This is a genomic window from Streptomyces sp. NPDC002742 (assembly GCF_042888885.1).
In the GTDB taxonomy this organism is placed as follows: domain Bacteria; phylum Actinomycetota; class Actinomycetes; order Streptomycetales; family Streptomycetaceae; genus Streptomyces.
In genome coordinates this window covers 285,557-398,564 of record NZ_JBIAQF010000006.1, presented here as the reverse complement: position 1 = coordinate 398,564, position 113,008 = coordinate 285,557, and the positions used below count along the sequence as shown (strand labels likewise).

General features: G+C 71.0%; 101 protein-coding genes, 1 tRNA gene and 2 pseudogenes (2 of these 104 cut by a window edge). 51 read left to right on the top strand and 53 right to left on the bottom strand.

What is annotated here, in order from left to right; translation table 11 throughout:
• Both ACFYW8_RS13470 and ACFYW8_RS13465 read right to left on the bottom strand, forming a co-directional pair.
• A protein-coding gene (locus ACFYW8_RS13470; RefSeq protein ID WP_389072311.1) for a LysR family transcriptional regulator crosses the window boundary here: on the bottom strand, positions 1-369 show its 5' portion. 228 nt of this gene lie to the left of the window's left edge; the window shows 369 of its 597 coding nt (coding positions 1-369); the start codon lies at positions 367-369; the stop codon falls past the left edge of the window.
• 92 nt (positions 370-461) lie between these two features.
• Positions 462-986 carry a molybdopterin-dependent oxidoreductase gene (locus tag ACFYW8_RS13465; RefSeq protein ID WP_389072307.1) on the bottom strand — a complete coding sequence of 175 codons (525 nt, stop codon included), beginning with the start codon at positions 984-986 and terminating at the stop codon, positions 462-464.
• Between the two features lie 229 nt (positions 987-1,215).
• On the opposite strand from ACFYW8_RS13465, the gene modA reads away from it, so the two are divergent.
• The 5 genes from modA to ACFYW8_RS13440 all read left to right on the top strand — a co-directional run bounded on the left by modA (position 1,216) and on the right by ACFYW8_RS13440 (position 5,444).
• Entirely contained in the window at positions 1,216-2,067 is an 852-nt protein-coding gene (modA, locus tag ACFYW8_RS13460; RefSeq protein WP_389072302.1) for a molybdate ABC transporter substrate-binding protein, read from the top strand.
• A 159-nt stretch (positions 2,068-2,226) separates the two neighbouring features.
• On the top strand, positions 2,227-3,108 hold the full coding sequence (gene modB, locus ACFYW8_RS13455) for a molybdate ABC transporter permease subunit (RefSeq protein ID WP_389072564.1): 882 nt from the start codon (positions 2,227-2,229) through the stop codon (positions 3,106-3,108).
• Positions 3,109-3,202: 94 nt separating this feature from the next.
• Positions 3,203-4,282, top strand: a complete 1,080-nt coding sequence (locus ACFYW8_RS13450; RefSeq protein WP_389072297.1) for an ABC transporter ATP-binding protein — start codon at positions 3,203-3,205, stop codon at positions 4,280-4,282.
• 101 nt (positions 4,283-4,383) lie between these two features.
• Positions 4,384-4,842 (top strand): cupin domain-containing protein, encoded by a 459-nt coding sequence (locus ACFYW8_RS13445; protein WP_389072293.1) that lies wholly within the window; start codon positions 4,384-4,386, stop codon positions 4,840-4,842.
• Positions 4,843-5,024: 182 nt separating this feature from the next.
• A complete protein-coding gene (locus ACFYW8_RS13440; protein WP_365869230.1) occupies positions 5,025-5,444 on the top strand; it encodes an ATP-binding protein in 420 nt (139 codons plus the stop codon).
• A 356-nt stretch (positions 5,445-5,800) separates the two neighbouring features.
• Here the strand turns inward: ACFYW8_RS13440 and ACFYW8_RS13435 are convergent, their stop codons facing one another.
• Both ACFYW8_RS13435 and ACFYW8_RS13430 read right to left on the bottom strand, forming a co-directional pair.
• Positions 5,801-6,004 (bottom strand): cold-shock protein, encoded by a 204-nt coding sequence (locus ACFYW8_RS13435; RefSeq protein ID WP_020871138.1) that lies wholly within the window; start codon positions 6,002-6,004, stop codon positions 5,801-5,803.
• A 280-nt stretch (positions 6,005-6,284) separates the two neighbouring features.
• Positions 6,285-6,623, bottom strand: a complete 339-nt coding sequence (locus ACFYW8_RS13430; protein ID WP_389072283.1) for a MerR family transcriptional regulator — start codon at positions 6,621-6,623, stop codon at positions 6,285-6,287.
• A gap of 346 nt (positions 6,624-6,969) precedes the next feature.
• On the opposite strand from ACFYW8_RS13430, the gene ACFYW8_RS13425 reads away from it, so the two are divergent.
• Complete coding sequence (locus ACFYW8_RS13425) at positions 6,970-9,030, top strand: TerD family protein (protein ID WP_389072278.1); 2,061 nt, start codon at positions 6,970-6,972, stop codon at positions 9,028-9,030.
• A 36-nt stretch (positions 9,031-9,066) separates the two neighbouring features.
• On the opposite strand, the gene ACFYW8_RS13420 is transcribed toward ACFYW8_RS13425, so the two are convergent.
• The 6 genes from ACFYW8_RS13420 to ACFYW8_RS13395 all read right to left on the bottom strand — a co-directional run bounded on the left by ACFYW8_RS13420 (position 9,067) and on the right by ACFYW8_RS13395 (position 14,296).
• A complete protein-coding gene (locus tag ACFYW8_RS13420; RefSeq protein ID WP_037614735.1) occupies positions 9,067-9,288 on the bottom strand; it encodes a hypothetical protein in 222 nt (73 codons plus the stop codon).
• A gap of 433 nt (positions 9,289-9,721) precedes the next feature.
• A complete protein-coding gene (locus tag ACFYW8_RS13415) occupies positions 9,722-11,431 on the bottom strand; it encodes a transglycosylase domain-containing protein (protein ID WP_389072270.1) in 1,710 nt (569 codons plus the stop codon).
• 212 nt (positions 11,432-11,643) lie between these two features.
• Positions 11,644-12,381, bottom strand: coding sequence for a hypothetical protein (locus ACFYW8_RS13410; RefSeq protein ID WP_389072261.1), 738 nt, complete (start codon positions 12,379-12,381; stop codon positions 11,644-11,646).
• Entirely contained in the window at positions 12,378-12,929 is a 552-nt protein-coding gene (locus ACFYW8_RS13405) for a SigE family RNA polymerase sigma factor (RefSeq protein ID WP_365869234.1), read from the bottom strand. Before ACFYW8_RS13405 ends, ACFYW8_RS13410 begins: the two co-directional genes overlap by 4 nt.
• 89 nt (positions 12,930-13,018) lie before the next feature.
• Entirely contained in the window at positions 13,019-13,213 is a 195-nt protein-coding gene (locus ACFYW8_RS13400; RefSeq protein ID WP_389072253.1) for a hypothetical protein, read from the bottom strand.
• A gap of 126 nt (positions 13,214-13,339) precedes the next feature.
• Positions 13,340-14,296: a L,D-transpeptidase gene (locus tag ACFYW8_RS13395; protein WP_389072248.1), complete on the bottom strand. Its 957-nt coding sequence runs from the start codon at positions 14,294-14,296 to the stop codon at positions 13,340-13,342.
• A 111-nt stretch (positions 14,297-14,407) separates the two neighbouring features.
• On the opposite strand from ACFYW8_RS13395, the gene ACFYW8_RS13390 reads away from it, so the two are divergent.
• Entirely contained in the window at positions 14,408-14,965 is a 558-nt protein-coding gene (locus ACFYW8_RS13390; RefSeq protein ID WP_365869237.1) for a SigE family RNA polymerase sigma factor, read from the top strand.
• Complete coding sequence (locus ACFYW8_RS13385; RefSeq protein ID WP_389072240.1) at positions 14,955-15,683, top strand: hypothetical protein; 729 nt, start codon at positions 14,955-14,957, stop codon at positions 15,681-15,683. Before ACFYW8_RS13390 ends, ACFYW8_RS13385 begins: the two co-directional genes overlap by 11 nt.
• A gap of 142 nt (positions 15,684-15,825) precedes the next feature.
• On the opposite strand, the gene ACFYW8_RS13380 is transcribed toward ACFYW8_RS13385, so the two are convergent.
• On the bottom strand, positions 15,826-16,719 hold the full coding sequence (locus ACFYW8_RS13380; RefSeq protein ID WP_389072235.1) for an alpha/beta fold hydrolase: 894 nt from the start codon (positions 16,717-16,719) through the stop codon (positions 15,826-15,828).
• Between the two features lie 336 nt (positions 16,720-17,055).
• Between ACFYW8_RS13380 and ACFYW8_RS13375 the strand changes: the two genes are divergently transcribed.
• Both ACFYW8_RS13375 and ACFYW8_RS13370 read left to right on the top strand, forming a co-directional pair.
• A complete protein-coding gene (locus tag ACFYW8_RS13375; RefSeq protein ID WP_389072230.1) occupies positions 17,056-17,445 on the top strand; it encodes a MarR family winged helix-turn-helix transcriptional regulator in 390 nt (129 codons plus the stop codon).
• Between the two features lie 11 nt (positions 17,446-17,456).
• Positions 17,457-17,735 carry a ribosomal protein L7/L12 gene (locus tag ACFYW8_RS13370; protein WP_365869240.1) on the top strand — a complete coding sequence of 93 codons (279 nt, stop codon included), beginning with the start codon at positions 17,457-17,459 and terminating at the stop codon, positions 17,733-17,735.
• 28 nt (positions 17,736-17,763) lie between these two features.
• Here the strand turns inward: ACFYW8_RS13370 and ACFYW8_RS13365 are convergent, their stop codons facing one another.
• Positions 17,764-19,107: a tetratricopeptide repeat protein gene (locus ACFYW8_RS13365; RefSeq protein ID WP_389072223.1), complete on the bottom strand. Its 1,344-nt coding sequence runs from the start codon at positions 19,105-19,107 to the stop codon at positions 17,764-17,766.
• Positions 19,108-19,258: 151 nt separating this feature from the next.
• Between ACFYW8_RS13365 and ACFYW8_RS13360 the strand changes: the two genes are divergently transcribed.
• Positions 19,259-19,408 carry a hypothetical protein gene (locus ACFYW8_RS13360; RefSeq protein ID WP_389072220.1) on the top strand — a complete coding sequence of 50 codons (150 nt, stop codon included), beginning with the start codon at positions 19,259-19,261 and terminating at the stop codon, positions 19,406-19,408.
• Between the two features lie 52 nt (positions 19,409-19,460).
• On the opposite strand, the gene ACFYW8_RS13355 is transcribed toward ACFYW8_RS13360, so the two are convergent.
• On the bottom strand, positions 19,461-19,862 hold the full coding sequence (locus ACFYW8_RS13355) for a DUF397 domain-containing protein (RefSeq protein WP_389072215.1): 402 nt from the start codon (positions 19,860-19,862) through the stop codon (positions 19,461-19,463).
• A gap of 18 nt (positions 19,863-19,880) precedes the next feature.
• Here ACFYW8_RS13355 and ACFYW8_RS13350 point away from each other — a divergent pair, with 18 nt between their 5' ends.
• Positions 19,881-21,128, top strand: a complete 1,248-nt coding sequence (locus ACFYW8_RS13350; protein WP_389072210.1) for an amidohydrolase — start codon at positions 19,881-19,883, stop codon at positions 21,126-21,128.
• Positions 21,129-21,170: 42 nt separating this feature from the next.
• Here ACFYW8_RS13350 and ACFYW8_RS13345 read toward each other — a convergent pair whose 3' ends face one another.
• The 3 genes from ACFYW8_RS13345 to ACFYW8_RS13335 all read right to left on the bottom strand — a co-directional run bounded on the left by ACFYW8_RS13345 (position 21,171) and on the right by ACFYW8_RS13335 (position 24,362).
• Positions 21,171-22,391, bottom strand: a complete 1,221-nt coding sequence (locus ACFYW8_RS13345; RefSeq protein ID WP_389072206.1) for a hypothetical protein — start codon at positions 22,389-22,391, stop codon at positions 21,171-21,173.
• A 124-nt stretch (positions 22,392-22,515) separates the two neighbouring features.
• Positions 22,516-23,613: a PP2C family protein-serine/threonine phosphatase gene (locus tag ACFYW8_RS13340; RefSeq protein WP_389072559.1), complete on the bottom strand. Its 1,098-nt coding sequence runs from the start codon at positions 23,611-23,613 to the stop codon at positions 22,516-22,518.
• Between the two features lie 110 nt (positions 23,614-23,723).
• The gene (locus tag ACFYW8_RS13335; RefSeq protein WP_389072203.1) at positions 23,724-24,362 is read right to left on the bottom strand and encodes an NAD(P)-dependent oxidoreductase; all 639 of its coding nucleotides are present in this window, start codon (positions 24,360-24,362) and stop codon (positions 23,724-23,726) included.
• A 329-nt stretch (positions 24,363-24,691) separates the two neighbouring features.
• Here ACFYW8_RS13335 and ACFYW8_RS13330 point away from each other — a divergent pair, with 329 nt between their 5' ends.
• Entirely contained in the window at positions 24,692-25,126 is a 435-nt protein-coding gene (locus tag ACFYW8_RS13330) for a hypothetical protein (RefSeq protein WP_389072198.1), read from the top strand.
• A 163-nt stretch (positions 25,127-25,289) separates the two neighbouring features.
• Here ACFYW8_RS13330 and ACFYW8_RS13325 read toward each other — a convergent pair whose 3' ends face one another.
• A complete protein-coding gene (locus tag ACFYW8_RS13325) occupies positions 25,290-25,847 on the bottom strand; it encodes an SH3 domain-containing protein (protein ID WP_365869249.1) in 558 nt (185 codons plus the stop codon).
• A 302-nt stretch (positions 25,848-26,149) separates the two neighbouring features.
• On the opposite strand from ACFYW8_RS13325, the gene ACFYW8_RS13320 reads away from it, so the two are divergent.
• The 7 genes from ACFYW8_RS13320 (at position 26,150) to ACFYW8_RS13290 (ending at position 36,770) form a co-directional block, all read left to right on the top strand.
• Positions 26,150-27,832, top strand: coding sequence for a hypothetical protein (locus ACFYW8_RS13320; RefSeq protein WP_389072191.1), 1,683 nt, complete (start codon positions 26,150-26,152; stop codon positions 27,830-27,832).
• Between the two features lie 133 nt (positions 27,833-27,965).
• Positions 27,966-28,865, top strand: coding sequence for a hypothetical protein (locus ACFYW8_RS13315; protein ID WP_389072186.1), 900 nt, complete (start codon positions 27,966-27,968; stop codon positions 28,863-28,865).
• 124 nt (positions 28,866-28,989) lie between these two features.
• Positions 28,990-30,924, top strand: coding sequence for an FUSC family protein (locus ACFYW8_RS13310; protein WP_389072181.1), 1,935 nt, complete (start codon positions 28,990-28,992; stop codon positions 30,922-30,924).
• 269 nt (positions 30,925-31,193) lie between these two features.
• The gene (locus tag ACFYW8_RS13305) at positions 31,194-33,197 is read left to right on the top strand and encodes a VWA domain-containing protein (RefSeq protein WP_389072176.1); all 2,004 of its coding nucleotides are present in this window, start codon (positions 31,194-31,196) and stop codon (positions 33,195-33,197) included.
• A 171-nt stretch (positions 33,198-33,368) separates the two neighbouring features.
• Positions 33,369-35,102 (top strand): methionine--tRNA ligase, encoded by a 1,734-nt coding sequence (gene metG, locus ACFYW8_RS13300; protein WP_389072171.1) that lies wholly within the window; start codon positions 33,369-33,371, stop codon positions 35,100-35,102.
• 343 nt (positions 35,103-35,445) lie between these two features.
• Positions 35,446-35,922 carry a hypothetical protein gene (locus ACFYW8_RS13295; RefSeq protein ID WP_389072166.1) on the top strand — a complete coding sequence of 159 codons (477 nt, stop codon included), beginning with the start codon at positions 35,446-35,448 and terminating at the stop codon, positions 35,920-35,922.
• A gap of 104 nt (positions 35,923-36,026) precedes the next feature.
• Entirely contained in the window at positions 36,027-36,770 is a 744-nt protein-coding gene (locus ACFYW8_RS13290; protein ID WP_389072161.1) for a hypothetical protein, read from the top strand.
• A 298-nt stretch (positions 36,771-37,068) separates the two neighbouring features.
• On the opposite strand, the gene ACFYW8_RS13285 is transcribed toward ACFYW8_RS13290, so the two are convergent.
• Positions 37,069-38,007 carry an intradiol ring-cleavage dioxygenase gene (locus tag ACFYW8_RS13285; protein WP_365869262.1) on the bottom strand — a complete coding sequence of 313 codons (939 nt, stop codon included), beginning with the start codon at positions 38,005-38,007 and terminating at the stop codon, positions 37,069-37,071.
• Between the two features lie 139 nt (positions 38,008-38,146).
• Positions 38,147-39,910: an aspartate--tRNA ligase gene (gene aspS, locus ACFYW8_RS13280; RefSeq protein ID WP_365869263.1), complete on the bottom strand. Its 1,764-nt coding sequence runs from the start codon at positions 39,908-39,910 to the stop codon at positions 38,147-38,149.
• 168 nt (positions 39,911-40,078) lie between these two features.
• On the opposite strand from aspS, the gene ACFYW8_RS13275 reads away from it, so the two are divergent.
• Entirely contained in the window at positions 40,079-42,475 is a 2,397-nt protein-coding gene (locus ACFYW8_RS13275) for a SpoIIE family protein phosphatase (RefSeq protein WP_389072152.1), read from the top strand.
• Here ACFYW8_RS13275 and ACFYW8_RS13270 read toward each other — a convergent pair.
• The 3 genes from ACFYW8_RS13270 to ACFYW8_RS13260 form a co-directional block, all read right to left on the bottom strand.
• Positions 42,400-43,491 carry an AI-2E family transporter gene (locus ACFYW8_RS13270; RefSeq protein ID WP_389072148.1) on the bottom strand — a complete coding sequence of 364 codons (1,092 nt, stop codon included), beginning with the start codon at positions 43,489-43,491 and terminating at the stop codon, positions 42,400-42,402. The genes ACFYW8_RS13275 and ACFYW8_RS13270 overlap by 76 nt on opposite strands.
• 194 nt (positions 43,492-43,685) lie before the next feature.
• Positions 43,686-44,657 carry a pirin family protein gene (locus tag ACFYW8_RS13265; RefSeq protein ID WP_389072143.1) on the bottom strand — a complete coding sequence of 324 codons (972 nt, stop codon included), beginning with the start codon at positions 44,655-44,657 and terminating at the stop codon, positions 43,686-43,688.
• 230 nt (positions 44,658-44,887) lie between these two features.
• On the bottom strand, positions 44,888-45,379 hold the full coding sequence (locus ACFYW8_RS13260; RefSeq protein ID WP_266760725.1) for an SseB family protein: 492 nt from the start codon (positions 45,377-45,379) through the stop codon (positions 44,888-44,890).
• Between the two features lie 143 nt (positions 45,380-45,522).
• Here ACFYW8_RS13260 and ACFYW8_RS13255 point away from each other — a divergent pair, with 143 nt between their 5' ends.
• The 5 genes from ACFYW8_RS13255 to ACFYW8_RS13235 all read left to right on the top strand — a co-directional run bounded on the left by ACFYW8_RS13255 (position 45,523) and on the right by ACFYW8_RS13235 (position 50,748).
• Positions 45,523-47,349: an acyl-CoA dehydrogenase gene (locus tag ACFYW8_RS13255; RefSeq protein WP_389072137.1), complete on the top strand. Its 1,827-nt coding sequence runs from the start codon at positions 45,523-45,525 to the stop codon at positions 47,347-47,349.
• A 174-nt stretch (positions 47,350-47,523) separates the two neighbouring features.
• Positions 47,524-48,834 (top strand): M18 family aminopeptidase, encoded by a 1,311-nt coding sequence (locus ACFYW8_RS13250; RefSeq protein WP_389072132.1) that lies wholly within the window; start codon positions 47,524-47,526, stop codon positions 48,832-48,834.
• Between the two features lie 135 nt (positions 48,835-48,969).
• Positions 48,970-49,215, top strand: coding sequence for a DUF6458 family protein (locus tag ACFYW8_RS13245; protein ID WP_365869269.1), 246 nt, complete (start codon positions 48,970-48,972; stop codon positions 49,213-49,215).
• A gap of 218 nt (positions 49,216-49,433) precedes the next feature.
• The gene (locus tag ACFYW8_RS13240; RefSeq protein ID WP_389072556.1) at positions 49,434-50,531 is read left to right on the top strand and encodes a glycosyltransferase; all 1,098 of its coding nucleotides are present in this window, start codon (positions 49,434-49,436) and stop codon (positions 50,529-50,531) included.
• Between the two features lie 49 nt (positions 50,532-50,580).
• Positions 50,581-50,748 carry a hypothetical protein gene (locus ACFYW8_RS13235; RefSeq protein WP_365869270.1) on the top strand — a complete coding sequence of 56 codons (168 nt, stop codon included), beginning with the start codon at positions 50,581-50,583 and terminating at the stop codon, positions 50,746-50,748.
• 55 nt (positions 50,749-50,803) lie between these two features.
• Here ACFYW8_RS13235 and ACFYW8_RS13230 read toward each other — a convergent pair.
• Positions 50,804-52,666 (bottom strand): annotated as a pseudogene (locus ACFYW8_RS13230) (thioredoxin-like domain-containing protein).
• A 73-nt stretch (positions 52,667-52,739) separates the two neighbouring features.
• Entirely contained in the window at positions 52,740-53,150 is a 411-nt protein-coding gene (locus tag ACFYW8_RS13225) for a cupin domain-containing protein (RefSeq protein ID WP_389072122.1), read from the bottom strand.
• A gap of 51 nt (positions 53,151-53,201) precedes the next feature.
• Here ACFYW8_RS13225 and ACFYW8_RS13220 point away from each other — a divergent pair, with 51 nt between their 5' ends.
• Positions 53,202-54,266, top strand: coding sequence for a GlxA family transcriptional regulator (locus tag ACFYW8_RS13220; RefSeq protein WP_389072116.1), 1,065 nt, complete (start codon positions 53,202-53,204; stop codon positions 54,264-54,266).
• Entirely contained in the window at positions 54,263-54,757 is a 495-nt protein-coding gene (locus ACFYW8_RS13215) for an LURP-one-related/scramblase family protein (protein ID WP_389072112.1), read from the top strand. The genes ACFYW8_RS13220 and ACFYW8_RS13215 overlap by 4 nt, the downstream gene beginning before the upstream one ends.
• Before the next feature lie 158 nt (positions 54,758-54,915).
• Here ACFYW8_RS13215 and ACFYW8_RS13210 read toward each other — a convergent pair whose 3' ends face one another.
• Complete coding sequence (locus ACFYW8_RS13210) at positions 54,916-55,731, bottom strand: carbon-nitrogen family hydrolase (protein ID WP_365869275.1); 816 nt, start codon at positions 55,729-55,731, stop codon at positions 54,916-54,918.
• A 154-nt stretch (positions 55,732-55,885) separates the two neighbouring features.
• On the opposite strand from ACFYW8_RS13210, the gene ACFYW8_RS13205 reads away from it, so the two are divergent.
• The gene (locus ACFYW8_RS13205; RefSeq protein ID WP_389072103.1) at positions 55,886-56,710 is read left to right on the top strand and encodes a maleylpyruvate isomerase family mycothiol-dependent enzyme; all 825 of its coding nucleotides are present in this window, start codon (positions 55,886-55,888) and stop codon (positions 56,708-56,710) included.
• A 403-nt stretch (positions 56,711-57,113) separates the two neighbouring features.
• Here the strand turns inward: ACFYW8_RS13205 and ACFYW8_RS13200 are convergent, their stop codons facing one another.
• The gene (locus ACFYW8_RS13200) at positions 57,114-58,412 is read right to left on the bottom strand and encodes a nitrate/nitrite transporter (RefSeq protein WP_389072100.1); all 1,299 of its coding nucleotides are present in this window, start codon (positions 58,410-58,412) and stop codon (positions 57,114-57,116) included.
• Positions 58,409-59,083, bottom strand: coding sequence for a GntR family transcriptional regulator (locus ACFYW8_RS13195; RefSeq protein WP_365869279.1), 675 nt, complete (start codon positions 59,081-59,083; stop codon positions 58,409-58,411). The genes ACFYW8_RS13200 and ACFYW8_RS13195 overlap by 4 nt, the downstream gene beginning before the upstream one ends.
• A gap of 267 nt (positions 59,084-59,350) precedes the next feature.
• On the opposite strand from ACFYW8_RS13195, the gene ACFYW8_RS13190 reads away from it, so the two are divergent.
• A complete protein-coding gene (locus ACFYW8_RS13190; protein WP_389072095.1) occupies positions 59,351-60,250 on the top strand; it encodes a D-alanyl-D-alanine carboxypeptidase family protein in 900 nt (299 codons plus the stop codon).
• Between the two features lie 168 nt (positions 60,251-60,418).
• Entirely contained in the window at positions 60,419-61,009 is a 591-nt protein-coding gene (locus ACFYW8_RS13185) for a Bro-N domain-containing protein (protein WP_389072090.1), read from the top strand.
• An 84-nt stretch (positions 61,010-61,093) separates the two neighbouring features.
• On the opposite strand, the gene ACFYW8_RS13180 is transcribed toward ACFYW8_RS13185, so the two are convergent.
• Genes ACFYW8_RS13180 through pdhA (ACFYW8_RS13170) form a run of 3 tightly spaced genes read right to left on the bottom strand, consistent with a single transcriptional unit; the run spans position 61,094 to position 64,780 of the window.
• Complete coding sequence (locus ACFYW8_RS13180; RefSeq protein WP_389072086.1) at positions 61,094-62,557, bottom strand: dihydrolipoamide acetyltransferase family protein; 1,464 nt, start codon at positions 62,555-62,557, stop codon at positions 61,094-61,096.
• Between the two features lie 10 nt (positions 62,558-62,567).
• Positions 62,568-63,548, bottom strand: a complete 981-nt coding sequence (locus ACFYW8_RS13175; protein WP_389072081.1) for an alpha-ketoacid dehydrogenase subunit beta — start codon at positions 63,546-63,548, stop codon at positions 62,568-62,570.
• 2 nt (positions 63,549-63,550) lie between these two features.
• Complete coding sequence (pdhA, locus tag ACFYW8_RS13170; protein ID WP_389072078.1) at positions 63,551-64,780, bottom strand: pyruvate dehydrogenase (acetyl-transferring) E1 component subunit alpha; 1,230 nt, start codon at positions 64,778-64,780, stop codon at positions 63,551-63,553.
• 413 nt (positions 64,781-65,193) lie between these two features.
• On the opposite strand from pdhA (ACFYW8_RS13170), the gene ACFYW8_RS13165 reads away from it, so the two are divergent.
• Entirely contained in the window at positions 65,194-65,859 is a 666-nt protein-coding gene (locus ACFYW8_RS13165) for a response regulator (protein ID WP_389072073.1), read from the top strand.
• A gap of 150 nt (positions 65,860-66,009) precedes the next feature.
• On the opposite strand, the gene ACFYW8_RS13160 is transcribed toward ACFYW8_RS13165, so the two are convergent.
• Positions 66,010-67,572 carry a protein kinase gene (locus ACFYW8_RS13160; protein WP_389072068.1) on the bottom strand — a complete coding sequence of 521 codons (1,563 nt, stop codon included), beginning with the start codon at positions 67,570-67,572 and terminating at the stop codon, positions 66,010-66,012.
• Positions 67,573-67,874: 302 nt separating this feature from the next.
• On the opposite strand from ACFYW8_RS13160, the gene ACFYW8_RS13155 reads away from it, so the two are divergent.
• Positions 67,875-69,491 (top strand): protein kinase, encoded by a 1,617-nt coding sequence (locus tag ACFYW8_RS13155; RefSeq protein ID WP_389072063.1) that lies wholly within the window; start codon positions 67,875-67,877, stop codon positions 69,489-69,491.
• A 196-nt stretch (positions 69,492-69,687) separates the two neighbouring features.
• Here the strand turns inward: ACFYW8_RS13155 and ACFYW8_RS13150 are convergent, their stop codons facing one another.
• A complete protein-coding gene (locus tag ACFYW8_RS13150) occupies positions 69,688-70,230 on the bottom strand; it encodes a bacterial proteasome activator family protein (RefSeq protein WP_356783732.1) in 543 nt (180 codons plus the stop codon).
• 228 nt (positions 70,231-70,458) lie between these two features.
• Between ACFYW8_RS13150 and ACFYW8_RS13145 the strand changes: the two genes are divergently transcribed.
• Positions 70,459-71,187 (top strand): hypothetical protein, encoded by a 729-nt coding sequence (locus tag ACFYW8_RS13145; protein ID WP_389072055.1) that lies wholly within the window; start codon positions 70,459-70,461, stop codon positions 71,185-71,187.
• Positions 71,188-71,409: 222 nt separating this feature from the next.
• Here ACFYW8_RS13145 and ACFYW8_RS13140 read toward each other — a convergent pair whose 3' ends face one another.
• Together ACFYW8_RS13140 and ACFYW8_RS13135 are read right to left on the bottom strand one after the other, a co-directional pair.
• Positions 71,410-72,390 carry an NAD(P)H-quinone oxidoreductase gene (locus tag ACFYW8_RS13140; RefSeq protein WP_365869290.1) on the bottom strand — a complete coding sequence of 327 codons (981 nt, stop codon included), beginning with the start codon at positions 72,388-72,390 and terminating at the stop codon, positions 71,410-71,412.
• A 30-nt stretch (positions 72,391-72,420) separates the two neighbouring features.
• A pseudogene (locus ACFYW8_RS13135) lies at positions 72,421-73,113 on the bottom strand (potassium channel family protein); the annotation flags it as partial.
• Between the two features lie 366 nt (positions 73,114-73,479).
• On the opposite strand from ACFYW8_RS13135, the gene ACFYW8_RS13130 reads away from it, so the two are divergent.
• Entirely contained in the window at positions 73,480-74,472 is a 993-nt protein-coding gene (locus tag ACFYW8_RS13130; RefSeq protein ID WP_389072552.1) for a potassium channel family protein, read from the top strand.
• Between the two features lie 217 nt (positions 74,473-74,689).
• Here the strand turns inward: ACFYW8_RS13130 and ACFYW8_RS13125 are convergent, their stop codons facing one another.
• From ACFYW8_RS13125 to pdhA (ACFYW8_RS13105), 5 genes are all read right to left on the bottom strand, one after another.
• Complete coding sequence (locus tag ACFYW8_RS13125; RefSeq protein ID WP_389072048.1) at positions 74,690-76,183, bottom strand: molybdopterin molybdotransferase MoeA; 1,494 nt, start codon at positions 76,181-76,183, stop codon at positions 74,690-74,692.
• Entirely contained in the window at positions 76,180-77,265 is a 1,086-nt protein-coding gene (locus tag ACFYW8_RS13120; RefSeq protein ID WP_389072044.1) for a DUF6457 domain-containing protein, read from the bottom strand. Before ACFYW8_RS13120 ends, ACFYW8_RS13125 begins: the two co-directional genes overlap by 4 nt.
• A gap of 79 nt (positions 77,266-77,344) precedes the next feature.
• The gene (locus ACFYW8_RS13115) at positions 77,345-78,928 is read right to left on the bottom strand and encodes a dihydrolipoamide acetyltransferase family protein (protein WP_389072547.1); all 1,584 of its coding nucleotides are present in this window, start codon (positions 78,926-78,928) and stop codon (positions 77,345-77,347) included.
• Positions 78,928-79,932 (bottom strand): alpha-ketoacid dehydrogenase subunit beta, encoded by a 1,005-nt coding sequence (locus ACFYW8_RS13110; RefSeq protein ID WP_365869295.1) that lies wholly within the window; start codon positions 79,930-79,932, stop codon positions 78,928-78,930. The genes ACFYW8_RS13115 and ACFYW8_RS13110 overlap by 1 nt, the downstream gene beginning before the upstream one ends.
• On the bottom strand, positions 79,929-81,098 hold the full coding sequence (gene pdhA / locus ACFYW8_RS13105; RefSeq protein WP_365869296.1) for a pyruvate dehydrogenase (acetyl-transferring) E1 component subunit alpha: 1,170 nt from the start codon (positions 81,096-81,098) through the stop codon (positions 79,929-79,931). Before pdhA (ACFYW8_RS13105) ends, ACFYW8_RS13110 begins: the two co-directional genes overlap by 4 nt.
• A 174-nt stretch (positions 81,099-81,272) precedes the next feature.
• On the opposite strand from pdhA (ACFYW8_RS13105), the gene ACFYW8_RS13100 reads away from it, so the two are divergent.
• A complete protein-coding gene (locus tag ACFYW8_RS13100; RefSeq protein WP_328554491.1) occupies positions 81,273-81,773 on the top strand; it encodes an Lrp/AsnC family transcriptional regulator in 501 nt (166 codons plus the stop codon).
• A 146-nt stretch (positions 81,774-81,919) separates the two neighbouring features.
• Here the strand turns inward: ACFYW8_RS13100 and ACFYW8_RS13095 are convergent, their stop codons facing one another.
• Together ACFYW8_RS13095 and ACFYW8_RS13090 are read right to left on the bottom strand one after the other, a co-directional pair.
• Positions 81,920-82,510: a TetR/AcrR family transcriptional regulator gene (locus ACFYW8_RS13095; protein ID WP_365869297.1), complete on the bottom strand. Its 591-nt coding sequence runs from the start codon at positions 82,508-82,510 to the stop codon at positions 81,920-81,922.
• Positions 82,507-84,021 (bottom strand): 3-hydroxyacyl-CoA dehydrogenase, encoded by a 1,515-nt coding sequence (locus ACFYW8_RS13090; RefSeq protein ID WP_365869298.1) that lies wholly within the window; start codon positions 84,019-84,021, stop codon positions 82,507-82,509. The genes ACFYW8_RS13095 and ACFYW8_RS13090 overlap by 4 nt, the downstream gene beginning before the upstream one ends.
• Before the next feature lie 148 nt (positions 84,022-84,169).
• Between ACFYW8_RS13090 and paaN the strand changes: the two genes are divergently transcribed.
• Complete coding sequence (paaN, locus tag ACFYW8_RS13085) at positions 84,170-85,885, top strand: phenylacetic acid degradation protein PaaN (protein ID WP_389072028.1); 1,716 nt, start codon at positions 84,170-84,172, stop codon at positions 85,883-85,885.
• A 17-nt stretch (positions 85,886-85,902) separates the two neighbouring features.
• On the opposite strand, the gene ACFYW8_RS13080 is transcribed toward paaN, so the two are convergent.
• The 3 genes from ACFYW8_RS13080 to ACFYW8_RS13070 are packed head-to-tail and all read right to left on the bottom strand — an operon-like array spanning position 85,903 to position 88,975.
• A complete protein-coding gene (locus ACFYW8_RS13080; protein WP_365869300.1) occupies positions 85,903-86,652 on the bottom strand; it encodes a TrmH family RNA methyltransferase in 750 nt (249 codons plus the stop codon).
• The gene (locus tag ACFYW8_RS13075) at positions 86,649-87,881 is read right to left on the bottom strand and encodes an HTTM domain-containing protein (protein WP_389072024.1); all 1,233 of its coding nucleotides are present in this window, start codon (positions 87,879-87,881) and stop codon (positions 86,649-86,651) included. Before ACFYW8_RS13075 ends, ACFYW8_RS13080 begins: the two co-directional genes overlap by 4 nt.
• 5 nt (positions 87,882-87,886) lie before the next feature.
• Complete coding sequence (locus ACFYW8_RS13070; protein ID WP_389072020.1) at positions 87,887-88,975, bottom strand: DUF5819 family protein; 1,089 nt, start codon at positions 88,973-88,975, stop codon at positions 87,887-87,889.
• A 263-nt stretch (positions 88,976-89,238) separates the two neighbouring features.
• Between ACFYW8_RS13070 and paaA the strand changes: the two genes are divergently transcribed.
• From paaA to ACFYW8_RS13040, 6 genes are all read left to right on the top strand, one after another.
• On the top strand, positions 89,239-90,279 hold the full coding sequence (paaA, locus tag ACFYW8_RS13065; protein ID WP_365869303.1) for a 1,2-phenylacetyl-CoA epoxidase subunit PaaA: 1,041 nt from the start codon (positions 89,239-89,241) through the stop codon (positions 90,277-90,279).
• Positions 90,276-90,563 carry a 1,2-phenylacetyl-CoA epoxidase subunit PaaB gene (paaB, locus tag ACFYW8_RS13060; protein ID WP_365869304.1) on the top strand — a complete coding sequence of 96 codons (288 nt, stop codon included), beginning with the start codon at positions 90,276-90,278 and terminating at the stop codon, positions 90,561-90,563. The genes paaA and paaB overlap by 4 nt, the downstream gene beginning before the upstream one ends.
• Entirely contained in the window at positions 90,560-91,279 is a 720-nt protein-coding gene (gene paaC, locus ACFYW8_RS13055) for a 1,2-phenylacetyl-CoA epoxidase subunit PaaC (protein WP_365869305.1), read from the top strand. The genes paaB and paaC overlap by 4 nt, the downstream gene beginning before the upstream one ends.
• Positions 91,273-91,806 carry a 1,2-phenylacetyl-CoA epoxidase subunit PaaD gene (paaD, locus tag ACFYW8_RS13050; protein ID WP_389072010.1) on the top strand — a complete coding sequence of 178 codons (534 nt, stop codon included), beginning with the start codon at positions 91,273-91,275 and terminating at the stop codon, positions 91,804-91,806. The genes paaC and paaD overlap by 7 nt, the downstream gene beginning before the upstream one ends.
• A complete protein-coding gene (paaE, locus tag ACFYW8_RS13045; protein ID WP_389072007.1) occupies positions 91,806-92,870 on the top strand; it encodes a 1,2-phenylacetyl-CoA epoxidase subunit PaaE in 1,065 nt (354 codons plus the stop codon). The genes paaD and paaE overlap by 1 nt, the downstream gene beginning before the upstream one ends.
• Before the next feature lie 177 nt (positions 92,871-93,047).
• Positions 93,048-94,181 (top strand): acyl-CoA dehydrogenase family protein, encoded by a 1,134-nt coding sequence (locus ACFYW8_RS13040; protein WP_389072002.1) that lies wholly within the window; start codon positions 93,048-93,050, stop codon positions 94,179-94,181.
• A gap of 35 nt (positions 94,182-94,216) precedes the next feature.
• Here ACFYW8_RS13040 and ACFYW8_RS13035 read toward each other — a convergent pair whose 3' ends face one another.
• From ACFYW8_RS13035 to ACFYW8_RS13020, 4 genes are all read right to left on the bottom strand, one after another.
• A complete protein-coding gene (locus ACFYW8_RS13035; RefSeq protein ID WP_365869309.1) occupies positions 94,217-94,564 on the bottom strand; it encodes a rhodanese-like domain-containing protein in 348 nt (115 codons plus the stop codon).
• A gap of 48 nt (positions 94,565-94,612) precedes the next feature.
• Positions 94,613-95,629 carry a hypothetical protein gene (locus tag ACFYW8_RS13030; protein WP_389072543.1) on the bottom strand — a complete coding sequence of 339 codons (1,017 nt, stop codon included), beginning with the start codon at positions 95,627-95,629 and terminating at the stop codon, positions 94,613-94,615.
• A gap of 442 nt (positions 95,630-96,071) precedes the next feature.
• Positions 96,072-97,631 carry a DUF2252 domain-containing protein gene (locus tag ACFYW8_RS13025; protein ID WP_389071997.1) on the bottom strand — a complete coding sequence of 520 codons (1,560 nt, stop codon included), beginning with the start codon at positions 97,629-97,631 and terminating at the stop codon, positions 96,072-96,074.
• Between the two features lie 257 nt (positions 97,632-97,888).
• Entirely contained in the window at positions 97,889-98,272 is a 384-nt protein-coding gene (locus tag ACFYW8_RS13020; RefSeq protein ID WP_389071993.1) for a winged helix-turn-helix transcriptional regulator, read from the bottom strand.
• A gap of 261 nt (positions 98,273-98,533) precedes the next feature.
• Here ACFYW8_RS13020 and ACFYW8_RS13015 point away from each other — a divergent pair, with 261 nt between their 5' ends.
• On the top strand, positions 98,534-99,187 hold the full coding sequence (locus ACFYW8_RS13015) for an FMN-dependent NADH-azoreductase (RefSeq protein WP_389071989.1): 654 nt from the start codon (positions 98,534-98,536) through the stop codon (positions 99,185-99,187).
• A 352-nt stretch (positions 99,188-99,539) separates the two neighbouring features.
• On the opposite strand, the gene ACFYW8_RS13010 is transcribed toward ACFYW8_RS13015, so the two are convergent.
• Positions 99,540-99,625: transfer RNA gene (locus ACFYW8_RS13010), tRNA-Leu, on the bottom strand.
• Positions 99,626-100,203: 578 nt separating this feature from the next.
• On the opposite strand from ACFYW8_RS13010, the gene ACFYW8_RS13005 reads away from it, so the two are divergent.
• From ACFYW8_RS13005 to ACFYW8_RS12975, 7 genes are all read left to right on the top strand, one after another.
• Positions 100,204-101,046 (top strand): DUF3662 and FHA domain-containing protein, encoded by an 843-nt coding sequence (locus tag ACFYW8_RS13005; protein WP_365869314.1) that lies wholly within the window; start codon positions 100,204-100,206, stop codon positions 101,044-101,046.
• Between the two features lie 10 nt (positions 101,047-101,056).
• Positions 101,057-101,575 (top strand): FHA domain-containing protein, encoded by a 519-nt coding sequence (locus tag ACFYW8_RS13000; RefSeq protein WP_365869315.1) that lies wholly within the window; start codon positions 101,057-101,059, stop codon positions 101,573-101,575.
• Between the two features lie 120 nt (positions 101,576-101,695).
• On the top strand, positions 101,696-103,234 hold the full coding sequence (locus ACFYW8_RS12995) for a Stp1/IreP family PP2C-type Ser/Thr phosphatase (RefSeq protein ID WP_389071984.1): 1,539 nt from the start codon (positions 101,696-101,698) through the stop codon (positions 103,232-103,234).
• A gap of 26 nt (positions 103,235-103,260) precedes the next feature.
• Positions 103,261-104,709, top strand: coding sequence for an FtsW/RodA/SpoVE family cell cycle protein (locus ACFYW8_RS12990; protein ID WP_389071980.1), 1,449 nt, complete (start codon positions 103,261-103,263; stop codon positions 104,707-104,709).
• Positions 104,706-106,187: a peptidoglycan D,D-transpeptidase FtsI family protein gene (locus ACFYW8_RS12985; RefSeq protein WP_389071977.1), complete on the top strand. Its 1,482-nt coding sequence runs from the start codon at positions 104,706-104,708 to the stop codon at positions 106,185-106,187. The genes ACFYW8_RS12990 and ACFYW8_RS12985 overlap by 4 nt, the downstream gene beginning before the upstream one ends.
• Positions 106,188-106,357: 170 nt before the next feature.
• Positions 106,358-108,352: a Stk1 family PASTA domain-containing Ser/Thr kinase gene (pknB, locus tag ACFYW8_RS12980; RefSeq protein ID WP_389071973.1), complete on the top strand. Its 1,995-nt coding sequence runs from the start codon at positions 106,358-106,360 to the stop codon at positions 108,350-108,352.
• 256 nt (positions 108,353-108,608) lie between these two features.
• Complete coding sequence (locus tag ACFYW8_RS12975; protein WP_389071969.1) at positions 108,609-109,643, top strand: restriction endonuclease; 1,035 nt, start codon at positions 108,609-108,611, stop codon at positions 109,641-109,643.
• A gap of 283 nt (positions 109,644-109,926) precedes the next feature.
• On the opposite strand, the gene ACFYW8_RS12970 is transcribed toward ACFYW8_RS12975, so the two are convergent.
• The 4 genes from ACFYW8_RS12970 to ACFYW8_RS12955 form a co-directional block, all read right to left on the bottom strand.
• Positions 109,927-110,688 (bottom strand): class E sortase, encoded by a 762-nt coding sequence (locus ACFYW8_RS12970; RefSeq protein ID WP_389071965.1) that lies wholly within the window; start codon positions 110,686-110,688, stop codon positions 109,927-109,929.
• Between the two features lie 91 nt (positions 110,689-110,779).
• Positions 110,780-111,841: a class E sortase gene (locus tag ACFYW8_RS12965; RefSeq protein ID WP_389072539.1), complete on the bottom strand. Its 1,062-nt coding sequence runs from the start codon at positions 111,839-111,841 to the stop codon at positions 110,780-110,782.
• A gap of 452 nt (positions 111,842-112,293) precedes the next feature.
• On the bottom strand, positions 112,294-112,932 hold the full coding sequence (locus tag ACFYW8_RS12960; RefSeq protein ID WP_365869323.1) for an aminodeoxychorismate/anthranilate synthase component II: 639 nt from the start codon (positions 112,930-112,932) through the stop codon (positions 112,294-112,296).
• A protein-coding gene (locus tag ACFYW8_RS12955) for a hypothetical protein (protein WP_266760637.1) crosses the window boundary here: on the bottom strand, positions 112,929-113,008 show its 3' end. Its footprint extends 82 nt past the window's final position; 80 of the gene's 162 nt are visible here — the last part of the coding sequence; its start codon lies off the right edge, out of view; the stop codon is at positions 112,929-112,931. Before ACFYW8_RS12955 ends, ACFYW8_RS12960 begins: the two co-directional genes overlap by 4 nt.

The window sequence follows — 113,008 nt, the reverse complement described above, 5'->3', positions numbered from 1 at the left end:
ACGGCCCCCGGGCAGTTGCGCGTGGCGCTCGCAGAACGGGGTGGTGAGCAGGGACGCGGCGGGCAGCGCGGTGGGCACGATGCCGAGACGCAGCGTGCCGGTCAGACCGCCGCGCAGCGCCGACAGCTCCTGGCGCAGGGCGTCCCGCTCGGCGAGGATCCGGTGCGCCCAGGCCAGTACGACCTCGCCCTCCGGGGTCAGGCCCTCGTACCGGCGGCCGCGGCGCACGATCGGCACGTCCAGCTCGTGTTCGAGCCGGCGGATCGCGGCGGACAACGACGGCTGTGACACGAAGCAGGCCGCCGCCGCGCGGGCGAAGTGCCGCTCCCGGGCGAGCGCGACCAGGTACTCCAGCTGACGCAGCAGCACGCGCCACCTCCCGTCGGCGGGCCAGGGTCGCAGACGCGGGGCGGCCCTGTCACGGCCCCTGCCGCCGGCTCACGCCCCCGGCAGCCGGCTCACTATGCCGGGCGCGGGCTCACGGCCCCCGGGTGCCGGCTCCCGCCGGGCCACGACGGGTATCGGCCGTCCACCCGGATGGCGTTGATGCCGCTGATGTGCCGGGCCCCGCACCGGTCCTGCGGCAGGACCAGCTGCGGGCCCGCCCGGTCCAGCGCGATGCCGTCGATGCCGACCGCGAGCAGCACCGGGGCGTGCGCGAAGTCGGGGTCGATCTCGGCCCAGGTGAGCAGTGCGTGGTGGCCGTCCGCGCCGGCCACCGCGATGAGGAAGCGCAGCCGGTCCTTGCGGCGGGCCGGATCGAAGCGGGGCCCGGCGTCCCGCAGCACGTCGTACAGCAGTGGGCCCTCGAAACCGTGGTGCCGCACTCCGCTGGTGGCGCACTCGAAGCTGACCCGGACCCGGTGCTGGGGCCACAGGAGCAGGTCGGGCACGGTCAGCCGGGCCGGCCGGGCGAGGTCGCCGGTCAGCACGAGTTCCGCGAGCGAGGGGGCCGGCGGCGTCGGCTGTCTCAGGGACTGGCTCACAGGGCAGCACCTCCCGCAGGACCGTACCCAGCGGGCGGTCACGTACAAACGCACATGCGTACACCCGAAGGCCGTACGCACAGCTCATGCGATGAGACAGGAGACTTACAGCTCGCACATGCGGAAGTATGATCAGCGCATAACAGAACGTGAGCTCATGACTGAAGACCACGACGAAGACCACGACGGAGGCTTCAGCGAGCCTCAGAGTTTCCGAGGGAGTAGATCCGTGACGACCCGATCCGCGCGCCGGACCCGCCGCACCACCCGGACCTTGCAGGTGGCCGGCGTCGGTGCCGCCACGCTGCTGGCCCTGAGCGCCTGCTCGTCCTCCGACAGCGATTCCGACTCCTCGGACGCGGCGAAGTCGCCGGCCTCGACGTCCTCCTCGCCGAAGCTCACCGGCACGGTGACGGTCTTCGCCGCCGCCTCCCTCAAGGAGAGCTTCACGACCCTCGGCAAGGACTTCGAGAAGGCCCACCCCGGCACCAAGGTCACCTTCAGCTTCGGCGGCAGCGACTCCCTCGCCGCGAGCATCACGGGCGGCGCCCCGGCGGACGTCTTCGCCGCGGCCAGCCCGAAGACGATGGCGATCGTGACCGACAAGAACGACGCGGCGACCGCCCCCGCGACGTTCGTGCGCAACCAGCTGGAGATCGCCACCCTGCCGGGCAACCCGGACAAGATCGCCTCCCTGAAGGACCTCACCAAGTCCGGCCTCAAGGTTGTCCTGTGCGACAAGACGGTGCCGTGCGGCGCCGCCGCGCAGAAGGCGCTGACCGCGAGCAAGCTGAAGCTCACCCCCGCCTCCTACGAGCAGGACGTGAAGAGCGCCCTGACCAAGGTGGAGCTGAAGGAGGCGGACGCGGCGGTGGTGTACAAGACGGATGTGAAGGCCGCGGGTGACAAGGTGGAGGGCGTGGAGTTCCCCGAGTCGGCCGACGCCGTCAACGACTACCCGATCGCCCTGCTCAAGGACGCGCACAACGCGGCCGCGGCCAAGGCGTTCATCGAGCTGGTGCGGTCGGCGGAGGGCCAGAAGGTGCTGACGGCGGCCGGCTTCCTGCAGCCCACGTCCTGACACCCGCGTCCTGACACCCGCTCGCGTCCTGACACCCTCCTCCTGGCGCCCGTCGCCTCCTCCGTCCGTATCCCGGCGCGCCTCCCGGCACGTATCCCGTGCGGCCCGCCCCTTGAAGCGAACGCCTGAACCCCGTCTCCTGAAGCCATGAGTGATCCCGTGACCTCGCTCGACAAGTCCGACGCCGCGGCCGACACCCTCACGGGTGGGCCGCGGCGCGGACGCGGCCGGACGTGGGGCCGGACGGGTGGGCGGGTGCGGAGCGGGGCGCCGCTCGCCCTCCTGCTGCCGGCCCTCGTCGGGCTCGCCTTCCTGCTTCTCCCGCTCCTCGCGCTGCTCGTCCGGGCGCCCTGGCGCAGCCTGCCGGACCAGCTGTCCAAGCCCGAGGTCTGGCAGGCCCTCCAGCTGTCCCTGTTCTCGGCCACGGCGGCCACCGCGGTGAGCCTGGTGCTCGGCGTGCCGCTCGCCTGGCTGCTGGCACGTACGGAGTTTCCCGGGCGAGGGCTCGTCCGGGCCCTGGTCACACTGCCGCTCGTACTGCCCCCGGTGGTGGGCGGTGTCGCGCTGCTGCTGGCCCTCGGCCGCAACGGAGTCGTCGGGAAGCTGCTCGACTCGTGGTTCGGGATCACGCTGCCCTTCACCACGGCCGGGGTGGTCGTGGCCGAGGCCTTCGTGGCGATGCCCTTCCTGGTGATCAGCGTGGAGGGCACCCTGCGGGCGGCCGACCCGCGCTACGAGGAGGCCGCCATGACCCTCGGCGCCTCCCGCTTCACCGCTTTCCGCCGGGTCACCCTGCCCCTCATCGCGCCGGGCATCGCCGCCGGTTCCGTCCTGGCCTGGGCCCGCGCGCTGGGCGAGTTCGGCGCGACGATCACCTTCGCGGGCAACTTCCCGGGCCGTACCCAGACCATGCCGCTCGCCGTCTACCTGGCCCTGCAGAGCGACCCCGACGCCGCGATCGCCCTGAGCCTCGTCCTGCTCGTGGTCTCGATCGCCGTCCTCGCCGGGCTGCGGGACCGCTGGCTGACGGCGGCGTCATGACGGGCATCCGTACGAGGGTCGAGCACGGCACCGTATGTCCCTACGAGGGCGGGCGTCCCGCCGGACAGCCGTCCGAGAGCGAGGTGATCGCGTCATGACGGACGCCCCCGCGGCCACGACCACGCCGTCCGACCAGGGCCTCGACGCACGTCTCGTCGTCCGGCGCGGCTCGTTCCGCCTCGACATCGAACTCTCCGCGGCCCCCGGGGACGTCGTCGCCCTGCTCGGACCGAACGGCGCGGGCAAGACCACCGCGCTGCGCGCGCTGGCCGGGCTCACCCCGCTGTCCGAGGGCGGCCGGCTGCGGCTGGACGGCGCCTCCCTGGACCGTACGCCGCCCGAGTCCCGCCCCGTGGGCGTCGTCTTCCAGGACTATCTGCTCTTCCCGCACCTGTCCGCGCTCGACAACGTCGCCTTCGGGCCGCGCTGTCGGGGCGTACCCAGGGCGGAGGCGCGGGCACAGGCCGCCGCGTGGCTGGAGCGCATGGGCCTCGCCGACCACGCCGCGGCCAGACCGCGCCGGCTCTCCGGCGGGCAGGCGCAACGGGTCGCCGTCGCCCGCGCCCTCGCCACCCACCCCCGGCTGCTGCTGCTCGACGAACCGCTCGCCGCGCTGGACGCCCGTACGCGCCTGGCCGTACGAGCCCAACTCCGGCACCATCTGGCCGACTTCGAGGCCGTTGCCGTCCTCGTGACGCACGACCCGCTGGACGCGATGGTGCTGGCCGACCGGCTCGTGGTCGTCGAGGACGGCCGGGTCGTCCAGGAGGGCAGTCCGTCGGACATCGCCCGCCGGCCGCGCACCGACTACATCGCCCAGCTGGTCGGTCTCAACCTGTACCGGGGCGGGGCCGAGGGCCACACCGTACGGCTGGAGGCGGGCCCGGCGATCACCACGACCGAGAAGCTCGACGGACCCGTGTTCGTGGCGTTCCCGCCCGGCGCCGTCACGCTCCACCGCGACCGCCCGACCGGCTCCAGCGCCCGCAATCTGTGGCAGTGCCGAGTGGGCGGTCTGGAGACGCACGGCGACCAGATCCGCGCGGACCTGACCGGCGAACTGCCGCTCGCCGCCGACCTGACGACGATCGCCGCGGCGGAACTCGACCTGCGTCCGGGCGCTGTCGTCTGGGCCACGGTGAAAGCGGCCCAGACACACGCCTATCCGGCCTAGCCCGAGCCCGCCGCCCCGGCCGGGAGGACCCCCCGGCGGACATGCGCGTGTCCACCGGGAGTTGGTTGAACCCTCTCCCCGCCGCGTGATAGAGGCAGGGGGTGACCTCTCCTGAGACCGGGATTCCGGCACTGGCCGCCGCCCTGAACATGCAACCCCACCCGGAGGGCGGCTGGTTCGTCGAGACCTGGACCGCGCCGCAGGCCTTCCGGCCCGACGGCTACCCCGGCCCCCGCGCCGCCGCCTCCGCCATCTACTTCCTCCTCGCGCCCGGCGACACCTCCGCCTGGCACACCGTCCGCTCCGACGAGCTCTGGCTCTGGCACCGCGGCGGCCCGCTCGACGTGCTGCTCGGCGGCGACGGGACAACTCCCCAGTCGACCCCGCAGGTTGTCCGCCTCGGCCCCCGCGTCGAGGCCGGGGAGCGCCCCCAGGTCCTGGTCCCCGGCGGCATCTGGCAGTCCGCCCGCCCGGCCGGCGACGAGGAGGTTCTGGTCAGCTGCGTGGTGGCGCCCGGCTTCGACTACGACGACTTCCATCTGCTGGACTCGGGGCGCTGAACCGCCCGTTCGGGGCCTCGTGGCGGCTTTGTGACGCGGGTCGTTGGTTGCCGATCGCCCGGGTGGGGCATCACCCGAGTGCAGGGCCCGCCGCGCACCGTTTCGCGCGGGGCCCGGTCGACGGGGGAGGGAGCCGTCGGCCGGTGCTGGTTGTCCTGGGAGGGGAAAGAGAGGTGTCAGTCATGCGTGCGCACCAGCGCACCGTCCGGCCGACCGCCCGCGTGGAGTACACACTGCCGCGTACGGCCGTCTCGGCGGGCAGGGCCCGCAAACTGACCACGGCGTTTCTGACCCAGCCACGGCCGCGGCTCGCGTCGCCGACCGCGGACCAGGTGGACGACGCCACACTGATCGCCTCGGAGCTCGTCGCCAACGCCGTACGGTACGGCCGCAGCGGCTGCAGGCTGCGGCTGCAACTGGGGCACGGGCGGGTGACGGTCGAGGTCCGCGACGACAGTCCCGGACGGCCGCGGGTCGGCGCGCTGGACGCTGAGTCGGAAAGCGGCAGGGGCCTGGCCATGGTCCAGCAGCTCGCCCAGAGCCTGGAGGTCGTCAGTACGGGCTTGGGCGGCAAGACCGTCCGAGCGGTCCTGGCGGTGTAGCGACCGGGCTTGCGCCATCGGCGCGATCGGCATCGAGTCCGCCGTCGGCATCGGCATCGGCATCGAGTCCGCCGTCGGCATCGGCATCGGCATCGAGTCCGCCGTCGGCATCCGCGTCGAGGTCGCCGTCGGCATCAGGTCGGCATCGGCATCGAGATCGGCGAGCATCGCCCGCTGCGGTCGGCGCGATCGGCGCGTTCGGCACGTTCTGTGTGTTCGAACGGACGAGCCGAGTTTGACGCCCCCGAAAGCGGGCAGAGGGCACCGAAAATTCATCGCAATTTCAATGACCACAAAAAACAGATGGCCGGAGCCCACACCTTGCGGTGCGGACGCCGGCCATCCGGTGTCCCAGACTAGGCGGGGACGATGTTCTCCGCCTGCGGGCCCTTCTGGCCCTGCGTGACGTCGAAGGTCACCTTCTGGCCTTCCTGGAGCTCACGGAAGCCAGAGGTGGCGATGTTCGAGTAGTGAGCGAAGACGTCGGCGCCGCCGCCATCCTGCTCGATGAAGCCGAAGCCCTTTTCCGCGTTGAACCACTTCACGGTGCCAGTAGCCATGTCAAATCTCCTTCGGGGCAAAGCTCGAAGGTCCACACTGTGTGGACCTGCGTCGCCGCAATGATTGCCCCAACCGGAATGCACCGGAAAAACTTTGGGAACCACAACTGCAACTGATATCGACAGTAGCACGCTAGGGGCCTCGAAGGGGGCGCACTATCTCACTCCGGCGCGGGGAATATCAAAACCTCGCGGGCCCGTGCACCAAATTCTGTATCGGCCGAAGCAGATATCCCGAGAGGGCCGGAGAAACGGCCTCAGAGCGCCTCCGACGCCCGGCTCAGGCGTCCTGCGGTGTCGAGCCGCGCAGCTCCGCGTTGATCCGCAGCGCCTCGTCGAGGCAGTCCTCCAGCGTGACGATCCGGCAGGCCGCCTCGACCGGCGTGCCCTGGTCGACGAGATCCCGGGCGCGGGCCGCGACCCGCAGCTGGTTGCGGGAGTAGCGGCGGTGGCCGCCCTCTGAACGCAGCGGCGTGATCAGCCCGGCTTCCCCGACGGCCCGCAGGAACGCGGGGGTGGCACCGATCAGCTCGGCGGCCCGGCCCATCGTGTAGGCGGGGTAGTCGTCGTCGTCGAACCGGTCGGTGGGGCTCATGGTGCTTCCCTGGGGCGCGTGCATCACCTTCCACTTTGGCAGATCCCGTCCGGTACCGGCCCGGGGCACCCGTCTTCGGCCGGTGGCATCCGCGCGCCGCGCTCTCCCGGACGGCCCGGTGCACCGGCGAACGGCGGCTCATCACGCGCCGCAGGGCCATGGACCCCGCCTCGGCCGGGGCCCTGCGGGGCGGGCATGCACCGTGGGCCGTTCGGGTCGGGAGCAACAGGGACGAACCGATGCCGATGGTCCCAGGGGGCGATATAGGGTTCGCTGACGCGCCGGGTGTGGGGCGCGTCACACATGAGACGGAAACAGGCCGCTGCGGCGTGCCCGCGCGGCTGTGCATCTGGGGGGCCTAGTGCACGAGATGATCAAGGGTGCCAACGTCGGTCTGTCGTCGTTGAGCACGGACGTCGGCTCGGTGATGGTGAGCCTGGGGTGGAGCAGTCCGACGGGAGAGGGCGACGCGGACGTCTCCGTGCTGCTGCTGACCTCCGACGGCAAGGTACGCAGCGACGCGGACTTCTTCTTCTACAACAACCCCGTCGCCCCGGACGGGAGCGTGCAGCTCCTGGGCAAGGCTCCGACCGCCGACGGTGACGAGGACCGCATCACCTTCGACCTGACCGCGGTCCCGCCGGGGGTCGAACGGATCGTCGTGGCGGCGAGCCGCTACCAGGGGGCCGTTTTCGGGGATCTCGACGACCTGCGGCTGACCCTCTCCGACACCTCGGGCGAGGGCCTGCTGCGGTACTCCGTCGAGGACGCCGGGGCGGTCGGCGCCCTGCTCTTCGGCGAGTTCTACCGGCGGGCCGGCGACTGGAGGTTCCGTGCGATCGGGCAGGGCTACGGGTCCGGGCTCGCCGGTCTGGCCACCGATTTCGGCGTCGACGTCGACGACTCGGCGGAGACCGGGTCCGGGGAACCGGCCGAGACGGAGGTGTTCGTCGGGGAGCGGGAGCCCGTCGAGGCACGGAAGCCGGTCGAGGCGACGGTGATCGGGGCGGCGGTGATCGAGGCGGTGGCTGTCGCGGCCGTCGTGCCACCGTCGGTCCCCCGGTCCGCCGCGGCGGTCCCGCCCAGGACCGACCCGCGTCCCAGCACGGCAAAGAAGAAGGTCACGCTGCCCAAGGCGGCCAGGAAGTCCCTCGCCGAGAACGACAACTGGCGCACGGCCCGGCTCTTCCCCGCCGCCGCCCTGAAGAGCGACCGCGAACGGGAGACCCGGGCGACCTCCGTCCTGCTGTCGGTGATGGCGCAGGTGCCGGAGTTCGGCCGGCGGCTGACCGCGGGCTTCGGGGCACCGGCGGGACGCATGGAGACGTTCACCGAGGTCACGCTGCCGAACGGGGACTCTCCGCGGCGCCCGGACGGCGTCGTCCGCGTCGAGCGGGCGGGCAAACTGTGGACCGCGCTCGTCGAGACGAAGACGAACGGCAACCCGCTCAAGCAGGACCAGGTGCAGGCGTACGCCGACATCGCGGCCCGGCGCGGCTACGAGGCCGTGATCACCCTGTCCAACGACGTCGAGCTGGACGGCAGCCCGCTCGTCCAGGTCAAGACCGACGGCCGGCGCAAGAACAAGGTGGCGCTGCGGCACCTGTCCTGGGCCGAGGTGACCCACCAGGCGCAGATGCTGATCCGGCACGAGGGCGTCGCCCACGCCTCGCACGCCTGGCTGCTCCAGGAGCTCCTGCACTACCTCCAGCACGAGAACTCCGGCTGCCACGGCTTCCAGAACATGGGCCCGTCCTGGGTGCCCGTGCGCAACGGGATCGACGACGAGACGCTGTGCCAGGGCGACGCACGGGCCGTGGACGTCGTGGAGAGCTGGGAACGGCTCGTGCGGCAGGTATGTCTGCGGCTCGGCGGCGAACTGGGCCAGAAGGTGCTTCCCGTCCAGCGGCCCAGGCGCGGCGCGGATCACCGGGACCGGCGTGCCGGTCTCGCGGACCGGCTGTGCCTGGAGGGAAGGCTGGACGCCGAGCTGCGTATCGAGGGAACGCCCGGCGTCCTCGCGCTCTGCGCGGACCTGCGCACGGGCAAGCTGCGGACGTCGATCGAGATCCCGGCTCCGGACCAGGGCTACCCGCTCACCTGGGCCAAACGGCTCGTGCGGCAGCTCGACGAGGCTCCGGCCGATCTGCACGTGGAGACCCTCGTCGACGGGGAGGCGGGCGGGCCGCGCGGCACTCTGGAGCGGCTGCGTCCCGAACCGGCGGACATCCTGCCCAGGAACGGCGGCCGGATCACCGGTTTCCGGCTGTCCCTCTTCCGGGGTATGGGGAACACCCGGGGCAACGCCGAATCGGGTTTCATCCGGAGCGTCGACGACTCCGTCGACCGTTTCCACAACCTTGTCGTGGTCCATCTCGACCACCGCGCACCGCGGCCCCGGCAACCTGTGGTGGGGGCTGCCGCGGGCTGAGGTGGCGGGCCGGGGTGTTACGTCAGTGCGTGCTAGTCAGAGCCGGTCCATCCGGGTGTAGGGGCTCAGGACGCGGACCTGGCGGGCGCCGAAGTCGACGAGCATCGCGATGCCCTCTTCGACGCCGACGATCGTGCCCAGGCCGTACTGGTCGTGGGAGACGCGGTCTCCGAGGCTGAACTCCTTGGCCACGGGGACGACGGGTGCGGCGAAGGGGCTGGTGGGCAGGTGGCGCCGGGGCGCGGAGGATTTACTCATCGTGATTCCAGTATGGGCCCTATTCCGGCGGGCGGTAGGGCTTGATGGTCTCGATCCCGCTCCGACTCGGCGGCCCGGACCGCTCCGGAACCCGGTGTGCGGGGACCCCGGTGCGCGGTCCCCGCCCGGTCGGCCGCGCGTTCCCGGAGGTCAGCCGTCGGGACGGCGGTTCCGCGATCTTTCCGGTGCGCGGACCCGTCCACCGGGCGAGCCTGTTGTGCACCGGACAGGCCGCGACGGCGGGTCCCGACCGGGCCGGCCCCACCGTCGCGGGGCCACGGCACGGCGGATTCCCCGGGGGGCGTACGCCGGCACGACCCGGTCGGCACACACCCGGCGCGGCGTGCCGGATCAGCCCGCCAGGAGTTCACGCTTCAGGTCGCGTGGACAGTTGGCCGTTGAACCTGATTCTCGGTGCACGCGGCCCGTCCTCTCATCGGCCCCCGAATGTCGGCCTGGGGGCCTGAACCGGCCACGGGGCGGCGGGAACCAGCCGGTTCATGACTCCCGCCACGACATTGGCGGCCGTTTCCGCCGCCGTGGAAGGGAGCTGGGCGATACGGGCCGGCTGTCCGCCGCGAGCGGGATGCTGGGCGAAGAGGGCGACCGTCGTGGACAGCTTCGCGTCGTACATGGTCTGCCACAGGGTGCGGGTTCCGGCGCCGCCGGTGAACACGCCCCAGCGCCCGCCGGCGGAGTACAGGATCTTGGTGAAGAGCCGCGCGGAGGACGGGTCCATCGCGGTACGGGTGTGCGGGCGCGCGGTGTAGACGGTGCGGCCGCCCCGGGTGATCCTCTGGACGGTGTACGGCTCGGCGTACGTGCCGTCGGCCGCCGCAGCGGCGTACGCGGCGGCCAGGGAGAGCGGAGTGGGCGCGGCGCGCTTCGCGAGCACGGTCAGCGGCGGGCGGAGCTTCACCTGGGTGAACGGCTCCAGCGCCGTGCCCGCCTCCACCGCTCCGGCCAGCGCGTCGTTGAACGGCTGCCGGGCGTAGTCCGCGCCCCCGTACAGCACGCGGACCGCGCCGTCGCCCGGTACCAGCGCGACGATCGCGGTGTGGAGGCTTATGCCCTTGGCGCCCGCCTTGCCCGCGACCGGTTCCGCCGCCGCGTCCTGGGCGGCGAGGTCGAAGGTGGTGCGGACGGTGTACCCGCCGCGGGCCAGTTCGTCCTGGGTGACGCCGAGCCGGTCGGCGGCCTCCGCGGAGGCCACGTCGATCAGGTACTGGCGCTGGCCGTCCGTGGCCCCGGGCGGATAGAAGCGGAACGCGGGGAGGCGGGCCGCGGCGCGCTGGGCCGGTGTGATGGCCCCGCTGTCGGCCATCGCGTCCAGCACCCACTCCCAGCGGCGCGTCAGTTTCGCCGTCACCGCGACGTCCGAGCCCGCCTTCTCGTAGTACGAGGGGATGTTGATGACGGCGGCGAGGGCGGCACCCTGGCTGACCGACAGCGCGGACGCGTCGACGCCGAAGTAGTTGCGCGCGGCAGCCTGGATCCCCGCGGCGCCGCGGCCGAAGTAGACCGTGTTGAGGTAGCCCTCCAGGATCTCGTTCTTCGACCGGGTGCGGTCCAGCTTGATCGAGATCAGCGCCTCGCGGGCCTTGCGGGACAGCGACTGCTGAGGACTGAGCAGGGCGTTCTTCACGTACTGCTGGGTGATCGTGGAGCCGCCCTGCCGGCCGCCGCCGCTCGCCGTCGACCAGGCCGCCCGGAGGATCGCGGTCGGCGAGATCCCGGTGTCCGTACGGAAGGAACGGTTCTCCGCGGCGATCACCGCCTCCTGGACGTGCCGCGGCACCCGGGCGAGCGGGACCTCCTGCCGGTCCACCGGGCCGCGCCGCCCCAGGTAGTCGCCCCGGCTGTCGGTGAACACCGTGCTCTCCATCGCCGTCTCCGGGTGCGGCTCGGGAATCCCGGTGAGCCGGTACGCCACCACCGCCGCGCCCACGAGCGTGAGCAGGACGACGAGCAGGGCGATCAGCGCGCGGCGCAGACGACGGCCGCGGGTGCGGCGGGCCTTCACGCGCCGGGTGCGGAGCATGCGGCCGAGGCCGCCCCGCATCCGGGCACCCTGGCGCCCGCCCTGCGCGGAGGCGGCGGTGCTCTCGGCCCGTGTCCCCCGCCAGGACGGCGTTCCCGGCACGGCTCGCGGTCCCCTCGCGCCTCGCGAGCCCCGAACACCGCTCGGGCCCGTCACGCCTTGTGAACCCCGCGCACCGCCCAGACCCGTCGCACCGTGTGAGCCTCGTCCGTCTCGCAGACCCGTCACACCTTGTGAACCTCGTACGCCTCGCAGACCCGTCACGCCTCGCGAGCCCTGCACACCTCGCGGGCCCCTGCCGCCTCGCAGCCCCCTCACGGTCGGTACCCCTGGCTCGCCAGGACCGCGCCCGAGCTGTCGTACACCGTGACTCTCAGGGGATCCACGGACGGCGCGTTGTCCGGCGCCGGGGTGGGCGGCGCCGGGGTCACCGCGTACCAGGCGGCCCAGCCGGGCCTGCCCGCGAGGGTCAGGGCGGTGGCGTGGACGACTCCCGCGGCGGTCGTGACCTCGACGTGGGCCACTTCGCCCGAGCCGCGGAAGACCCCGGAGAACAGCGTGCGGCCGTCGTTCCAGTAGGACGCCTGGAGCGAGACGCGGGGGGTGCTCGGATCGGGGTGGGCGTTCAGGATGCCGTGCGACTGGACGGGCATGCCCGGTTCCGTCCAGTGCGAGCCTTCCTTCGTCAGCCAGATCTCGGTGCCGGAGGCCACCCGCACCCGCTCGCCGGATGCCACGACCCGCACCCGCCCGGCGGTCTCCGCCGGGGACGGGGTCGCGCTGTCGCCATGGGCGGCGGGCGAGCTCGCCGGCTCGCCGAACCCGAGGCCGGCGCCGTCGTGGAGTCCCACCACGGCGAGCGGCACCAGCAGGGCACCGCAGGCGGCCCCCAGCACGGTGGTCCTGCGCCGGCGCCGACGCCGGCGGCCCTCGCGCTCGATGGCGGCCAGCGGCACGGCGGAGGGCGTGACGTCGTACGCGGCGTCGGCGAACACCTCGCGCAGCCGCTCGGCCTCGGCCGACATGCGTGCGGAACGGGACGAGAGGCTCATGAGCGTGCTCCGGAGACGGGGTGGCGGCCGGCGAACACCGGGTGGGCGCGCAGCGCCTGCAGGCCGCGCCGGGCATGGGTCTTGACGGTGCCGACCGAGCAACCGAGCAGCTGGGCCGTCTCGGCCTCGCCCAGGTCCTCCCAGTAACGCAGCACCAGGACGGCGCGCTGCCGTGCCGACAGCGCGGCCAGCGCGGTGTCCAGAGCGGCCCGCTGGGTGACGGCCTCCGCGTGTCCGGGCTCGCGCTGGTGCGCCCGCTCGGGCACGAAGGGCATCAGCAGCTGCGCGACCCGTCTCTTGCGCGTCCGGCTGAGGTTGTTGTTGACCAGCGAGCGGCGTACGTAGAAGTCGACGTCGTCGCTCGGGATGCGCCGCCAGCGGGCGTACACCTTGGCCAGAGTGGTCTGGACGAGGTCCTCGGCGTCGTGGAAGTCGCCGGTGAGCAGGTGCGCGGTGCGCACCAGGCGGGGCCAGGCAGCGCGGGCGTACGCGGCGAAGTCGCCGCTTTCGGGCTGGACTTCGAAGGTGGGGGTGAGGTTGTGCGGCACGACCTGCGGTCCCTCGGGTCGGGTGCGTGGGGGGTGTTTCAGGGCGCGGGAGCCGGCGCCTGGACGGCCCGACTCCCGCGCCCGCGTGCTCAGTTCAGGTCCAGACGGGAGTGGACCGCGCCCTCGGTGCCTCGGACGACGATGCGGCGGACGTCGAGGCCGTCACTGTGGGCCGGCAGGTCGGCGCCGACGCACCGGACGCCCCAGCCGAGGTCGCCGGCGAGTTCCGGGAGCCTGCCGTGCGGGGTCCCGGCGGCCGCGACATACTTCTGAATCCCTGCCATGAACGGACAACTCCTCGTGACCTGATGGGCGTTCGGACGGCGCAAGGGCGCCTCTCCCCTCCTACAAACTCCCGGCGCCCGCCGGCCGGATGACACCGGTCCGAAGATTTTCCGTACGGACGTGCGTCAGTCGAGCGCGCTCGCCGCCCGCCACTGGTCCCAGCTCAGGTTCCAGTCGCCGTAGCCGTTGCCGACGGCGACCGTGTCGCGGGAGCCGTCGACCTTGACGATGTCGCCGGGGATGACCTCGTCGTAGAACCGCTTCGCGGTGCCGTCGGTGGCGAGTCCGACGCAGCCGTGCGTGACGTTCTGGCGCCCGCCGTAGGTGTTCGCCTTCGGGTTCTGGTGGAGGTAGGTGCCCGAGGTGGTGAGGTGGACGGCGTAGTAGTAATAGCCCGCGTACGCGTCGCCGTAGCCCACGGACCGCGAGTTCATGAAGACCTTCGTCGCCTTGTCCGAGACGACCATCGTGCCGTTCCAGGTGTCCATGCCCGGCGCGCCCGCGGTGATCGGCACGCGGCGCGACGAACCGGCCTTCTCAACCGTCATGAAGTGTGTACGGACATCCACCGTGGCGACGAGGGAGCGGCCCACCGTGAAATGCCTGGTGATTCCGGCTCCGGCCCGGACGGTGACCGCCGTGCCGGGCTTCCAGTACGCGCGGGGCCGGAAGTCGACGCGCCCGCCGTCGGCGAGGTTACGGTCCCTGACCCAGCCCCAGGAGCCCTCGACATCGGCCGTCACCTTCAACTGCCGTTCCACATCGGCCCGTTCGGCCACGGGTATCGGATGGTCGAAGGTCACCGATATCGGCATGCCCACGCCCACGGTCTGCCCGTCGGTGATGTTGATGTGCGCGCCCGTCAGGGACTTGGGCGGTGTGGCGGAGGGCTTCGGCCGGGCCTCGCCCGTGGGACCGGCGGTCCCGGTGGCGGCCGGCCCGCCGCCGGGACCGGCTCCGGTACCCCCGCTGCCGTCGGCCACCGCCTGCGCCGAACACCCGGTGAGCGCGAGCGCGCACACGGCCGCCGCGCTCCAGGCGCGGGCGAACCGGCCGCGGCCGCCTCTCGGTTCCGTGGTCATGGTGATCCCCCTGTGGTGTGTTTCGATGTGCGACGTACGGGACCTGTACGCACGACAGGGACGGCCGGGTTGCACACGGCCGGCGAAACTGCGGAAATTCCGGCGGGGGGCATGACCGAGGAAGAGTTCGACGCGTTCTACGCGACCGCGTTTCCCCGGCTGACCGGCCAGCTCTACGCGTTCACCGGGGACCACGGCGAGGCGCAGGACGTCGTCCAGGAGGCGTTCGTCCGCGCCTGGGACCGGCGGCGGGAGTTCCTCGCCGACGGGGCACCCGAGGCGTGGATACGGACCGTGGCGACGCGGCTCGCGGTGAGCCGCTGGCGTCGTGCCCGCCGCTGGCTGGAGCTGGTGCGGCGCACACCGCCGTCCGACCACACCCCGGGCCCCGGCCCCGAGCGCACCGCGCTCATAGCCGCGCTGCGTACGCTGCCCGAGGCGCAGCGGATGGCGATCGTTCTGCACCATCTGTGCGACTTGAGTGTCGAGCGGGTAGCCTCCGAAACCGGTGCTCCCGTCGGCACGGTCAAGGCGCGGCTCTCCCGGGGCAGGGCGGCGCTGGCACGGGTGCTGTCGGAGGATTCGGCGGGCCCGGCCGGCTCCGCGCGTTCGCTGGACTCCGCGGGTATGCCGGACAAGGGGGAGAGGGAGGACGACCGTGTCCCATGAACTCACCTCCGAACTGCGGGAGTTGGCAGCGGAGGGCGAGAGGCCGCCGACGCTGACCGGTGCGGAGATCCGCGGCCGGGCGGTACGCCGCCGACGCCGTCGCCGCACGGCGATGGCCGCGGCCGGCGCCTCCGTCGCGGGAGCGCTCGTCCTGGTCGTCGTGGTGAGCCTGGGCGGCGGCACGCACCACGATCCGCCCCCGGCCGCCAGTCCCACCGTCACCCCCAGTCCCCCGGTGGCGACGCCGGACGCCACGATCGACCTGGGCCGACGCGTGATCTCGGTCGCCGGCCGCGAACTGACGCTCACCTCCGACAGCCTGACGGGTTATGTACCGACCCTCCGGTCCACGGTCACCGTCAAGGAGCCCACCATGATGGTCTCCGGCAAGACCGTCGGCTTCAGCGGCGCCTACAGCTTCAAGGCCTCCTGGGCGATCGAACTCACCGCCCCCGACGGCACGACGGACTATGTCGGTGCCATCACGGGCGACGAGAAGGGCTTCTACGACGCCGTCCACGGCTGGATCGGCCTGCGCGAGGCCGATGCCAAGTGGCTGTACGAGCGGCTCGCACCGGGCTCGGTGGTCGAGATCAGACCTTCGAGCGGCGGGCCTTCCTCGCCGGACCCGACGGCGGTGGACGGCGGCACGGGCGGCACGGGCACGAGCCTGGGCACCGGCTCGGGAGCGCCGGGCTCGGGACCCTCGGGCGGCTGACGCCTCGGCGCGCGGCCGGTCGGCGCCACGGAAGGGGCGGTGCCGGAATCCTCCGGTACCGCCCCTTCCGGCTTTCCGTCCAGGTGCCCAGGAGCCCGACATGGCGTCCGGTGAGCCTGAAGCGTCGTACGGGAGATGAAACTCAACGCCCCTGGCCGGAAGCGCTCCCGGCACCGGCAGTCGCGCCGAACCGAGCAGCCGTCTTGGCATCGGTCGTGGCATCGGTCGTGGCATGGGCCTGCGCGTCGATGTGCGCGTCGAGCGCGGCGAACGTCGCCTCGGGGCGCTCGATGTGCGGCAGATGGCCGGCCTCGGCGATCGGCTCGAACCGTCCTCGCGCGAACGCCCGCGCGTAGGCCCGCCCGTACGCGGGCGTGACGACGCGGTCGCTCTCGCCCCACAGCACGAGGGCCGGGATCCGCACCCGGCCGAGCCGGTTCAGGAGCTTCGGGTCGTGCATGTACGGGTCGCCGGCCAGGAGGCGCAGGGTGGCCATGTTGGCCCGCTGGGCCGCGATCCGCTCCTCGGTGAGGGTGGCCGGGTCCACGGCGAACCGGGCCGGATCGTGGAACGAGTACGCGGCGATCTCGTCCGGGCGGAGCCCGAAGATCTCGCGGACCGGCTCTCCCGGGACGGCCACGCCCGCCGCGTTGATCAGCACCAGCGAACCGATCACCGCGCCGTCGTCGCGGAAGGCCATCTCGGCCGCGGTCCAGCCACCGAGCGAGGAGCCGACGACGAGGACGTCACGATGACCCTCGTCCCTGAGCCAGTGCAGATAGGCGATCGCCAGGTCGTCGACGCCGGTGAACCAGTCGGGACGCTCGGTGCCGTTCCAGCCGGGGTGCGTGGGGACGACGGCGCGCATGCCGTGCCGGCCGGCCAGATGCGCGGCGACACCCTGGACGGTGGCGGGCCCGCCACCGCCGTGCAGGACGAGCGCGAGCCGGCCGTCGGCGGGGCCGGTCTCGGCGAGGGTGAGGGGGAGGTCGGGGCGCGGGTGGACGGTGCGGGTTCGCATCTCGGTGTCGGTCATGCGCCCCACGGTATCTACGCATACGTATATACGCAACCTTAGATTCTGGACTAGGATGCGGCCATGACCTCGAACCACGAGAGCCCCGGGGCCGGCGACGGAGCCGACGCGGCCGGGACCGGGACTACGGCCGGGACCGCTGCCGGGGCCGCTCCCGGTCCTGGTCCTGGTCCCGCAAGCAGCGGCGGGACCGGGAGCGGCCTCGACGCTCCGGCCGCCGTGGCCGCCGACCCGCCCTCCGTATCTCCCACTCCCCCCGCTTCTCCCGCTTCTCCCTCCCCTGCCGCTTCTCCCTCCCCTGCCGCTCCGGTCGATCTCGAAGAGCTGGGGCGCGCCGTGAAGGAAGCGCAGTACCGGCATCACCGCGCGCTCGACACCCGCCTGGCGGCGGTGGGCACGACGCTGGCGCAATGGGACGCTCTGCGGGCGATCGCCCGTACGCCCGGAGCGTCCGCGCACGAGCTGGCGGTCGCGACCTTCCAGGGCGACCAGTCCTTCGGCACCCTGGCCTCCCGGCTCGCGGCCCAGCACCTCATCGAGCGGCGGCCCGGTCGCGGCCGGCGTATCGAGCACCACCTGACGGAAGCCGGCGAGCGCGTCCTGACGGCGGGGCGCGCCGTCGCCCGCGAAGTCCTCACCGCGTCCTTCGGCCCGCTCGAAGAAAATGAACGGGCCACACTGATCGGCCTGTTGCGCCGCATCGGCTCCCCGGCCGATGCGCTCTAGGATCCGTGACCATGGAATTAACCGCTCTCATCGCCCTCGCCGGACTCGTCGTCGCGAGCTTCGCCGCCCTGGAGGGCAAGCTCGCCCGAACCGACCGCAGGATCGCCCACGTCGAGCACCAGCTCGACCTGATACTCGACCGGCTCAGCATCCGCGAGGAGCCCCCGCATCTGCCCGAGGTCATCGCCCTGGTGCGCGAGGGCAAGAAGATCCAGGCGATCAAGGCCTACCGCGAGGCCACCGGGGCGGGTCTGAAGGAAGCGAAGGACGCGGTGGACGGCATGGCCTGACGCCCCCGCCGGTCCATCCCGCCCGGGGTCAGAGAGGGGGCTGCGCCGGGGCCGGACCGAGGGTTGTCGTGCCGGGGGCGGTGCGGTGGCCGAGGCCTGTGCGGTAGGCGTCCAGGGCCGCTTCCACCCGGCCGGTGCGCCGCAGCAGGTCGCCCAGCAGCCGGCACAGGTCCGCCAGGTCCCCCGCCGCGCCCGCCCGCTCCAGCAGGCTCATCGCCCGCACATAGTGCTCCTCCGCCGCCTCGGTGTCCCGGGCGTCCTCCGCGATGATGCCGAGCAGTCGGTGCGCGGCGGCCGAGTGGATGGCGCCCCGCTCGGAATGCAGATCACCGAGCACCTGTTGCAGCAGCTCTCCGGCCTCGTCGGACTTGCCGCGCCGGTGCAGCACATCGGCCAGTTCCACCGCGACCTGGCTGGTGTAGAGCGCGGCCCGCTTGGCGGAGAGCATGGCCTGCGCCTCGCGCAACTCGCTCTCGGCACGCTCCAGCTCACCGTTCTGCGCGTACAGGTACCCGCGCATCCAGTGGCAGTTGGCGAGCTCGGTGCGGATCTGGAGCTGCCGGTAGAGCTCGGCGGCCTTGGCGAGGGAGGCGTCGGCCTCGACGATCCGCCCTTCGGCGATCATCGTCCGCGCCACCGACCGGTGCATCCGCGCCACCAGCGCCGGGTCCCCGACCTGCGGCGCGAGGGCGAGCGCGAACTCGGCGGCCTGGGCGGCACGGGCATGCGCGCCCATGTCCATGTAGGGCGCGATGACTCCCGTATAGAGAAGGAGCAGCGCTTCGGGGTCGTGCAGGCCCGTCCGGTTGAGTTCGTCGAGGGTGGACTCGAACAGGTAGCAGGCGTAACGGAGTTCACCGGCGAGGTAGTGAGAGACCGCCCGGCCGCGCACGGCGGGCACCCGCTGCGGCAGCGGCGCGTCCCCCAGCCGCTGCTCGGACTCCTCGAAGCGCCGCTGCGCCGTCTCCAAGTCCCCCATGTCCAGGGCGCATTCGCCGAGTCCGAGGAGCGCGGCGGCCTGCTCGGCGACCAGCCCATGGGCCTCCGTCTCCGCGAGCAGCACGGCGTAGACCTCGGCGGCCGGCTCGGCCTCCCCGGTGGCGAGTGTGCGCTGCGCGTCGGTCAGCCTCAGCCGCAGGTCGGTGGCGAGGTGGGCGGGCCGCCCGGTCGCCAGTTCCTCGTACGCGATCCCGAGCCGGCCGGCGATGTGCCGCAGCGCCGGTTCGGAGGCCCGCACCCGGCCGGCCTCCAGGGTGGAGATGTACGCGGGCGTGTACGCGGGCTCCGCCAGCTGTTTCTGCGTCAAGCCGCGTTCCGTACGCAGCTGTTGCACCCTGCGCCCGATGATCTCAGGGTCGTCCCGCTCCGCCATGGGGTAAGCATGCCATCAAGCCGCGTCAAGTCAGTCCAGCTTTTGACTACTGTCCAACCGCCTGGGCCCTCTTGCGATGTGAGCCCGGGAGCCTCTACGTTAAGCGCCGGATTAAGCATGCTTAATACGCCGCTGTTGTTGCGAGGTCACCGTGCTCCGACGTATTTCCGCGCGCTACTCCAGGGGGCTCCTGGCCGCCGTCATCGCGGTCGCCGCGCTGGTCACGGCGGCGAACGTGGGCCCGGCGAGAGCGGCCGAGCAAGCCCCCGCCGTGCACACCGCCTCGCACGCCGCTCCGTAGACGGCGTCCGGGGCACGCCGACGTCCCCGCGACCCGCCCCGGACCGAACCCCTCAGATGGTGCCGTCCACCGCTGCCCCGACGAACGCGGCAAAGGCACCGGCCCCGACCGTGAAGACCCCTTGGGCGGGGTCCTTCGAGTCACGGAGGGCTACCCGGGTGGCCAGAGGGGCCACCTCGACGCAATCACCGCCACCGCAATCACCGCCACTGCTCCCGCTGTACGTCGACTTGCGCCACCGCGCACACGTCGGGCGGCCGGCGCGGGCTGCTGATCGTGGACGTGGTGACCGACCGGTGGGGCCGGCATCCGCTGCCCGGACGCGGCAAGACCGTCCGGTTCGAGTGCCGCACCGCAGTCCGCGCCCCTGCGTGACCCACCCGCCGGGCGTCCTCGCGGTCGCCCCGCCGTCAGGTCGTACGGCAGCGGCGAATCCCCCTTGCGAGGGACGCATGGCGCCTACCCTGGCCGGGTGACCTCTACAGCCGCTCGCACCGCGCTGGACCTCACCGCCGACCTCCCGGTCCTGGCCCTGGAGGACCTCTACCGGGACCTGCACCGGCATCCCGAACTGTCGCTGCGCGAACACCGTACGGCCGCCGCCCTCGCGGAACGGCTGCGCAAGGCCGGGTACGACACGACCGAGGGCGTCGGCGGTACGGGCGTCGTCGGCGTGCTGCGGAACGGGGACGGGCCCACCGTCCTGCTGCGCGCCGACATGGACGCGCTGCCCGTCGCCGAGGAGACCGGGCTGCCGTACGCCTCGGGGACCGACGGGGTCATGCACGCCTGCGGTCACGATCTGCACGTCACGTGGCTGACCGGGGCGGCGGACGCACTCTCGGCCGGGCGCGACACCTGGTCCGGCACGCTGGTGCTGGTCGGGCAGCCCGCCGAGGAGACCGGCGAGGGCGCGGCCCGCATGGTCGCGGACGGGCTGCACCAACGCTTCCCTCGGCCCGACGTCCTGCTCGCCCAGCATGCGGCCCCCGGCCCCGCCGGGCTGTACGCGCACTCCCCGGGCCTGATCATGTCCGCCTCGACCGACATCGACATCGTCGTGCACGGACGGGGCGGGCACGGTTCGCGGCCCGAGGCGACGATCGACCCGGTGGTGACGGCGGCGTACATCGTGACGCGGCTCCAGACGGTCGTCAGCCGGGAGATCGCGGCCCGGGAGTCGGCCGTGCTCACGGTGGGACGGATCGAGGCCGGCACCCGGCACAACATCATCCCGTCCGAGGCCCGGATCGCCCTGAACCTGCGGACCCAGTCACAGGATGTCCGGGAGCGGATGATCACCGCCGTGCGGCGCGTCGCGGCGGGCGAGTGCGCGGCGGCCGGCTGCCCGAGCGAACCGGAGATCACCGTCGGCAGCGACTTCCCGATGACGGTCAACGACGCCGAGACCGACCGGCGGATCGCCGCCGTGCACGGCGAGGTCTTCGGTGCCGGGACGATCCTCGACCCCGGTCCGGCCATGGGCAGCGAGGACTTCCCACGGCTCGCGGCCGGTGGGATCCCCTACTCCTACTGGTTCGTGACCAGCACCCCGGCCGACGTGTGGAACGCGGCCCCGGGCGGCGACGACCTCATGACCCGGCTCGCGGCCGTGCCCAGCAACCACAGTCCGCACTTCGCCCCCGACCTCAGCACGGTCGCGCCGGGCGTACGGACCCTGGTGTCGGGGGCGCTGGCGTCGCTGTCGGCCGGCGGCTGAACTCCCCCCGGACGCGGGCCCGCGGGCGCGAACCCAGCGGACTCAGTTCTGCGTCTGCAACTGGCGCAGCTGTTGCCGCACGTGGTCGAGGGCGCCTTCCCTGCGGCCGGGCACGCGCAGCCTCAACCGGGCCAGTTCCGCGCCGAGTTCGCGGGCCCGTGCCGGGTCGCCGATACGGCCCCACTGGTGGTGCGCGCGGTCCACGGCCGACTCCACCTCCGGGGCGTCCGGCGCCTGCCCGGCGTCCAGCCGGGTCCCCGCGACAGCGAGCCAGCCGCGGCAGCTGCGCTCCGGGTCCCCCGCGAACATCGCCAGGTCGGCCCGTACCTCCATCCAGTGCAGCACCTGCTCGGAGCCGTACCCGTACGCGCGCAGCGCCTCCCGTTCCCGCCGCCCCGCCAGCGCGAGGGCCTCGTCGTGCCGGCCGTCCCGGACTGCGGCGGTGATCTCCTCGTGGGGATCGGACGGCGGGGAACTCACGGGCTGAGCCGATTGGCCGGGGAGAATCACGGGCGGCGCAGACGGCACGGTCGGTGGAACCGGCGGGGGCGGCGGGGTCCGCGGCGGAGACGTCACGGTCGTGAACCCCGGCGCCGGGGGCCATGGTTGCCCGGCCCACGACTGCCGGGGTTCGAACACCAGGTCCGCCGCCCCTGGCCGGGCGGCCTCCTCGCCCGTCGTCCTCGCCAGGGCCTGCTGGTGGAGCTGGAGGAGAGGAGGGCGGTGGCCGCTGCGCAGAAGGGCGGCGACGGCTTTCATGTAGGCCGGCTGTGCCACCGTACGACGGGGCGGCGGCGGGGCGACGCGGCCGTACAGCGCGGTCGCCGGGCCCACGGTGAGCGGGCGCCCGGCGAGGAACTCCCAGGTGTCCGCGTCCGCGTGCAGGTCGATGAACACGGTCGTCGAACCCGCCGGGCGCAGCCGGAGCTCCTCGGCGACCCAGTGCCAGGGGAAGGCCGTGTAGCGGACCGTCGCCGGGGTGGTGCGGGCCAGCGCGAGGTGCGGAAGCCTTTGGCGGCGGTCCAGTTGGAGCTGTCCCGTCACGAACATCGTCAGCGGTCCCGGAGCCGTCGCCGCCGCGCGCAGCCGGGTCAGCACGGCCTGCGGCTCCAACGGGTCGGCCAGTTCGACGACGTTCGCGGTGTCGGTGCCCGACAGCACCGGCGGGGCGACGGCCGCGAGCACGGGGAGCACGGACGCCGCGTCCACCAGGCACCCCTTGCCCACCGGCGAAGCAGCGAGGAGCAGCACGGTTCCGGGCATAGGTTCCCTCCCCCATCGATCAGGTACCTCAGCACCGTAACGGCTGCGCATGCAAAGGGGGGACGCGAAGAGTGCTGACGCCCGGCCCGGCCGCGGGCCCCGAAGTCCGCCTCGGCCGCCCCGGTCACGTCCCGCGCTCGCCGCGCGCCCGGCGCCGTACGGCGAAGATCGTCGTGTCGTCGGCGAGCCGGCCGCCGCAGTGGTCCAGGGTGCCGTCGCGCACGAACCGTACGAGGAGATGCGGCTCCGCCGTGCGCGGGTCGCGCGCCAGCGCCTTGGTGAGGGCGTCGCGGAGCGGGAAGAACTCACCCGCCGCGTCACGCGCCTCCGTCACCCCGTCCGTGACCAGGAGCAGCGTCTCGCCGGGAGTGAGCGGGACCCGGAGCACCGGCGGTGGCGCGAGCGTCAACTCGCTCAGGCCCAGCGGGAGTCCGTCCCCGGGCGGCAGGCTGCGTACGCCGTCGGCGGTGACCACGAGCGGGGGTTCGTGGCCGAAGTTGATCACCTCGACGGTGCTCGGCGTGTCCTCGGGGAAGGCGACCAGGACCGCGGTCGCGAAACGGTCGCCCTCGTCGCGGCCGACCGCCGCGCAGTAACGGACGTGCCGCAGCATCCGGACCTCCAGCCGCCCGGCGACCGTGTCGAGTACCCGCTCGTGGTACGCCGCCTCGCGGAACGTTCCGAGCAGCGCGGCCGCCGCCTCCACCGCCGCGAGTCCCTTGCCCTGCACGTCGCCGAGCAGCAGCCGGGTGCCGTGCAGGCCGGGCTGGATGTCGTAGAAGTCGCCGCCGACCCTGGCCTCGCTGTCGGCGGTGAGGTAGACGGCCGCGTGGTCCAGGCCGCCCCAGCCCGGCGGCATCGGGCGCAGCACCGTACGCCGGGTCGTCTCGGCGACATCCCGCATGTGCAGCATGCGCCGCTCACCGCGCACGCGCAGGGAGCAGGCGAGGGTGGCGAGGACGCCGCCCGCCACGACGAGGACGAAATCCGGCAGGCCCGTCTGGTACTGGTGCGGCCACGACGTGTCCACGACGCTGTAGGTGCACAGCGACATCAGCCCCAGGGCCACCGTGCCCAGCACCCCGCAGATCGCCGCGGCGACGGCCGGGACCACCACGACCCACGAGATGATCCGGAATCGCCCGGAGGTGTTCGCGTCGAGCAGCGCGATACCGACGAGCAGCAGCAGCGGCGGCACCCAGGCGACGTTGCGCCCGCGCATCCGCAGCGGTTTCTGCCGTTGGACGGCGTCGGGCGGCCCGGCGTGCGGAAGTCGGCCGAGTACGGATCTCCGGTCGGCCACCTCGCCGTACCGCCTCCTTGTTCGTGCTCTCAGTAAGCGACGGACATACGGCCGTGCGGGTGAATGGGCATCTCCAGCTGGTCGACGAAGGCCATGGCGTAGTCCTCGGCGCTGATCCGGCTGTGGCCTTCCGGGTCGGTCAGCATGCGGTCGCCGCCGATCCTGAATTCGCCCGTGCGTTCGCCGGGTCCGATCTCGGCGGCGGGTGAGATGTACGTCCAGTCGAGGTCGTCGACGTCGGTCCGCAGGTAGGCAAGGGCGTCTCGGTGCGCCAGCGCCTCGGGAAGGTACTCCTCGGGGAAGTCGGGCTGGTCGCAGGCGGCCTCACCGGGCGCGACCTCCAGGGTGCCCGCGCCGCCGACGATCACGAGCCGGTGCACCCCGGCCGACCGGACGCCCTCCACCAGGGAGTGGTTGAGGGCGAGGAAGGGTTCGCGGGGATCCGAGCCGTCCCGGGGCGGGACACAGGCCGACCCCACCGCGTCCGCGTCGGCCACCAGTTCGGCGACCTTCGCCGTGTCCGAGGCATCGGCCGCTGTCGCGGCGACCCCGGGAGCCGGGGACTGTCCGGACCGGCTGACCGCGACGACCTGGTGTCCGCGCGCCGACGCCTCCGTGGCGATACGGCTGCCGACCATGCCGGTGGCACCAAAAAGTACGAGCTTCATGCACCTCAGCGAAGCACGCGACCATGATCACCGCATCCCGGCGACGCGGGGGAAAGGGGATGCGCGGCCGTGCGGTGGGGGGTGCCGTGGCGGTTCGGTGGCGGTTTCGGTGGGGGTGCCGTGGCGGTTTCGGGGGGGGCGGGTCCCGTGGGGTCGGGTGGGGGCCCGTCAGGGGCGAGTGGCGGGTCCCGTGGCCCTATCGCGGGCGGGTGCCGTGGCGGTTTCGAGGGCGGGTCCCGTGGCGGTTCGGTGCGGTGCCGTCCCGACTTGCCAGGGGCTTCGGCGAGGTGTGACCTGGAAGGCGGGGGCGAGCAGAGAGGAGTCCTTCCATGGCTCAAGCCGCACCCGTGTCAGGGACACCACGTACATCCGGATCGACCGACGTCTTCGGGGAACGGACCCACACGATCGCGAAGTGGGCCGTACCCGTCGCCGGCGGGCTCATCTACGGCTTCTGGGCCGCCAACATCAACCGGAACGCAGGTGCCGTCACGGGCTGGAACGTGCTGTTCGGCTTCGTGTGCGCCATCGCGTTCGCGGCGGCCTACATGGGCGTCCGCACGGTGGCTCCGCTGATGCGGCGCGAGATGCACGCGCTGCTGTGGGCCGTGTTCGCGGGCTGCGCGTTCGGCTTCCTGTACAGCCAGACCGACGCGACCGTCCTGCGGTCCGTGTTCATGTCGCTGCCGGTGGCGGTGGGCGTGTTCGCGGTGGCCTTCTACCGCTACTACACGCACGAGGACGGAACGGGAAAGGCCCGCTGACTCCGTACCGGGCCGGTCCGACGTCGCGGTACGCCGGACCGGCCCCCGGCCCACAGCGCACAGCTCACTGCGCGCACCTCGCACTTCACACCCCACAGCAGCTCACAGCGCATGAGGCCCCGGCGGACCGCCGGGGCCTCATGCGTCTCCCTCACTCACCCACTCACCTGCCACCTGGGACCCAGTCCCAGGAGTTCGAGGAGGAGCCGGACACGGTCCAGCTCCACGCGCTGGAGACGGTGAAGGTCCAGGAACCGGAGGCGGTCACACTCCAGCCGGGGTCGTCGGCCGGGTTCCGGTTGTTGTCCCAGTGCGCGTTGTGCCACACCCCGTCCTTCTGGTCGGGGCACGGGTCCGAACAACTCGGCACCCATCGGCCGCCGGTGTCGACGAAGGCGGCGCTGGCCCAGGCATGGGCGCCGACGAGCCAGTACCAGCTGGTGTCGCCGGACACGCTCTGCCCTCTCACCGCGCACTCGACGCGGTCCTGGCTGCCCGGTGAGAGCGAGCCGACGACCGGCGAGTGCGTGCTGGGCTGAAGCCGCAGGTTCAGTTCTCCACGGGAGACGACGGTGCCCCATACGGGACTTCCGGAGCCGCCACCGCTGCCGGTGTGCGCCGACGGAGCCGCCGCCATGGAGGTACCGGCGGCCGCGACGGTCAGTACACCGCCGCTGAGCAGGGCCGCGGCAAGAGTCCGCAGGGCCGGGGTGGTGCGCATATCGGCCTCCTTTTCCCCAGATCCAGGAAACACCCGTTCGGGTGAGGGCTCCACCTGAGCGGCCAAAGTCCTTGGGGCCGCTGGGATGCACGGGGCGAGCCAGGCTGCTCGCACCCGTGCGCCCGGGGGTCGCGGCAGGAGGGCATCCGGGTGGGGGAGCATTGCCCACTCGAGGCAGAGGAAGGGCGGGGCGCACACCGCGAGACACGTCGAGTTCATACAACCTTTGCCCGCGCTCGGCGATCTGAGTGGGCGATCGGATTGCCGGTCCGCCTCAACGTAAGTCCGCCGAAGGAGCACCCGTGCCGAGACCTCTGCCCCGTAACGCCCTCCGGGCCGGTGCCACCGCCTTCGCGACGGGCCTGCTGACCCTGGGCGCGCCCTCCCTCGGCCAGGCCGCGGAGACCGCGCAGACACTGGAGTTCACGGTCTCCGAGGGTGGCAACCCGCTGCAGGTGGAGCCGTATCAAGATCACAGCGCCACCGCCTACCTGCACGCTCGCAACACCGGGTCGCAGCAGTTGACGGACTTCACGGTGACGGTCGACGCCACGGCCGTCAAAGGCCAGATGAGCCTGGAGCCCCCTGCCGCCTGCGTCGAGAAGCAGCAGCTCCTGTACGTGTGCGACGGCGAGAAGCTGAACTACGGCAAACCGCTTCAGCCAGGCGACGTCATGCATGGCCTTACCCTGCGATTCCAGACCCTCTCGACCGCGCGTCCCGGTTTCACGGGCGACGTCCGGATCTCCGCCGAAGCCGGTGACACAACGCTCGGCGGGACGACGCTCAAGGCGGAGGTGCCGGACATGGGCCCGCTCCTCGACCGGAGCACCCCCAGCGACACCCGGCTGAAGACCGGCGAGACAGTGCGTCCCGAACTCGGCTTCACGAACTTCAGTTCCCGGCCCTTGAACGGCGTCTACATCGCCATGCGCGTCGGCCAGGGGCTGTCGTTCAGCAAGGAGTTCAGCAACTGCGAGTACGGCCGCATAGGGCACGCCGGCGCCGGCGTCGGGGCTCGCTGCTACGTCGAGACCCCGGTCGCAGCGGGCGGCTCCTATGACCTCGACGACTTCTCGGCGAAGGTCGGCAGCACCGCGAGGGTCGAATGGTGGTCCGTGGCCGTGTACGGCACGACCGACGGATACGACTACAAGAACCTGAATCTGACCGACGTCCACCGCGGCACCGGGCGGGCGTTGGAAGTCACTCCCCGGGCCGACGGCCCCAAGCCGTTCAACCGGAACTACGGGACCGGCTGGGTCTACACGAACAACCCCTTCGACCTCGAAGCGCTGGGGACCACCGTCCACGGCACGGCCGGCCAGGTGGTGGAGGCGAAGCTGGGCGTCCGGAACAACGGGCCCGCCTCCATCGAGCAGTACGACCGCGGCGAAGGCCCCATGGACGGCCCTTCCTCCGAGGCCCACGTGACGATCCCACCCGGCACGACGGCGGTGAAGGTCCCGCACCTCTGCAGCTCGGACGACGACCGGAACTCGTCGGACAACGACAAGCACTGGGGCAAGCCTGGCGGCAGGCATTACACCTGTTTCCAGGACCCGAACGACTCGTACTTCGACGCCGGACAGCTCACGCCGTTCGTGTTCGACCTCCGCATCGACAAGCCGGCCGACCTCGCACCCGGTTCCATCAAGGTGACGCTGCCGCACCAGGACAGCAACGCCAAGGACAACACCGCGGCGATCACGGTGACCGCCGACGGTTCCCAGGGCCACGGCTCCGGCTCCTCCGGCGGCTCCTCCTCCGGCGGCAGCTCCGGATCCGGCGGCACCTCCGGCTCCGCCTCGGCCGGCACGGGCACCGGCACCGGCACCGGCACCGCGGCTTCGGACAGCACGGGGCAGGGCTCGATGGCCGACACGGGCACCGGCGCGCTGCCCTGGTACGCGACCGCGGGGGCCGTGGTCGCCCTGATCACGGGCGGCAACCTGTTCGTCGTCGCGCGGCGCCGCAGAAACTGAGACGAGGACGGGGACCGGACGGGGACCGGGGCATGTCTCCGCGAGTGCGGCGGCAGCCCGTTCGGCTTGTCATATGCGCCCATTTGCAGTCGGCCCGGTCGCGTACGGCGGCCGGGAGGCCTTGCCTGAAGACGTGTCCCCTCGTGTCCGGAGCGCTCTGTCGGCCGTGCTGATCGTGCTCGCCTGCCTCCTCGCGCCGCTCGGCGCGCTGTCGACGTGGGCGACGTACGGGCTCGGCGACTCCGGACGGTACGAGGCCACCATGGCGCCCCTCGCCGCCGACGACGACGTCCGGGCCGCCATCGCGGCCGGCGTCACCGACGACATCCTGCGCGAAGTACACGTACGGCCAAGGCTCCAGGGACCGGTGAACCACTTCGTGGCCGACGCCGTGCGCTCGTTCACCGAGACCGAGGCGTACCGCACCGCGTGGGAGGCCGCCAACCTGGCCGCGCACGACGCCGTGATGCGGGCGCTGCGCGAGGACCGCGAGGGTGCGGTGACCGTCGATCTCGCGCCCGTCACCGAGCGGGTCAAGCGCCGGCTCGCCGACGACCACATGCCGTTGGCCAACCGGATCCCCGTCGAGCACACCGAGATCACCGTGCTGGAGGCCGAGGACCTGGCCCGGCTCCGGAAGGGGTTCCACGTGCTCGAAGTCGCCGGTTTCTGGCTGCCGGTGGCGTCGGTCGTCTTCGCGGCGGTCGGGATCGTCATCGCCGTACGCCGCCGCCGGGCGGTCCTCGCCACGGGCCTCGGCACCGCACTGGGCGCCGCCCTGCTCGGTGGCGCGATCAGCGTCGGCCGCAGGCTCACCCTCGACGACCTGCCGCCCGACGTGTCCCGCATGGCCGCGGGCGCCGTGTACGACGCCCTCACCGACACCCTCCGGTTCGTCAGCTGGCTGCTGCTGGCCGTGGGTCTGACAGTGGCTCTGACCGCCACGCTGACCGGCGCCTACGCGCGCCGGCGGCGGGCCGCCGAGGCACCCCGGCGGACTCCGGCCGAGCAGTCCACACGCGTGGGCGCCTGACCCGCCGCGAGTCCGCGGAACGCGCCGTCGGCCGGACTTCGCACCTCGCACCGGGGGACCCGCGCAACCCCCACCAGCGGGGCCGAACCGGAGGCCGGCCCCGGAAAACCGCCATACTCGGTACATGTCCCGCGAGTTCCCCATCGGCCTCACCCCGCCCGACTGGCTGGTCAGGAACCTCAAACCGCAGCGGGTACCGGTCAACCGGGCCGCCGCGGCCCGCGCCGCCGTCGCCCTGGCGCTCCCCCTCGCCGTCGGCCTCGCCTACGGCGAACCCGCGTACGGCGCCCTGGCCTCCATGGGCGCGCTGTCCGGAGTCATCGGCGACACCGCGGACGCGTACCGCATGCGGATCTTCAACATCGCCTTCCCGCAGTTCTTCGGCGCGATCGGCGTCACGATCGGCGCCGCGGTCTTCGGGCACGGCTGGGTCGCCGTCGCCACCCTGACCGGAGTCGCCCTGGTCTCCGGGATGATCTCGTCGATCGGCGCCGTCGCCTCCGTCACCGGCCTGCTGCTGCTCCTCAACTGCGTGATCGGTGCCGGACTCCCGCTGCCCGGCGCCTGGTGGCTCGCCCCGCTGCTGATGTCCGGCGGCGGGCTCCTCGTCCTCGCCCTGACCCTGCTCGCCTGGCCGCTGCGCTCGGGGGTGCCGGAGCGGTCCGCCGTCGCGAGCACCTACCGCACGGTCGGGGACCTGCTCGCCGCGAGCGGCACCGACGACTACGAACGTCTCCGTCTCGCCGTCACCCGGTCACTGAACGAGTCGTACGACGTCGTTCTCGCCCGGCGCGCGTTCCACCACGGCCGCAGCCCCGACCTCGTCCGGCTGCTCGCCCAACTGAACGCCGTCACCCCCGTCGTCGAGGCCGCCCCCGCCGCCCACCAGCGGGGCGAACCGCTGCCCCCGGAGATCCCCGCCGCCGTACGACGGATCGCCGAGACCGTCGAGACCGGCGGCACCGGCCCCCTGGAACTGCGCTTGCCCGCCCCCGCCGACGAGACCGGGCGCGCCGTCGACCACGCGCTGCGGCACGCCGCCGGCGTCGTGACGGACCGGTCCCCCGACCCGCACGGCCTCGACGACCGCCTCGGCCGGCCCGCCGCCCTCCGCGTCCGCGCCGCCCGCGCCACCCGCAACGTCCTGCTGTCCGCCGCCTCCTGGCGCTACGGCACCCGCCTCGCCCTGTGCATCGGCCTCGCCCAGGTGCTGGTCTCCACCGTCGCGGTGCCGCGCTCCTACTGGGTGGCGCTCACCATCACGTTCGTCATGAAGCCCGACTACGGCTCCGTCTTCTCCCGGGCACTGCTGCGCGCGCTCGGCACGGTCGCCGGTCTGGTGGTCGCGGCGGCCGTACTGACCGTCGTGCCGCGCGGCTGGTGGGACGTGCCCGTGCTGATGCTGCTCGGCGCGCTCATCCCGGCCCTGACCCCGCGCGGCTACGGCTATCAGACCGCCGCCATCACCCCGGTGATCCTGCTGCTGTCCGACGTCCTCAACCACCAGGGCACCGGGCTGATCGTCCCCCGCCTCGTCGACTCCCTCATCGGCTGCGCGATCGCCCTGGTGGCCGGCTACCTCCTCTGGCCGGAGAGCTGGCACGCCCGGGTCGGCGACCGGCTCGCGAACGCGGTCGCCGACACCGCCGGCTATGTCGAGCTGGCCTTCGGGGACGCAGCCGAGCCCGCGGCCCGCGCCCGCGGCAGGCGCCGCCTGTACCGCGACCTGTCCTCCATCCGTACGGAGTTCCAGCGCGCGCTGACCGAACCGCCGCCGAACGGGCGCCGCGCCGCCGCCTGGATGCCGCTCGTCGTCGCCGTCGAACGGATCGTGGACGCGACGACCGCCGCCCGGGTCCGCGTCAAACAGGGCGCGGCCGAGCCGTCCGCCGCCGAGATCTCCACCATCGCGCGCCAGCTGCGGGAGCTGGCCGAGGGACTGCGCGAGACCGACGTGCTCTTCGCCGTCCGCACCGACCTCACCGGGCCCTCGGACAGCGTGCTCGAACCGGTTCGGCAGGAGGTCGCGGCGGCCCGGGCGATCGCCTCGCCGCACTGAGCCGGGCCGTGCCGGAGCCCTGACCGGCTTTACCCTCCTGTTGCGATCCCTTGACACAAGCGTGATGCCGGGGGAGGGCGCGTCACGGGACCCCTAATTCCGACAAATCGCCGCGGCGGGAAAGTGAACCAGTGGGCGCCGCAAGGGGGTTGACGTGACGGTCGTCCGGTGTGCCGCCCCTGCCGAAGATCACCATCTATGGCCGCTAACCTTACGTGTCCGTCCTGGCCAGGGATTGACGGGATCAACTCACGCGAAGGGTTGCGCACATGGGCATTCTCACTCTCCTGCGGAATGCGATCGGCCGCTCACGCAAGGGTCGTGACGCCGACGCGGAGACCTCGCGAGAGGCCACGTCGACCGCGACGGTCCCGGCTCCCGCCGCGGAGCCGACGCTCACCCCGGAGGCCGAGCCGGCCTCCACCCCCGTACCGGAGGCCGAGGCCACCATCCCGGCTCCCGCGTCCGAGCCCACGCCCTCCGTGGTCGACGAGCTGGTGTCGGCCGCCTTCGACAACGTGACGGTGCCGAAGCAGACCCCGTCTCCTTCCGCGGAAGAGACGACTGCGGAAGAAACGCCTGCGGCGGAGCACCCGGCGGAGGAAACCCCGGAGGCGCCCGCAGCGGCAGAGACCGAGCCCGTAGCCGAGCTCGCCCCCGACGCGGAGGCGGCGCCGGTCGCCGAGACGGAGCCGACCACCGAGGCGGAGGCCGTCGCCGAGACGGAGGCTGTCGCTGAGGCCGAGGCCGAGGCCGAGGTCGAGGTCGAATCGACCGCCGAGGTCAAGGCAGAGGCCGCCGCCCCCGACGTAGAGGCGGCGCCCGTCGCTGAGGCCGAGACGGAGCCGACCACCGTCGCCGAGCCCGTCGCCGAGACGGACGGCGTTTCTGAGGCTGAGGCCGTCACCGAGTCCGAGGCTGAGCCGGTCGTAGAGGCCGAGCCCGTGGCCGCGACTGAGGTCGAGGTCGAGGCTGCCGTCGAGCCCCAGCCCGAGGCGGAGCCGGTCGCGGAGGCCGAGCCCAGAACCGAGACCGAGCCGGTCGCCGAGGCGGAGGTCGAGACCGCCACTGAGGCGGAAGCCACTGCCGAACCTGTAGCCGAGCCGGTCGTGGAGGCGGAGCCCGTCGCCGAGGCTGCGGCTCCGGTCGAGCCCGGGCCCGTCGCCGAGGCGGAAGCAGCCGCGGAGGCGGAGCCGGTCGTCGAGACCGCGCCCGTAGCCGAGGCTGCCGCCGTTGCCGAGCCCGAGGCCGAGCCGGTCGTCGAGGCCGAGCCGGTCGTCGCCGAGGAGGTCACTCCGGTGGCCGCGCAGGTGGACGAGCCCGCGGTCGCCGACGGCGGCGAGTCCCCGCAGGTGGCACCCGCGGCTGACGTCGAAAGCCGCACGGGTGGTGCGGGTGAGAACGAGGACGCCGAGGGCGAAGCCGAGGCGGAAGCCGACGTCGCCGAGGCGGAGCCGGTCGCGGCCGAGGGCGAAGCCGAGGCGGACGCCGCCGACGCCGCCGCCGCCGACGCCGACGCCGACGCGGACGCCGACGCGGAAGCCGACGCGGACGCCACCGAGGCGCAGGGGGGCGTGACCGAGGGCGGGGCCGAGGCGGCGACGCCGGGTACCTCCGCCGTCACGGCCGCCCACGTCAAGGCGGAAGCCCCGGCCCTGGTCACGGCGTACCAGGAAGCGGGTACCGCGCTCGAGAAGCGGGACCTCACCGGAACGCGCGCCAAGGTCTACCTCGTACTCGACCGCTCCTCGTCCATGCGGGCGTACTACAAGGACGGTTCCGCCCAGGCCCTGGGCGAACAGGCCCTCGCCCTCGCCGCCCACCTGGACACGGACGCGACCGTCCACGTCGTCTTCTTCTCCACCGAGCTGGACGGCACCGGCGCCCTCACGCTCGCCGAGCACGAGAACAAGGTCGACGACCTGCACGCCGGCCTCGGCCGCATGGGCCGTACGAGCTACCACGCCGCCGTGGAGGAAGTCCTCACCCACTACCGGGGGTCGGGCACCACCGACCCGGCCCTGGTGATCTTCCAGACGGACGGCGCCCCGGACGCCAAGACCCCCGCCACCCAGTCCCTCACGGACGCGGCGAAGGACCACCCGGGTGTCTTCTTCTCCTTCGTCGCCTTCGGCGAGCACGACAACAAGGCCTTCGACTACCTCCGGAAGCTGAAGACCGGCAACACGGCCTTCTTCCACGCGGGCCCGGCCCCGCGTGAACTGACGGACGTCGAGGTCTACGACGGCGTCCTGGAGAACTGGCGCCCGTAACCCGTACGCCCGCGTACACCGCACCACCGGGCCGCCCCTTCCCACGCCTTAAAACGGGAAGCGGGCGGCCCACCCATGTCGGCTACGATTTCAAGGTTCACCGGCGACGACCCGCCCACCGGAAATCCGACGCGATCGTCGCCCCACGTAGCGACCTGGGAGCAGCCCGCGATGGCTCGACACCTCATCACCAGCGCCCTTCCGTACATCAACGGGATCAAGCACCTGGGCAACATGGTGGGGTCCATGCTCCCGGCGGACGTGTACTCCCGGTACCTCCGCCAGCGCGGCCACGACGTCCTGTACATCTGCGCGACGGACGAGCACGGCACCCCCGCCGAGCTGGCGGCCAAGGAGCGCGGCCTGCCGGTCGACGAGTTCTGCGCGCAGGCGCACGACGCGCAGAAGGCCGTGTACGACGGCTTCGAGCTGGCCTTCGACTACTTCGGCCGCAGCTCAAGCCCGGAGAACCGTGACATCACCCAGCACTTCGCGCGCCGCCTGAACGAGAACGGCTTCATCGAGGAGCGCGCGATCCGTCAGGTGTACTCGCCCGCCGACGGCCGCTTCCTCCCGGACCGCTATGTCGAGGGCACCTGCCCGCACTGCGGTTACGACAAGGCCCGCGGCGACCAGTGCGAGAACTGCACGCGCGTCCTCGACCCCACGGACCTGATCGACCCGCGTTCGGCGATCTCCGGCTCGACGGACCTGGAGGTCCGCGAGACGAAGCACCTCTTCCTCCTGCAGTCGAAGCTCCAGCACGAGGTCGAGGAGTGGGTGGCCCGTCACGAGTCCGAGTGGCCGCAGCTCGCCTCCTCCATCGCCCGCAAGTGGCTGACCGAGGGCCTGCACGACCGCGCGATCACCCGGGATCTGGACTGGGGTGTCCCGGTCCCGGCCGACACCTGGCCCGAGCTGGCGGCCGAGGGCAAGGTCTTCTACGTCTGGTTCGACGCCCCGATCGAGTACATCGGCGCGACCAAGGAGTGGGCCGACCAGTCCGGCCACGAGGCCGAGAACCGTGACTGGAAGTCCTGGTGGTACGACGCGGACTCCGGCGAGAACCCGGTCCGCTACACGCAGTTCATGGCGAAGGACAACGTGCCCTTCCACACCGTCATGTTCCCGGCCACCGAGCTGGGCGTGCGCGAGCCGTGGAAGAAGGTCGACTACGTCAAGGCCTTCAACTGGCTGACGTACTACGGCGGGAAGTTCTCCACGTCCCAGAAGCGCGGCGTCTTCACGGACCACGCCCTGGACATCCTGCCCGCCGACTACTGGCGCTACTTCCTCATCGCCAACGCCCCCGAGTCGGACGACTCGTCGTTCACCTGGGAGCACTTCACGGCCACGGTCAACAAGGACCTGGCCGACACCCTCGGCAACTTCGTCAACCGCGTGCTGTCCTTCTCCAAGAAGCGCTTCGGCGAGGAGGTCCCGGCGGGCTCGGAGGCCGGCGAGGCCGAGGCGAAGCTGGGCGTGGAGATCGCGGGCCTGCTCGCGGAGTACGAGACCCAGATGGAGGCCCTCCAGTACCGCAAGGCGGCCGCCGCGCTGCGCGCCCTGTGGTCCGCGGGCAACTCCTACCTGGAGGAGAAGGCCCCCTGGCTGGAGATCAAGACCAGCCCCGAGGGCGCGGCGCTGACGCTCCGTACGGCGATGAACCTGATCCACCTCTACTCGGTGGTCTCGGAGCCCTTCATCCCGGCGTCCGCCCGCGCGATGCGCTCGGCCTTCGCCCTCGCGGACGACACGGCGACCTGGGTGACGCCGGACGAGGCCCGCGCCCTGTCCTTCCTCCCGGCCGGCACCCCCTTCACCGTTCCCCCGGTCCTCTTCGCCAAGATCACGGACGAGGACCTGGAGTCGTACAAGGAGCGCTTCGGCGGCGCGCCGGAGTAACCGGACGACCGCTCGACAGGAGCCCGGGAACGAACCGTTCCCGGGCTCTTCGCTTGCCGGAAGCGATGCCGTACGGCCGCCCGGAGCGGGCACCGGCCCATGCTCCCGACCTGCAAAGGAGCCCAGGAGTGGCCTTGGAGGACGCATCCGGCCTCTCTCCTCACCGAACCCGGGCCCGCGCCCTCCGAGGCCGCTGCCAGGCCGTCGGAAACCTGCTGGAGGCCTTGCGGCCGCATGGTGAAGACCCGGCAAAGAGCCGGGAAAGGGACCCTCTGTCCGGTCCCGTCGATCCGGAGTGGACCCCGGCGCCAGAAAGTCCTCGACCACCCGTATGGTTTCCGCCATGGCAGTCCCCGAGGTCATCCCGATCGCCTACGAACCGAAGCACCGCACCGAGACCATCGGCCGGTACGCGGACGGTCAGTTTTTGGCGTCGATCACGTACGCCTTCCCCGAAGGGTTCCGTCCCGACGACGGCTGGGAAGAGCACAAACGTCTTTACGTGGTGCTCCACACCTTCGACACCGAGGGCCGCTACCGCGACTCGGAGGTCTGGTGCGCCGGCACCTGGGCCGAACAGCAACGAGCCGCCCAGGGCGAATACTCGGTGCTGTCACGCGCCCGCGTCCACCTGGCGAAACTGCTGCGCAGCCTGCCCCGGCGCTCGTACACGGACATCGCGATACGCCCGTTCCAGCTCACCGTCGACGGCGTGCTGTTCGGCCTGCTGACCGGCGTGGACGAGGGCGAGGCCTGGGCAGAGCTGTACCCCGACCGCCTCGGCTTCGCCGAACCGTGGGACGGCACGTACGACATCTGAGCGGACCTCCCTTCCCGACGTGACCCTGACAAGCTTCCCGGGCCGTTAGCATCGGGTCCCTCGAGTCACGAGGGGCTGGGGCAAGAGTGCGGATACAGGTGCGGGTGCGGGGAAACAGGTGGCTGCTGGCGGGCGCGGCACTGACCGCGTGGGGGATCACCGCCTGCGCCGGTACGGGCGGGGGAACGCCCGGCTCCCCGGCGGCGAGCGGTTCACCCGGCGCCGCCTCGGCCACGTCCATCGCGCCGGGACCACCGCTCTCCGCCCAAGCCCTGAAATCCATCGCCCTCACCGGTGACGATGTGGCGGGCACCCCGTACGTCTCGCTGGACGATCGGTCACCCGACGACTCGGACAGCACCTTCCCGCCGGCCTCGGACGCCACCTGCCAGACGCTGCTCGACGCGGTCGACGCCACCGACGCATCGGTCGCCGTGGACGAGAGCATCAACTGGTTGGACAGCATCTGGCCCGGCGGTGCCACACTCGCCTCCTACCCGGGCACGGGAGCGGAGAACGCCTTCGACCGCGCCCGTACGTCACTGACCGCCTGCCACGACTTCACCGGCGTCGGCTTCACGGGGAAGTACACCGCGCACGTCGAGCCGGAGAAGATCCCCCGGCTCGGCGACGAGTCGATCGCCTTCCGGATCACCGTCCCGGTGAAACAGGCGCCCGACCTGCGCAGCGGCCGTCGTGTCTCCGTACGGAACGAGGAGCACATCCTCGTGAGAGTCGGGGGTGTCACCGGGTGCTTCACGATGCTGGCCATGGACCGCATCGACCGCTTCCCCCTGGCTCTCGTCGAAAGAGAAGTCGCCCGCATGGCAAAAGCCCAGCGCGCCTGACGAGCACCACTCCGCCGGGCAGGACGGTCACCCGGCGCGGCCCACCCGGAGCCGACGCAGCGTCAATCTCGGCGATACCCCCGCCGGCGAAAAATGGACGGAAATCTTGAGCTTCGTCACCTACTTCCCCGGCAGGGGAACCGTCCGCGAGACGGCCTATCTCGAGGGCAAGGCAGAAGGCAAGGCCGAAGGCGTGGCTGACGGAACAGGGCCCGGAACCAGCGGGTCCCGGGCCCCTTTCCTGTCAGGGAGTCGAGGGCCCGCTACCCGGTGTGTTCCGGGCCTGTGTGCCGAGAGGTCAGGACGCCGAGGCCGACGGGCTCGGCCCGGTGTCGGTGCTGTCGTGGGTCTCGTCCGGGGCGACGCCCAGCGTCAGCCGGCCGTGAACACCGCGGGCGATGTGCCTCTTGTCGTACGCGAGGTACAGGAGCCCGCCCTCGTGGCCGTTGTCCGGGTAGATCGTGTCCTCGTCCAGCGTCGTGCGGGTGGTGGTGTTCGTGGAGTACGGGGAGACCTCCGCCGACGCGAGGACCGCCTTCTCCGCGAAGAAGAGCTGGCCCGTGTGGCAGGTGTGGCCGCCCTCGTAGCCCGCGTCGGTCCAGGTGCCGTCCACATGGACCTTCACGTGGATGTGGACGCAGCGGCCCCGGTACCAGCCGGGGAAGACCGTCCTGAAGGTGACGTGGCCGTGCCGGTCGGTCCTCCAGGTGCCGCGCAGATACCGCTTGTCGTCGGTGGGCTCGGCATGCCCGCCACCGCCTCCCGGGGGAGGACCGGACGGGGGTTCACCGGTCGGGGTGCCGGACGGGACGTCCGTGGGCCCGCCCGACGGACCGCCGCCGCCACCGCCGTTGCTCATCGCCTCGTAGCCGGAGTACACACCCACCGCCGAGCAGTGCCAGATGTCCACCGCGGCGTTTTTGACGGGCTTGCAGGTCTCCGCGTCGATCACCTTGAGTTCGAGGGTCAGGGGGATGCCCTCCTGGTCCTCGGTGATGTCCTGACGGATCTTGTCCGCGTCGATGTAGTAGGGGCCCTCGGTGGTCTCCGAGGTCAGCGTGTAACAGGTCTCCGCAGCGGACACGGCCGTCGGGACGCCGGCCGTGGCCCCCTCCGCGAACGCGTTCACGGCGGCGGCGCCGCCCACGCCCACGGCCGCCACGGCCACTCCACCTGCGACGACGACTTTGCGCCGGGTCATGTTCCCTTGGTGCGCGGGTCCTTGGGTCTCAGTCATGCGCGGGACGGTAGGGAGGCGACCTGTCAGCAGCATGGGTGCGGGCTGTGGTTTCACACGTCACACGAGAATGGCCCGGAACCATCGCTGGTTCCGAGCCACTTCCGTGTGCGTCGCCTGCCGGGGACGCCGAGCCTGCCTACTTCGGCTGCGGCTTGCGCACCGTGAGGTGCAGTTCGCGCAGACGGGTCTCGTCCAGCTCCGTGGGCGCGCCCATCATCAGGTCCTGCGCGTTGCCGTTGAGCGGGAACGCGATCGTCTCGCGGATGTTCGGCTCGTCCGCGAGCAGCATGACGATGCGGTCGACGCCCGGGGCGATCCCGCCGTGCGGCGGGGCGCCGAAGCGGAACGCGCGCAGCATGCCGGCGAACTGCTCCTCGACGGTCTCCCGGTCGTAGCCCGCGATCTCGAAGGCCTTGAGCATGATCTCGGGCTCGTGGTTCCGGATCGCGCCGGAGGACAGCTCCACGCCGTTGCAGACGATGTCGTACTGCCAGCCGAGGATGTCCAGCGGGTCCTGGGTCTCCAGGGCCTCCAGACCGCCCTGCGGCATCGAGAACGGGTTGTGCGAGAAGTCGATCTTCCCGGTGTCCTCGTCCTTCTCGTACATCGGGAAGTCGACGATCCAGCAGAAGCGGAAGACGTTCTCCTCGAAGTTGCCCGAGCGCTTCGCGGCCTCGACCCGCACCGCGCCCATGATCTTCGAGACCTCGTCGAACTCGCCCGCGCCGAAGAACACCGCGTGACCGGCGGCCAGGGAGAGGCGCTTGGTCAGCTCGGCGACGTTGTCCTCGGTGAGGAACTTGGCGATCGGGCCGGTCAGCGAGCCGTCCTCGCCCACGCGCACCCAGGCCAGGCCCTTCGCGCCCTGCTCGACCGCGTAGTCACCGAGGCCGTCGAAGAACTTCCGGGTCTGGCCGGACACGTCCGGCACCGCCAGGGCGCGCACGTGCTTGCCCGCGAAGGCCTTGAACTCGGAGCCCTCGAAGATGTCGGTGATGTCGGTGAGTTCGAGCTGGGCCCGCAGGTCCGGCTTGTCGGAGCCGTACTTCAGCATCGACTCGCGGAACGGGATGCGCGGGAAGGGCGAGGTGACGTGACGGTCACCGCCGAACTCCTCGAACAGCTCCGTCATGAGCTTCTCGATGGGCTGGAACACGTCCTCCTGCTCGACGAAGGACATCTCCACGTCGAGCTGGTAGAACTCGCCCGGCGAACGGTCCGCACGCGCGTCCTCGTCACGGAAGCAGGGCGCGATCTGGAAGTAGCGGTCGAAGCCGGAGATCATCAGCAGCTGCTTGAACTGCTGCGGCGCCTGCGGGAGCGCGTAGAACTTGCCGGGGTTCAGCCGCGAGGGGACCACGAAGTCGCGCGCGCCCTCGGGGGAGGTGGCGCTGAGGATCGGGGTCGCCATCTCGTTGAAGCCCAGCGCCGTCATCTTGTGACGGATCGCCGAGATCACGGCCGTACGCAGCAGGATGTTGCGGTGCATGCGCTCGCGGCGCAGGTCGAGGAAGCGGTACTCCAGGCGCCGCTCCTCGTTGACCCCGTCCTCGGCGTTGATCGTGAACGGCAGCGGCGCGGCGGCGCCGAGCAGCTCGACCTCGCTCACCTCGACCTCGACCTCGCCGGTCGGCAGCTCCGGGTTCACGTTCTCCGTACCGCGCGAGACGACCTTGCCGTCGACGCGGACGGTCGACTCCTTCGAGACCTTGTCGAGGGCCTCGTAGGCGGCGGTGCCGGGGCGGGCGACGAGCTGCGTGATGCCGTAGTGGTCGCGCAGATCGATGAAGAGGATGCCACCCAGGTCTCGGCGATTGTGCAGCCAGCCGCTCAGCCGGACGTCGCTGCCGACGTCAGAGGCGCGGAGCTCGCCGCAGGTGTGGGACCTGTACCGATGCATCGTCGTTTCATCCAGTCTTCGCGGATTGAGGGCGTGTTTCACGTGAAACACCCCCAGGGTACCGGGCAGCCCAGGATCACCTCCCCATCATTGACCGCTCCGCCACCGCCCGGCGCCCTGGACCGGCATCGGTGGCAGGCACCGATCACCTGTTCCTACAGTGGGCGCATGCGCACTGGTGAGCCCCTGCCCTCCGTGGGGGACGTCCTGGCCACTCTCGCGACCGGTGTGTGGCGCTGGGACAACGCCGCGGGCCTCGTCATTTTCGACGCGGAGGCCGCACGGCTCATCGGTATGCCCGCGAAGCTGACCACGCTCTCCGAGGCGGGCGCGCGCTCCCACATCCATCCCGTCGACTGGAACGAGATGGACGGCGTCGTGAACCTCGCGGTGGCCGAGGGCACGCTCGCCGAGGCCCGGATGCGGATCATGGACGAACACGGCCGGGTGCTCCGCACGGTCCGCAGCCGCTCCAGGCCCGTCATCGACCCCGAGACCGGGCATTACGAGCTGATCGGCACCCTCCAGGAGGTCAGCGAGCAGCCCCCGGACGCCGCCGCTCGCACCCCTGTCACCGGCGACTGGCGCCGCTCGCGGGAGGCCTTCCTGCTGGACGCGGGACGGGCGCTGGCCGAGGCGCGGTCCACCTCGGAGGTACTGCGGGTGGCGGCGGGGCTGTCGATGCCCGGCTTCTCGCCGGACGGACTCGCCGTGTTCGGCGCGGAGGCCGACCGGCTGACGATCATCGGCCATCACGGGCATCAGCCGGGCGACGAGGACCCCTTCTCGCACATGTCGCTGACCACGGACTATCCGGCCGCCGAGGTCGTCCGTACGGGCCGTGCGGTCTACCTCTCCTCCCCCGACGACTACAAGGACCGCTACCCGGCGTCCTGGCCGCTGGCCCAGCGCTTCGGGCGGCAGTCGTGGGCGTTCCTGCCGCTCACCGTCGCCGGCAGCACCATGGGCGCGTGGATGGCCGCGTTCACGTATCCCGTCACCTTCACGCCCGACGAGCGCTCGGTCCTCACGACCGTCGCCCGCATGCTCGCTCAGGCCCTCTCGCGCGCCGGAGCCGCCGAGACCGAGCGGGAGCTGACCGACGGCCTCCAGCGCTCGATGATGCCGACGCTCGGCCCGCAGATGCCGGGCATGAGCGTCGCCGCCCGCTACGTACCGACCGGCGGCGGCCTCCAGGTCGGCGGCGACTGGTACGACATGATCCCGCTGCCGGCCGGCCGCTACGCCCTGGTCATCGGCGACGTGCAGGGCCACGACGTCCGCGCGGCCGGGCTGATGGGCCAGCTCCGGATCGCCCTGCGCGCTTACGCCTCCGAGGGCCACCGCCCCGACGCGGTGCTGTCACGGGCCTCGCGCTTCCTCTACGGGGTCACCGACTCGGTGACCTACGGGTCGAGCGGTGGCGCCGACGGGGGCGAGGACCCGGCGGACCCCGCCGATGTGCGTTTCGCGACCTGTCTGTACGTCGAGGTCGACCCGGCGACCGGCACGCTCGACATCGCCCGCGCCGGACACCCCGACCCCGCGATACGCATGGCGGACGGGACCGTGCTGATGCGGCCCACGGCGGGCGGGCTGCCGCTCGGGATCGACCCGGACGCCGACTACCCGACCACCCGGCTCGTCCTGGAGCGGGGCGAGACCATGCTGGTCTGCACCGACGGACTCATCGAGACCGGCGGCCACGACCTCGACACCGGCTGGCGTCGCATCCGCCGGACGCTCGAATCCCACGACGGCGACATGGAGGCGCTCGCCGACGCGCTCGTCCAGGCCGTACACGGGCCCTCCTCCCACCACACCACCGGTCCACTGGCCGACCGGCGCGAGGACGACATAGCGGTGCTTCTGCTGTCGCGGCTGGGCATGGAGAGCGGCTACGACGACACGGCCCCGACCGTACGGCCGATGACGCGCCGCACGATGCTGACCGTGGCGCAGGCCGAGCCGGACCGGATCGCGGACGCCCGCCAGCAGCTGCGCGAGCTCCTGCACGACTGGGCCTCCGCGGACCAGCTCGACTCCGCGGTCCTGCTCGTCTCCGAGATGGTCACCAACGTCCTCGTGCACACCGACGCCGACGCGCTGCTCGTCGCCGAGGTGACGGGCGAGCCGGGCAAGCGGCGGATGCGGGTCGAGGTCACCGACGGCAGCGACGATCTGCCGCACCGCCGCCATCCGGGGGAACTGGCCTCGTCCGGGCGCGGACTGGTCCTCGTCGAGATGCTCGCCGACGCCTGGGGGGTGGACCCGCGGGGCGAGGGCAAGAGCATCTGGTTCGAGTTCTCCGAGGCCCCGGACACGGATCCCGGCGAACCCGGGACCCCGGACGACTCCGCGCCGCTCAACGCTTGGCAGGCGCTCGGGGAGGACACGGACTTCGGCGAACCGGTGGTCGCGGGCACCGCGGCCGGCTCACCCTCCAAGAACGGCTCCGGCGTCGCGGACGGCCATGGCGGCTCCGACCGCTACGAGTCCTCGGACGGCCCCGGTGCCCCCGGCACTCCGGGGAATCCCGGCGCCACCGACCCCTCCGGCGCGTAACGCAAGCGGAGTTCGTGCACCACGCCGAAGGCCGCCGCCGTCAGCGGTACGGCGAGCAGCATGCCGAGGACACCCGCGACGGACGCGCCCGCCGTGATCGCGAGCAGGACCACCGCCGGGTGCATCTGCACCTGCCGGCTCTGGATCATCGGCTGGAGGCCGTATCCCTCCAGCATCTGGATCGCGAGCACGAGCCCGAGCGTCCACAGGGCGATGACGAACCCCCGGTCGGCGAGCGCGACCAGGACGGCCACCGCGCCGGAGAGGAACGCGCCGAGATACGGGATGTACGCCCCCACGAAGACCAGCGCGCCGAGCCCGACGGCGCCCGGGACGCGCAGGACCAGGAGTCCGACGGTGATGCAGAGGGCGTCGATGAGCGCGATGATCGTCGTCCCGCGCATGAAGCCCTCGACGGCCGCGTAGGCGCGCCGGGCCATGGCCTCGACGACGTCGGCGGTCCCCCGGGGCGCGAGCGACCGCAGTGATCCGGCCACCCTGTGCGAGTCGCGCAGGAAGAAGAACACGAGCAGCAGGGCGAGGAAACCCATGGCGAGGGTCTCGGCCACGACGCTGACGCCGCTGACGACGTTGGACGCGGCCGTGCCGCCGAACCTGGCCAGCAGGTCCTTGGAGTTGGCGGCGATGTCGTCGAGCGAGGTGCCCGCCGCGCCGAAGTGCTCGGCGACGGAACGCGAGGCCTGCCGGAGCGAGGACGCGATCTGGGCGCCGGTGTGGAAGAGCGCGGCGACGACGACGTAGACGGCGCCGCCGACCACGACGGCCACCGCGACGCACGTCAGGGCGGCGGCGAGCGAGCGGTTGATCCGTGCCTTGACCATCCGCCGGTACAGCGGCCCGAGCAGGGCGGTGCCGAGCAGCGCGAGCAGCACCGGAACCACCGCCGTACGGAACTCCGCGCACAACAGGATCCCCACCCATCCCACCCCGGCGGCCAGCAGGATCACGACACACCAGGCCGCCAGCCGCCGGGCACCCTCTGGGAGTAGCTGCACCCTTCCAGCTGACCATGCGTCAGCCGAACCGGCGCCCGGGAAAGCCCGAACGGGGGAGTTCCCGGGAGAGTCCCGGTAGAGCGCGCGAAAAAGCCCCGTCCGGTACGCGCGGTACGGCGGACGGGGCTTCTCCGTGCTCAGTCGTTCACGAGGCCTCGGGGTGCCGAAGGACCCGGAAGGATCCCGGGGCCGGTCTACAGCCCGCCCTCCGACATCCCGTGCACCGCCGGGATCGTCCCCAGGCGGCCCTTCTGGAAGTCCTCGAAGGCCTGCTGGAGCTCTTCGCGGGTGTTCATCACGAACGGGCCGTAGTGGGCCATCGGCTCACGGATCGGCCGACCCCCGAGGAGGACGACCTCCAGGTCCGGCGTGTTGGAGTCCTGCTTGTCGTCCGCGCGGACGGTCAGCGTGGAACCCGCGCCGAACACGGCCGTCTGGCCGGTGTGGACCGGACGGCGGTCCGCGCCCACGCTGCCGCGCCCGGCGAGGACGTACGCGAGGCCGTTGAAGTCCTCGCGCCACGGCAGGGTGATCTCGGCGCCGGGCCGCAGCGTCGCGTGGACCATGGTGATCGGGGTGTGCGTGATGCCCGGGCCCTGGTGGCCGTCGAGCTCACCGGCGATGACGCGCAGGAGCGCGCCGCCGTCCGGGGTGCTGAGCAGCTGCACCGTGCCGCCCCTGATGTCCTGGTACCTCGGGGCCATCATCTTGTCCTTGGCCGGCAGGTTCACCCACAGCTGGAGCCCGTGGAAGAGTCCGCCCGACGTCACGAGGTGCTCCGGCGGGGCCTCGATGTGGAGCAGACCGGACCCGGCCGTCATCCACTGCGTGTCGCCGTTGGTGATCGTGCCGCCGCCACCGTTGGAGTCCTGGTGGTCGAAGATGCCGTCGATGATGTAGGTCACGGTCTCGAAGCCGCGGTGCGGGTGCCAGGGGGTGCCTTTCGGCTCGCCCGGCGCATACTCCACCTCACCCATCTGGTCCATCATGATGAACGGGTCGAGGTGCTTGTAATTGATCCCGGCGAACGCGCGCCGGACCGGGAAACCCTCGCCCTCGAAGCCACTGGGCGCGGTCGTCACGGCCACCACGGGACGCTCCACACCGTCGGCGGGCGCGGCCACTCGGGGCAGGGCCAGCGGGTTCTCGACAGTCACTGCGGGCATGTCGGTACCTCCTTGTGTTTCGAGTTTAGTTGAGAGTTGAACTTTCTATCACCCGTAACGACGCGCGCCCGGAGGGCATTCCCTCCGGGCGTCACGGGTTGGCGTCACGGGTTCATGGGGCGTTCCGGCCATGCGGACGTCGGGGCACCCGCCCCGCCCGCGGCGGCCGCACAGGCGGCCCAGCGGCCCGTCAGCCGCATACGCGGCAGGTCGGCCGCATACGCGGTCCGTCAGCCGTACATACGGCGCATCGCGAAGTCCACCATCTGCTCCACGGCCTTCGCGTCGAAGACCATCCGGTGCTCGCCCTCCATGTCGATCACGAAGCCGTAGCCCGTGGGCAGCAGGTCGATCACCTCGGCTCCGGTGATCACGAAGTACTTGGACTCCTTGCCCGCGTACCGGCGCAGTTCCTTGAGCGAGGTGAACATCGGGATGACAGGCTGCTGGGTGTTGTGCAGCGCCAGGAATCCGGGGTTGTCCCCGCGCGGGCAGTACACCTTCGACGTGGCGAAGACCTGCTGGAAGTCCTCGGCGGCCATGGACCCCGTGGTGAACGCGCGGACCGCGTCCGGAAGGGACGGCGGGGACGGCTCGGGATACAGGGGCGGCTGCTGGCCGTACCCGCCCGGCATCTGTCCGCCAGGCATCTGGCCGGGCATCTGCTGCTGCGGCGGGACGTACCCCTGCTGGGCGCCCGCGTTCTGCTCGTAGCCGTACATGCGTCAAAGAGTAGTGGGCCACATATGGCCCACCCGGGGTTGCTTCTTATTACTGACGGGTAGCATCATCGAAGCTACTTGTTGGTACGTGAACCAGATGCGAGGAGTCAGTGCCTCGCCGATCCCTTAACGGAGCCGTCGCCATGGGGCATTACAAGTCGAATCTCCGCGACATCGAGTTCAACCTCTTCGAGGTGCTCGGGCGCGACAAGCTGTACGGCACCGGCCCGTTCGCGGAGATGGACACGGACACCGCCAAGAGCATCCTGGAGGAGCTGACCCGCCTCTCGGAGAACGAGCTGGCCGAGTCCTTCGTGGATGCCGACCGCAACCCGCCGGTCTTCGACCCCGAGACCAACACGGCGCCGGTCCCGGCTTCCTTCAAGAAGTCGTACAAGGCGTTCATGGACTCCGAGTACTGGCGCCTCGGCGTGCCCGAGGAGATCGGCGGCTCCACCGCGCCCCGCTCCCTGATCTGGGCGTACGCGGAGCTGATCCTCGGCGCGAACCCGGCGGTCTGGATGTACTCCAGCGGCCCCGCGTTCGCGGGCATCCTCTTCGAGGAGGGCAACGAGGTCCAGAAGCACATCGCCACGATGGCCGTGGAGAAGCGGTGGGGCTCCACCATGGTGCTCACCGAGCCGGACGCCGGCTCCGACGTGGGCGCGGGCCGCACCAAGGCGGTCCGGCAGGAGGACGGCTCCTGGCACATCGAGGGCGTGAAGCGCTTCATCACCTCGGGTGAGCACGACATGGAGGAGAACATCCTCCACTACGTCCTGGCCCGCCCCGAGGGCGCCGGCCCCGGCACCAAGGGCCTGTCCCTCTTCCTCGTCCCGAAGTACGAGTTCGACTTCGAGACCGGCGAGCTGGGCGAGCGCAACGGCGTGTACGCGACGAACGTCGAGCACAAGATGGGCCTCAAGGCGTCCAACACGTGCGAGATGACCTTCGGCGACCGCCACCCCGCCAAGGGCTGGCTGATCGGCGACAAGCACGACGGCATCCGCCAGATGTTCCGCATCATCGAGTTCGCCCGCATGATGGTCGGCACGAAGGCGATCTCCACCCTTTCGACCGGCTACCTGAACGCGCTGGAGTACGCCAAGGAGCGCGTCCAGGGTCCCGACCTCGCGGAGTTCATGGACAAGGCCGCGCCCAAGGTCACCATCACGCACCACCCGGACGTGCGCCGCTCGCTGATGACGCAGAAGGCGTACGCCGAGGGCATGCGCGCCCTGGTGCTGCACACCGCCGCGATCCAGGACGAGATCCAGGTCAAGGAGGCCGCCGGCGAGGACGGCGCCGCCCTCGAGGCCCTGAACGACCTCCTCCTGCCGATCGTGAAGGGCTACGGCTCCGAGAAGGGCTACGAGCTGCTCGCCCAGTCGCTCCAGATCTTCGGCGGCTCCGGCTTCCTGCAGGAGTACCCGATCGAGCAGTACATCCGCGACGCCAAGATCGACACCCTGTACGAGGGCACCACCGCGATCCAGGGCCAGGACTTCTTCTTCCGGAAGATCGTCCGCAACCAGGGCGCGGCCCTGAACACCCTCGCCGAGGACATCAAGAAGTTCCTGGCGCTCGGCACGGGCGGCGAGGAGCTGTCCGCCGCCCGCGAGCTGCTCGCCAAGGCGGCCGTCGAGCTGGAGGCCATCGTCGGCCTGATGCTGACCGACCTCGCGGCCACCGAGCAGGACGTCAAGAACATCTACAAGGTGGGCCTCAACACCACCCGCCTCCTGATGGCCTCCGGCGACGTGGTCGTCGGCTACCTGCTGCTGCGCGGTGCCGCCGTCGCCGCCGAGAAGCTGGAGACCGCCTCCGCCAGGGACAAGGCGTTCTACACCGGCAAGATCGCGGCCGCGAAGTTCTTCGCCGCCAACGTGCTGCCGGGCGTCACCGGTGCCCGCAAGCTCGCCGAGGTCGTCGACCTGGACCTCATGGAGCTGGACGAGGCCGCCTTCTAGGACACGCCGCAAGGGGCCGCCGACCCCGCGGAATCCGGCGGAACCCGGCGGACACCCGACGGCGGACCTGCCCACCGGGTCAGGTGTCCCAAGGTGTCCACCCTTCACATCCCCCTTACGAGGGCCCGCTCCCAACCCCGGGAGCGGGCCCTCGTGCGTCGTTAAGGTGAACCCATGAGTGCACCCACCCGCTTCGATCGCGGCCACACCGACGACCTCATGTCCTTCCTCGCGGCGAGCCCGACGCCGTACCACGCCGTGGCGAGTGCCGCCGAGCGGCTGGAGAAGGCCGGATTCCGTCAGGTCGCCGAGACCGACGCGTGGGAGGGCACCAGCGGCGGGAAGTACGTGCTGCGCGGAGGGGCCGTCATCGCCTGGTACGTGCCGGAGGGCGCCGAACCGCACACTCCGTTCCGGATCATCGGCGCGCACACCGACTCCCCGAACCTGCGGGTCAAGCCCCTGCCGGACACCGGCGCGCACGGCTGGCGGCAGGTGGCCGTGGAGATCTACGGCGGGCCGCTGCTGAACTCCTGGCTCGACCGGGACCTGGGCCTGGCCGGACGCCTGTCGCTGCGGGACGGCTCGACCCGGCTGGTCAACATCGACCGCGCCCTGCTGCGCGTGCCCCAGCTCGCCATTCACCTGGACCGGTCCGTCAGCAGCGACGGACTCAAGCTCGACAAGCAGCGGCACCTCCAGCCCGTCTGGGGACTCGGCGACACCCGCGACGGCGATCTGATCTCCTTCCTGGAGGAGGAGTCCGGGCTGCCCGCGGGCGAGGTCACCGGCTGGGATCTGATGACCCACTCCATCGAACCCCCCTCCTATCTGGGCCGCGACAAGGAGCTGCTCGCCGGGCCGCGCATGGACAACCTGCTGTCCGTGCACGCCGCCACGGCCGCGCTGGCCGCGGTCACGGCGGCCGACTCCGGGCTCTCGTACATCCCGGTCCTCGCCGCCTTCGACCACGAGGAGAACGGTTCGCAGAGCGACACCGGCGCCGACGGGCCGCTGCTCGGCGGTGTGCTGGAACGTTCCGTCTTCGCCCGCGGCGGCTCCTACGAAGACCGGGCGCGCGCCTTCGCCGGCACCATCTGCCTGTCCTCCGACACCGGCCACGCCGTGCACCCCAACTACGCCGAGCGGCACGACCCGACGCACCACCCGCGCGCCAACGGCGGTCCCATCCTCAAGGTGAACGTCAACAACCGCTACGCCACGGACGGTTCGGGCCGCGCCGTGTTCGCCGCCGCCTGCGACAAGGCCGGCGTTCCCGTCCAGTCCTTCGTCTCCAACAACTCGATGCCCTGCGGCACCACCATCGGCCCCATCACGGCGGCCCGGCACGGCATCAAGACGGTCGACATCGGCGTGGCCATCCTCTCCATGCACAGCGCCCGCGAACTCTGCGGCTCCGACGACCCGTTCCTGCTGGCCAACGCGCTGGTGGCGTTCCTGGAGAGCCAACCCCCCACCGCGTGAGGGCGGTTCGGCACGCCACCGCGAGGAACGGCGGGCCGAGACGTGAGGGATCGCCTCCGCATGGCTCGCGGGGTCCCGGGTACCCGGAACGGGCCCGGAATGACTCCGCGTTGCTACTTCAAGGAGGCGACACCCATGGGCCTGGGCGGATGCATCATCCTGATCGCCGCAGGGGCGATTCTCACGTTCGCGACCGACTGGCACATGCAGGGGGTCGACCTTCACGTGGTCGGCGTGATCCTCATGATCGCCGGACTGATCGGTGTGGCGAGCTTCGGCAGCATCGCCAGGCGCAGGCGCGTGGTCGTACCGCCGAGCGCGACCGTCGTGGAGGACGAGCGACACCACCGGAACGGCTATTCCGACGGCTACGGCATATGAGCCACATCACGAACTAGGGATATTTCAGGGGCGAATAAGGACAATACGTGACAGAAGGCACCCTTCGGCCATCTGTCAAAATGTGCCCATATCGTGAAGAATTGTCACTCCTGAGGCCATAACGGGCCAGACAATCCTTCACGATATGGGAGTCCGCTGTGCACGGTCCGACACTGTCCGGCGGTCTCTCCGCCGACGCAGGCGCGAGTGGCTCGCTGATCCCCCGTCCGCGGCGCCACGCCGCCGACGAGGAACCGGCCGACGGTCCCCGTCTCGTGGTGCTGATCCCGGCCCACAACGAGCAGGACCGCATAGCCGCCGCCATCGACGGACTGTGGCAGCAGACCCGGCGTCCCGACCTGATCGTGGTGGTGGCCGACAACTGCACCGACGACACCGCCACCGTGGCCGCCGCCCACGGCGCCCAGGTCTTCCACAGCGAGGGCAACACCCACAAGAAGGCCGGAGCCCTCAACCAGGCCATCGCCTGGACGCTGCCCCGTCTCGACGACCACGACCTGTTGCTGGTCCAGGACGCGGACACCGTCCTGAACCCCAGGTTCGTCGAGACCGCCCTCGCCACCTTCAGCCACGAGGTCGGCGCCGTCGGCGGCGTCTTCTACGGCGAGGCGGGCGGCGGATTCCTCGGCCAGCTCCAGCGCATGGAGTTCCACCGCTACGCCTGGGAGCTGGAACGCACCGGCGGCAAGGCCCAGGTACTCACCGGCACCGGAACGGTGTTCCGGGCCCAGGTGCTGCGCGAGGTGCGCGCCGCCCGCCTCTCCGGCCGGATCGGCGGCGGCACCAGCTACTACAGCCTGGCCTCGCTCACCGAGGACGACGAGATGACCAAGGCCGTCAAGACCCTCGGCTACCGGGCCATGTCCCCGGCCGGCTGCGCGGTCACCACCGAGGTCATGACCACCCTGCCCAAGCTGTGGCACCAGCGGCTGCGCTGGCAGCGGGGCGCCCTGGAGAACCTCCGCGACTACGGCTGGACCCGGGTCACCGCCCGCTACTTCCTGCAGCAGTTCCTGATGGGCTTCGGCGCGCTGGCCTTGTTCGTCTACCTCACCTACATGGCCGCGTACACGACGTTGTACGGCTGGCCCGGCCTCTCGCCGTTCTGGACGGCGATCGGCCTGATCTTCTTCGTCGAGAAGACCGTCTCCGTACGCCGCGCCGGACCCCGGGCCGTTCTGGTGGCCGCGCTGCTGATCCCGGAGATGCTCTACGACATGTTCCAGCACGCCGTCTACTTCACCTCGCTGTGGGGTCTGATGCGCCGCAGCGAGGAGAAGTGGGTGGCAACGTGAGCCGCCCTCCCCTTCGTCCCACCGCAAGAGCACGCCAAGGAGAACGACCATGTACATGAAATTGATGAGTGCCAGCACCGCCGGAGCGGGCGGGGCCGCGGTGGCCTCCACCGGGGGGACGTGGATGAACAACATGGCGCTGGTCGTGGCCGCCACCACGCTGGTGGCGGCCTGCATGGCCGTGTTCAAACTGACGCCGCGCCGACGCGGGCGCTGAGCCGACGGGCACCCCGAACGGTCAGGCACCCCGAACGGTCGGACGCCCCGAACGGTCAGGCGCCCTCAACGGTCTCCCGGTCGTCCATGCCCGCGAGGACCAGGGGCAACCGGTCCGCACCGCCTTCGGAGAGGCGCACCGGCACACCCCAGTCCTGCTGGTGGACATGGCACGCCGGGTACTCGTTGTCCGGATCGTCGTCGCAGGAAGCGGCCATCGCCGACACGTGCAGCACACCCTCCGGGACAGCCGGGTTCAGCTCGACCGTCCGTGAGAGATCGGTGCCGGCTCCCTCGCCCGCGAGCAGCAGCTCCGGCGGGGTGGCGGAGACGAGCAGCCGGGTGGAGGGGCCGTACCGGGTGTCCAGCTTCTGTCCCGCCGGGGCCTGGAAGATCACGTCCAACCGGACGGTTCCCGGGGCGACATCGGTGGCCGCGCGCTGGGTCCGATGCGCGACCGACGCCACCCGTACGGCCTCCTCGGGCAGCCGCAGCCGGGTCAGCCGGTGCCCGGCGGACTCCACCACCACGATGTCGTCCCCGACGAGCACGGCGTCGCTCGGCTCCCGCAGATCCGTGGCCAGCGTGGTCACCTCACCCGTCGCCGGGTCGTAGCGGCGCAGCGCGTGGTTGTACGTGTCGCTGACCGCGACCGAGCCGTCGGGCAGCGCGGTGACGCCCAACGGATGCTAGAGCAGCGCCTGTCCGGCGGCCCCGTCGCGGTGCCCGAAGTCGAAGAGCCCGGTGCCGACGGCGGTGCGCACGGTCCCGTCCCGGTCGACCCAGCGCAGTGCCGAGGTCTCGGAGTCGGCCAGCCAGAGCCGGTCCTCGGTCGCGGCGAGCCCCGACGGCTGCGCGAACCAGGCCTCGGGCCCCGGCCCGTCGACCAGCCCCTCGTTCGTCGTGCCCGCGGCGACCCCGACGGTCTCCGCGGCCGGGTCGTACGTCCACAACTGGTGCACACCCGCCATGGCGATCCAGACCTTCCCGCCGAACAGGGCCACGTCCCACGGCGAGGACAGATCGACCTCGCGCGCCGGTCCCGACGTCGGCGATCCCTGCCACCACTGGCGGCCGGTGCCCGCGAGGGTGCTGACCGCGCCGGTCGCCAGATCGACCCGGCGCAGCGCGTGGTTCACGGTGTCCGCGACGACGACCGCGCCCTCGTCGAGCAGCGCGAGCCCCTGCGGCTCGCTGAACCCCGCCTCCTCGGCACCGCCGTCCGCGAAGCCCCGCACGCCGGATCCGATACGCCGTACGACGGTCTCGGCGTCCTCCGCCAGCTCCACCAGCTGATGCCGGGTCGTGTCGCTGACCAGCAGATTTCCGCCGGGCAGGGCGAGCGCCTTGCCCGGGAAGCGCAGCACGGTCGGCTCGGGCTCGGGCGCCACGTACGGCCCGTCACCGCGCCGCAGGGTGCCCTTCGCCTCGTGCTCGGCCGCCAGCTCCTCCACCAGCCGCTCGATGGCGTGCGCATGCCCCTCACCGGCGTGCTGGGCGACGACGTACCCCTCGGGATCGATCACCACGAGCGTCGGCCAGGCCCGCACGGCGTACTGCTTCCAGGTCGCGAGCTCCGGGTCGTCGAGAACCGGGTGCTCCACCCCGTACCGCTCCACGGCGTCGACGACCGCCTGATGCTCAGCCTCGTGCACGAACTTCGGCGAGTGCACCCCGATGATCACCACGGTGTCCCGGTGCTTCTCCTCCAACTCCCGCAACTCGTCCAGGACGTGCAGACAGTTGATGCAGCAGAAGGTCCAAAAATCGAGCAGAACAACGCGCCCTCGCAGGTCGGCGAGGGTGTACTGCTGGTCTCCCGTGTTCAGCCAGCCCCCCTTGCCGATCAGCTCGGGGGCGCGGACGCGGGCACGACGGCGGGCGGGGGTCGACGCGGCTGCCTGGGCGGAGTCGTTCATGGATCAAGGGTGCCACCCGGCACCGGCAACCGGCCGGGCGGTGGCCGCCACGGTCCGGCCGAAGGCGTCGTCGTCAGTCCAGGTCATGGCCCGTCGTAGCGTCCACATGGGCCGGGACCTCGTCGTGGCGGTCGCCGACGGTGAGGGTGCCGGTGGGTTCGAAGAGGAGGATCGCGGCGCCGCCGGGGGCGGACGGCTTGTGCTCGGTTCCGCGCGGGACGGTGTAGACGGAGCCCTTGGGGAGGACGACGGTCCGCTCACCGGCCGGTTCCCGGAGCGCGATGGTCAGCTCACCCTCCAGGACCAGGAAGAACTCGTCCGTGTGATCGTGCACGTGCCAGACGTGCTCGCCCTCGACCTTCGCGACGCGCACGTCGTAGTCGTTGACGGCCGTCACGATGCGGGGGCTCCACAGGTCGGTGAAGGAGGTGAGGGCGGCGGCGAGGGAGACGGGTTCGCCGCGTCGGGCGGATTCGCTGGTCATGCGCTCATCCTCGGTACTCCGCCGCCCACCCGCGAGTGCTAGAAATCGCTTATGCCGCAAGGATCCTCGCACCCATCGCACTCATCGCTCGATCGGGAGATCTCCCACGCGCCGGGGCGGGGAGAACCGCCGTCGCGTCGGCCGCATCGCGTCGCCGTGATCGTCGACGAGGGGACGAACCCCTTCGAAGTCGGCGTCGCGACGGAGCTGTTCGGGCTTCCCCGGCCCGAGCTGGGGCGGCCGGAGCCGCTCTACGAGCTGACCCTGTGCACTCCCACGCCCGGTGTCCGGATGAACCACGGGTTCTTCACCTTGAGCGGAGTACCCGGCCTCGACGCGGTGGACGACGCCGACACCCTCGTCGTCCCCGGCCGGCCCGACAACGTCGTACCGCGCAGGGCCGTCGTCCTGGACGCCATCCGGCGAAGCCACGCGCGCGGAGCCCGGGTGGTGAGCTTCTGCACCGGAAGCTTCGCGCTCGCCGAGGCGGGGCTGCTCGACGGGCGGCGGGCCACCACCCACTGGCGGTGGACGAACGCCTTCCGGGAGCTCCATCCGAAGGTGCTGCTGGATCCGGACGTGCTCTTCGTGGACGAGGGGGACGTGCTGACGGCGGCGGGCAGCGCGGCCGCGCTCGATCTCGGACTGCACCTCGTACGGCGTGACCACGGCGCGGAGACCGCCAACGCGGTGTCGCGCCGGCTGGTCTTCGCCGCGCACCGGGACGGGGGCCAGCGCCAGTTCGTACAGCGGCCGCTGCCCGACGTACCCGACGAGTCGCTGGCACCCCTGCTGGCCTGGGCACAGGAGCGGCTCGGTGAGCCGCTGACGGTCGGCGACCTGGCGGCTCGCGCCGCGGTCAGCCCGGCGACGCTGCACCGCCGCTTCCGCGCCCAGCTCGGCACGACACCGCTGGCGTGGCTGACGGCGGAGCGGGTCGCCCTGGCCTGCCGGCTCATCGAACGCGGCGAGCGCCGGCTCGCCGTGGTGGCGGACCGCAGCGGGCTCGGGACCGCCGCGAACCTGCGCGAGCGGGTGCGCCGGGCGACCGGACTCAGCCCGTCGGCCTACCGGCGGCGTTTCGGACCGCCCACCGGGGAACCGGTCATGGCATGAGATACCTCGTACGCGACCGGCTGCTCGGTTTCGGTGACGACTACTGGATCGAGGACGACCACGGCAACAAGGTCTTCCTCGTCGACGGCAAGGCCATGCGGCTGCGGGACACCTTCGAGCTGAAGGACACCAGCGGACGCGTCCTGATCGACATCCACCAGAAGATGCTCGCGCTGCGCGACACGATGATCATCGAGCGGGACGGCGAACCGCTCGCGACCATCAAGCGCAAACGTCTGTCCCTGCTCCGCAACCACTATCGCGTGTCCCTGGTCGACGGCACCGAACTCGACGTCAGCGGCAAGATCCTCGACCGGGAGTTCGCCGTCGACTACGACAACGAACTCCTCGCCCAGATCTCCCGCCGCTGGCTCCACATCCGCGACACCTACGGCGTCGACGTCGTACGGGAGGACGCCGATCCGGCGCTGCTCATCGCGGTGGCGGTGTGCGTGATCCATCTGGCGGAGAAGGAGCGGGGGGACGACTGACAGGGACGACCGACAGCGGCGCCCGAAAGCAGGTGGTCGGCAGGACGGCCGACAGCAGGAGGCCGGCAGGACGGCCGGCAGCGGACGGCCGGCAGCACAGCAGGGGGCGGCAGCGGGGACGACCGGCCGCGCGGGTGGGCCGGTCCTGCCGCCGCCCGTCAGCGGCGGGGAGTCTCCAGACCCAGCAGCCGGTCCTTCAGGGCCGGGAACTGTTCCCGGGTCGTCGCTACCTTCGCCGGGTCGAAGTCCACCGTGAGGATCTCCTCGTCCGGGCCCGCCTCGGCGAGGACCTCCCCCCACGGGTCGACCACGATCGAGTGACCTGCCTGGGGAACTCCCGCGTGCGTACCGGCCGTTCCACAGGCGAGGACGTACGCCTGGTTCTCGACGGCGCGTGCCTGTGCCAGCAGGGTCCAGTGGGCGCGGCGCCGTTCGGGCCAGCCGGCCGGGACGACGAAGGTCTGCGCCCCCGCGTCGACGAGCCCGCGGAAGAGTTCGGGGAACCGGAGGTCGTAGCAGGTCGCCACGCCGAGGACGGTCTCCGGCAGCCGCACGGTCACCAGTTCGGTGCCCGCGCCCATCAGCACGGCCTCGCCCTGGTCGAAGCCGAAGCGGTGGATCTTGCGGTAGGCGGCGACCCGTTCACCTGCGGGGGAGTAGACGAGGGAGGTGTTGTAGAGGGGCGACTCGGTCGCGGAGCCGGCCTCGGACGCGGCGCGCTCGGGGATCGAGCCCGCGTGCAGCCAGACGCCCGCGTCGCTCGCCGCCTTGCTCATCGCCTCGTGGGTCGGCCCGTCGAGCGGTTCGGCCCGCGCCCCGAACTCCTCGTAGGCGAAGGCGCCGACGGTCCACAATTCGGGGAGCACGACGAGATCGACTTCGGCTTGATCCCGTACCAGATCCGCCACGCGACGCCTGCGGGAAGCGACCGATTCGTCGTCGTTTACGTCGATCTGGAGGAGCGAGGCGCGCACACTACCACCGTCCTGGCATTCGAGCCGTCGATACGGGCCTACGATCGTCACACGAAAGCACTGCCGGGGTGCCTCACAGCAGCGTAACTTAGCGTCCCAAGACACCCGCTGCCTGTGCACTGCCCGCGTCCAACCGCCCGAGGGGTCCCGTTCCGTGAGTCTGCATCCGAGTCTTCAGTCCTACGCCGACGCCTGGGCCCACTCGATCGAAGCGATATCCGAGCTGGTGCAGCCGCTTGTGGAGGGCGAGTGGAACCGGCGGACTCCGTGTCCCGGCTGGTCGGTCCGCGACATCGTCTCGCATGTCATCGGGCTGGACTGCGAGATGCTCGGCGATCCCCGGCCGATCCACACACTTCCCCGCGATCTCTACCACGTGACGAACGAACACCAGCGGTACATGGAGATGCAGGTCGACGTGCGCCGCCACCACACGGCGCCGGAGATGACCTCCGAGCTGGAGTACACCGTCATCCGTCGCAACCGGCAGCTGCGGAACGAGTCGCGGCAGCCCGACGCCAAGGTGCGCGGTCCTCTCGGCACCGAGGTCACCCTCGAACAGGCGATGCGCAATCGCGCGTTCGACGTATGGGTGCACGAGCAGGACCTGCGGTACACGCTGGGCCGGCCGGGGAACCTCGACTCCCCCGGTTCTCAGATCGTGCGCGACGAGCTGCTGGCCGCGCTGCCGAAGGTCGTCGCCAAGGGCGCGGGGGCGCCGGCGAACTCCGCGGTCGTCTTCGACGTGCACGGTCCGGTCGAGTTCCTCCGCACGGTCCGTATCAACGCCGACGGGCGCGGCTCGATAGACGGTTCGCCCTCCCTGGGCCCCGCCGCGAGCCTCGCCCTCGACTGGGAGACCTTCGTCCGGCTCGCCTGTGGCCGCGTCCACGCCGACGCCGTGTCCGACCGCATCAAGACCGAGGGCGACCCGGAACTGACCTCCGCGATCCTGCGCAACTTCACCGTCACGCCGTAAGCCGTGACGGGACGGGGTTCGTCCCGCCGCCTCACTCTGTCGTCCCCGGATCCGTCCCGTCCTGAATCCGGGGCTCCTTCCGTAAGTACGAGTCCCTTCACGTAAATAGGGGCCGTTCCGGGTAAGTACAGGCCGTTCCGGGTAAGTACGGGGACCTTTCGAGTCCGTCCCGTCCCGAGTCCGGGGCGCCGTCTCCGGACCTCAGCCGTGTCCCTCGTGCGCGGTCACAGGACGGACGAGGGCTTTCCGGCGCCACCCGGACGTCAGGAGCGACTCGGCCTCTCCTGCGTTCGCGGAGCGGGTCCGGGCCGCCGACGGACGCCCGAACAGGGCGGGCCGGTACCGGCGGGCGGGCCCCCGAATCGGGCGGGCCGGTACCGGCCAGGCGCCATGCCCCCGGCGGTCACGCCGGCACGTGCACCGTTTCCACCCGGCTGGCCACCAGCCGCTCCCGCTCCCGGCGGGCCGCCTGCTTCCTCAGCCGGAAGATCTGGCTCAGCCCGAGCGCCTGGAGCACGAACACGGCGGCGAAGGCGATCCGGTAGTTGTCGTCGGTGGCGTCGAGCAGGATGCCGATGGCCAGCAGCGTCGTCATCGAGGCGACGAAACCACCCATGTTGGTGATCCCGGACGCGGTCCCCTGACGCTCCGGCGGATTCGCCGGCCGCGCGAAGTCGAAGCCGAGCATCGAGGCCGGACCGCAGGCCCCGAGCACGGTGCACAGCACGATGAGCACCCACATCGGCGCGTGCTCGCCGGGGTACACCAGCACCCCCGCCCACACGAACGCCGTCGCCGCGACCGTGCCCAGCGCCAGCGGCAGCCGCGCGGTGTGGTGCCGGGCGACGATCTGCCCGTACACCAGTCCGACGACCATGTTGGACAGGACGACGAGCGTCAGCAGTTCACCGGCCGTGGCGCGCGTAAGACCCTGCGCCTGGACGAGGAACGGCATCCCCCACAGCAGCAGGAACACCATCGCCGGGAACTGCGTGGTGAAGTGCACCCACAGACCGAGCCGGGTGCCGGGTTCCCGCCAGGACGCGGCGATCTGCCGGCGGACGTACGCGGCGCCCCGGTGCGGGAACGGTTCCGGCTCGTGACCCTCGGGGTGGTCCTTCAGGAACAGCAGCAGGAGGACGAGGACGAGCACACCGGCCGCGGCGCTGCCGGCGAACGCGGCCGTCCAGCCCAGCCCGTGCAGCAGCCGGGCGATCACGAGCGTCGAGACGAGATTGCCCGCCATGCCGACCAGACCCGCGGACTGCGCGACGAGCGGTCCGCGCCTGGCGGGGAACCACCGCGTGCCGAGCCGCAGCACGCTGATGAACGTCATCGCGTCACCGCAGCCCAGCAGGGCGCGCGAGGCGAGCGCCATGCCGTACGACGGGGAGAACGCGAAGCCGAGCTGCCCCGCCGTGAACAGCACCACGCCGATGGTCAGCACCCTCTTGGTGCCGAGCCGGTCGACCAGCAGTCCGACCGGTATCTGCATGCCCGCGTACACGAGGAGCTGGAGGATGGAGAAGGTGGACAGGGCCGAGGCGCCCACGTGGAACCGGTCCGCCGCGTCGAGTCCGGCCACCCCCAGTGACGTACGGAAGATGACCGCGACGAAGTAGACCGAGACGCCGATGCCCCAGACGGCGATCGCGCGCCGGCCGCCGGGCGGATCGCCGGGCAGTGTGGCCGAGGAGCTCATCGGACCTCGCCCCGCGCCAGGTTGGAGAACCAGCTGACGTGTCCGTGGATCAGGCCGACGACCGCGTCGGCGTCGCCGGAGCGCAGCGCCTGGAGGATCTGTTCGTGCTCGACGAGCGTCTTGGTGATCCGGTCGGGGTGCGCGTGCATCACGGCCACTCCCATCCTCAACTGCCGGTCGCGGAGCTGGTCGTAGAGCCGGGAGAGGATCTCGTTGCCGCCGCTGCGGACGATCTCGGCGTGGAAGCAGCGGTCGGTGACGGCGGCGGCGGCCAGATCCCCGGCGGCGGCCTGCTCCTTCTGCCGCGCGAGCAGTTCTTCGAGGCGGGCCAGGAGCTGCGGCGATGCCGGTACGGCCTTGCGTGCGGCGTGCTCCTCGACGAGCTGGCGGGTCTCGACCACGTCCGCGATCTCCTGGGCGGAGACCGGCAGGACGAGCGCGCCCTTCTTCGGGTAGAGCCTGATCAGTCCCTCGGCCTCGAGGCGGAGCAGTGCCTCACGGACCGGGGTGCGCGAGACGCCCACCGCGTCGGCGAGTTCGCCCTCGGTCAGCAGAGACCCGCCCTCGTAACGGCGCTCCAGGACGCCCTGTTTGACGTGTGCGTAGACGCGGTCTGCGGCGGGCGGCTGCTTCACTGAAGGTCGCGTCGGCGCGGGTGGGGCTGAAGGCATGCGCACATCATAGATACAACACGTACGCATGCCCGGAGGCATTTCAGCATGCGGACCCCGGCCGACCCCGAGCAATACCGGCGATCCCAGTGGTCCCCGGGGACCTCGGGGACCACTGGGACCCCGTGGACCCTAGATGTAACCCAAGTCACACGGATTCCCCTCATTCGCCGTACATCCCTTTGCGCCTCCCGCGAGTCCGAACGTGAGACGGCACTGCCATGTGTCGTTCTCCCAGGGGCATTTCGCGCATACGGAGCGTTCATTTTGATTACCGGCATTAAGGGCACGCGTTTCCGCAGGGCCGCCGCTGTGACCCTCACGACCGGCGCCGTGCTGGCAGCCGGAGCTTTCGGCGCCGCACCCGCGGGCGCGGTCGCCACTCCCACGATCGCCGCCAAGGGCGGCTACACCATGAACAACGGGACCGGCGCGTCTCTCTACAACAAGAATGCGGACAAGCCGCTGTCCACCGGTTCCACCACGAAGATCATGACGGCCAAGGTGGTGCTGTCCCAGCCGAACCTGAACCTGGACGCCAAGGTCAAGATCGATAAGGCGTACAGCAACTACATCGTCGACAGTGGCTACGTCTCCTCGGCCAACCTGATCGTCGGCGACCAGGTCACCGTCCGTCAGCTCCTCTACGGTCTGATGCTGCCGTCCGGCTGCGACGCCGCGTACGCGCTCGCCGACAAGTTCGGCTCGGGCTCGACCCGCGCCGCCCGCGTGAAGTCGTTCATCGGCAAGATGAACTCGACCGCGACAAGCCTGCACATGACGCACACACACTTCGACTCGTTCGACGGCGTCGGTCACGGTGCGAACTACTCGACGCCGCGCGACCTGACGAAGCTCGCCAGCAGCGCCATGAAGAGCTCCACGTTCAAGACAGTCGTCAAGACCGTGAGCACCAAGCAGAAGGTGACGACCGCGAGTGGCGGCTACCGCTACTACACGTGGGAGAACACCAACAAGCCGCTACTGACCGGCTACTCCGGCACGATCGGCATCAAGACCGGCTCGGGCCCCGAGGCGAAGTACTGCCTCGTCTTCGCCGCCACCCGTAGCGGCAAGACGATCATCGGTACGGTGCTCGCCTCCACGTCGGTCACCGTCCGTACAGCGGACGCGAAGAAGCTGCTGAACTACAGCTTCGCCAGGTAAGGCGCGCGAGCACAGAAGTACAGAGTGCAGAAGTACAGACCGAAAGAGGGGCCTGCCGGGCGGTGCGCGGCGGGCCCCTCCGGCGTTCCGGACCGCCCGTCCCGCACCCCGGCGATCAGCCGTTCGGACTACTCCAAGACGGCGATTCAGCCGCAATGCTGAACATCATTGAGCCGGCTGGCATATTCGAATTCCTCCGCCCTACGTTCCGCAGCGGACCACCGAGACCGTCTCGAGACAGTGACTGGAAGTCACGGTCTCAGCATTCCAGCAGGTAGGAACTGGCGTCGAGACTTGCAGCTGATCGACCTCCAGGGTCTTATCCTCCTCGTCAACGGATGCACCAAGCCCGCCTGCGTACCCTTCAAACAGTGGTGCGCCGAGGTGATCGAGACCGTGCAGCGCGAGGGGTCCTACACCCTTGAGGAGGCCGAGGTGCAGCCCGCCGATCCGGGCGCCCCCATCGCGTACGCGATGCCGCAGCAGGTCGCCGACGCGATCGTCCGGCTCGAGGAACGCAACCTTCAGGCGGACGAACAGCTGGTCGTCACCCAGCACGAATCACTCGCCTTGCAGCGGACCATGCTGGACATGCAGCAGACCATGATCGAGGTGCAGCGCGAATCCCTCGCGGCGCGTACCGGACTCTCGGTGCATCGGGTCAACGAATGCCTGCGCATGCTGCGCAAGCACGCTTGCATCCACTCCCGGGGTGGTAGCGAGGACGGGGCACCGGTCTACGTGCTCAACCGTCCCTGATCGGGCATGGACAGAGGGGGTCGGCCGCAAGACGAATTTGCGGCCGGCCCCCTCTGTCCCGACTCTATCCGGTCAGTCCGGCTCTCACGCCCAGGTGATCAGCCGCTTGGGCTGCTCCAGGACGGCCGCCGTGTCGGCGAGGACCCTGGAGCCGAGTTCGCCGTCGACCAGGCGGTGGTCGAAGGAGAGCGCCAGCGTCGTGACCTGACGGGGCTTGACCTTGCCCTTGTGCACCCAGGGCTGGAGCTTGATCGCGCCCACCGCGAGGATCGCGGACTCACCGGGGTTGAGGATCGGCGTGCCCGTGTCGACGCCGAAGACGCCGACGTTGGTGATCGTCACCGTGCCGCCCTGCATCGCGGCCGGTGAGGTCTTGCCCTCACGGGCCGTGGCCACCAGTTCGCCCAGCGACTCGGCCAGCTGCGGCAGGGTCTTGGTGTGGGCGTCCTTGATGTTCGGCACGATCAGACCGCGGGGGGTGGCGGCGGCGATGCCCAGGTTCACGTAGTGCTTCTGGACGATCTCCTGGTCGGCCTCGTCCCAGGACGCGTTGACGGCCGGGTTGCGCTTGATCGCGACCAGCAGGGCCTTGGCGACGAGCAGCAGCGGATTGACCCGCAGCCCCTGCATGTCCTTGTCCTGCTTGAGCTCCTCGACCAGGCGCATCGTGCGCGTCACGTCGAGCGTCACGAACTCGGTGACGTGCGGCGCGGTGAACGCCGAGCCCACCATCGCGGTGGCGATCGCCTTGCGGACACCCTTGACCGGGATCCGGGTCTCCCGCGCGCCGTCGTACGACGCGGCCGGGGCCGGAACCTGCGGCTGGACGGGGGCCGGGGCCTGCGGAGCCGGGGCCGGGGCGGCGACCGGAGCGGGTGCCGGCGCCGGGGCTGCCGCCGCGTGCACGTCCTCCCGCGTGATGATGCCGTCCGGGCCCGACGGGGTGACCGTCGCCAGGTCGACCCCGAGGTCCTTGGCGAGCTTGCGGACCGGGGGCTTGGCGAGCGGCCGCTGCCGGTCGGCGGGCCCGTGGCCGTTGAGCTCGCCCTGGATCGCGGTGGCCGCGTAGAGCGTCTCGCTCTCCTGGGCCGGGACCTCGGCGCCCTTGCGGGGGCGCCGCTTGGTGGAGGCCTCCGCCACGCCGTACCCGACGAGGACCGGCTTGCGGCCCTCGGGCTTGGCCTCCTCGGCGGGGGCCGCCTCCGCCACCGGGGCGGCGGGAGCGGCGGGAGCAGCGGCTGCCGGCGCGGCGACCGGAGCCGCCTGCGCGGGCGCCGCCCCACCGGACACGTCCACCGCGATGATCACCTGGCCGACGTCCACCGTCGTGCCCTCGGGGAAGTGGAGCTCGGCCACCACACCGTTGAAGGGGATCGGCAGTTCGACCGCTGCCTTGGCGGTCTCGACCTCGCAGACCACCTGGCCGTCGGTGACCGTGTCACCGGGCTGGACGTACCACTTGAGGATCTCCGCCTCGGTGAGTCCCTCGCCCACGTCGGGCATCTTGAACTCGCGGAGTCCCGACGCGTTCTCAGTCATCGTCGTCACGACTCTCTCCTCAGTACGCCAGCGAGCGGTCGACGGCGTCGAGCACGCGGTCCAGGCCCGGAAGGTACTCGTCCTCCAGGCGGGCCGGCGGGTACGGGGCGTGATAGCCGCCGACCCGCAGGACGGGCGCTTCCAGGTGGTAGAAGCACCGCTCGGTGATGCGGGCCGCGATCTCCGCGCCCGTCCCGAGGAACACCGGGGCCTCGTGCACCACGACCAGGCGGCGGGTCTTCTCGACCGAGGCCTGGATGGAGTCGAAGTCGATCGGCGACATCGAGCGCAGGTCCAGGACCTCGATCGACTTGCCTTCCTCCTGGGCGGCAGCGGCGGCCTCCAGGCAGACCTTCACCATCGGGCCGTACGCGACCAGGGTGAGGTCAGCGCCCTCGCGTGCCACCCGCGCCTTGTGGAGCGGGCCGGGGATGGCGTCCTTGTTGACCTCGGCCTTGTCCCAGTAGCGCCGCTTCGGCTCGAAGAAGATCACCGGGTCGTCGCTCTGGATGGCCTGCTGCATCATCCAGTAGGCGTCGTCGGCGTTCGACGGGGAGACCACCTTCAGGCCCGCGACGTGCGCGAAGAGCGCCTCGGGGGACTCCGAGTGGTGCTCGACGGCACCGATGCCGCCGCCGTACGGGATGCGGATGACGACGGGGAGCTTGATCTTGCCCAGCGCCCGCGCGTGCATCTTCGCGAGCTGGGTGACGATCTGGTCGTACGCCGGGAAGACGAATCCGTCGAACTGGATCTCCACGACCGGGCGGTAGCCGCGCAGGGCCAGGCCGATCGCGGTGCCGACGATGCCCGACTCGGCGAGCGGGGTGTCGATGACCCGGTCCTCGCCGAAGTCCTTCTGGAGTCCGTCGGTGACCCGGAAGACACCGCCGAGCTTGCCGACGTCCTCGCCCATGATGAGGACCTTGGGGTCGGCGTCGAGGGCCGTGCGCAGCGATTCGTTGATCGCCTTGGCCAGCGCCATCTTTTCGGTCGCCATGGCTACTTGCCCTCCCCTGCGTCCGCGAACGACGCCTGGTAGGCGGCGAACTGGGCGCGCTCCTCGTCGACGAGCGCGTGCCCGTCCGCGTACACGTTCTCGAAGATGGCGAATTTGTCCGGGTCCGGCATGGCCCGTACGACTTCGCGCACCCGCTTGCCCAACGCTTCGCTCTCGGTCTCGAGTTCCGCGAAGAACGTCTCGTCGGCGTGGCCCGCCGCCTCCAGGTAGGCCCGCAGGCGCAGGATCGGGTCCTTCGCCTCCCACGCCTCGCGCTCCTCGTCGGCCCGGTACTTGGTCGGGTCGTCGGAGGTGGTGTGCGCGCCCATGCGGTAGGTGTACGCCTCGACCAGGGTCGGGCCCTCGCCGCTGCGGGCCCGCTCCAGCGCCCACTTGGTGACCGCCAGGCAGGCGAGGACGTCGTTGCCGTCGACGCGGACGCCGGGGAAGCCGAAGCCCTGCGCGCGCTGGTACAGCGGCACGCGCATCTGGCGCTCGGTCGGCTCGGAGATCGCCCACTGGTTGTTCTGGCAGAAGAACACGACGGGCGCGTTGTAGACCGCCCCGAAGTTGAATGCCTCAAGGACGTCGCCCTGGCTGGAGGCGCCGTCCCCGAAGTACGCGATCACGGCCGAGTCTGCACCGTCCTTGGCGATGCCCATGGCATAGCCGGTGGCGTGCAGCGTCTGCGAGCCGATGACGATCGTGTACAGGTGGAAGTTGTTGCCGTTCGGGTCCCAGCCGCCGTTGTTCACACCCCGGAACATGCCGAGCAGGTTCGTCGGGTCGACGCCGCGGCACCATGCGACGCCGTGCTCGCGGTAGGTCGGGAAGACGTAGTCGTCGTCGCGGGTGGCCCGGCCCGAACCGATCTGGGCGGCCTCCTGGCCGAGCATCGAGGCCCACAGGCCCAGCTCGCCCTGGCGCTGCAGAGAGGTGGCCTCCGCGTCGAATCGGCGGCTCAGGACCATGTCCCGGTACAGGCCGCGCAGGTCGTCGGGGGTGATGTCGGCGACGTACGGGTCGTACGTGGCGTCCTTGACCCGCTTGCCTTCCGGGGTCAGCAGCTGAATGAGCTCCGGCTCGCCGCCGGTCGCCCCGGGCGACCTCTTCGCGGCCGCGCCGGCGCTCCTGCTCGCGGCGCTCTTGGTGCCGGTCGTACCGGCGCTCGCGGCGCTCTTCGTACCGGCGCTGCGTCGCGGCTTGCGCCCGGCAGTGCTCTCCACGGTCACGTGTGCTCCTCCGTCGGTCCGGCCCCCGGGGTTGCCGGAAGGCTGGGGTCCCCCTCGCTCGCGGTTTGAGCTCGGGGGAGCGGCTCGCCTGTTCCGGCACCCGTGCACGGGGTGGGTGCCACTCGGCCGGGAACAGGCGTGACAGGTGCCCCGGCGAGCGCCCTGCAACAGTCACGTTACCCAGTGCTTCACAATTCTGTGAAACCCCTCCTGACCTGCGATTTTGATAGGAAATCCAAGTACTTGGATACGTGGATTTCCTACTAGATCGAGCAGATCGGGAACAGTCGCTGGTCACAGCACTGGTCACAGCCTTGCAGGGGGCCGGAACACCGGCACGTTATCCCGGCCACCCCGGGCTCGGGAAGAGTTCACCTGGGGCAATGCCCATGATCGTGTGTGAGACTGACAGCGTGCGCGAAATCGGGAAAATCACCGTATTCCTGCTCGATGACCACGAAGTCGTCCGTCGCGGAGTCCACGAACTGCTGTCGACCGAGGACGACATCGAGGTGGTCGGGGAGGCCGGTACGGCGGCCGACGCACTGGTCCGGATCCCGGCCACCCGCCCGGACGTGGCGGTCCTGGACGTACGCCTCCCGGACGGCAGCGGCGTGGAGGTCTGCCGCGAGATCCGCTCCGCGAACGAGGACGTCAAGTGCCTGATGCTGACCTCGTACGCCGACGACGAGGCCCTGTTCGACGCGATCATGGCGGGCGCGTCGGGCTATGTCCTCAAGGCCATCCGCGGCAATGAGCTGCTCACGGCCGTACGGGATGTCGCGGCCGGAAAATCCCTGCTCGACCCGGTGGCCACCGCGCGTGTCCTGGAACGGCTGCGGGACGGCGGCAGCGCCAGGGGCGACGACCGGCTCGCCCGCCTCACCGACCAGGAACGCAAGATCCTCGACCTGATCGGCGAAGGGCTCACCAATCGCCTGATCGGAGAACGACTGCACCTCGCCGAGAAAACGATCAAGAATTACGTTTCGAGCCTGCTCTCCAAACTGGGAATGCAGCGCCGGTCGCAGGCGGCGGCCTATGTGGCGCGCATACAGGCCGAACAGCAGCACCACTGAACACATCGCCGCGCAGGGCGTGGGCGACGCGAGCCGGACGTCCGAAGAGCCGCGCGCGGAAACCCGTCGTGGGCCCCCGCGCGCGGAAAGGTGTGCTCTTCCCGGATCCGTCCGGCCCTGCCGGATCAGGTCAGGTCAACCGAGGCCAGGTCAGCCCAGGGTCCCCGCGGCGGGGGACTCGGTGCCGCCGCCCGCCGGATCGCTGGTCTCCGGATCCGTCGGCGGCGTGCTCGGTTCGCCCGTCGGGGCCGTCGGGGTCGGCTTGGTCTTCGTCGGCTGGTCGGTCGGCTCGTCCGTCGGCGGCTCGCTGGTGGCGCTCGGGGTCGGCTGGTACGAGGGGGTGTAGCCCGTGCCGTCGCCGGTGTTGGTCGAGTCGTCCGAGGTGTCGTCCGTGGACTGGTCCGTGGGTGTGTCGGTCGGCTGCTCGGTGGAGGCGTCGCTCTTGCTGGAGTGCGTGGCGGCCGGCGACTGCGTGGTGCCGGTCCCCGTGCCCCCGCTGTTGCCGGTGTTGTTGAGCGCCAGCGCGACACCCGCCGCGATGGCGATCATGGCGAAGACCGCGAGGATCCACAGCTTGCCGCGGCCGCCGCCCTGGTTGCCGTGTCCCTCGAAGCCGCCGTCGTCGCCGCCCCCGTAGGACGGGATGAGCGGTGCCGGGATCTGCGTGGTGCCGTAGTCACCGGGGTGCGGCAGCGCGGCCGTACCGGCGAAACCGGACGACTGGCCGTGCGGGCCCTCGTGCATCGTGACCGGGCCGGTGTTCCAGGTGCCTGTGTGACTGCCCTGGTCGTACAGCATCTGCAGCGCGTACTGGACGAGTCCGCGCATCTCCTCGGCGGTCTGGAACCGGTCGTCCGGATCCTTCGCGAGGGCGCGCATGACGAGCCCGTCGAGCTCCGGCGGCACCTCGCCCGAGACCTCCGAGGGAGGCATCGGGATGTCCTGGACGTGCTGGTAGACCACCGACAGCGGCGTCTCTCCGGTGAACGGGGGCCGCAGCGCGAGGAGTTCGTAGAGCAGACAGCCGGTCGCGTACAGGTCGGAGCGGTGGTCGACGGCCTTGCCGAGCGCCTGCTCCGGGGAGAGGTACTGCGGGGTGCCCATGACCATGCCGGTCTGGGTCATCGTCGACTGCGCGCCGTGCAGGGCGCGCGCGATGCCGAAGTCCATCACCTTGACCGCGCCGGTCTCCGTGATGATCACGTTCGCCGGCTTGATGTCCCGGTGCACGATGCCGTGCTGGTGCGAGTAGGCGAGCGCCTCCAGGACGCCGGAGACGATGATCAGCGCCTGTTCGGGCCCGGGGGCCTCGGCGTTGATCAGCAGATCGCGGATCGTGTGACCCTCGACGATCTCCATCACGATGTACGGAACGACACCGTGCCCGACCACGTCCTCGCCGGAGTCGTAGACGGCGACGACCGCATGGTGGTTGAGCCCCGCGACCGACTGTGCCTCGCGTGTGAAACGCGCCTTGGACACGGGGTCCTCGGCCAGGTCGGAACGGAGCAGCTTGACCGCCACGGTCCGCCCCAGGCGCACGTCCTCGGCGGCGAACACCTCGGCCATACCGCCCCGGCCGAGTCTGTGCGTCAGCCGATACCGGCCGTCGCCGACCAGCCCGCCGTTACCCCACATCTCCGGCGCATCTGACATACCGCCGCCAGTCGCCTCGGGGTCGGACGGGCCCTGAGCGCGCTGCTGCTGTGCCATCAGTCCTCGCCGTCGTTTCTGCCCGCGGTCTGCGCGGTGGTTGTTACGGTCTCCGTCGGGCCACGCTACAGGCTCCGCGCGGGGCGCCGGTCCGAGATGAGCGTGAGATGGACCGGCCATCCAACCCGTCGGAGGTCCGTGCGTGCAAATCCCGTGTACCGGCCGTACGCCACCTGTAACGCTTCCGCGACGCTTCTTTCTCAGACGGTCACGGAACGGGCACCGAGCTTGACGTGTCCGTGCCCTCGGGCAGACTTGGCCCGGAATAAGCCAATCGATCACGGCCGCGGGGGACGCAGAAGATGAGCCAGGACGGCGCACAGGGCCGGTACGCGGGGCGCGCGGTCGCCGGCGGCCGCTACCAGCTGCGCGATCTGCTCGGCGAGGGCGGTATGGCCTCGGTGCATCTCGCCTACGACTCGGTGCTCGACCGCCAGGTCGCGATCAAGACGCTGCACACCGAACTCGGCCGCGAGCAGGCCTTCCGCGAGCGCTTCCGCCGCGAGGCCCAGTCGGTGGCCAAGCTCACCCACACGAACATCGTCTCGGTCTTCGACACCGGTGAGGACGACCTCGACGGCATCACGACGCCGTACATCGTCATGGAGTACATCGAGGGCAAGCCGCTCGGCTCGGTCCTCGACGCGGACATCCAGCAGTACGGCGCGATGCCCGCCGACAAGGCCCTGAAGATCACCGCGGACGTGCTGGCCGCCCTGGAGATCAGCCACGAGATGGGCCTGGTCCACCGGGACATCAAGCCGGGCAACGTGATGATGACCAAGCGCAACGTCGTCAAGGTCATGGACTTCGGCATCGCCCGCGCCATGCAGTCCGGCGTCACCTCCATGACGCAGACCGGCATGGTCGTCGGCACCCCGCAGTACCTCTCCCCGGAGCAGGCACTCGGCCGGGGCGTCGACGCCCGGTCGGACCTGTACTCGGTCGGCATCATGCTGTTCCAACTCGTCACCGGGCGGCTGCCGTTCGAGGCGGATTCGCCGCTGGCCATCGCCTACGCGCACGTCCAGGAGGAGCCGGTCGCGCCCTCCTCGGTCAACCGCTCGCTGCCCCCGGCGGTGGACGCGCTGATCGCCCGCGCGCTGAAGAAGAACCCGAACGAACGTTTCCCGAGCGCCGAGATCATGCGGGACGAGTGCCTGCGCGTCGCCCAGTCGTTCCAGGCGGCCGCGCCGAACATCGTGCCGGGCGCGCAGACGCCGAGCGGCTCGGGCGTCGGCTCCGCCGTCTTCCCGCCGGTCGACCAGGGCACCCCGGCACCCGGCCCCGTACAGACGCCGTACCAGCCGGGCCCGTACGGCGCGCCGACCCCCGCCCCCGCCTACGGCTACCCGCAGCAGGGCGGCTACCCGACCCCGCCGCAGACCTCCGCGTACCCCCCGCAGCACGGCACGTCGACCCCGCCGCCGTACAACCTTTCGCCCCAGCACGCCCCCGGCGGCCCGGGCGGCGGCGGGAGCAACAAGGCGGTCGTGATCGGCGCGGTCGTGGTCGCGCTCATCGCGATCGGCGGGCTGATCACGGCGCTCATCATGAACGGCGGGAGCGGCGACGACAACAAGGGCGGCGGCAGCAGCACCAGCCAGTCGCCCACCGTGGTCGAGGGGCACAAGGGTCCGGACACGTCGAAGAAGATCGACACCGAGAAGTGCACGGCCCCGCAGGAGGCCTACGACGACCCGGACAAGATCCAGGTCCCGGACTTCCACTTCAAGAACCTCACCTCGGTGAAGTCCTGCTTCCAGGCCGCCGGTTGGCAGATGAAGATCACGCGGGTGGACGAGAACACGTACGGCGAGGACACGGTCATGGACCAGTTCCCCTCCGCCGGCGACAACGTCGACCCCAAGAAAATGCCCGAGATCGAGCTCAAGGTGTCGTCGGGCAACCCCTCCTGAAGCGCCCCCGAACGCTCGGAGCGGTTCAGGCGGCCCGCACGCACTGTCCGTACGGCCTGAGCAGTCACCACGGTCCGAGCGCCTCGGCAGCGGAATCGGGAACGGAAACGGGCCCGGCACTTCGGTGCCGGGCCCGTTTCCGGTCGGGGTGACCTTGGCTCGCTGGGTGACGGGGGTTGCTCGGCGACCCCCGTGACTACAGGTACGGTCCGCCCGAGCGGCCTCCCGTGCGGGGGTCCTCGTCACCCTCCAGACCGCCGACACCCGGCGGCAACGCGCGGCGCATCTGCTCCAGTTGCGCCCTGGCCGCCATCTGCTGGGCGAACAGGGTCGTCTGGATCCCGTGGAAGAGTCCCTCCAGCCAGCCCACCAACTGGGCCTGCGCGATCCGCAGTTCCGCGTCACTGGGGGTCTGCTCGTCCGTGAAGGGCAGGGAGAGCCGCTCCAGTTCCTCCACCAGCTCCGGGGCCAGACCGTCCTCCAGCTCCTTCACGGAACTCGCGTGGATCTCCTTGAGCCGGACACGGCTGGCCTCGTCCAGAGGTGCGGCGCGCACCTCCTCCAGCAGCTGCTTGATCATGCTGCCGATGCGCATCACCTTGGCGGGCTGTTCCACCATCTCCGTCACCGGGATCTCGCGGGAGTCCTCGTCCCCGGTGCCGCCGAGAGCCATTCCGTCCTGGCCGACAACCAGGATCTGAGGGTTCTCCGGCGACCGTTCGTTCCTCGGCATCTCCATGCCGCCATTCTCTCGCACCCACGTACTCCATCACGGTGGTGCCCCCCGTACACGGTGATCCACCACGTACGACGGCCCAGTTCGCGAGGAGACGCCGTCCCACGGCCCCTGAAGTGCGCGGACGAGGTCACTTTCTGTCGAGATGCCGGGATCACGGCGTCATGTGAGGCTTGTTTCGTCGATCACGGCACCCGTCTTGGCGAACCGTACCGGGAGGGGGTCACCGAGGTGACTCCATGGCTGCGCACCCTGCCCACGGCCGGACTGCTGGCGGCCGCCCTGCTGAACGGCGCCGGCCCCCTCGCGAGCACCGCCCCCACAAGCTCCGCGGCAGCTCCCCCGTACGCCTCCGCACGCGCCGGGGCCCCGTCGTCCGGCGCCCCCTCGTCCACCCCCGCACGCTCAGGGACCGCCTCGTCCACCCCCGCACGCTCAGGGACCGCCTCGCCCACCCCGGCGCACTCAGGGACCGCCTCGCCCACCCCCGCGAGCTCGGGGTCCCCCTCGTCCACCCCCGCGAGCTCCGGGCCCCCCTCGTCCACCGCCCCGTCGTCGGCCACCGCGTCGGCTCCGTCCGCCGAAGGGACCACCGCCCCGGACGCCGCCGGCCCCGCCGCCTCCGATCCCGCACGGCCCACCCTTACGGCGGACCCCTCCCGTGCGGGCAGCTTCGCGGGCGAGGGACGCGTACGGCCCGGCCGCACGGAGCCGGACAGCCAGGACACCCCGGACCTCCAGGACACCGCTCCCGCCGCCGACACCGACACCGGGCTCACGGAGCCGAGTACGCCCCCCGACCCCTCGCGCGACGACGCGGTCCCCGTCCAGCAGAGCGTCGTGGGCCCCGGCTCCACGCCCGAGCCGACTCTGGCGATCCTCCCGCTGGGCAGCGGCCTGATCCTGATCGGCCTGGGACTGGGACTGGCGTTCCTGGCGCTGCGGGCACGACGCGGCTGAGGCGCCCGGCGCGGAAGCGGTACGCCTCGTCGCCGGTCTCGGGCTGAGGCGCCGCACCGAAGAGGTACGCCTGGCGCCCCTCTTCCCGCCCCGTCGGCCTGTTCTCACGGGCCGACGGCACCCCGCCCGGTGCCTGCCGGAGTCCGCTCCCGGGCGCCCGCAGCACGTCCCCGGAAGCGGGGCCCGGCGCTCCACCGGAGCCCGGGCAGGGGCACTACGCGCCTAAGGCGCGACCAGCAGCACCTTTCCGATGTGGCTGCTCTCCTCCAGCACCCGGTGCGCCCCTGCCGCGTCGCTCATCGGCAGTTCGCGGTCGATGACGGGACGGACCCGGCCGGAGTCGATGAGCGGCCACACGTGCTCCCGTACGGCCGCCACGATCGCCGTCTTCTCGCTGAGCGGCCGGGCCCGCAGCGAGGTCGCGCTGACGGCGGCGCGCTTGTTCAGGAGAACGGCGATGTTCAGCTCCGCCTTGATGCCGCCCTGCATGCCGATGATGGCGAGCCGGCCGTTGACGGCGAGGGCGCGCACGTTCGGGTCGAGGTACTTGGCGCCCATGTTGTCGAGGATGACGTCGGCACCCGCCCCGCCGGTGGCCCGCTTGATCTCCTCGACGAAGTCCTGCTCGCGGTAGTTGATCAGGATGTCCGCGCCCAGCTCCGCGCAGAAGTCGAGCTTTTTCTTGGTGCCCGCCGTGACCGCGACCTTCGCGCCGACGGCCTTCGCCAGCTGGATCGCCATGGTGCCGATGCCGCTGGAGCCGCCGTGCACGAGCAGGGTCTCACCGGGGCGCAGGTGGGAGACCATGAAGACGTTCGACCAGACGGTGCACGTCACCTCGGGCAGCGCCGCCGCCTGCCGGACGTCCAGGCCCGCGGGCACGGGCAGCAGCTGCCCGGCCGGGACGGCGACCTTCTGGGCGTATCCGCCGCCCGAGAGCAGCGCGCACACCTCGTCGCCGACCGCCCAGCCGAGGACGCCCGTACCGACCGCGGCGATGCGCCCCGAGCATTCGAGTCCGGGGTAGGGGGACGCCCCGGGCGGCGGGTTGTACAGGCCCTGCCGCTGCAGCAGATCGGCTCGGTTGACGGCGCCGGCCACCACCTCGACCAGCACTTCGCCCTCGGCCGCCACCGGGTCGGGAACCTCGTCCCACACCAGCGCCTCGGGCCCACCAGGTTCAGGAATCGTGATCGCGTACATGAGAGGGACGCTACTCCTGAGAGGCGCCGCCTATTCCTGCGGCAGGGGCCGAACACCCGGTGCCTTCCCGGTGGCCCGGGTGACCCGCGCGATCGTGATCAGCCGGTCGGTCAACTGCAGTGTTCCGACCTCCGGATCGTCGTATCCGAGCACGCGATGCCCCCTTACGACGCTGACCACCAGGTCGGCGGTCTCCCGGACACCCCTGCCCGCCTCTGCCTTTGTCACTGGCCGCTCGACGATGTCGAGCCCGCTGCCCTGATGGATCAGGTCCTCCATCACCCTGCCCGCGGCTGGGCTGAGCACGGAGAGCCCGAGCAGCCGGCCGGCCGCGCTGGCGCTGGTGATGACCGCGTCGGCGCCGGACTGCCGGAGCAGCGGCGCGTTCTCCTCCTCGCGGACGGCGGCGACGATCTTCGCCCCGCGATTGAGCTGCCGGGCCGTCAGGGTGACCAGGACCGCGGTGTCGTCCCGCTGGGTGGCGATGATGATCTGCCGCGCCCTGTGGACCTCGGCACGCGTCAGCACATCGCTGCGCGTGGCGTCCCCGATCACTCCCGCGTACCCGTCGGCCGCCGCCGCGTCGACCACCCTGGGGCTGGGGTCGACGACCACGACCTGATCCTTCCTGAGCCCGGTCGCACAGACCGTCTCGACGGCCGACCGTCCCTTGGTTCCGAAGCCGACAACGACGGTGTGATCCCGCAAGGCCGTCCTCCAGCGTTTTCTTGAAAATACCCTTTGGAACACGGACAACGTCCTTGTGCGGCGAGCGCGTTGGGGGGACTCCTTCTCCCGGCTTTTCGGCTGTGTGATCTTCCTGGACCGGAATCGATGCCGGAGGACCGCGAGGGCCTGCGGGGTTGCGTCAGGCATTCGAAAATCAACCTGGAGCGCTCCCTGCGCCAATGATCCCGCTTGATCCGGAATCATGGTGGCGGACCCGCTGGATCGCCGCCGCAGGGACAGGCAATGAACGACGAGAAGCAAACACCCTCCAAGACCGGGAAGTTCTCGATCCTCCGGTCCCTCTGGTACCGGTCGCGGGCCGAGGCCCTGGACGATGCCGAGGCCGGACGTTCCATCACGATGCCCGTCGAGAGCAGCGTGCCCCCTCTCCAGCAGGTCCTACGGCGCTTGGCCATGGCCCTGGTGGTCCTGTTCGTCACAACGCTCGTCGTGTGGCTCGACCGCGGCGGCTACAACGACAACGCGGACGGCACCATCGACTTCCTCGATGCCGCCTACTACGCGACCGTCACCCTCTCCACCACCGGATACGGGGACATCACCCCGGTGAGCGACACCGCCCGGCTCATCAACATCTTCGTCATCACGCCGCTGCGCGTCGTCTTCCTGATCATCCTGGTCGGCACCACGCTCGAAGTGCTCACCGAGCGCACCCGCCAACAGGTGCGTGTCCATCGCTGGCGCTCCCGCATGCGAGATCACGTGGTCGTCGTCGGCTACGGGACCAAGGGCCGGCAGGCCATCGAGACGCTTCTGGGGCAGGGCATCCGCAAAGACAAGATCGTCGTCGTCGACCCGGAACGGAAGGCCGCGGAGGCCGCCGGCAGTGACGGGCTGGTGTCGGTACTCGGAGATGCCACCCGATCCGACACCCTCCGAAAGGCCGAGTTGCAGAGTGCTGCGCAGGTGATCGTTGCCCCGCAGCGCGACGACACCGCAGCCTTGGTCACCCTTACCGCGCGCCAGCTCAACAAGCGCGCGACCATCGTCGCCGCGGTGCGAGAGGACGAGAACGTTCCGCTGTTGAAGCAGAGCGGAGCCGACACGGTCGTCACCAGTTCCAGTTCCGCGGGGCGCCTCCTCGGTGCGTCCATGGTCAACCCCCATGTGGCGGACACTCTGGAGAATCTGATGACCTACGGGAGCGGCCTCGACCTCGTGGAGCGTCCAGTGGCAGTGGACGAGGTCGGTCGCTCAGCTCGGGAGTGCACGGATCTGGTCGTGGCCGTCGTGCGCCGGAAGGCGGTCTTCGACTACACCGAGCCACAAGCCGCAAGCCTCCAGGCCGGAGACCGCGTGATCTCGATCAGACAGGCAGTACCCACCCGCTGATCGACCACGAGCACCGGCAGCGCCATCACCGGTCTCTTCGGCGACCTGCCGGACCGGACGCTCCACGACCTTCTGCGGCGGTTCCACCCGATGGGCCACGCGACATCCGTCCACCTGGCGACCCATCGAGCCACGGCCCGGAGGTCGAGCCATGGCCCGGAGGTTTCACGTGAAACACTCCCCGCTCGGATTCATGCCGTTCCCGCCCTCGACCGGCTCAGACGAAGCACGCGTCGATCCCCGCGGTGGCCCACGGCAGATCGATGAGTTCCAGTTCCTGGCCGGCCCGCGCACCGCCCGGCGGTACGACCGCGAGCGCATCGGAGGCGGCGATGCCCCGCAGCATCGCCGGGCCGTTGTAGTGCAGCGGCGCGACCCGGTCGCCGCGCAGCGAGACCGGGACGATCCGGGTGTCGTACGGGTGCCCCTGCACGGCCTCTTTGAGGGGCAGCGTGTACGCCTCCGGGGCCGCGCGTCCGGCCAGCGTCCGCAGCAGCGGCTCGGCGAGCGTGAGCAGTCCGGAGACGGCGGCGAGGGGGTTGCCGGGCAACCCGACGAGGTACTGGTCCTCCCGAGTGCGGGCCAGCAGCATCGGATGCCCCGGTCGCACCTTGACGCCGTCCACGAGCAGTTCGGCACCGATCCGGCGCAGCGTGGGATGGACGTGGTCGACGGGGCCGCCCGCGGTGCCTCCGGTGGTGACGATCAGGTCGGCCCGGGAGCCGGTGATCGCCCTGTGCAGCGCCTTGGCGTCGTCGCCGAGCCGGCGTACCGCCACAACCTCGGCTCCCAGCGCCCGAAGCCACGGCGGCAGCATGGGGCCGAGCGCGTCCCGGATGAGTCCCTCCCGGGGCAGTCCCTCGGTGAGCAACTCGTCGCCGAGGACAAGAACTTCGGCGCGCGGGCGGGGGACGACGGCGAGCGTGTCGTACCCGGCGGCCGCCGCGAGGCCCAGCACCGCGGGGGTGACCAGCACTCCGAGCGGCAACAACTGGTCGCCGCTGCGGCACTCCTGGCCGCGCGGGCGGATGTCCTGACCGTGCGCGATCGCCGGGATTCCCCGGGAGCGGGCGGAGCCGGGCGCTTGCGCGCCGCTCGCGTGCAGCCGCCCCTTGTCGTCGAGACGGCCGTGCTCGCTGCGCAGGACGGCGGTCGCGTCCCGCGGGACCCGCGCCCCGGTGGCGATCCGGACCGCCTCACCGTCGCTGAGCCGCTCCGGCTCCGCGTGCCCGGCGAGTACGCCGTCCTCGCGCACGTCCCAGGGCCCGGGTCCGGCGACCGCCCACCCGTCCATGGCGGAGGTGTCGAAGGAGGGAAGGTCCGTGAGCGCGGTCAGGGGGGCGGCGAGGACGAGGCCGAGGGAGGTCTCCAGGGGGACCGAAACGGGGGTACGGCTCGGGAGGGAGCGGGCGGCCCGCTCGGCGACGGCTCGTGCCTCGGGCCACGGGGTGGACCGGTGATGGGCGTGCGCTCCCTTGCCGCTGTCCTGCGCGTCGGGCACGGGAACGGCCGTCCGGTCGGTTTCCCGGGGGCTGAGGGCGGCGCCGTCCGCTCGGCCGGGCTCACCGGGCGGGCGGGCACCGGCTCCCTTGACCAGGGCGAGCGCCTCCTCGACGTCGAAGTCGTCGGCGTCCTTGCTGTCCTTGCTGTCCTTGCTGTCCTTGCTGTCCTTGCTGTCCGCGCTTTCCCGGGTGGAGCGGGCGGCGGTCATCCGGCGTCCGGCTCGGTGGCGGGGGCCGTCGAGGCGGCGCCGACGGGCGTGGTGGGGGTGGTAGGGGTGGTGGAACTGGTGGGCGACGCGGAGTCGGCGGCGTCCGGTTCGGCGTCGGGGGTGTCCTCGTCGGCCCAGCGGAGCGCGAGCGCAACGGCCTTGCGAGAGGCGTCGGCGACCGCCTCCGGCCCTCCGCCGGCCAGCGCGGCCGCGTATCCGACGAGGAACGTGGTCAGTGGCGCGGCCGGCCTGGCCACCCCGTGCGCGGCGTCGCGGGCCAGGTCGAGCAGAACGCCGGTGTCGACGTCCAGGTCGATGCCCAGTTCGTCCTTGACTGCGGAAATCCATTCATCCAGCACGTGGCCATGCTCCCTGATGCGTGCTCTGGCGGTGGCGATGTCGTCCCAGGTGTCGCAGTCGAAGGACGCGACGGGGTCGGAGATACGAGTGAGGTCGAGGGCGGCGACGAGCCGTCGCAGCGGCAGCCCGCCGAGTCCCCCGTGCGCGGCGGCGAGCTCGGCCAGTTCACGGCGCAGCGCGTCGGCGCGGTAGACGGCCACGAGGGGCTGATCCCGCCCGTCGGGGTCGCTGAGGAGGACGCCGTCGGGGTGGACGCCTGGACGGTCGTGGGCCGGGCGGGCCTCTTCGGCAGCGGGACGGACCTCGTGGGTGCCGCCGGAGCGAAGGGTGTCCAGCAGGCGCCCTACCGTCTGCTCCTCAAGGAACGGCAGATCGGCCGAGAGCACGACGACACAGGGCGCCGTGGTGTGCCGCAGCCCGGCGTCCAGCGCGGCGAGCGGTCCCCCGCCCGGCGGGTCCTCGCGGGCCCACTCCACGGGGCGCGCGGTGGACCTGGGTTCGGCCACGACGACCGTGCGGGTGGCACCGGCGCACGCGGCCAGCACCCGGTCCAGCAGCGCCCGGCCGCCCACCCGTACGCCGGGCTTGTCCGCGCCGCCGAGCCGACGAGCCGCACCGCCCGCGAGCACCACGGCGTCGTACGCGGCGTCGGCACCGGGGGTGCCTGGCGGGCCGGAGCTGCCCGGACGTCCGGTCGCGCCCTCGGACTCGTACGCGGTCATGTCCCGAGTATGGCGCCCGAAGGATCGGTGCCACCCCCGGGCACGGCATGGAATCGGGGGTGACCGGATCCTCCGGGGGCTAGAGAGTCCGCAGCAGCACCGCAGGCTGCTCCACGCAGTCCGCCACATACCGCAGGAAACCGCCCGCCGTACCGCCGTCGCAGACCCGGTGGTCGAAGGCGAGCGAGAGCTGGACGACCTGGCGCACCGCCAGCTCGCCCTGGTGCACCCAGGGCTTGGGGATGATGCGGCCGACGCCGAGCATGGCCGCCTCGGGGTGGTTGATGATCGGTGTGGAGCCGTCGACACCGAACACGCCGTAGTTGTTCAGCGTGAAGGTGCCGCCGGTGAGGTCCGCGGGCGTCAGCGTCCCGGTCCGGGCCGCCTCGGTCAGCCGGCCGAACTCCGCGCTCAGCCCTTCGGCGTCCCGTGCGTGCGCGTCCCGTACGACGGGGACGACGAGCCCCCGCTCGGTCTGGGCCGCGAAGCCCAGGTGCACCTGGTCGAGGCGGACGATCTCGCGGGCGTCCATGTCGACCGTCGAGTTGAGTTCGGGGTAGCGGGCCAGCGCCGCGGTGCAGATCCGGGCCAGCAGGGCGAGCAGGGAGATCTTCGGGCCGCCCGCCGCGTTCATCGCCCCGCGTGCCCGCATGAGCTCCGTCGCGTCGGCGTCCACCCAGCAGGTCGCGTCGGGGATCTCACGCCGGCTGCGCGAGAGCTTGTCGGCGACGGCGCCACGGACTCCCCGGAGGGGGATCCGGACACCCTGCGGGGTGGTGCTCCGGGAGACACCGGCCGCACCGGGCACGACCGCCGCGATGTCCGCGTACGAGGTGACCGAAGCCGACGCCGGGGCGCGGTCGTACGAGGGCGCCGCGAGGGGTGCGTCGGGGCCGGGTCCGGCCGCCGGAGCGTGGTGCGGTTCCACGGTGGCGGACGATCGCAGCCGGCCGGTCGCCGCGGCACGCAGCGCGTACTCGACGTCGGCCCGCAGGATGAGCCCCTCGGGGCCGGAGCCCTCCAGTTCCCGCAGATCCACGCCGTTCTCCCGGGCGAGCCGGCGCACGAGGGGCGATATGACCGGCACGGGGCCGTCACCTCGCGTCGCGGCGACGCCGTTCCGGGCGGTCGGCTCCTGGCCTCGCGCAGCCGGCCGCGCGGCGCCGACGGGCTCGGTGCGGCCCGGCTCGGGCCGGGCGGGATGGGTACCCGTGCCCGCCGGGGACGGTGCCACCGCCGCGCCGCCGGCCGGCCGTCGGCCACCGGCCGCGATGCCATCGGCCGCGACTCCGCCGGAGGGCCGTACCCTCCTGCGCCGCGCCGGAGGCGCTCCCGTGCCATAACCCACCAGCACGTTCCCGGAGCCCTCGTCGCTCCGGTCGTCCTCGTCGAGCGGGCTGTCCCCGTCCCCGGCCGGGGCGCCCACGGCGACGGTCAGCAGCGGTGCCCCCACGGGCATTTCCGTGCCCTCCTCGCCGAAGCGGGCGGTGACCACGCCGCCGTAGGGGCAGGGGACCTCCACCATCGCCTTGGCCGTCTCGACCTCGACGACGAGCTGGTCGACGGCGACGACATCGCCGACCTCCACCAGCCAGCGGACGATCTCCGCCTCGGTGAGTCCCTCCCCGAGGTCGGGGAGCTTGAACTCCAGCACCTGTGCCATCAGCTCTGCGCCTCCCATTGCAGACGCCCCACGGCGTCCAGGATCCGGTCGACGCCGGGCAGGTGGTGCCGCTCCAGCATCGGCGGCGGATACGGGATGTCGAACCCGGCGACCCGCAGCACCGGCGCCTCCAGGTGGTGGAAGCAGCGCTCCGTGACGCGGGCCGCGATCTCCCCGCCCGGTCCGCCGAACCCGCCCGACTCGTGCACGACGACCGCTCGTCCGGTCCGCCGCACCGATGCCGCGACCGTCTCGTCGTCGAACGGCACCAGAGAGCGCAGGTCGACGACTTCGAGGTCCCAGCCCTCGGCCCGGGCCGCCTCGGCGGCTTCGAGGCAGACGGGCACGGACGGCCCGTACGTGATGAGCGTGGCGCTCCGGCCCGAGCGCCGCACCACCGCGCGGCCTATCGGCTCAACGGCCGGCGGCTCGTCCGGGTTCCAGGAATCCTTCGACCAGTACAGCCTCTTGGGCTCCAGGAAGACGACCGGATCGTCCGAGGCGATGGCCTCGCGCAGCAGTCCGTAAGCGTCGGAGACGGTCGCGGGCATGACGACGTGGAGGCCCGGGGTCGCCATGTAGTAGGCCTCGGAGGAGTCGCTGTGGTGCTCGACGCCACCGATGCCGCCGCCGTAGGGGACGCGGATCGTGATGGGCAGGGGCATGGCGCCCCGTGTGCGGTTGCGCATCTTCGCCACGTGCGAGATCAGCTGCTCGAACGCCGGGTAGGCGAACGCGTCGAACTGCATCTCCACGACGGGCCGCAGGCCGTACATGGCCATGCCGACCGCCGCGCCGAGGATGCCCGCCTCGGCGAGCGGGGTGTCCGTGCAGCGGTCGTCGCCGAACTCCTTGGCGAGCCCGTCGGTGACCCGGAAGACGCCGCCGAGGGTGCCGACGTCCTCTCCCATGACATGGACGGTCGGGTCGGCGGCCATGGCGTCGCGCAGGGCGCGCCCGAGCGCCTGCGCCATGGTGGCCGGTTTGAGGGCAACGGTGGTCATCGCCCGGCTCCTTCCGGGCCGTGCGGGCCCGCTCCGAGCGTGCCGTCCGCCTCGGCGTCCAGCTCCGCTCTCAGCTGGCTCTCCTGCTCAAGCAGTTGAGTAGTGGGTTGGGCATATACATGGGCGAACAGATCCATGGGGTCGAGCACCGGGTCCTGGTTCATGCGCTCACGCAGGTCCGCGGCCATCGCCTCGGCGTCGTCGCGCACCGCCCGCAGGGCGGACTCGTCGAGCAGACCGCGCTCGGTCAGTTCCCGCTCCACCAGCACGATGGGGTCGTGGCCGCGCCAGGTCTCGACCTCGGAGTCGCCTCGGTAGCGGGTGGCGTCGTCGGCGTTGGTGTGGGCGTCGATGCGGTACGTCACGGCCTCGACGAGCGTGGGACCGCCGCCCGCGCGCGCGTGGGCGATGGCCTCGCTCAGGACCTGGTGCACGGCCACCGCGTCGTTCCCGTCGACCAGTCGGCCCGGCATCCCGTAGCCGACGGCCTTGTGGGCCAGCGACGGGGCGGCGGTCTGCTTGGCGAGCGGGACGGAGATGGCGAAGCCGTTGTTCTGCACGAGGAAGACGACCGGCGCCTGCCATACGGCGGCGAAGTTCAGCGCCTCGTGGAAGTCGCCCTCGCTGGTGCCGCCGTCGCCGACCAGGGCGAGCGCGACCACGTCGTCGCCCTTGAGGCGGGCGGCGTGCGCGAGACCCACGGCGTGCGGGAGCTGGGTCGCGAGAGGGGTGCACAGGGGGGCGATGCGGTGCTCGTGCGGGTCGTAGCCGGTGTGCCAGTCGCCGCGCAGCAGTGTGAGGGCCTGGACGGGGTCGAGGCCGCGGGCGACGGCGGCGAGGGTGTCGCGGTAGCTGGGGAAGAGCCAGTCGCGCTCCTCCAGTACGAGCGCGGCTGCGACCTCGCAGGCCTCCTGTCCGGTGCTGGAGGGGTACACGGCGAGACGGCCCTGCTTGGTGAGGGCGGTGGCCTGGACGTTGTAGCGGCGGCCACGCACCAGCTCCGCGTGCAGACGGCGCAGCAGGGCCGGATCGACCTGCGCGGCCGCGTCGGTGCCGAGGACGCGGTGGGGCAGCGCGTCCGGCAGCAGCGGCGCGGGGTCGGTGCGGGGCTGCCAGGCGGGCGGCGGCGTGGGCCGGTAGGCCCCTCGCTGCTCCATGACCGTCATGACGGCACCTCCTCGTGGGAGCGGCTTCAGGCGCGTCACGGGTGTGATGCGCCTCACCTACCGATTGTTCGGTCGTCGGCACATTTTGGCTACAGGCACCGCCAGGCTGTGGACAAACGGTTCTGCACAGCCTGAGATGGACGCAGTACGTCCATGGTAGGGAGGCGGGGGGACATGGCACCTGAACAAATGGCCGAGCCGCCGGAGGCCGGCCCCGTCGCACCGCCCGCCCGTCCGCTCGACGCGATCGACCAGGACATCCTGCACATGCTGCAGGCGGACGGCCGTGCCTCCATCCGTTCCGTGGCCGAACGGGTCCATGTGTCGCGGGCCAACGCCTACGCGCGGATCAACCGCCTCATCGAGGACGGTGTGATCCGTGGCTTCGGGGCGCGCGTCGACCACGAACGCGCCGGGCAGGGCACATCGGCGTACATCACCCTCAAGATCGTGCAGAACTCCTGGCGCACGGTGCGGGAGCGGCTGAGGGTGCTCCCCGGGGCCTCGCACATCGCCCTGGTGGGCGGGGATTTCGACGTGCTTCTTCTGGTGCACACGCCGGACAACCGGGCGCTGCGCGAACTGGTGCTCACCCGTCTCCAGTCCATCCCGGAGGTGCTCAGCAGCCGGACGCTGCTGGTCTTCGAGGAGGAGGACCTGGAGCCGGAGGGCTGATGGGGCCCGGGCCCGCGCCGAACGGTTGCCCGACCCCGACCCCGCCCCCGGACCCGTAGGGCCTCACCACTCGCGCGCCCGGCACGGGCGGACCTCCGGGCCCTACGACTCCCGCCCCGAAGCCGGCACCGCCCGGCTCCCGGGCCTCACGACTCCCGCCGGAGCCCTCCGAAGACCAGCACCACCACGGCGTCGGCCACCTCCCGCGCGCCCATGCCCCGAGCGTCGGGGCGGTACCACTCCACGAGCGAGTTGATCATTCCGAAGACCAGCCGGGTCGCGAGCCGGACCTCCACGTCACCGCGTACGTCCCCGTCGGCGGCGGCGGCCTTCAGAAGCTCGGCGACCCTGTGGTCGAAGTCGCGGCGCCGCTCCAGGGCCCAGCGCTCGGTGGCCGTGTTGCCGCGCACCCGGAGCAGCAGCGTCACGTAGGGCAGCTCGGAGGTGAGGACCTCGACCATGCGCCGTACGACGTACTCCAGGCGCTCGACCGCACGCCCCACGCGCGCGTGCTCCTCGTCGAGGATCTCGAAGAGGCCGTCCAGCGCCCGGCTCACCGCGCGCCGCAGCAGTTCCTCCTTGCCGGCGACATGGTGGTAGATCGACGACTTGGAGATGCCGGCGGCCTTGGAGAGGTGCTCCATGGAGGTGCCGTCGTAGCCGCGTTCGTTGAAGACCTGGACGGCGACGGTCAGCAGCGTCTCGGGGGTGTACGTGTCCCGCTTGGCGGTGGTCACTGGGTGCCCTCCCGCTTCTCGTCGGCGTACGCGTGGCGGTAGAGCGCCAGCGACGGGGCGTAGCGCCCGGAGGGGTCGCGTACGTGCAGTTCGTCCAGGAGGTCGTACGACCAGTTCGTGCCGAGTCGGCGGCTCCACTCGAAGGGGCCCAGGGGGTAGCTGACGCCGAGGCGCATCGCGGTGTCGATGTCCTCCTCGGTGGCCACGCCCTTGGCGACCGCGTCGTGCGCGAGGTCGACGATCCGGGCCACCGTGCGGGCGACGATCATGCCGGGGCAGTCCCCGATGACGCTGACGTCCTTGCCCAGCGCCTGGAAGAGGCCGATGGCCTCGGAGAGCGTCTGGGGAGCGGTGTCCTGGGACGCCGACAGGGCGATCCGGGTGGCCCTGCGGTAGTCGAGCGCGAGGTCGAAGTAGACGACGTCGCGGAACTCGACCGCGGTCTGGCCGTCGGCGAGGACCAGCTGGCCGCCGCTCGGCAGCACCAGGCGGGTGCCGTGGTCCTCCTCGTCCTCCCGGACCTGGATGCCCGCCTCGCGGATCAGGCCGAGGACGTCGGCGGCGGGGCCCAGGTCGCCCTCGGCGACGACGTAGGCGGGCGGCTGCGCCTTCTCCGCGGTGTGCGGCTCGGACCGCTCGGCGTCGTCCCCGTAGTCGTACCAGCCGTGCCCCGTCTTGCGTCCGAGCCGGCCCGACTCGACGAGCCGTCGCTGGGCGAGCGAGGGCGTGAAGCGCACGTCCTGGAAGAAGGACTGCCACACGGAGTGCGTGACGGACTCGTTGACGTCCTGGCCGATCAGGTCCGTGAGCTCGAAGGCGCCCATCCTGAAACCGCCGGACTCACGCAGGACGGCGTCGATGGTGGCGGGGTCGGCGGCCTGGGACTCGTGGACCGCGAAGGCTTCGGCGTAGAAGGGCCGCGCGATGCGGTTGACGATGAAGCCGGGCGTGTCCGCGCAGGCGACGGGCGTCTTGCCCCAGGCGCGGGCCGTCTCGTACGCGCGCGTGGCGGAGGTGACGTCGGTCGCGAACCCGGAGACGACCTCGACCAGGGGCAGCAGCGGCGCCGGGTTGAAGAAGTGCAGCCCGACGAGGCGGCCCGGGTTGCGCAGGGCGCCGCCGATGGCCGTGACGGACAGCGAGGAGGTGTTGGTGGCGAGCAGGCAGTCGTCCTCGACGATGTCTTCGAGGTCGCTGAACAGCCGCTGCTTGGCGTCGAGTTGTTCGAGGACCGCCTCGACGACGAGCGCGCAGTCCGCGAGGTCGGTGAGGCTCGTGGCCGGCTGGAGCCGGGCGCGGGCGGCATCTCGGTCGGCGCCGGTGAGCCGGTCCTTCGCGACGAGCCGGTCGAGCCGGGCGCCGATCGCTTCGGCCGCCGACGCGGCACGCCCGGGGGCCGCGTCGTAGAGCCGCACGGGGTGGCCCGCCACCAGCGCGACCTGGGCGATGCCCTGGCCCATGGTGCCGGTGCCGACGACTGCCACGGGGCTGCTGAGGTCGAGTGCTGTCATGTGCGCGATCCTCCCGCACGGCGTTTTCCACAGATGCGGCGGACCCCCTTGTCCCGACCGATCGTTCGGTTACTCTAACCCTGACTGTCCATTCCTGCCCAGCTCGCGAGCTCGACGAGGAGCTCTAGAGACGAGGAGTTGGTCCTTGATGGCCGCCGAACTCACCGCGCACCAGTTGATCGCCCAGCACCGGCCCACCCTGGATCTGGCGCTGGAGGCGATCCGCACCCGCGCGTACTGGTCCCCCCATCCCGAGCATCCCAAGGCGTACGGCGAGCACGGCAGCCTGGGCATGGCCGAGGGCAAGGCCGCCTTCGACGCCCTCCTGGGCACCCGCCTCGACCTGGGCCAGCCCGGCACGGACGACTGGGTCGGCGGCGAGGTGTCGCCGTACGGCGTCGAGCTGGGCGTCTCGTACCCGCACGCGGACATCGACGCCCTGCTGCCCGCCATGCGCGCGGGGATGCGCGCCTGGCGCGACGCGGGGGCGGAGATCCGCGCCATGGTCTGTCTGGAGATCCTCAAGCGGATCAGCGACCGCACCCACGAGTTCGCGCACGCGGTCATGCACACCAGCGGCCAGGCCTTCATGATGGCGTTCCAGGCGGGCGGCCCGCACGCGCAGGACCGCGGCCTGGAAGCGGTGGCGTACGCGTACGTGGAGCAGGTCCGCACCCCCGACACCGCGGAGTGGAGCAAGCCCCAGGGCAAGCGCGACCCGCTCACGCTCACCAAGCAGTTCACGCCCGTCCCGCGCGGCATCGCGCTGATGATCGGCTGCAACACCTTCCCGACGTGGAACGGCTATCCGGGCCTGTTCGCCTCCCTGGCCACCGGCAACGCGGTCCTGGTGAAGCCCCACCCGCGCGCGGTGCTGCCGCTCGCGCTGACCGTGCAGGTCGCGCGCGAGGTGCTCACCGAGGCCGGCTTCGACCCGAACCTGGTGGCGCTCGCCGCCGAGCGTCCCGGCGAGGGCATCGCGAAGACGCTGGCCACCCGCCCCGAGATCCGGATCATCGACTACACCGGCTCCACCGCCTTCGGCGACTGGCTGGAGACCAACGCCCGCCAGGCGCAGGTCTACACGGAGAAGGCCGGCGTCAACACGGTGATCGTGCAGTCGACCGGTGACTACAAGGGGATGCTGTCCAACCTGGCGTTCTCGCTGTCGCTCTACAGCGGCCAGATGTGCACCACCCCGCAGAACCTGCTGATCCCGCGCGAGGGCATCGCCACGGACGAGGGCCACAAGTCGTACGACGAGGTGGTCGCCGACCTCTCGAAGTCGGTCGGCGGACTCCTCGGTGACGACGCCCGCGCGAACGCGCTGCTCGGCGCCATCGTGAACCCGGACGTGAAGGCCCGCCTGGAGGCCGCCGCCGAACTCGGCGAAGTCGCCCTGCCCTCACGGCAGATCGATAACCCCGAGTTCCCGGGCGCGGTCGTGCGCTCGCCGGTGATCGTGAAGCTCGACGGCGCGCGCAAGTACTGGGAGAACGCCGAGGACGCCGGCGACGAGGCCGCCTACATGAGCGAGTGCTTCGGGCCGGTCTCCTTCGCCGTCGCGGTCGACTCGGCGGCGGACGCGGTGGAACTGCTGCGCCGCACCATCAGGGACAAGGGCGCGATGACCGTCGGCGCGTACACCACCGACGAGGCGTTCGAGAGCGAGGTGCGGGAGGCCTGCCTGGAGGAGTGCGCCCAGCTCTCCCTGAACCTCACGGGCGGTGTCTACGTCAACCAGACCGCAGCGTTCTCGGACTTCCACGGCTCGGGCGGCAACGGCGCGGCCAACGCGGCGCTGTGCGACGGGGCGTTCGTGGCCAACCGCTTCCGGGTGGTCGAGGTGCGCCGGGAGGCGTGAGACCGAGGGCGTGAGCCCTACGCGGGTGTGCCCCCGGTGGCGCTCCAGTGGAACAGCGTCATGGCCACACTGGTCGCGAGGTTGTAGCTGGAGACCTGGGGGCGCATCGGCAGGGACACCAAGTGGTCGGCACGCGCGCGTAGTTCGGCGGACAGACCACTGCGTTCCGAGCCGAAGGCGAGCAGGGCGTCGTCGGGAAGCTTCGAACCGCGGATGTCCTCGCCCTCCGGGTCGAGCGCGAACACCGGGCCCGGCGGCAGTTCGTCCACCGCAAGACGCTCCACGGCGGTCGCGAAGTGCAGGCCGGCCCCACCGCGTACGACCGTGGGGTGCCAGGGGTCGAGCGTGCCCGTCGTGACCACTCCGGTCGCGCCGAACCCCGCGGCGAGCCGGATCACGGCGCCCGCGTTCCCCAGGTTGCGCGGATTGTCGAGGACGACGACGGGCGTGGCGCGGGGCGTGCGGGCCAGCGTCTCAAGGTTGGCGGCGCGGGAGGGACGGACGGCGAGAGCGGCCACCGAGGTGGGGTGCGGTCGCGGCACGAGGGCCGTGTACGCCGCCTCCGGAACCTCGGTCAGGAGCTCGTCGAGAACGGCGCGTACGTCGGGGGCGAGTTCGTCGGCCAGTTCGAGGGCCGCCCGCCGGTCGGTCGTGACGGCGACCGGGACGCGCGCCCCGAAGCGCACCGCGTGCTTGAGGGCGTGGAAGCCGTCGAGCAGGACGGAGTCGTCGGCGAGCTGGCGCCAGGCACGTACCGGGTCGTTCATGCGGTGAAGCCTACGTGCGTGTGCCCGGCCTCCTCCGGAACGCCCGGCTCGGGCTCCCGGGGCCCCGGGACCGTACGGCCGCGGCCCGGAAACAGCCGGTCACGCGCGCGTGCCACCCGTCCGCCCAGGCGCCGCAGGAAAGACGTCGGCAGGAACACGGTGTCCGCGGCGATCATCGCGAGCGAGAAGAACGGCAGCCCGAGGACCACGGCGATCACGACGTGCTCGGTCATCATCGCCACCAGGAGGACGTTCTTGACCCGCCGGTTGAACAGGGTGAAGGGGAAGGCGACCTGCACGGCGACCGTCCCGTACGTCACCAGCATCACGATCGTGCCGTGGGCGGACAGCAGGTCGGACAGGGCCGGCCACGGCGAGAAGGACTCCAGGTGGAGCGGGTAGTAGACGGCGGTGCCGTCCTGCCAGCGCGAGCCCTGGATCTTGTACCAGCCGGCGGTCGCGTAGATCAGGCAGGCCTCGGCCATGATGATCATCAAGGCCGCGTTGTGCACGAGGTCGGCGACGACGTCCAGCAGGACGCGCGGCTGCGCGGTACGGGCGACGCGACCGGCGGTCCACCACAGGGCCTGCACCGCCCACAGCCCCCACAGGACCGTGAGCCAGCCGCCCAGGACGCCTCCGTCGATCCGTCCCGCGCACGTCGCCACCGCCAGCACGACCCCGAGCCCCGCCCACAGCGCGGGGCCCGTTCGGTCGGGTCCGGTCCGCTCGCCACGCGCGTGTGCCTCGCGGGCGAGGCCGTCCCGCCGCGCGTCGAGGGACCACACCCGGCCGCAGCGGGTGAACACGAGATAGATCGCCATCAGGTGCAGGACGTTGTCCCCGCCGTCCCCGACGAAGACACTTCGGTTCTGCAGGGACAGCACGCCGATCATGAAGAGCACCGACACGGCGCGGGTCCGCCAGCCCACCAGCAGCAGGGCGCTCGAGAGGACGGCGAGGGCGTAGACGATCTCGAACCACACCTGGCCGTCGGACCACATCAGGACCGTGAAGGCGTGGTTGCTCGCGACGAGCCGCTGGGCGAGGTCCCAGCTCCACGGCGCGTCGGGCCCGTACATCTCCTGACGGTGCGGGTACTCGCGCAAAAGGAACAGCAGCCAGGTAGTGGCGAGACCGATCCGGAGCACGGCGCTCTGGTACGGGCCGAGGGCGGACTCGGTGACCCGGGCGATGCCGCGCGCGATCGTCGGAGCGAGTCGGTTCATCGGGTTCATCTGGCGCTCGCCTCCGTCAGCCCGTCCGCGCGGTCGCTCTCGGGAACGGCCCACCAGGGCAGCTCACGGACGACGGGGCGGCCGGACACCTTCTCGTCGCTCCACGCGGGAGGCGGCACGTCGGTGGTGAGGGAGCGGAACTGGACGCGTTCGATGACGCCGCCCTCGCCGCCCGCGTGCTCGCGGTCCAGACGCAACACGCCGATGCGTCGCAGATAGCGCTCAGAGAGGTCGCCGCGCGGGCCCGCGGGGCGGTTCTCGCCGTCGTGCGTAACGGCGTAGAAGTCCCAGGCACGGCGCAGTTCGTTCTGCTCGGTGTGGCTCGGCAGCGGATTCCCGTCGATGGCGGCTCCGTCGAGCGCGGACAGGTCGTACCAGCCGGTCTCACGGCTGGTGCCGTCCGCGGTGCGGACCAGGGCGCGGACCTGGACCGCGATGTCCTGCTGCAACGGGTTCGGGGCGAAGAGCTTCCAGTTCTGCTCGAACTCGGGGTAGATCCATTCGTCGATCGCCTGGCCGTGCTGCTTGGTCACCGTGTTCGAGGGCGCGACGTGCAGGAACACCATGCCGAGGTGCACGAGCGAGACAACGGCCACGACGGCCAGGGCGAGAGCGGCGGCGATCTGGTAGGGGAGGGACAGAGCCGCCAGGCCGACGGAGGCCTCGGCCCCCGTCCACGGCACCGCCCCGGACTCCGTCTCCCCGATCTCCACGGGAGCGGCCGGCAGGGGCTCGCTCCACTCGGGCTCGGACCCCTCGAGCTCCGCGGGAACGACCGCCGGGGGCTCGGTCCCCAAGCCGACAGGAGAGAGCGTCTCGGGCTCGGTCCCGACGGGGTCCGGCTTCTCCGGCTCCGGCTCAGCGGGAACGGCCGTCTCACGCCCGGTCCGCTGCGACGCCGGGGGAACAAGCGTCCCGGTCGCCGGATCCCCGGTCGCCGGATCATAGGCGGCGGAGCCGTCGGGGGACGTACCGCCGGTGGTCCCGTCGGGCGCGGCGCCACCGGAGGCGACACCGCCCGGCGCGGCCCCCTCGGGCGCGCCCGGAACCGGCTCCGGCCCAGAGCCCTCGTCGTTCGCGTCCATCCCGCCCCGATTCACGATCCCGAATCCGACTGTCGGCCGCCGGACTGCGGGCACCGTACCGCCACGCCGCACCTCACCACGACGTTCGCAAGCGAACCGTACTCAGACCCGACCGTCCGGCACAGCCCCATGCGGCACAACGGCCACCCCCGGCGCGCACGAGGTTGTCCACAGCGGTTGACACCATACGGCGCTCGACCGACCATTGATGCGAGCGGACCGAACGATCGGTCGGTCGGGAGTGAGAGGTCGAGGGGGACCGCATGGCGACAGCATCAGCGCACCGCACGGCCCGCACGCAGGCGGACGAAGCCGCCGACGAAGCGGCGCGCACAGCGGCATACGAGGCCGTCTTCGACGCCGCGGTGGCGGCCGACGAACGCATCGAGCCCCGTGACTGGATGCCCGACGCCTACCGTTCCACCCTGGTCCGCCAGATCGCGCAGCACGCCCACTCCGAGATCATCGGCATGCAGCCCGAGGCCAACTGGATCACGCGCGCGCCCTCGCTGCGCCGCAAGGCGATCCTGATGGCGAAGGTCCAGGACGAGGCCGGACACGGCCTGTATCTGTACAGCGCGGCCGAGACCCTCGGCGTCGGCCGCGACGAACTGCTGGACAAGCTGCACTCCGGCCGCCAGAAGTACTCGTCGATCTTCAACTACCCGACGCTGACCTGGGCGGACGTCGGCGCCATCGGCTGGCTCGTGGACGGCGCCGCGATCACCAACCAGGTCCCCCTGTGCCGCTGCTCGTACGGTCCCTACGCGCGCGCGATGGTCCGCGTGTGCAAGGAGGAGTCCTTCCACCAGCGCCAGGGGTACGAGCTGCTGCTGGCCCTGAGCCAGGGCACCCCCGAGCAGCACGCGATGGCGCAGGACGCGGTCGACCGCTGGTGGTGGCCCTCCCTCATGATGTTCGGCCCGCCCGACGACGAGTCCTCGCACTCCGCCCAGTCGATGGCGTGGAAGATCAAACGCCATTCGAACGACGAGCTGCGCCAGCGCTTCGTCGACATAGCCGTGCCCCAGGCCGAGTCCCTCGGCCTGACCCTGCCCGACCCCGACCTGGTGTGGAACGAGGAGCGGGGGCACCACGACTTCGGCACGATCGACTGGACGGAGTTCTGGGAGGTCCTCAAGGGCAACGGCCCGTGCAACGAACAGCGGATCACCCAGCGTCGGCGCGCCCACGAAGAGGGCGCGTGGGTACGGGAGGCGGCCGCCGCCTACGCGGACAAGCACACGAGCGGAACCGGCGGCTCCGCGAGCACGACCGGTGAGACAGGAGCGACCCGAGCATGACGAACACCGACTGGCCGCTGTGGGAGGTCTTCGTGCGCTCGCGCCGCGGACTCTCGCACACCCACGCCGGCAGCCTGCACGCGCCGGACGCCGAGCTGGCCCTGCGCAACGCCCGCGATCTGTACACGCGCCGCGGTGAGGGCGTCTCGATCTGGGTCGTCCCGTCCGCAGCCGTCACGGCCTCCTCGCCCGACGAGAAGGACTCGTTCTTCGATCCGTCGGCGGACAAGCCGTACCGCCACCCGACGTTCTACGAGATCCCGGAAGGGGTGAAGCACCTGTGACTCTCACCGTGAACACCGCGGCGGCCCTGGCCCTCGGCGACGACGCCCTGGTGCTCTCGCACCGCCTGGGGGAGTGGGCGGGCCACGCGCCCGTCCTCGAAGAGGAAGTCGCCCTGGCCAACATCGCGCTGGACCTGCTCGGCCAGGCCCGCGTGCTGCTGTCACTGGCCGGCGACGAGGACGAACTGGCGTATCTCCGCGAGGAGCGCGCCTTCCGCAACCTCCAGCTCGTCGAGCAGCCGAACGGCGACTTCGCGCACACGATCGCGCGCCAGCTCTACTTCTCCACCTACCAGCGGCTTCTCTACACTCAACTGGCTTCCGGGGAGAGCGAGTTCGCTCCCCTCGCCGCGAAGGCCGTCAAAGAGGTCGCCTACCACCAGGACCACGCCGAGCAGTGGACGCTGCGCCTGGGCGACGGCACGGACGCCAGCCATGAACGGATGAGCCGGGCGTGCGAGGCACTGTGGCGCTTCACCGGCGAGATGTTCCAGCCGGTCGAGGGCGTCGACATCGACTGGGAAGGGATGCAGGCGGCCTGGCTGGAGTCCGTGGGAGCCACCCTGCGCCGCGCCACCCTGCCGGTACCCGAGGGACCGCGGTCCGGGGCATGGGCGGCGGGCGCCGGACGCCAGGGGCTGCACACCGAGTCCTTCGGACGGATGCTGGCCGAGATGCAGCACCTGCACCGCAGCCACCCGGGGGCGTCATGGTGACGACGACCGCCCTCGAGGAGGAGCTGCGCAGACTGGCCGGCTCCGTGCTCGACCCCGAGCTGCCCGTTCTCACCCTGGACGACCTCGGCGTGCTGCGCGCCGTGCATGTCCGCGGCGCGGACTCCGTCGAGGTCGAGCTGACCCCGACCTACACGGGCTGTCCGGCCGTCGAGGCCATGTCCATGGACATCGAGCGGGTCCTGCACGAGCACGGCATACGCGATGTGTCCGTACGTACGGTGCTCAGTCCCGCCTGGTCGACGGACGACATCTCGGACGAAGGCCGCCGCAAACTGCGGGAGTTCGGGATAGCGCCGCCACGCGGCGGGCGTCCCACGGGCCCGGTGACCGTCGGCCTGGGGACGACCCGGACGGTCACCGCGGAACCCGAACCGGAGCCCGTCCGCTGCCCGGCCTGCGGATCGGCCGACACCGAGTTGCTCAGCCGCTTCTCGTCCACCGCGTGCAAGGCGCTGCGCCGCTGCCTGTCCTGCCGCGAACCGTTCGACCACTTCAAGGAGTTGTGATGGCCCGCTTCCACCCGCTCACGGTGGCCGCGGTCGACCGGATCACCGACGACTCCGTGGCCCTGACCTTCGCGGTGCCCGCGGAACTGCGCGAGGACTACCGGCACGCCGCCGGCCAGCATCTGGCACTGCGCCGCACGGTCGACGGCACGGAGATACGCCGCACGTACTCCATCTGCTCGACGGCGCCCGCGCCCGACGGCGAAGGGCCGCGCACCCTGCGGGTCGGCGTGCGCCTGGTCGACGGCGGCGCGTTCTCGACGTACGCGCTCAAGGAGATCGCCCTCGGCGACGAGGTGGAGGTGATGGTCCCGGCGGGCCGCTTCACCCTGGAGCCCTCGGCCGGCCTGTACGCGGCGGTGGTGGGCGGCAGCGGGATCACCCCGGTGCTCTCGATCGTCTCGACGCTGCTGGCGCGCGAGCCGGACGCCCGGTTCTGCCTGATACGCAGCGACCGTACGTCGGCCTCGACGATGTTCCTGGAGGAGGTCGCCGACCTCAAGGACCGCTATCCGCAGCGGTTCCAGCTGGTGACGGTCCTCTCCCGGGAGGAGCAGCAGGCCGGGCTCCCGTCCGGGCGGCTCGACCAGGAGCGGCTGACCGGACTGCTCCCCGCGCTGCTGCCCGTGGACCGGGTGGCGGGATGGTTCCTGTGCGGGCCGATGGGACTCGTACAGGGGGCCGAGCGCGCGCTGCGCGCGCTCGGGGTGTCCCGGACGCGCGTCCACGAGGAGATCTTCCACGTGGACGCCGGTAGCACGACCGCTTCCGCCCTGCCGGCTCCCGCGCACAGCACGGTGACCGCACGGCTCGACGGACGCGGGGGCACCTGGCCCGTGCAGGACGGTGAGTCGCTGCTGGACGCCGTGTTGCGCAACCGTCCGGACGCGCCCTACGCCTGCAAGGGCGGCGTGTGCGGCACCTGCCGGGCGTTCCTCGTCTCCGGCGAGGTGCGGATGGACCGCAACTTCGCGCTGGAGCCGGAGGAGACGGAGGCCGGGTACGTACTGGCCTGCCAGTCCCATCCGGCCACGGAACAGGTGGAGCTGGACTTCGACCGCTGACCCCGCGGACCGTGGGATCACAGGACTCCGGGCGGGATCACAAGACCCTGGGCCCGCCAGGAGGGTGACCGATCGCCGGCCGTTCCCTTCTCATAGAACCTGTTCTATCTTGACGCACCGTCAGATCGGGTGCCCTGCCTGATCGTTGGTCCGGCGCGTGTGCGGGAGGACGGGATCGTGGACTTCACCTTCAGCGAGGAGCAGCAGGCGGCGGTCGAGGCGGCCAAGGCGGTGTTCGCCGGGGTCTCCCCGGACGCGGTGCCCAGTCCCGCGCTCACCGCGGGCGCCGTCGCCGAGGACTTCGACCGGGCCCTGTGGGCGAGACTCGCGGACGCGGACCTGCTGAGCCTGCTGCTCGACGAGGAGTCCGGCGGGGCGGGCCTCGACGCGGTCGCGCTGTGTCTCGTACTGCGGGAGTCGGCGAAGGTGCTGGCGCGGGTGCCGTTGCTGGAGAACAGCGCGGCTACGGCGGCCCTACAGCGCTACGGCCACCAGGAGTTGAGGACGGAGCTGCCGGCTCGGGCCGGCCGGGGCGAACTCGTGCTGACCGTCGCCGCCAACGGCAGGACGGGTCACGACCCGGCCGAACTCGCCGTGACCGCGCGGCAGGACGGTACGGGGTGGGTGCTGGACGGTGTGCAGACGGCAGTGCCCTGGGCCTTCAACGCCGACTTCGTCGTAGTGCCCGCACACACGGACGCCGACCGGACCGTCCTCGCCCTGGTTCCCCGCCAACACGAAGGGGCCGTACTCGCCGAGCAGATCTCCACGACCGGTGAGCGGCTCGGTGAACTGCGGCTGGAGTCGGCCCGGATCTCCTCCCGGCATGTCGTCGACGCGGAGGGTGCGTGGGAGTGGCTGCGCGACCTGCTGGCCACCGGCACCTGCGCGCTGGCACTCGGGCTCGGGGAGGAAGTACTCCGGATGACGAGCGCGTACACGAGCAAGCGGGAGCAGTTCGGGTTCCCGGTCGCCACGTTCCAGGCGGTCGCCGTGCAGGCCGCCGACCGCTACATCGACCTGCGCGCCATGGAGGCGACGCTCTGGCAGGCGGCATGGCGGATCGGCACGGGAGCCGGGGGCGCTCTCCCGGCCTGCGGTGACGTCGCCGTCGCCAAGATCTGGGCGTCCGAGGGGGTACGCCGCGTCGTGCAGACCGCCCAGCATCTGCACGGAGGGTTCGGCGCCGACACCGAGTACGCGCTGCACCGGTACCACGCCTGGGCCAAGCACCTGGAACTGTCACTCGGCCCGGCGGCGGCACACGAAGAGGCCCTGGGCGATCTGCTTGCGGCGCACCCCTTGGGGTGAGGGGCCCGCCCCCCTGAGACAGGAGCGTCCGGCGGCTACAGGACGAAGCCCGGTTCGCCCTTGTCGTTCACGACCGGGCGGCCCGCGGCCTCCCAGGTCTGCATGCCGCCGTCGACGTTCGCGGCGTCGATCCCCTGCTGGACCAGGTACATCGTGACCTGGGCCGAACGGCCACCGGATCGGCAGATCACGTTGACCCGGCCGTCCTGCGGGGCCGCCTCGGTCAGCTCGCCGTACCGGGCGACGAAGTCGCTCATGGGGATGTGCAGCGCCCCCTGGGCGTGACCTGCCTCCCACTCGTCGTCCTCCCGGACGTCCAGCAGGAAGTCGTCGACCTTGAGATTGTCGACCCCGACCGTGGGCACACCAGCTCCGAAACTCATGCCTCCGACGCTACCCGACCCCGACCCCGACCACGCCGACGGCCAAGCTCAGGGAGCCTGGGCGATCAGCTCCGCCAGCTCGTTCTCGCGCTCGCCGACCTGCGTCAGCAGCTGCTCGGCGATCTCCTCCAGAAGACGGTCCGGGTCTTCCGGGGCCATCTTGAGCATGGCGCCGATGGCGCTCTCCTCCAGCTCGCGGGCGGCGAAGGTGAGCATCTCCTTGCGCTGGGAGAGCCATTCGAGGCGGGCGTAGAGCTCCTCGCTGCGGCTCGGCTTCCACTCCTCGGGCGCGGGTCCGGCGGCCCACTCCTGGGCCAGCTCCCGCAGCAACGCCTCGTCGCCCCTGGCGTACGCGGTGTTCACGCGGGCGATGAACTCGTCACGCCGCTTGCGCTCGTCCTCGTCCTGCGCCAGGTCGGGGTGGGCCTTGCGGACCAGCTCGCGGAAGAGCTTGCGGGCCTCCTCGCTGGGACGCACCCGCTGCGGGGGCCGCACGGGCTGGTCCGTGAGCATCGCCACGGCCTCGGGGAACAGACCGTCCGAATCCATCCAGCCGTGGAACAGCTCCTCGACACCGGGCATGGGCATGACCCGCGCCCGTGCCTCGTGCGCCTTGAATATGTCCTCCGGGTCGCCGGTGCGCGCGGCACGCGCCTCGGCGATATCGGCCTCCAGTTCATCGAGACGGGAGTACATCGGACCGAGCTTCTGGTGATGCAGCCGGGAGAAGTTGTCGACCTCGACGCGGAAGGTCTCCACGGCGATCTCGAACTCGATCAGCGCCTGCTCGGCCGCTCGCACGGCCCGCTCGAGTCGCGCCTCAGGCCGGGCGTCCTCACCCTCAACCGGGCTCCGCCCCTCATCGGCCCGGCTCTCGCTCCGCCCCTCGGACTGCCCCTCGGGCTGGGCCTCGGGCTGCCCCTGGCCCTGCTCCGCAGCCTCGGACTCGGGCCGGGCTCCGCTCGGGCCCTCGCCGTCGGCCTCACCGCGCGCCTCGGGGTGGGCCTCGCTCCCGGAGGCATCCTGGGCGCCGGAGGGGGCGTCCGCGCCCTCCGCGCCCGTGATTCCGCCGTTGTCGCCGGGGGAGGCTTGGGACGTCTTGCCCTCCGGGGCACCGGTCTGTTCCCGGCCCCCCTCAAAGGTGGGCTCGGACTGGCTCTGATCGGCTTCCGGGGTCGTCACCCGACCAGCGTAGGCCACACTCCCCCGCGGCTCACTGCCTTCCCCGCCTCTACAGCCACCTGACCGGCCACAACGACCCCAATGACCCCAACCACCCCGATCATCCCGACCCCCGGAACCGGCGCCGCCACCTCAACCGACACCGACACCGACACCAACATCGACATCGACACGGCACGGCACCGGGCCCCGGGACCGGGTTCCGGCACCGGGACCGGGTTCCGGCACCGGTGGACAGCCCCGTCTGAACGCGCGGCCCGTCTGAACGCGCGACCTGTCTGAACGCGCGGGCCCGTCCGAAGGCGCGGCCCGGACACTCCCCCGGTCACACCCCCGCTTCAGACGCGATCCGACCGCTTCGGACCGCCGCCACCAGGGCCGCGTGGTCCGCCTCCGTGCGGTCCGCATAGGCGACGGCGAAGGAGGCGATGGCCTCGTCCAGCTCCTCGTTCTTGCCGCAGTACCCGGCTATGAGGCGCGGGTCGGCACTGTGACTGTGGGCACGGGCCAGCAGGGCACCGGTCATACGGCCGTAGTCGTCGATGTGGTCGGCGGCCAGGGCGGCGGGGTCGACGCTGCCCTTGCGGTTGCGGAACTGGCGTACCTGGTAGGGGAGACCGTCGACCGAGGTCCAGCCGAGAAGGATGTCGCTGACGACCTGCATGCGCTTCTGGCCGAGGACGACACGGCGACCCTCGTGGGCCACCTCGGGCATCGGGTGACCGGCGGTCGCGAGGTGCGGGAGCAACACCGAGGCGCGGGCCTCCTTTACCTGGAGGACGAGGGCTTCGCCGCGATGGTCGAGGAGCAGCACGACGTACGAGCGGGTGCCGACGCTGCCGGTGCCGACCACCCGGAAGGCGACGTCGTGCACCGCGTAGCGGGCGAGCAGGGGGAGTCGGTCTTCGGAGAGCGTCGTCAGATAGTGGTCCAGGGACGCCGCGACCGCGACCACCTCCTCGTCCGGAACGCGGCGCAGCACGGGCGCCGCGTCCACGAACCGGCGGCCACCGCCCTCCACGGCCTCGGTCGACTTGGCGGCGAACCTGCCGCTCGTGTTGGCCCGCGCCTTCTCGGAGACCCGCTCCAGAGTGCCGAGCAGGTCATGGGAGTCGGTGTGCGAGACGAGTTCCTCGTCGGCGATGGCGTTCCACGCGTCCAGCACCGGCAGCTTGGCCAGCAGACGCATGGTGCGGCGGTACGCGCCCACGGTGTCGCGCGCGGCGGCCCGGCAGGTGCCCTCGTCCGCTCCTGCCTCCCGGCCCGCGAGCACGAGTGAGGTGGCGAGCCGCTTGAGGTCCCACTCCCAGGGGCCGTACACCGTCTCGTCGAAGTCGTTCAGATCGATGACCAGGCCGCCGCGCGCGTCCCCGTACAGGCCGAAGTTCGCCGCGTGCGCGTCACCGCAGATCTGGGCATTGATGCCGGTCATCGGGGTGCGCGCCAGGTCGTAGGCCATGAGGCCCGCGGAACCGCGCAGGAAGGCGAAGGGGGTGGCGGCCATTCTGCCGACCCGTATGGGGGTGAGCTCGCAGAGCCGGCCCCGGTTGGACTCCTCGACCGCGGTCACGGCGTCCGGCCGGTCGGCGTCGACCAGAAGCTCGGCGTGTGCCGCCCGCGGCACACGCCCGCGCAGGGCCTTCCCCTCCTCCTTGGGCGAGCCCTTCACCGGCCAGGCGGCGAACCCGGGAACAGCGAACCCCCGGGCCCCGAACACTCCGGCCGCGGACCCGTCCCCGGACGAAGGCCGTCCCTCGGACTCCGGACCGGACCCGGGCCGCCGGTCACCGCCGTCCCGCCGCTCCGGACCGGCCTGCTCGACCAGCCCGCCCTGCGCCGCCGGCGCCGTCTGCCGCTCCGTACCCGCTGTACCGACCTCGGCCATCACGACCGCCTCCCCCGCACACGAACATCAACTCGTGCTGACCGTACAGCCGGTCGGGAAAACGCGTCAGACCCTGTGGACAACTCCACCGGCACACGGGCGGGAAGCCGCGAACACCCCCGCGCACACGGCCCGACCGGCGACGCTGATGCGGCAACCCCGTGCACGGTTCAAGGGACCCGTGGGCGGCTCGAGGGAGAGTCGGGTCACTCCCCGGGCCTCGGCGCGGCAACACCTGCACGACCCGAGCGAGTTGGTCACACCCCGGGCTGCTGCCCCATCCGCCCCGGACAGGGCCCGTTCTCCGGCAGATACCTCTCCGCCCAGGATCCCAGTTCCTTGAGAGCCGGTTCCAGGGCCGCGCCCGCCTCCGTCAGACGGTACGAAACCCGCAGCGGGGGACCCTCGTTGACCTCGCGCACGACCAGACCGGCCGCCCCGAGTTCGGTGAGCCGGTCCGAAAGCATCCGCTCGCTGATCCCGGGGATCGCTCTGCGCAGATCGGCGAAGTGGACGGGGTGCTGCATCAGAACCGCGACGACCAGACCCGTCCAGCGCTTTCCGAGCAGCGTGAAGACACGTGTCATGACGTCGTCGACCTTCTGACACGGCCCCGCGTCGTGGCTTCCCGGTGCTGCCATGAGCCCAGGGTACTGCGTCTCCACAAGTGGATGAAAAAAAGTAAGTACCTGTGTTATCTCTAGTTAGGAACGAAAGGGAAGCCCTCTGCGGTGACTCGACCCGTTCGACAGCCCCGCCCCAGACCTCCCGGACCTCCCGGACCCCCGACCTCGGTCCCGAGCCCGGCCCCAAGCCCGGTCCCGAGCCAAGGCCCGGGTCCGATCCCGGATCCGGTCCGGAACCGACCTCTCCCTATGCATCCCGTTTGTCTGGAGACCTCCATGGCCACTCTTCTCCACATCGACTCCTCCGTCTTCCCCGGCGGCGCCTCCACCTCGCGTGCCGTGACGGACGCCTTCCGCACAGCCTGGGAGGAGCAGCACCCCGACGGCACGGTCGTCTACCGTGACCTCGCCGCGGACCCCGTGCCGCACATCACGGCCGACGCCCACACCGCCGGTTTCGCCGCCCCGGACACGCACACCGCGGAGCAGGCCGAGGCCTTCGCCGCACGCCTGAAGCTCATCGAGGAGCTGGAGAACGCGGACGCGATCCTGATCGGCGCCCCCATGTACAACTTCTCCATCCCGTCGACCCTCAAGGCATGGCTGGACAACGTGGTCCTCATCGGACGCACCGCCATGACCGAGGACTCGAAGGCCAAGGGCACCCCGGTCACCGTCGTCGCCAGCCGCGGCGGCTCGTACGCGCCGGGCACTCCGCGCGAGGGCTTCGAGTACGTGCAGAACTACCTGGAGGCCGTGCTGCGCGACGGGCTCGCCCTCGACGTGGACTTCATCGTCCCGGAGCTCACCATGGCCCCGCACAACCCGGCGATGGCCGAGCTGGTCCCGCTCTTCGAGGCGTCCCTGAGCAAGGCTCTCGACGACGCGGCCGCTCAGGCCAAGAAGGTCGCGGAGCGCCTCGCCGCGTAACCACGGCACCCGACGACCGCCGCCGATCCACCCACCGGAGACCGCGCGGCGGCACGGAGCCCCGCAGGGCTCGCCACCTCACCCTGCGGGGCCCTTCATCGACTCCGAATCGCAGAGCCCGCTCCACCGAGACCGCCCAACCGGGTCCGCGAACACCGATTCACCAGCCGCCGCCCGGACAGTCCCCACCACCGGCACGTGAGAGCATCGTCACACTTCACGGCACCTCGGAGCCGTCCGTGTCGCGCGCCGACCCCGTAGCGGGACCTCGCGCGAGAACTCGGGAACGGCACCGCAAGCGTCCCGGACAACGCGAAAGCCCCTCAGGTCGAAGACCTGAGGGGCTTTCAGCTGGTGCGCGAGGGGGGAGTTGAACCCCCACGCCCTTGCGGGCACTGGAACCTGAATCCAGCGCGTCTGCCATTCCGCCACTCGCGCATTGAGTGTGTCGTCCGTCTCCCACCGAGTGGTGCGAGCGCCTGCCGACATCCAGAAGATTAGCACGCTGTCAGAGGTGGGATCACATCCCTTTTCCCCGCCCCTCACACCCGGCATTCCCCTCCCCCGCGCACGACATCCGCAGGCCCGGTGCCCTTGCCCCGCCCGGCCGCCGACCCGGGCGGCTCCGGGTCCCCCGCCGGCCGTCTCCCTCACCCGCACCCCGGCGTGCGTCACACGTTTCAGACAGAACCGGTTCACGTATCAACCTCGTACCGGTCCAGCCCATCTCCCCAGGAGTCGGACGGGCCGCACAGTCAGGTGCGGGACACTGGTCGTGGGGCGCCTCTACGATCCATGGCAGGAGCAGTGCCGGGAAGAGTTCGAAGAGGGGCCTCTCAGGGAACTCCGGGAGGGGACTTCGGAAGGCGTCGACAACCTGTCGACCGGGCCGACAGGGGGAACCAGCCGATTTCCCGACGCGTGGATACGATCAGTAAGCAGTACCAGCAAGGCCAGCAGGATCAGGAAGACGACAGCAAGCTGTACCAGGACGGCAACGAAGGAGGAGGTGCCCCATGGGAGTCCTGAAGAAGTTCGAGCAACGTCTCGAAGGGCTGGTCAACGGCACCTTCGCCAAGGTGTTCAAGTCCGAGGTCCAGCCCGTGGAGATCGCCGGAGCGCTCCAGCGCGAGTGCGACAACAACGCCACGATCTGGAACCGCGACCGGACCGTCGTCCCCAACGACTTCATCGTCGAGCTGAGCACACCGGACTTCGACCGGCTCAGCCCCTACTCCGGCCAGCTCGGCGACGAGCTCGCGGGTATGGTCCGCGACTACGCCAAGCAGCAGCGTTACACGTTCATGGGCCCCATCAAGGTCCACCTGGAGAAAGCGGACGACCTCGACACCGGTCTGTACCGGGTACGCAGCCGTACGCTCGCCTCCTCCGCCAATCAGCAGGCTCCCGAGCGCGCCCCCGCGGGCCCCGCCCCGGCGGCTCCCCGCGGAGCCCAGGGTGGCTACGGCTACCCGCCGGCGGCCACTCCCCCCATGCCGTCCGCACCGCCGCCCGGCGGCCGTCCGGGCGCGGCACCCATCGGTGCCCGCCCCCCGGCCGGCCCGGCGGCGGGCGGCCGAATGCGGCACTGGGTCGAGATCAATGGCGCACGCCATCAGATCTCCCGCCCGACGCTGGTGCTGGGCCGCAGCACCGAAGCCGACGTGCGGATCGACGACCCCGGCGTATCGCGCCGGCACTGTGAGATCCGGACCGGAACGCCCTCGACGATCCAGGATCTAGGGTCCACCAACGGCATCGTGGTGGACGGGCAGCACACAACCCGCGCTACGCTCCGCGACGGCTCGCGGATCGTCGTGGGCAGCACCACCATCATTTACCGGCAAGCCGAAGGGTGAAGCGGGGGCAATGTCAGAGCTGACCCTCACGGTCATGCGGCTGGGTTTCCTGGCCGTACTGTGGCTGTTCGTGATCGTGGCCGTGCAGGTCATCCGCAGCGACCTGTTCGGAACGCGCGTCACACAGCGCGGCTCCCGCAGGGAGGCCGCAAGGCCTCAGCAGGCCGCGCGGCCTGCCGCGCCTCCACAGCAGCGCCAGCAGCAGCCGCCCAGCGGCGGCCGCCAGCGCCGCGGCGCACCGTCCAAACTGGTCGTGTCGGAGGGCACCCTCACGGGCACGACCGTCGCGCTCCAGGGGCAGACCATCTCCCTGGGCCGCGCACATGACAGCACCATCGTGCTGGACGACGACTACGCGTCGAGCCGGCATGCCAGGATCTACCCGGACCGGGACGGCCAGTGGATCGTCGAGGACCTCGGCTCCACCAACGGCACGTATCTCGACCGGAACCGGCTGACGACTCCGACGCCCATTCCGCTGGGCGCGCCGATCCGCATCGGCAAGACCGTCATCGAGCTGCGGAAGTAGTACGACAATGAGCGAGCGGAGCGAGCACGCAGCGGCGGTCCACACGACGGACCCCGGCGCGCTCCCGACCGGAGGGTGGGCACCGTGCGGATGTACCCGGAGCCGACGGGCGAGGTGCGCATGAGTCTGTCACTGCGCTTCGCCGCCGGATCGCACAAAGGCATGATCCGCGAGGGCAACGAGGACTCGGGCTACGCCGGTCCTCGCCTGCTCGCGATCGCCGACGGAATGGGCGGCCAGGCCGCCGGTGAGGTCGCCAGCTCCGAGGTGATCTCCACCATCGTCGCGCTCGACGACGACGTACCCGGATCCGACATCCTCACCTCCCTCGGCACCGCCGTGCAGCGCGCCAACGACCAGCTCCGGCTGATGGTCGAGGAGGACCCGCAGCTGGAGGGCATGGGCACCACGCTCACCGCTCTGCTGTGGACCGGCCAGCGCCTCGGCCTCGTCCACGTCGGCGACTCCCGCGCCTACCTGCTGCGGGACGGCGTTCTGACGCAGATCACACAGGACCACACCTGGGTGCAGCGCCTCGTCGACGAGGGACGTATCACCGAGGAGGAAGCCACCACCCACCCGCAGCGCTCCCTGCTGATGCGCGCGCTGGGCAGTGGCGACCACGTCGAGCCCGACCTCTCCATCCGCGAGGTCCGAGCTGGCGACCGCTACCTGATCTGCTCCGACGGCCTCAGCGGCGTGGTCTCCCATCAGACGATGGAAGACACCCTCGCCAGCTACCAGGGCCCGCAGGAGACCGTTCAGGAACTCATCCAGCTCGCGCTGCGCGGAGGCGGCCCGGACAACATCACCGTCATCGTGGCCGACGTCCTCGACATCGACTCCGGGGACACCCTCGCCGCGCAGCTCTCCGACACCCCCGTCGTCGTCGGCGCGGTCGCCGAGAACCAGCTCCAGCTGCACGACAACGGAGCCATGCAGACCCCCGCAGGCCGCGCCTCCAGCCTCGGCCGGCCCGTTCCCGGCCAGGGCGGCGGCGAGTTCGGCCCGCCCGGCAGCGGCGACACCACCGGTTACGTGTCCACGGGCAGCTTCGGCGACTACTCGGACGAGGACTTCGTCAAGCCACGCACCGGACGCAAGTGGCTGAAGCGATCCTTCTACATCGTCCTGAGCCTCGCCGTCATCGGCGGCGGCCTGTACGGCGGCTACCGCTGGACGCAGACGCAGTACTACGTCGGCACCCAGGACGACCACATCGCCCTGTACCGCGGCATCAGCCAGGACCTGGCCTGGGTCTCGCTCTCGAAGGTGGAGAAAGACCACCCCGAGATCGAACTCAAGTACCTGCCGCCGTATCAGCAGAAGCAGGTCAAGGCGACCATCGCCGAAGGCGGCCTCACCAACGCGAAGTCGAAGATCGACGAGCTCGCCGTGCAGGCCTCCGCCTGCCGCAAGGACGCCCAGCGCCGCGCCGCCGAGAGCCAGAACAACACGAAAACCCCCACGGGCAAGGCCGGTGGGACCACGGGAACCACAAAGACCTCCCTGACGTCCAAGGCCACGTCCACCCCGAGCCCGACCCCGTCGAGCCCGACACCTTCGTCCTCCCAGTCCACGACCGCACCCACTCCCACACCAGGCCCCAGCCTCTCCGACGAGGAGCAGAAGCTGGTCTCGCTGTGCGGTAAGCAGTAAGAAGCCGTGAGGGGCCCTGTCACACGATGAGCAGTAGTACGAACACGCCGACGCACCACACGTCCACGATCGGATCGATCGGCGCACCCAGCCGACGCAACACCGAACTGGCGTTGCTGGTGTTCGCCGTTGTCATCCCGGTGTTCGCCTACGCCAACGTGGGCCTCGCCATCGACGACAAGGTGCCGACCGGCCTGCTGAGTTACGGCCTGGGCCTCGGCCTGCTGGCCGGCGTCGCCCACCTCGCGGTGCGCAAGTTCGCCCCCTACGCGGACCCGCTGCTGCTGCCGCTGGCCACGCTCCTCAACGGGCTCGGCCTGGTGATCATCTGGCGGCTCGACCAGTCCAAGCTGCTCCAGTCGATCAAGCAGGCGGGCAACGCGGCACCGCGCCAGCTGATGTACACCGCGCTGGCCATCGCCCTGTTCATCGTCGTGCTGTTCTTCCTGAAGGACCACCGCGTCCTGCAGCGCTACACCTACATCTCCATGGTCGGCGCCCTGGTCCTGCTGCTGCTCCCGCTGGTACCGGGCCTCGGCGCCGACCTCACCTACGGCGCCAAGATCTGGATCTCGGTCGCCGGATTCTCCATCCAGCCCGGTGAGTTCGCGAAGATCGTGCTAGCGGTCTTCTTCGCCGGCTACCTGATGGTCAAGCGCGACGCGCTGGCCCTGGCCAGCCGTCGCTTCATGGGCCTGTACCTGCCGCGCGGCCGCGACCTCGGCCCGATCCTCGTGGTCTGGTTCATCTCGATCCTCATCCTGGTGTTCGAGACCGACCTCGGTACGTCGCTGCTGTTCTTCGGAATGTTCATCATCATGCTGTACGTCGCCACGGAGCGGACCAGCTGGATCGTCTTCGGTCTGCTGATGTCCGCGGCGGGCGCCGTCGGCGTGGCCAGCTTCGAACCGCACGTCAAGACGCGTGTGCAGGCCTGGCTCGACCCGATGCACGAGTACCTGCTCAGCCAGGCCGGGGTCCATGACGGCACCGTCCACTCGGAGCAGGCCATGCAGGCGCTGTGGGCGTTCGGCTCCGGCGGCACCCTCGGCACCGGCCTCGGCCAGGGCCACTCCGAGCTCATCCGCTTCGCCGCCAACTCCGACTTCATCCTCGCCACCTTCGGCGAGGAGCTGGGTCTGGCCGGCATCATGGCGATCCTGTTGATCTACGGCCTGATCGTGGAGCGCGGCATCCGCACCGCCCTCGCCGCCCGCGACCCGTTCGGCAAACTGCTCGCCGTCGGGCTGTCCGGCGCCTTCGGACTCCAGGTCTTCGTCGTCGCCGGCGGCGTCATGGGCCTGATCCCGCTGACCGGTATGACCATGCCGTTCCTCGCCTCCGGCGGTTCCTCCGTCATCGCCAACTGGGCCCTGATCGCCATCCTGATCCGCATCAGCGACACCGCCCGGCGCCCGGCACCCGCACCCGCCCCCAGCCCCGACGCCGAGATGACCCAGGTGGTCCGCCCGTGAACAAGCCCCTGCGCCGGATCGCGATCTTCTGCGGGCTCCTCATCCTCGCCCTGCTGCTGCGCGACAACTACGTCCAGTACGTCCAGGCGGACGGCCTGCGGACCGACTCGCACAACCGCCGCGTCGCCATCGAGCGGTACGCCTCCCCGCGCGGCGACATCGTCGTCGACGGCAACCCGATCACCGGGGCCACCAAGACGAAGAAGAACGGCATCAACGACTTCGTCTGGAAGCGCACCTACAAGGACGGCGCCATGTGGGCCCCGGTCACCGGGTACGCCTCGCAGGCCTTCGACGCCTCCCAGCTGGAGAAACTGGACGACGGCGTCCTCACCGGCAACGACGACCGGCTCTTCTTCCGCAACACCCTCGACATGATCACGGGCAAGCCGAAGCAGGGCGGCAACGTCGTCACCACCCTCAACGCCGCCGCGCAGAAAGCCGCCTACAAGGGCCTGCTGAGCCGGGGCAAGGGCGCCGTCGCCGCGATCAACCCGCAGACCGGCGCGATCCTGGCGCTGGCCTCGACCCCGTCGTACGACCCCTCCGCCTTCGCCGGGAACACCAACACCGACGCGAAGGCCTGGAACAAGCTCCAGAAGAAGAACAACCCCGACGACCCGATGCTCAACCGGGCGCTGCGCGAGACCTACCCGCCCGGCTCCACCTTCAAGGTGGTCACCGCGGCGGCGGCCCTGGAGAACGGCCTGTACACGACAGCGGACCAGCACACCGACACCCCGCTGCCGTACATCCTGAAGGGCACCCGGACCGAGCTGAAGAACGAGGGGAACATCCCCTGCAAGGACGCGACCATGCGAATCGCGCTCCGCTTCTCGTGCAACACCGTCTTCGGCAAGATCGGCACCGACCTCGGCAAGGACAAGATGCTGGCGGAGGCCGAGAAGTTCGGCTTCGGCTCCGAACAGCTCACCCCGGTGCGCTCCAACGCCTCCGTCTTCCCCAAGTCGATGGACCCGGCGCAGACCGCGCTCAGCTCCATCGGCCAGTTCGAGACCGCCGCGACCCCGCTCCAGATGGCCATGGTGGCCTCCGCCGTCGCCAACAACGGCACACTCATGAAGCCCTACATGGTGGACAAGCTGCAGGCGCCCAGCCTGGACGTCATCTCGCAGACCGAGCCGGAGAAGCTGAGCCAGCCGCTCTCGGAGTCCAACGCCCAGATCCTTCAGTCCATGATGGAGACGGTCGTCAAGGAGGGCACGGGCACCAAGGCGCAGATCTCCGGCGTCACCATCGGCGGCAAGACCGGTACCGCCCAGCACGGTGTCGCCAACAGCGAGAAGCCGTACGCGTGGTTCATCTCCTACGCCAAGCTCCCCGACGGCAGCTCCCCGGTCGCCGTGGCCGTGGTCGTCGAGGACGGCAGCGCCAACCGCGGCGACATCACCGGTGGCGGTCTGGCCGCCCCCATCGCGAGGGACGTGATGAAGGCAGTCATCGACAGCAAGAAGTGACCCCGATCACGTCCCCATCACATCGGTGCACGTTGCGATACCGGTCCTGTCACGGGTGACGCTCTAGGCCAGGTCACACAAGGCGATCCGGGTACCGTATGCCCGGACAGCACACCGCCGGACCACACAAAGGTGCGGTCGGGACCGACGGAGAGGGCTGGTAGGTAGCTATGGAAGAGCCGCGTCGCCTCGGCGGCCGGTACGAGCTGGGCCACGTGCTCGGCCGTGGTGGCATGGCGGAGGTCTACCTCGCGCATGACACCCGGCTCGGCCGTACCGTGGCGGTGAAGACGCTGCGGGCCGACCTCGCACGTGACCCGTCGTTCCAGGCCCGGTTCCGCCGGGAGGCCCAGTCGGCCGCCTCGCTCAACCATCCCGCGATCGTCGCCGTATACGACACGGGTGAGGACTACATCGACAACACCTCCATCCCGTACATCGTGATGGAGTACGTCGACGGGTCCACGCTGCGCGAGTTGCTGCACTCGGGCCGCAGACTGCTCCCCGAGCGGTCCATGGAGATGACCATCGGCATCCTCCAGGCCCTGGAGTACTCGCACCGCGCCGGCATCGTCCACCGCGACATCAAGCCCGCCAACGTCATGCTGACGCGCAACGGCCAGGTCAAGGTCATGGACTTCGGCATCGCCCGCGCCATGGGCGACGCCGGTATGACGATGACGCAGACGGCCGCGGTCATCGGCACGGCCCAGTACCTCTCGCCGGAGCAGGCCAAGGGCGAGCAGGTCGACGCCCGCTCGGACCTCTACTCCACCGGCTGCCTGCTGTACGAGCTGCTCACGGTGCGCCCGCCCTTCGTGGGCGACTCCCCGGTGGCCGTCGCGTACCAGCACGTCCGCGAGGAGCCCCAGCCCCCGTCGGTCTTCGACCCCGAGATCACGCCCGAGATGGACTCGATCGTGCTGAGGGCCCTCGTCAAGGACCCGGACTACCGGTACCAGTCCGCCGACGAGATGCGCGCCGACATCGAGGCCTGCCTCGACGGCCAGCCCGTCGCCGCCAGCGCCGCCATGGGCTCGGTCGGCTACGGCTACGGCGACGACCAGCCGACGACGGCCCTGCGCTCCTCGGACGCCCAGGCCACGTCGATGCTGCCGCCGATGAACCCGGACGACGGCGGCTACGGCTACGACGACCGCCCGGACCGCCGCCGTCAGAAGAAGAGCGGCAACAACAACACCTCGACGATCCTCCTGGTCGTCGCGGGCGTTCTGGTGCTGATCGGCGCGATCCTGATCGGGAAGTACGCGTTCTCGGGCAAGGGAACGGGCAACGACTCGTTCGATGTGCCCAACTTCGTGAGCCAGACGCTGCCGGACGCCCAGAAAATGGCGGACAACCGCGAACTGAAGCTCTCCCCGACGCGCAAGCCCTGTGACAAGGAACCCAAGGGCAACATCTGCTCGCAGGACCCGGCGGTCGGCTCGACGGTGAAGAAGGGCGACACGATCAGTGTGGTCGTGTCGACCGGAGCGCCGAAGGTGGCGGTGCCGAACGTCACGGGCAAGACCCTGGACGAGGCAAAGCAGATCCTCGGGGACCCCAAGTACGGGTTCACCGTCAAAACGAAGTCCGAGGACTCCACGGAGACCCCGAACCTCGTCCTGGACCAGGACCCGCCGCTCGGCAAAGAGGTGGAGAAGGGGTCGACCATCACCCTGACCATCGCCAAGGAGAAGAAGCGGTCCGTCGTCCCGGACGTATCCGGCAAGGGCTGCGACGAGGCCAAGGCTCAGATGGCCGCCAACAACCTCGCCGGCGTGTGCGTCGACACGGAGACCGACGACCAGAACCTGGTCAACAAGGTCATCCAGACAACCCCGTCGATCGGCGCCCAGGCGGACCCCGGCTCCCAGGTGCAGATCCAGATCGGCAAGGCCAAGCAGCAGTCGACGGTGCCGGGCGTCGGCGGCAAGACGGTGGCCGAGGCGAGGCAGATCCTGCAGCAGGCCGGCTTCAACAACATCCAGTTCGCCCAGGGCAGCGATCAGAGCGACAACGCGAGGGTGATCGGACAGACCCCGAACGGCAACAGCCCCGTCGACAGCCCGGACAACACGACAGTCGTCCTCACGACGATCAACCTGGGCAACAACAACGGCGGCAACAACAACGGCGGTGGCGGCCTCTTCGGCGGCAACTGAGCCCCACCAAGGACCGTACTCGGGCAACCGACGCAAAGGGCCCCGGCACTCTTGAGTGCCGGGGCCCTTTCCGTCGACCTGGTGACGTACGCCCGCGCCGACCTGCCGACCGGCCCAGTGAGCCGCTGGGCTGCTCCGGCGACCTGGTGTGCGAGATTCGACCGTTTCTTCATACTTCCCGATTCGTTGACGGGATGGGGCGGAATCGAAGCTCTGCCCCGGCCGCAAGGCCACGCAACGGGCAAAGGGGCAGTATGTGATCGACGAATCGGCTCTGCTGGAATCGAAAGCTCTACGAGACAGCGTGCTGGAACGCAGTGAGGTACTCGACAAGGTCAAAGCGCTGTCGCTGCTGCCGGACGGCATGCATGTGACGACAGCGATGGTCGCGGCGTACTTCGGCGCCACGATGGAGGCCATTCGAGCCCTCGTGCATGACCACCGAACGGAGCTGGAAGCCAACGGGTATCGAGTTTTGACAGGTTCAGAACTGAGTGACTTCAAGCAACTCAGTGGCATCCAGTCACGCACCCGGTCCCTCGCCCTCTTCTCTCGTCGAGCCGTCCTCAACGTCGCCATGCTGCTCCGGGACAGCGAAGTCGCACGTCAAGTGCGTACGTACCTCCTCGACATGGAGTACCTGGCGCGCACGCAGCATCCTGTGGATAACCCTCTCCCCAGGGATACCCGCTCACTCGACGACCGCATCGACCAGCGCATCACCCACATCCTCGGCAAAACCGTTGTCCCGATGTTCAATGCTCTGATCGAGACATCAGGCGAGCACCGCGGCGAACTGATCGCACTGCGAGCAGGGGTCCAAACCGTCGAGCGGCGGCTGCGCCAACATCACGCCCGGTTGCAGCGGCTGGAAGGTCCTCGGGAAGACCGACCTCTCGCCGGAGTCATGGCGGCCATCGACGCCATGAACGGCCGCGAGTTCGAGGAGTACGTCGCCGAACTGCTGCGCCGCGACGGCTGCTCCGCCGTCGTCGTACGGGGCGGCAGCGGAGACCGGGGAGTCGACATCACCGGTCGCACGGCCGACGGACGAACCCTCGTCGTCCAGTGCAAGAGATTCGCGCCCTACCTCTCCGTCACCAGCCCCGACGTCCAGAAGTTCATCGGAGCGGCCAAGGTTCTGCACACGTCGGAGGTGGCCCTCTTCGTGGCGACATGCCCTTTCACACGTGACGCCCTGAACATCGCCGTCGACGGCGGCATCACCGCCGTACACCGAGGCCTGCTGGAGGAGTGGAGCACCGGAGCGGCACTGACCGTTCTGGAGTAGCCGCACCACAACACACAAAGGCCCGAAGCCGCAAGGATTGGTTGCGGCTTCGGGCCTTCGCCATGCTAGCGCCGTGCCAGGCAACTTCCCCCCGGACGTGCCGCGACCAGTCCCATCACGACAGCGGGAGAAAAACAGGCTCGGTTTAAGGGAGACACGGTGTCTCTCAATCCGGGAAGTCATCCACGCTCACACTCGATGCTCCGTCTGGGAGTTGTCCACAGCCCCACTGGAGCCCAGGTTTCCCATCGGTGACTGGGGTCCTCGCAGGACCTCAGTGCACTCAGCCAAGCTCCGGCGGTGGCGTCCGCGCGCCGTCGACCTTGTCCACGCGCACCAGTTCGCCCCACACCACGTAGCGGTAGCGGGAGGTGTACACCGGCGTGCAGGTCGTCAGGGTGATGTAGTGGCCGGGCTTCGTCCTGCCGGACTGCTCCGGGACCGTCTGGAGAACCTTGACGTTGTACTTCGAGGTCTCCGGGAGGATGTCGAAGACCTTGTAGACGTACCACTTGTCCCGGGTCTCGAACACGACCGCGTCGCCCTTGCCGATCTTGTCGATGTTGTGGAACTTGGCGCCGTGGCCGTCACGGTGGGCGGCGAGCGTGAAGTTGCCGTTCTTGCCGGTCATCGGGAGGGACGCCTTGACGGGCTCCGTGTAGTAGCCGGCGACGCCGTCGTTGAGGACCTTCGTCGCCGTGCCCTTCTCGACCAGCACCTCACCGTTCTTCATCGCCGGGACGTGCAGGAAGCCGATGCCGTCCTTGGTGTCCAGGGCGCCCGGACCGCCCGGGGCCTGCGCCCAGTGGTCACGGACCTTGTCACCCTGCTTGTGCGCCTCGGCGTCGGCCACGACGTTCGTCCACCACAGCGAGTAGACGACGAACAGGCCGAGCACCAGCCCCACGGTGATCAGGAGTTCACCGAAGACGCTGACCGTCATCGCGAACCATCCGATGCGCCGGCGCCCCCCGGGTACGTCACCGACGGCTGCGTACCCGGCTTCCGAGCCGGCGCGTTCGTCGTGGTCGGTCCTCGCTGCCACTGTTCATCTGCCCCGTCTGGTCTGTCTCGGCTTGTCTCACGTGCACGTGACGCCCGCACGCGTCCGTTCGCGCACGCGTCGGCGTCTGTCCTCAGCCGACCAGCGCGTCGGGCTTGCCCTTGCTGCGCGGCCGGTCCTCGACCATCTTGCCCCAGACGATCATCCGGTACTTACTGGTGAACTCCGGTGTACAGGTGGTCAGTGTGATGTAGCGGCCCGGTCCGGTGAAGGTCGAACCCTTGGGGATCGGGTCGAGCACGCTCGTGTTGCCCGGACTCGTCACCGGCAGGATCGACGTCATCTTGTAGACGTAGTAGTCGTCCTGAGTCTCCACCACGATGTCGTCGCCCGGCTTCAGCCGGTTGACGTAGCGGAACGGTTCGCCATGGGTGTTGCGGTGCCCCGCGAGCGCGAAGTTGCCCGTCTTGGCGTCGGGCATCGCCGTCTTGAGGGGTGCCTCGCCGTAGTGGCCGACCATTCCGCGGTCGAGCACGTGCGTCTTGCTGGTGCCCTCCGCGATCGGCGCGACCACGTCCAGCTTCGGAATGTGCAGGATGGCGAAGCCCTGGCCGGGCGAGAACGTCCCCGGATTCCGCTTGCCGTTCGCCCAGTCCTGCTGAAGGCTGCTCGCCTCGTTGCCCGCCTGCTGGTGCGCCCGCACGTTCGACCACCAGAGCTGGTAGGTCACGAACAGCAGCATCAGCACGCCCGTGGAGATGAACACCTCGCCGATCATCCGGCTCACCAGGACACCCGCGCCGGGTTTCGACGCCCGCGCCGCCCGCCGGGCGTCCATCCGGCTCCGAGGGGCCCCAGAGGCCTCCTGAGCCGCCTCCTGGGGCTCGTGTGGCTCCAGGGCCTCTCCGTGCCGCCCTTGGCGTCTGGCGGCCTTACGGCGGGCCGCACGGCCTTCGGACGCGGGGACCGTCCCACTGCCGGCCGCGCGCCCGGCTCCCTCCGGCCTTCCGGGCGAGCCGTGAAGGCGCAACGCGACGGTCTCGTCGTCCACCGGCAGGCGCGGCGCGACCGGCTCCGCCCGGGGGGCGGCGACCGGTCCGCGGTACTGCGCGGCCGCGGGCTCCTGGTACGGCGGGGAGTACGACCGCTCGTACATCTCCGCGTACGACGGTGCCGACGCCGGGGTGGAGGGCATGGTCCGCGTCCGACCGGCCTGATCCGGAGCGGCCTGAGCCTGAGCGGCCTGCACTTGAGCGGCCTGCACCTGGGCCGCCCGCGCTTGAGCGGCCTGTAGCTGTGCGGCCTGTGCGGCCTGCAGTTGTGCGGCTTGAGCGGCCTGCAGTTGGGCTGCCTGTACGGCCTGTGCCTGCGCGGCCTGTAGCTGGGCGGCCTGTAGCTGGGCGGCCTGTAGCTGGGCGGCCTGCGCGGCCTGCAACTGAGCGGCCTGCGCCTGCTGCTGTGCGGCGTACCAGTCGGGTCCGTACCCTCCGGGGCTGTATCCCTGCTGCTGCACGCCCTGGCCCTGGCCCGGCAACGGATCCGTCAACGGGTCCCCGAGCCCTCCGACCGCCGCCTCGAACGCGCCGGCGCCCCCGTACGCGGCCTCGCCGCCGTAGGGGGAGCTGTCGCGCTCAGGGCGCAGCGCGGTCACGCCGTGGCCCTGCCCACCACCGGGGCGAGCCCCGCCGACCTCGCCACGGCCACCTTGTCGCCACATTCGAGCAGCCAGTTGGCGAGCATCCGGTGGCCGTGCTCGGTCAGCACCGACTCCGGGTGGAACTGCACACCCTCGACCGGCAGTTCGCGGTGTCTGAGACCCATGATGATCCCGTCGTGGGTACGGGCCGTGACCTCCAGCTCGGCCGGGACCGTCTCCGGCTCGGCCGCCAGCGAGTGGTAGCGCGTCGCCGTGAACGGCGACGGCAGACCGGCGAAGACGCCCTTGCCCTGGTGCTCCACGAGCGAGGTCTTCCCGTGCAGCAGCTCGGGCGCGCGGTCGACCACACCGCCGTACGCCACCTGCATCGACTGCATCCCGAGGCAGACGCCGAAGACGGGCACCCCGGTCGCGGCGCAGTGCCTGACCATGTCGACGCAGACCCCGGCCTGTTCGGGAGCACCGGGTCCTGGGGACAGGAGCACGCCGTCGAAGCCGTCCTGGGCGTGCGCGGTCGACACCTCGTCGTTGCGCAGCACCTCGCACTCCGCGCCCAACTGGTACAGGTACTGGACCAGGTTGAAGACGAAGCTGTCGTAGTTGTCCACAACGAGGATGCGCGTGCTCACTGGTTGTCCACCGTCACATCGTTGAAGGGCAGCAGCGGTTCGGCCCAGGGGAAGATGTACTGGAAGAGCACGTAGA

Bases quoted from the DNA above. Each gene is read 5' to 3' on its own strand.
- ACFYW8_RS13450 (WP_389072297.1), top strand. From the start codon at position 3,203: ATGACGGACGCCCCCGCGGCCACGACCACGCCGTCCGACCAGGGCCTC.
- ACFYW8_RS13440 (WP_365869230.1), top strand. From the start codon at position 5,025: ATGCGTGCGCACCAGCGCACCGTCCGGCCGACCGCCCGCGTGGAGTAC.
- ACFYW8_RS13435 (WP_020871138.1), bottom strand. From the start codon at position 6,004: ATGGCTACTGGCACCGTGAAGTGGTTCAACGCGGAAAAGGGCTTCGGC.
- ACFYW8_RS13430 (WP_389072283.1), bottom strand. From the start codon at position 6,623: ATGCACGCGCCCCAGGGAAGCACCATGAGCCCCACCGACCGGTTCGAC.
- ACFYW8_RS13425 (WP_389072278.1), top strand. From the start codon at position 6,970: ATGATCAAGGGTGCCAACGTCGGTCTGTCGTCGTTGAGCACGGACGTC.
- ACFYW8_RS13420 (WP_037614735.1), bottom strand. From the start codon at position 9,288: ATGAGTAAATCCTCCGCGCCCCGGCGCCACCTGCCCACCAGCCCCTTC.
- ACFYW8_RS13410 (WP_389072261.1), bottom strand. From the start codon at position 12,381: ATGAGCCTCTCGTCCCGTTCCGCACGCATGTCGGCCGAGGCCGAGCGG.
- ACFYW8_RS13400 (WP_389072253.1), bottom strand. From the start codon at position 13,213: ATGGCAGGGATTCAGAAGTATGTCGCGGCCGCCGGGACCCCGCACGGC.
- ACFYW8_RS13395 (WP_389072248.1), bottom strand. From the start codon at position 14,296: ATGACCACGGAACCGAGAGGCGGCCGCGGCCGGTTCGCCCGCGCCTGG.
- ACFYW8_RS13390 (WP_365869237.1), top strand. From the start codon at position 14,408: ATGACCGAGGAAGAGTTCGACGCGTTCTACGCGACCGCGTTTCCCCGG.
- ACFYW8_RS13380 (WP_389072235.1), bottom strand. From the start codon at position 16,719: ATGACCGACACCGAGATGCGAACCCGCACCGTCCACCCGCGCCCCGAC.
- ACFYW8_RS13370 (WP_365869240.1), top strand. From the start codon at position 17,457: ATGGAATTAACCGCTCTCATCGCCCTCGCCGGACTCGTCGTCGCGAGC.
- ACFYW8_RS13365 (WP_389072223.1), bottom strand. From the start codon at position 19,107: ATGGCGGAGCGGGACGACCCTGAGATCATCGGGCGCAGGGTGCAACAG.
- ACFYW8_RS13355 (WP_389072215.1), bottom strand. From the start codon at position 19,862: ATGCGTCCCTCGCAAGGGGGATTCGCCGCTGCCGTACGACCTGACGGC.
- ACFYW8_RS13345 (WP_389072206.1), bottom strand. From the start codon at position 22,391: ATGCCCGGAACCGTGCTGCTCCTCGCTGCTTCGCCGGTGGGCAAGGGG.
- ACFYW8_RS13340 (WP_389072559.1), bottom strand. From the start codon at position 23,613: ATGCGCGGGCGCAACGTCGCCTGGGTGCCGCCGCTGCTGCTGCTCGTC.
- ACFYW8_RS13335 (WP_389072203.1), bottom strand. From the start codon at position 24,362: ATGAAGCTCGTACTTTTTGGTGCCACCGGCATGGTCGGCAGCCGTATC.
- ACFYW8_RS13330 (WP_389072198.1), top strand. From the start codon at position 24,692: ATGGCTCAAGCCGCACCCGTGTCAGGGACACCACGTACATCCGGATCG.
- ACFYW8_RS13325 (WP_365869249.1), bottom strand. From the start codon at position 25,847: ATGCGCACCACCCCGGCCCTGCGGACTCTTGCCGCGGCCCTGCTCAGC.
- ACFYW8_RS13310 (WP_389072181.1), top strand. From the start codon at position 28,990: ATGTCCCGCGAGTTCCCCATCGGCCTCACCCCGCCCGACTGGCTGGTC.
- ACFYW8_RS13305 (WP_389072176.1), top strand. From the start codon at position 31,194: ATGGGCATTCTCACTCTCCTGCGGAATGCGATCGGCCGCTCACGCAAG.
- metG (WP_389072171.1), top strand. From the start codon at position 33,369: ATGGCTCGACACCTCATCACCAGCGCCCTTCCGTACATCAACGGGATC.
- ACFYW8_RS13295 (WP_389072166.1), top strand. From the start codon at position 35,446: ATGGCAGTCCCCGAGGTCATCCCGATCGCCTACGAACCGAAGCACCGC.
- ACFYW8_RS13285 (WP_365869262.1), bottom strand. From the start codon at position 38,007: ATGACTGAGACCCAAGGACCCGCGCACCAAGGGAACATGACCCGGCGC.
- aspS (WP_365869263.1), bottom strand. From the start codon at position 39,910: ATGCATCGGTACAGGTCCCACACCTGCGGCGAGCTCCGCGCCTCTGAC.
- ACFYW8_RS13275 (WP_389072152.1), top strand. From the start codon at position 40,079: ATGCGCACTGGTGAGCCCCTGCCCTCCGTGGGGGACGTCCTGGCCACT.
- ACFYW8_RS13265 (WP_389072143.1), bottom strand. From the start codon at position 44,657: ATGCCCGCAGTGACTGTCGAGAACCCGCTGGCCCTGCCCCGAGTGGCC.
- ACFYW8_RS13260 (WP_266760725.1), bottom strand. From the start codon at position 45,379: ATGTACGGCTACGAGCAGAACGCGGGCGCCCAGCAGGGGTACGTCCCG.
- ACFYW8_RS13255 (WP_389072137.1), top strand. From the start codon at position 45,523: ATGGGGCATTACAAGTCGAATCTCCGCGACATCGAGTTCAACCTCTTC.
- ACFYW8_RS13250 (WP_389072132.1), top strand. From the start codon at position 47,524: ATGAGTGCACCCACCCGCTTCGATCGCGGCCACACCGACGACCTCATG.
- ACFYW8_RS13245 (WP_365869269.1), top strand. From the start codon at position 48,970: ATGGGCCTGGGCGGATGCATCATCCTGATCGCCGCAGGGGCGATTCTC.
- ACFYW8_RS13235 (WP_365869270.1), top strand. From the start codon at position 50,581: ATGTACATGAAATTGATGAGTGCCAGCACCGCCGGAGCGGGCGGGGCC.
- ACFYW8_RS13225 (WP_389072122.1), bottom strand. From the start codon at position 53,150: ATGACCAGCGAATCCGCCCGACGCGGCGAACCCGTCTCCCTCGCCGCC.
- ACFYW8_RS13220 (WP_389072116.1), top strand. From the start codon at position 53,202: ATGCCGCAAGGATCCTCGCACCCATCGCACTCATCGCTCGATCGGGAG.
- ACFYW8_RS13215 (WP_389072112.1), top strand. From the start codon at position 54,263: ATGAGATACCTCGTACGCGACCGGCTGCTCGGTTTCGGTGACGACTAC.
- ACFYW8_RS13200 (WP_389072100.1), bottom strand. From the start codon at position 58,412: ATGAGCTCCTCGGCCACACTGCCCGGCGATCCGCCCGGCGGCCGGCGC.
- ACFYW8_RS13195 (WP_365869279.1), bottom strand. From the start codon at position 59,083: ATGCCTTCAGCCCCACCCGCGCCGACGCGACCTTCAGTGAAGCAGCCG.
- ACFYW8_RS13175 (WP_389072081.1), bottom strand. From the start codon at position 63,548: ATGGCGACCGAAAAGATGGCGCTGGCCAAGGCGATCAACGAATCGCTG.
- ACFYW8_RS13160 (WP_389072068.1), bottom strand. From the start codon at position 67,572: ATGGCACAGCAGCAGCGCGCTCAGGGCCCGTCCGACCCCGAGGCGACT.
- ACFYW8_RS13155 (WP_389072063.1), top strand. From the start codon at position 67,875: ATGAGCCAGGACGGCGCACAGGGCCGGTACGCGGGGCGCGCGGTCGCC.
- ACFYW8_RS13150 (WP_356783732.1), bottom strand. From the start codon at position 70,230: ATGGAGATGCCGAGGAACGAACGGTCGCCGGAGAACCCTCAGATCCTG.
- ACFYW8_RS13140 (WP_365869290.1), bottom strand. From the start codon at position 72,390: ATGTACGCGATCACGATTCCTGAACCTGGTGGGCCCGAGGCGCTGGTG.
- ACFYW8_RS13130 (WP_389072552.1), top strand. From the start codon at position 73,480: ATGCCCGTCGAGAGCAGCGTGCCCCCTCTCCAGCAGGTCCTACGGCGC.
- ACFYW8_RS13125 (WP_389072048.1), bottom strand. From the start codon at position 76,183: ATGACCGCCGCCCGCTCCACCCGGGAAAGCGCGGACAGCAAGGACAGC.
- ACFYW8_RS13120 (WP_389072044.1), bottom strand. From the start codon at position 77,265: ATGACCGCGTACGAGTCCGAGGGCGCGACCGGACGTCCGGGCAGCTCC.
- ACFYW8_RS13115 (WP_389072547.1), bottom strand. From the start codon at position 78,928: ATGGCACAGGTGCTGGAGTTCAAGCTCCCCGACCTCGGGGAGGGACTC.
- ACFYW8_RS13110 (WP_365869295.1), bottom strand. From the start codon at position 79,932: ATGACCACCGTTGCCCTCAAACCGGCCACCATGGCGCAGGCGCTCGGG.
- pdhA (WP_365869296.1), bottom strand. From the start codon at position 81,098: ATGACGGTCATGGAGCAGCGAGGGGCCTACCGGCCCACGCCGCCGCCC.
- ACFYW8_RS13100 (WP_328554491.1), top strand. From the start codon at position 81,273: ATGGCACCTGAACAAATGGCCGAGCCGCCGGAGGCCGGCCCCGTCGCA.
- ACFYW8_RS13090 (WP_365869298.1), bottom strand. From the start codon at position 84,021: ATGACAGCACTCGACCTCAGCAGCCCCGTGGCAGTCGTCGGCACCGGC.
- paaN (WP_389072028.1), top strand. From the start codon at position 84,170: ATGGCCGCCGAACTCACCGCGCACCAGTTGATCGCCCAGCACCGGCCC.
- ACFYW8_RS13080 (WP_365869300.1), bottom strand. From the start codon at position 86,652: ATGAACGACCCGGTACGTGCCTGGCGCCAGCTCGCCGACGACTCCGTC.
- ACFYW8_RS13075 (WP_389072024.1), bottom strand. From the start codon at position 87,881: ATGAACCGACTCGCTCCGACGATCGCGCGCGGCATCGCCCGGGTCACC.
- ACFYW8_RS13070 (WP_389072020.1), bottom strand. From the start codon at position 88,975: ATGGACGCGAACGACGAGGGCTCTGGGCCGGAGCCGGTTCCGGGCGCG.
- paaA (WP_365869303.1), top strand. From the start codon at position 89,239: ATGGCGACAGCATCAGCGCACCGCACGGCCCGCACGCAGGCGGACGAA.
- paaB (WP_365869304.1), top strand. From the start codon at position 90,276: ATGACGAACACCGACTGGCCGCTGTGGGAGGTCTTCGTGCGCTCGCGC.
- paaD (WP_389072010.1), top strand. From the start codon at position 91,273: ATGGTGACGACGACCGCCCTCGAGGAGGAGCTGCGCAGACTGGCCGGC.
- paaE (WP_389072007.1), top strand. From the start codon at position 91,806: ATGGCCCGCTTCCACCCGCTCACGGTGGCCGCGGTCGACCGGATCACC.
- ACFYW8_RS13035 (WP_365869309.1), bottom strand. From the start codon at position 94,564: ATGAGTTTCGGAGCTGGTGTGCCCACGGTCGGGGTCGACAATCTCAAG.
- ACFYW8_RS13025 (WP_389071997.1), bottom strand. From the start codon at position 97,631: ATGGCCGAGGTCGGTACAGCGGGTACGGAGCGGCAGACGGCGCCGGCG.
- ACFYW8_RS13020 (WP_389071993.1), bottom strand. From the start codon at position 98,272: ATGGCAGCACCGGGAAGCCACGACGCGGGGCCGTGTCAGAAGGTCGAC.
- ACFYW8_RS13015 (WP_389071989.1), top strand. From the start codon at position 98,534: ATGGCCACTCTTCTCCACATCGACTCCTCCGTCTTCCCCGGCGGCGCC.
- ACFYW8_RS13005 (WP_365869314.1), top strand. From the start codon at position 100,204: ATGGGAGTCCTGAAGAAGTTCGAGCAACGTCTCGAAGGGCTGGTCAAC.
- ACFYW8_RS13000 (WP_365869315.1), top strand. From the start codon at position 101,057: ATGTCAGAGCTGACCCTCACGGTCATGCGGCTGGGTTTCCTGGCCGTA.
- ACFYW8_RS12995 (WP_389071984.1), top strand. From the start codon at position 101,696: ATGAGTCTGTCACTGCGCTTCGCCGCCGGATCGCACAAAGGCATGATC.
- ACFYW8_RS12990 (WP_389071980.1), top strand. From the start codon at position 103,261: ATGAGCAGTAGTACGAACACGCCGACGCACCACACGTCCACGATCGGA.
- pknB (WP_389071973.1), top strand. From the start codon at position 106,358: ATGGAAGAGCCGCGTCGCCTCGGCGGCCGGTACGAGCTGGGCCACGTG.
- ACFYW8_RS12965 (WP_389072539.1), bottom strand. From the start codon at position 111,841: ATGCCCTCCACCCCGGCGTCGGCACCGTCGTACGCGGAGATGTACGAG.